Consider the following 113,419-nt stretch of genomic DNA (forward strand, 5'->3'; position numbering starts at 1 on the left):
GTCACAACGACACACTCGTCCTCGGAGTGTTGAACGAGCTGATGGGGGAGGGGGTGCCGATCGTTGCAGCGCCTTGCGCTAAGGCAGCGCTACAAAGCCACCCGGCCTATCCAAGCAATATCCAAGTGCTCGCTGGATCCGGTGTAACCATCCTTGAACAGCACGACACTGTGTTCAGGGACGAGTTCGACCGTGCGAACTTCGATTGGCTAAGGATCGTCGAGGCGCTTGACCGCACGTCTAAGGGGTTGCCAGAGAGTTGAAGCTCATGGCACTTGGGCTCGTTCAAGCGACGACTGAGGTACATGTTCTGGACACGTCATCTTTAAGGCCAGAACGAGCAGGACCACGGGGGCTGTGGATCAGTGAGGTGCGCTCAAACCGCGTGGGTGGGGCGTGGGGCGGGTCTGTGGGCCTCTCTGTGTGAGCTGGGGTGATGGGCGTGTCCAGGCGAATCCGAGGCTGCCGCCGATGAGGCTGAGAAGCATGCCGATGAGGAAGCCGCCGAGGTTGGAGTAGACGAACGAGGCCAGGGCGAGCAGGACGGTCGCGACGCCGAGCAGGGCACGTTGTTCGGGTAGGAACCAGAGGAACGCGCCACAGGCGGCGATGAGTCCGCCGAAGAGGAAGCCGGTGAGCCCGGCGACGCCGGGAAGGGCGAACACGGTGTATTGGTTGGCGGGCAAGATCAGGATGGTGGTGCCGCCGGCGAGGGTGAACAGTCCGGCCCAGAATGGTCGGTCGCGCCGCCACTGGTTCGCCCGCTTCAGCCACCGACTCCAGGTGGACATCAGAAACATTCCTCCACGTTGGTGCCGGCGGTGAGATCGACCCCGGACAGCCGGAGGCCGCTGGTGGTTAACCAGCGGACGTCGGCATGCACATCGAGCAGGACTGATCGCGCCGTGATCGGCAGTGTTCCCTCAGGGCCGGAGTCAACCGGCGTGCCGTCAGGCGCGGTCTCGTGGCGATTGAGGGAGAGCGTTTCGCCGCCGAGGTTGGCTCCGTCGATGTTCTCGATCGCCAGTTTGACGTCGCTGGCTTGCACCGGCTGGCCGTCCTCGTCCTGACTCTCTGCGCGTAGCACGTAGTCGCCGATGGGTGTTTCGACCTTGCCTGAGCCGCACATCCCTGTCGCGCGCATGTCCGAGAATCCGACCACGACTACGGGGTGCCGCTGGCCATCTTGGGATTCGAAGAACTGTGGGAAGGCGCCGTACCCGGTGGCGGTCATCTCCTCGATTTCGACCTTGATGCGCTGCTGTCCTTCCGCAGCGACCGCGATCGGCAATACACCGTGCAACACCCCGAACACCATCACGACCGCGATCAGCAGGGCCGGCACCAACAGTCCCGCGAACCGGCGCCAGCGCGTGCGCCCGCCGTGACGCGGCTCGGCCGATTCGTCGGCGTGTGGCGAGGCGTGTGTCACGACGACCATCCACCTTCCTCGGTGCCTGGCTGTGGGTGCTCCGGCAGCTCTGCGGCTGTGCGCAAAGCCTCGTCGGCGTTGCCGTCGGTGAGCCGGTCGAGCAGGCGCCAAACCCCGTCGGGGTCGCCGTGTCGCAGGAAGTGCTGCAACGAGACGACGATGAACACGGCCTCAGCGGTGAACCGCACTGTGCCGTCGGGACCGGCGCCGGTGGCGGCTATGTTCAGCCGTCGGGCGTCTTGCGCTTGGATCCGTGCGGTGATCCGGTGGGTTTCGTGCAGCGGCACCGGGGCCAGGTACTCGATGCTCAGCGAGCGAGTCACCGCTGCGGTCTCGGCGACGAACAACGCGAACCCGAGCAGGTCGTCGCAGGCCGCCGCGACCGCCCCACCGTGGGCCAGTCCCGGTGCGCCCACGTGGTGCTCGTCGAACACCACATCCGCGTTGACTTCGTCCCCATCGCGGAAGGCCCGCATCCTCAGTCCGGCGGGATTGTCCGGCCCGCACCCCATGCACCGAGGGCTGTGCAGCGGAAGACGCGCCGGGGCGCTGCCCCGGGGGTAATCGGGTTGCTGCGCCGTCATCGCGCCACCTTAATGAACTGCTAGTCTCGCTACGATACTGTTAGTCTCACACGGAGACGGGCCGTTCACAATCCCTGATGCGGCAGAGGCGACGTGGCATCGTAGGGCGGCAAGGAGTACAGAGTATGCATAACATCACGTCTACTGGGGCGAGCGCCGCTCGCGATGGGCCGTCGTGGTCGGAGGCGGCTGAGCGTGATCCGCGGGTGGCCCGTTCCCGTGCACTGCTGATTGACGCCGCCGCAGGCCTGCTGGCTGAAGGTGGTGTCGAGGCCGTCACCATCGATGCGGTCACCAGCGCGTCCGGGGTCTCCCGCGCCACCCTTTACCGGCATTTCGCCACCGGAGCCGAACTCGTGGCCGCCGCCTTCGAACGCCTCATCCCGCCGGTGACTCCGGCACCCGAATCGGGCACGTTGCGGGATCGCCTGTTGAGCCTGATGACCCGACAGGCCGAGTTGATACAGCATGCGCCGCTGCACGCGACCTTGCTGTCCTGGCTCGGCCTAGGGGCACACCCAGAGCATGAGCAACACCACAGCGACCGGCCAAGGCTACGGCAACTTCGCGACCGCATCATCGAGCACTACCGGAAGCCCTTCGATACCGTCCTCGCCGACGCCGCAGACCAGAACGAACTCGACGACATCGACCCCGACATCGCCATCGCGCAACTGGCCGGACCACTCATCTTTAACCGTCTCGTCACCCAACAACCCAGCGACCAGCACTTCTGCTCCCGCATCGTCGACGACTTCCTCGCTGCCCACCGCCCCAATTCCGCTGATCATCAGCCTTGCGGCCCGCCGGGCACGCCCCGCTCGTCGAAGGCTCACCGTGCACGGTAGGCGTCGCGCCGGTGCGCGACGGCGATGACCGTCACGATCTTCTCGGCCTCGTCGATCGTGTAGAGCGCGCGGTAGTCGCCGCGGCGGGTGCTCCACACTCCGTCGTAGGGAGCATCGAGCTGTTTACCCAGGCGGTAGGGATTGTCAGCGACCGGGCCGGTGAGCAGCTCGTGCAGCGCTTGGGCCACGGTAAGCGGAAGCTTGTGCAGGCTCCGTCGCGCGGCGCGCGTGAACGCGACCTCGTAGCGAGCCGGCCGGGTCATTCATCCGCGACGCGGTTGCGAAGATCCTCTGCGACCTGCTCAGCCGAGACCACGCGCCCCGCGTTCAGATCGGCCAGACCATCACGCAGGTCGCGGACGAGATCGGTATCCGAGAGTATCTCGACGGTCTCGCGGAGGCGATCGAGTTCCTGCGAGGGCACCACATCCGCGACATGTTCGCCGCCAGCGATCACCGCGACGGTCTCGCCTTGCTCGGTCTGCCGCACGACCTCAGCCCACGAGGGTTGATCCTCGGTGCGGATGGTGGTCTCGTTCTCACTCACGCCTTCAGGATAAGGCTTACTTACCGCTCCGACAGGGGGTGAAACGGGTTAGTGTGCCTGATGCCTGCCCATGGCAGGGTCACAGGCAACATTATTGCAGGTCACAACCGCTACGTTCGTCTCTCTGTAAATCAGCTGGCCTAGCCTTCGGGGGTTCGAATCCCTCACCCGCCACCCAGCACAGGCGCCCCGCTGGCCTGCGAGAGAGCAGGCAGCGGGGCGCTTTCGTGTGTCCGGCCGTGTCCGGCTGGGTGCGGCTCCCTAGGGTTTCCGTCCCCAGTGGGCCCCACGTCGTGGGATATCGGGTCGCGCGCGGCGCCGGGACGGCGTGCCCGGCGGCTACTGCCGTCCTGCGGTGAGCCACCCGCGGATCCAGCCACGTGTGCCGCCGTAGTCGATCCGGTACCAGCCGTTCCTGCTGCCGGTCACGGTCACCCAGGCACGAATCCCGAGCGAGCCGAGCGTGACGTCGTAGTCCGGGCGGCTCAGGCCGTCGACGACGACGTCGCCGTAGACGGTCACCCCGCTGACGCGCGTGCGGGTCGGGAAGTAGGAAGTGGGGTAGCTGACACCGCCGCTGATCCAGCCGTACTTCATGGACTGCGTCGAGGACAGGTCCGGGCACCCGCCGGTCTCGCGGGTGCGGTCGGCTGTCACGTCGCTGCGGTTCGTCGCCGGGGTGCATCGCCACTGCACGCGGTTCCATGTTCCGGACTCGTCGGTACCGAACCCGGTCAGGCGCGTACCGCCCCGCACGACACCGATCACGGGCCCGCCGGGCGAGCGTCGTACGTTGACCGTCGCGTACCGGGTCGTGACCCGGACTCCCGTAGCGGTGGAACCGGCCGGTCTGGTTCCGGAGTGCGCGACCCAGCCCGTACGGCCGTCGTGCCGCACCCGGTACTGCCCGCGTTCACTGCCGGTGACGGTGACGACGGTGCCTTGCGGGATCGCTCCGAGGTAGTCGTCGCCCCGCCGCCGGGTCGAGGCGTACATGCCGAGCCCGTGACGCTCGGTGACCCGTACGTCGAAGGGGCGTGCTGGCTCCACCGGTATCGGTGTCAGGCCGCTGTAGGAGCCGGGTATGTGGTCGCCGCTGTCGACCCAGCTTCCGATGGTGAGCCCGGGGATGCTCAGCTGTTCGACCCTGCCGGTTACCTTGTCCACTCGTCTGATGCTGAAGTGGGTGTGCGGGCCACTCATGTTGGCGTTGCCGGTACGGCTGCCGTAGCCGAGGACGGTTCCACCCCCGGCAACGGCCGAGACGACGTCCCCTTCACGTACGCGCGGCCTCTCGAGCAGGTGCGTATAGCTGGTCAAGTAGTAGTAGGAGCCGGCAGCGGTGTGCTCGATCCGTACGTACCAGCCGCTGACGTCGCTCCACCCGGTGGACACCACGCGACCGGCACGGGCCGCTCGTACCGGTGTGTGGTGCGGGGCGGCGATGTCGGCCGCGCCCGGGTGGTGCACGCCGCCGACATACGTGTCGTTCGCGGCGACCCATCCGGTGGTCGGCCAGACGAACGCGCGACCGGTGCCTTCGGACGCGGACGTGTGGTTGGCCGGTCTTATCGCGTCGCCCGCCGCTCCGGTTCCCGCGAGGTTCGCCATACCGGCGAGGAACATGAACGCGGCGAGAACGATCGCGGAAACGGTCCGTCGGAGGTCAGTCGGCATCGCCGTCACACGCGACTCCATGGGTTGCTTTCGCAGCCGCATCCGCACGGCCGCCGTGCGGGTCTGGTCACTCCCCGCCGGGCGGAGTTTCCCGGAGGAAGGCGTGCGTCCGGTTGCCCCGGTCGACGGGCGATGGCCGGTGACCCGGTTGTGGCAATTCGCCCGGTATGTAGACAAAGTTCCTTACAGCGCTGATTTTCCTGCATGTCACGCGGGAAGGGAATGGATACGCAGCGGGTTTATCGAGTTGATAACCTCGCCCGGCGGTGACGCCCCGGAGGCACCGTTGTCGATGCGGGTTCACCACGTTCCCGCGGATCTCGGAAAGGATGCCGTGACGTTCGTCATCGCATGTGACCTGGACGGAACGTTGCTCGACACGCCAGGTCTGATCGTTGAGACCTGCACGGCGGCGCTGACCTCCATCGACGTCGCCGTCCCCGACGCCGCGGAGATTCGCGCGTCCATCGGTCTTCCCCTGGAACAGGCGTTCTCGACGATGCTGGGACTGCCGGCGGACGACCCGACGGTGACCAGGGGGACGCGACAGTACCGGGCGTTGTTCGACGAGATCGCCCTGCCGAAGGCGAGAAGCCTCCCGTTCCCGGGGGTGCCGCGAGGGCTGGCGACCTTGTGTGACGCCGGGTTCACCCTGGCGGTGGCCACCAGCAAGTCCCACGCGGGCGCCGACGCTCTGTTGGCGGCCGCGGGGCTTCGGGACCGATTCGCGATGGTCGTTGGTGCCGACCAGGTGTCGCGTCCCAAGCCGGACCCCGAGATGGGGCGCCTGATCATGCGCCGCTGCGGCGTCTCGGGGGACCGCGCCGTCATGGTCGGGGATACGACCCACGACCTGGCGATGGCGAAGGCCGCGGGGATGCGGTCCATCGCGGTCACGTCCGGTGTACACGGAAGGGAGCAACTGGCCACCGCGGGAGCGGACCGGGTGGCAGGCGGCTTCGACGAGGTCGTCACGACCATCCTGGCAGCTCACGAGGACCCTGCCGGGTGACGTCGTACGCGGCGGCACCGAGCGGTGGCAGCCGGGCACGGCGGCCAGGGTTACCCGTGCTTGGACGCGGTCCGGGCCCGGCCCGTACCCGGCGCTTGGTCACGCTCGGCTGCGACCGCAACCCGTAAGTCGGGTCGTATTCCCCTGGCGGAGGTAGAGTGTCTGCTCGAATGTGTCTTGGCGTAGCGGCCCGGAACAAGGCAAGCTACGTACGCCGGGTCATGCCGATCGACGAGCCTATCGATCGATCGATGTACTCGGTCGCTGCGGATGGCCGGGAGGAGGGTTCATGGCGGACGACGTAGGCGCCGAGGACGGTCGCGCTGCGACGGGTTCGGATCGGTCGGCCGAACAGCGCGCTCACCAGCGGGGCCGGCCGGTCGACGAGCGTAGGTTCTACCACTACACGCTCATCGTGGTCGCGATCGCGGTGTCCGGCGCCGTCGCAGTGGGAGTCTGGCTGCCGTTCGACTACTCGGCTGATCTGCTGTGGATCGGGCTCGCGCTGGCCGCAGGGTTCGTCATCGCCGAGCAGCTCGCCATCAACGTCGACGTGCGCAGCGGCATCTCGTGGACGATCTCGTTCACCGAGATCCCGCTGGTGATCGGTCTGATGGTCGGCCCGTTCGAGGTGGTGCTCGCCGCGCACCTCGTGGCGGGTGTCGGGACCCTGATCGCACGCAAGGTCTCCGGTCGTGTGCTCTACAACACCGGTGTGATGACCATCGAGATCACCGTGGCGTTCGCGATGGCCGGGCTGGTCGCCGCGCTGACCGGCCCCGTAGGGACGCAGTGGCTCGCCGCCTTCGTCGGGACCGTGAGCGCGCCGGTGGCCAGCACCATCCTGGCGCTCTGCGCCGTGTGGGTGTTGCGGCGGCGGATGCGTGCGGGCACGGGTCTGCGCCTGATGGGGCGCGTGCTCGTGGTGGGTTTCATCAATGCCGCCGTCGGGCTCAGTGCCTATCTCATCGTCACCGACGTGCAGTATGCCTGGCCGTTGGTGTTCGCGGTCGCTCTCGGCCTCGCCGCGCTGTACTGGGCGTACTCCGGCCTGCTGCGGGAGCAGCGTGACCTCGAGGCGCTCACCGACGTCAGCCTCATGGTCGCGCGCTCGGGCCGGCACGCCGCGGCCAAGCCCGCAGGCGACCGTGACGACCTCGCCCACGAGTTCGCCGCGAGTGAATGGTTCACCCTCGCGGAGCGCATCAAGGATCAGCTCTCCGCGCGCCGCATCGTGCTACGGCTGCGGCTGGACGGTCCAGAGGGCACGCATACCGTGGTCGCTGGCGACCCGGTGCCTCCGGCAGGCAAGGGGCATCTCGACGACTCGATCGTGCGCCTGCCGGGCACGCACGCCCGGCTGTTCCGCGGTTCCGACGCGACGGAGGACGTCGGCGCGGCCCTGCGGGCACGTGGTGCCGACGAGGTGCTCGTGGTGCCGCTGCGCAGTGCCAACCAGCTTCTCGGTGTGCTGGAGGCGCACGACCGGCTGTCCCGGTGGCGCGGGTTCGGTTCCGCGGACATCCAGCTCATCGGCACTATGGCGGCGCACCTGGCTACCGCGCTCGACAACCGGCGGCTGATGGCCACCCTGCGGCACGACGCCTACCACGACCCGCTGACCGGGCTGCTCAACCGGCCGGGCTTCTGCCAGGTCGCGCGAGGCACCTTGGAGGAGCAGGCCGGGACCGTTGTCGTGCGCGTCGATCTCGACGTGTTCTCCACCGTCTCCGATGCGCTCGGCTACGCCTGGGCCGACCGGATGCTGGTCGTCGCAGGCCGCCGCATGCGCGACGTGCTCGGCTCGCTGGTCCCGGTGGCGCGGCTGGAGGGCGCGTCGTTCGCCGCACTGCTCACCGAGTGCGAGCAAACCGAGGCCCGCACGATCGCCGAACGGCTCCGGGCCGAGCTGTCGGCACCATACGCCGTGGACAAGCTCACGGTGGAAGCTAACGCGTCGGTGGGTTACGCCAGCATCGACGTGGAGGAGAGCCCGAGCCAGGTCGATATCAACGGTCTGTTGCAGCGCGCCGACGTCGCGGTGCGGGCCACCCGCAGCGGTGAGGAGGTGCGCGGGTACGTCCCCAGCATGGGCCAGATCTTCATGCGGCGGTTCCAGCTGGTCACGCAGCTGAGGCAGGCACTGGAGAACGGGGAGGTCTCGGTCCACTACCAGCCGAAGGTCTCCCTGCCCAGCAGGCACGTACGCGGTGTCGAGGCCCTGGTGCGCTGGGAACACCCCGAGTTCGGCAAGCTCCACCCTGACGAGTTCGTTCCGGCGATCGAGGCCGCCGGGCTGATCGGCGCGCTGACCTCGTTCGTGCTCGATGAGGCATTGGCACGTGTGCGGAGGTGGCTGGACGAGGGGCTGCGCATCTCCGTTGCGGTGAACCTGTCGGTGCGCACCCTGCTGGACGCCGAGTTCCCCGAACAGGTCGCCGCGGCGCTCGAACGTTTCGCGGTGCCTCCGGAGCTGCTGACGCTGGAACTGACCGAGTCGGGTGTGATGTCCAACCCGCAACGCGCGCTGCCGGTGCTGCGCGAACTGCACGCCCTCGGGGTCGTGTTGGCCGTTGACGACTTCGGCACCGGCTACTCCTCGCTGGCGTACCTGCGCCAGCTACCCGTGGACGAGGTCAAGATCGACAAGAGCTTCGTCCTGGGGATGGGGACGGACCTTGGTGATCTTGCCGTGGTGCGCTCCATCGTGGAGCTCGGGCACTCGCTCGGGCTGACGGTGGTCGCGGAGGGCGTCGAGGAGGACGTGGCGCGGGATCAGCTCGAGTCGATGGGGTGTGATGTCGCACAGGGCTACCTGATCTCGCGGCCGCTGTCCGAGAGGCGGTTGGAAGCCTGGTTGCACGCCCGCACCACCCGCGCGGTGGACCGCCAGTCGGAGGACGTGCTCACGCTGCTCAACTGAGCGCCGGTGCCGCCCGCGCCCGGACCCCGGGGGGCGGGCGCGGGGCGTGAACCGACCCCGCTTGCCTCCCGTGCTCGGGCACTGTGTACAGTTTTTCTTGCGCTCGCGATGATGAGCGCGCTGCCCCAATAGCTCAGTGGCAGAGCATCTCCATGGTAAGGAGAAGGTCTACGGTTCGAATCCGTATTGGGGCTCGGCTGCGTGCGCTGCTCACCGCCTCCTGGCGTGCCCGGGTACAGGCACGTCGTTGCGCGGAAGGCAGCCCGCCGCACCGGAGGTACCCTGGTGGCGGCGTGGACGGCAACGGCGGGATAGCTCAGGTGGTTAGAGCACACGGCTCATAATCGTGGTGTCGCGGGTTCGAGTCCCGCTCCCGCTACCGCAGACCGTGTGGAGTGCGCCTGCGAGACGAGGATCCTGGTGCGTTCCACGCGAGTTTGCCGAGGTCTGATGGCCTCTGATGAGTCAGGGCGTGGCAGCAGCCCTGGTCACCCCGGCAGGGCAGCGTTTCGGCAAGCCCCGGCATGCCTGCAGGGTGGATCGACGAGTAAGCAGAGAAAGGTGCCTGCCGTGGCGACAACCGACGTACGACCGAAGATCACGCTGGCGTGCGAGGAGTGCAAGCACCGCAACTACATCACCAAGAAGAACCGGCGCAACGACCCGGACCGCTTGGAGATGAAGAAGTTCTGCATGAACTGCGGCACGCACCGGATGCACAAGGAGACCCGCTAGGCCGGCTGTCCGGTCCGGGCGCCCCGTGGTGGTGTGGTCGGTGTCCCGAAGCGGTCGTGGCCGCAGGGTCGGCACCGTCCATCGCGCGGTGGCCGGGCCGGTAGGCTGATCGCGTGGGATTGGATCAGTCGCTCATCGGCCGCTCGTACCCGCCAAGCGAGGTCTACGAGGTGAGCCGGGCCAAAATCACGGAGTTCGCCGACGCTGTCGGAGACACCAGCCCTCTCAGCCGGGATGCCGGAGCCGCGCGAGCCGCGGGCTACCCGGATTTGATCGCCCCGCCGACGTTTCTGACCATCGTGAACCTGGGCGCGATCGACGAGTTGGTCTCGGACCCGGACCTGGGGCTCGACTACGACCGGATGGTGCACGGTGACCAGAGTTTCGTCCACGAACGTCCCGTGCATGCCGGAGACCGGCTCGAGGTCACCACGCATGTGGACAGTATTTTCGCGCGCGCGGGCAACGACTTCCTGACGCTGCGCGCCGAGATACACACCGACAGCGGCGAGCTGGTCTGTACCGGACGTGCCCAGCTGGTCGTCCGGGGGGAACAATGACGACACGGGTCGGGGACGAGCTTCCGCAGCTGAGTGTCCGCGTTACACGCGGCGACTTGGTGCGCTACGCGGGGGCCTCGCTGGACTTCAACCCCATCCACTACAGCGACCGGGTGGCATCCGAGGTCGGCCTGCCCGGCGTGATCGCGCACGGCATGTTGACGATGGGAATCGCTGGCAGGGTCGTCACCGAGTGGGTTGGCGACCCGGGAAGGGTGCTGTCCTACGCCACCCGCTTCACCCGCCCCGTGGTGGTTCCGGACGACGAGGACGGTGCGCTCGTGGAGTGTTCGGGCACCGTGACCGCGGTAGAGGACGACGTCGCCACGGTATCGATCACCGCCAAGTTCGAGGGCAGGCCGGTACTGGGCAAGGCAACCGCGACCGTGCGCCTGACCTGACGGCGCGCCCGGCCGGCCCACCAGCGTGTGGGAGCCGAAGGTGACATCCGGCTCCTTCTAAGAACCCGATGTCACCTTCGGCTCCATCCCGTCCGCTCAGTTGATCTCGCTGAGGAGCTCGCCCACCCGGCGAACGCCTTCAACGAGGTCCTCCTCTGCAAGGGCGTAGGAGAACCGGAAGTAGCCGGGCGTGCCGAACGCCTCGCCGGGGACCACGGCCACCTCCGCGTGCTCGAGGAGCAGGTCGGCCAGCTCGACGGTGTTCGTCGGCGTCGAGCCACGCAACGGCTTGCCGAGCAGCGCCTTGACCGAGGGGTACGCGTAGAACGCGCCCTGCGGTGTCGGGCAGTCGACGCCGGGGATCCGGTCGAGCAGCTCGACGATCTTCCTGCGCCGGGAGTCGAAGGCCGCGCGCATCTCGGCGACGGCGTCCAGTGGGCCCGCGACCGCGGCGAGCGCGGCACACTGCGAGACGTTGGCCACGTTGCCGCACAGGTGCGACTGGTAGGACGCGGCTGCCTTGATGACGTCCTGCGGGCCCGCTATCCAGCCGACGCGCCAGCCCGTCATGGAGTAGGTCTTGGCGACCCCGTTGAGCACCAGGGTGGTCTCGGCGAGCTCCGGGACGACGGCCGGGATCGAGTGCGCCCGCGCGCCGTCGTAGACCAGGTGCTCGTAGATCTCGTCGGTGATCACCCAGATCCCGTGCTCCAGCGCCCACCTCCCGATGGCCTCGACCTCCTCCCGCGGGTAGACAGCACCGGTCGGGTTCGACGGGGAGTTGAACAGCAGCGCCTTGGTGCGCTCGGTCCGTGCGGCCTCGAGCTGCTCGACCGTGACCCGGTAACCGGTGGACTCGTCCGCGGTGACCTGCACGGGAACACCGCCGGCTAGCTTGATCGACTCGGGATACGTCGTCCAGTACGGGGCCGGGAGCAGGACCTCGTCACCCGGGTCGCAGAGCGTGGCCATCGCCGAGTACACCGCCTGCTTGCCGCCGTTGGTGACCAGGACCTGGGACGGCTCGATCGCGACGCCGGAGTCGCGTTCGGTCTTGGTGGCGATCGCTTCCCGCAGCTCGGGAAGGCCTGCGGCTGCCGTGTAGCCGTGATTCACTCGCTGGTGTACCGCTTCCTCCGCAGCCGAGAGAATGTACTCGGGCGTGGGAAAGTCGGGCTGGCCCGCACCGAACCCGATGACCGGGCGTCCCTTCGCCTTGAGCTCGCCGGCCTTCGCGTCGACCGCCAGCGTTGCCGAGGGTGTGATCGCGGCGATCCGTGTGGAGACACGCCGGGGCGACGTCGTGGGTGTTGTTGTGCGAGCACCGTCGGGTGTGACCATGGCCCCATGGTTTCACGGCCGCGGTGCGCCGCGGAAATCGCGTCGCCGGTCGGGGCGGGGTATCATCGCCGGAAGTGCCGTCAGAGGGACGCGGTTGCAGCCCGTGCTGCGCGTTGCCGTACACTTCCGGAGTTGGAACCTCCACTTCATCGACCCCGCGAGGGAATCCGGGGTGAGGTCGTGGTGTCCAGCATATGTGCGGTCGGCTCGTGCGGCGGCCGGCCGGACGAAGGGGTGTAGCTCAACTGGCAGAGCAGCGGTCTCCAAAACCGCAGGTTGCGGGTTCAAGTCCTGTCACCCCTGCAAGATGAACCATCAGGCGCAGCGGAGGAGTGGCTCGTGAGCGAGGACGGCGACAAGGACAAGGAAGACGACGCGCAGCGTCCTTCTCGTCCGGACAACGCCGCGTCTCGGCGTGGGCGGCGTGGCTCCGCGCGGAAAGGAAACGGGCGGAACAACCGCGACCAGGCGAACCCGCAGGGTAAGCCGTCTGGTCCCGGTCCAGGTGCTGGTTCCTCGAGTGGTCGAGAGGGGTCCGCAGCCAAGGCGGGCACCATCGAGGAAAAGCAGCCGCTGCACCAGCGGATCGTGCGGTACATCCGCGAGGTGTTGGGCGAACTCCGCAAGGTGGTTTGGCCGACACGGAAACAGATGAGCACCTACACGGTCGTGGTACTGGCCTTCATGCTCTTCATGATCGGGCTCGTCTGGGCGCTGGACCTGCTGTTCGCCAGAGTGGTGTTCGCCATATTCGGCTGAGTACCTCGCCAGCGGGAGGCGCCGGATACCTTGCACACGAGACAGAGAAAGGACTTCACAGTGACGTCCGAGAACGGCGCGGCAGGGGCCGAGGAGTACACCGAGGTGGCTACTGCCGATGCCTCGACCGCTGCCGACGGTGAGCAGGGTGAGGACTTCACGGCGGATGCTTCGGAGGGCGGTGACGTGCCTGCGGCGCTTCCGGGGGAGGACGAGCGCGAGGGCACCGAGGCCGCCGAGACGGCCGAGGCCGGCCGGGCCGATGGCGCGGACGACCAGCCGGAGGACGAGGTTTCCGGTGATGCGGGCGGCGTCCGGGAAGGCGGCTCGGAGGAGAGCCGGGCCGAACCGGTGGACGAGGCCGCCGCGCTGCGCGCCGAGCTGCGTAGCAAGCCGGGACGGTGGTACGTCGTGCACTCCTATGCCGGCTACGAGAGCAGGGTCAAGACCAACCTGGAAACTCGACGGCAAACCTTGGATGTCGAGGACTACATCTTCCAGATCGAGGTGCCGACCGAGGAGGTCACCGAGATCAAGAACGGCCAGCGTAAGCAGGTCAAGCGTAAGGTCCTGCCGGGCTACGTCCTGGTCCGGATGGACCTCAACGACGCCTCCTGGAGCGCGGTCCGGAACACTCCCGGAGTAACCGGATTCGTCGGCGCGACCTCGCACCCGTCCCCGTTGAGCGTGGACGAGGTCATGAAGTTCCTCCTGCCCAAGGAGGAGCAGGCTCCCGCTGCCAAGGAGAGCAAGGGCGCAGAGGCCGAGGCTCAGGAAAAGGGGGCCGAGGTTGTCGAGGTCGATTTCGAGGTCGGCGAGTCGGTGACGGTCATGGACGGCCCGTTCGCCACGCTTCCGGCCACGATCTCCGAGGTCGACGCGGGCGCTCAGAAGCTGAAGGTGCTGGTGTCGATCTTCGGCAGGGAGACTCCCGTCGAGCTGTCGTTCAACCAGGTCTCCAAGATCTGACAGCACCGACCAGGCTTCCACCCGATACACAGGCAGGATCGGGTCGGGAACAGGCGCGGCGCCGTTCCGGTGTCGCGGACAGGTCAAGGAAATTAGGAAACACAGGATGCCACCCAAGAAGAAGAAAAAGCTCGCAGCAATTATCAAGCTGCAGATCGAGGCCGGGCAGGCGAACCCGGCCCCGCCGGTTGGTCCAGCCTTGGGTCAGCACGGTGTGAACATCATGGAGTTCTGCAAGGCCTACAACGCCGCCACCGAGTCGCAGCGCGGCAACGTGGTGCCGGTCGAGATCTCCGTGTTCGAGGACCGCTCGTTCGACTTCAAGCTCAAGACCCCGCCGGCGGCTAAGCTGCTGCTGAAGGCCGCGGGTGTGGACAAGGGCAGCAGCGAGCCACACCGGAACAAGGTCGCCAAGGTCACCTGGGACCAGGTCAAGGAGATCGCGGAGACGAAGAAGCCCGATCTCAACGTGGAGGACGAGGAGCAGGCCGCCAAGATCGTGGCTGGCACCGCCAGGTCCATGGGGTTGACGATCGAGTAGCGTTTCGCGCGCTCGCCTGCCAGGCGGGCGGCACCGTGGGAGGCCGGGCGCTGGCCTGTACCACAACTGATCCACGAGAGCAGAAGGACAGCACATGACTAAGCGCAGCAAAGCCTATCGCCAGGCATCCGAGCTGATCGACCGCGACCGGCTGTACACGCCGTTGGAGGCCGTGAAGCTCGCCCAGCAGACTTCGAAGACGAAGATGGACGCCACCGTCGAGGTCGCCATGCGGCTCGGCGTGGATCCACGCAAGGCCGACCAGATGGTCCGCGGCACCGTGAACCTGCCGCACGGCACAGGAAAGACCGCCCGCGTCATCGCGTTCGCCACCGGCGACAAGGCTGCCGAGGCCGAGGCAGCGGGCGCCGACGTGGTCGGATCGGACGAACTCATCGAGCGTATCCAGGGTGGCTGGCTCGAGTTCGATGCCGCGATCGCGACGCCGGACCAGATGGCCAAGGTCGGAAAGATCGCCCGCGTGCTCGGTCCGCGCGGGCTGATGCCGAACCCGAAGACCGGCACCGTGACTACGGACGTGACGAAGGCGATCGCCGACATCAAGGGCGGGAAGGTCAGCTTCCGCGTGGACAAGCAGGCGAACCTGCACCTGATCATCGGCAAGACCTCGTTCACGCCAGAGCAGCTCGTGGAGAACTACGCCGCGGCGCTGGACGAAGTCCTGCGGTCCAAGCCGTCGGCGGCGAAGGGCCGGTTCCTGAAGAGGGTCACATTCACCACGACGATGGGGCCGGGTATACCTGTCGACCACACGCGCACTCGCCACATGCTCGGCGACGAAGCCGCGTAGCTCGACGACGAGCACGATCACCGAGGGGAGGTCCCGGAGCGGGCCTCCCCTCGAAGCATTCCGGCACCGGCTCAGCCGCCACTCCCGGCTCCGGGGCAGGGATCGGGTTCGGGGTCGTGATCGGTGATCAACCACTGCCCTTGCTCGACCCGGCTGACCGTGAACAGACCGAGCTCGGGACCGTCGCGGACCTGCATCTCGCAGGAGCTGACCCGCACGGTGTCCGCTTCCGGGGCCGGTTCCATATCCTGCGGGAAGGTCGGCTCTGCGTAGTTGTTCCGGCTGGTGACCTCCTGGTGGAGTGACTCGACGGCCGCCCGGCAGTCGGCAGCGCCCATGTTGCGCGCGAACCGCGGCTGGATGTCGTCGGCGAAGCTCGCGCAAGCCAGGTCGGCCCGTCCCTGCGCGATGGTCTGGTACACCATCCGGACGGACTCCTGCGGCGATGTCGAGAGGATCTGGTTCGTCTCGTAGGTCCCGCCGCCGGTTTCCTCGGCGGGGCGGTCGCCGTCGTCGGAGGAACCGAAGAGGTAGTCGAAGGCTAGGTTGGCGGCGATGATCAGCCCGACGATCGCGACGGCCACGTAGACCAGCCGCCGTACGAACTTGTTCAGCAGTCGGCGCCATAGCGGTGGCCGCGGTGGGTAGGGATAGTACCCGTAGGGGACCGGTGGCGGGGGCACGTCCGTGCCGTGCTGGGGCGCTTCGGCGCCCTTCTGACGCTGCAGCTCCTGGAATCGTTGGAACTGCTGGAATTGCTGGAACTGCTGGAACTGGCGAAGCTGCTCGGGGTCCAGCGCAGCACCGGGATCGGTCCCGTCCTGCCACCCGGTGCCCGGCGGAGCCGGTCCGGCAGGTGCGGCGTCCGCGGGTGTGAACGGCTGCAGTGAGTCCCCGGACAGTGAGTCCTCGGACCGGGTAACGCCGGACTGGCGATCCCCGGGTCGGGTATCGTCGGGCTCGTGCCGGGCGTGGTCACCGGCAGGCCGCTCGCCCGGTCCGCGCGGCGGATCGGCCTCCCGTGGGTCCTCACCCGGCTGACTCGGCTGCTGCACCACGTCACCCATGATGCCGGATATGCGACTGTCCGTGGTGACGTGGGCGTGCCCGACGTCTCCGTGTTCCGGGCCGAGCGACCCCACCGCGGCGACCGTTCGGGCGTAGGCGTATCCTTGTTTCTTGGTTCTACCGAAGACCGTTGGTCTTGAGTCGCACTCCGGTGCGTCTCAACGAAGGATCCGCAGGCGAGCGGGCGGCCGGCGTAGGAGGAACGAGGCTTCTCGGCGGGTGCTCCCGCCATGAGTGTCACGCCCCGCGCCGTCCTGTGCCGGGGCGTTTCGTCGTCTCCGGGCCTTCTGGGCCGCTCTCGGTCTGCTGATCAACTAACGCCACGAGAGGAGGCGACCATGGCGACTCGGGAGAAGGTGGAGGCCGTCGCCGAGATCGCGGATCGATTCCGCAACAGCTCGGCAGCAGTCATCACCGAATACACGGGTCTGTCCGTGGCTCAGCTCAATCAGCTGCGTCGCACCCTCGGCTCGGGCACCAAGTACCGGATCGCGAAGAACACCCTTGTCCGGCGCGCCGTACAGGATGCGGGCGTCGAAGGGCTCGACGATCTCTTCATCGGGCCGACGGCCATCGCGTTCGTCGAGGACGAGCCGGTCGAGGCCGCCAAGGCCCTGAAGAACTTCGCGAAGGACAACAAGGCTCTTGTGATCAAGGGCGGATACATGGACGGCCGTCCGCTTTCCGTCAACGAGATCGACGAGCTCGCCGAGCTGGACAGCCGCGAGGTGCTGTTGAGCAAGGCAGCTGGTGCGTTCAAGGCCAAGATGTCCCAGGCCGCGACCATGTTCGCGGAACCTGCCTCGCAGGTTGCCCGGCTCGCCGCCGTGCTCGAGGACAAGCGTTCCGGGTCCGGCGACGAGTCGGCTGCCGCATGAGCCACGGGCTGTACACGACCCCATCACCCGCGTAGGAACAGAGAGGAAGGGCCACCATGGCCAAGATGAGCACCGAGGAGCTCCTTGACGTATTCAAGGAGATGACGCTGCTTGAGCTGTCCGACTTCGTCAAGCAGTTCGAGGAGACCTTCGACGTTACCGCCGCCGCGCCGGTGGCGGCCGCGCCGGCGGCGGCAGCCGGGGGCGGCGAAGCCGAGGCCGTTGAGGAGCAGGACGAGTTCGACGTCGTGCTCGAGGGCGCCGGGGACAAGAAGATCCAGGTCATCAAGGTGATCCGCGAGGTCATCACGGGCCTGGGTCTCAAGGAGGCCAAGGAGCTGGTCGAGGAGACCCCGAAGCCGATCATGGAGAAGGTCGACAAGGAGGCCGCCGAGGCCGCCAAGGCCAAGCTCGAGGAAGCAGGCGCGAGCATCACGATCAAGTAGTTCGTGCGAGCGAGTTCAGGGGGCGGGCATCCGGCTGGGTGCCCGCCCCGCTCTTTCTGGGCTACGGTCACCCCGGACGAGCAGGAGGCGCGAGCACGTGGCGCCCAGCCGGGTTGCATGTGCTGGTGACGTGCGGTCGACCCGTTCTCCCGCGGGTGAGTGACGACGTCACCGGCCAACGGAACCGTAACGCTGTTTATGACGCGAGGCACAATCGAGGTATGTTCCGTGCCTACGGCGGTGACAAGCCGGGGTACGTAGCCTGTGAGAAAGAAATGACCGACGAGTAACCTATTCGCGAATCGCTCGTTGCACAGGGTGGACGGGGAAGCATGTTCATTCGCGTGTGCGCACGAACCGGTCGATTCGGTTGGTTGGTCGGCGAATGAGATCCGGGAGGTCCGATGGGTGCCGAGGTTGTCATAGAGGGGCTGTCCAAATCGTTTGGGAGTCAGCCCATCTGGCGGGATGTGTCGCTGTCGCTTCCGCCGGGTGAGGTCTCGGTGATGCTCGGGCCGTCCGGTACGGGTAAGTCGGTCTTTCTGAAGTCGATGATCGGGCTGCTCAAGCCGGACACCGGCACGTGTGTGGTCAACGGCACCGACATCGTGCGGTGCTCGGAGCACAAGCTGTACGAGACGCGCAAGCTCTTCGGGGTGCTGTTCCAGGACGGCGCGCTGTTCGGGTCGATGAACCTGTACGACAACGTGGCCTTCCCGCTGCGTGAGCACACCAAGAAGAGCGAGTCCGAGATCAAGCGGATCGTCATGGAGAAGCTGGCGATGACCGGGCTGTCCGGCGCGGAGGACAAGCTTCCCGGCGAGATCTCCGGCGGGATGCGCAAGCGCGCCGGGTTGGCGCGTGCCCTCGTGCTGGACCCGGAGATCATCCTGTGTGACGAGCCGGACTCCGGGCTCGACCCGGTACGCACGGCGTACCTGTCCCAGCTGCTGATCGACCTCAACGCGCAGATCGACGCGACGATCCTGATCGTGACGCACAACATCAACGTCGCGCGCACGGTTCCGGACAACCTGGGCATGCTCTTCCGTAAGGAGCTGGTCATGTTCGGCCCGCGCGAGGTACTGCTGACCAGTCACGAGCCCGTGGTCGAGCAGTTCCTCAACGGGCGCAGGCTCGGCCCGATCGGGATGTCCGAGGAGAAGGACAGCGCGACCATGGCCGCCGAGCAGGCCAACGTCGAGGCCGGTCACCACGACGGTGGGACCGAGGACGTGCGCGGCGTGGTACCGCAGATCCAGCCGACCCCGGGACTGCCCGTGCGTCAGGGTGAGCGGCGCCGCAAGGACCGGGTCATGCAGATCCTGCACACCCTGCCGCCGGAGGCGCAGGAAGGCATCATCGAGTCGCTCTCGCCCGAGGAGCAGCAGCACTACGGGGTGCGCCCGCACCAGCTCGTCGGCGCGGGACAGCACGCGGCGGGTGGCTCGGGCGGCAGCACCGTGCCGTTGCCGACCGAGCACCACGGCGAGCTGCCCGCGGAGGAGGTCGCGAACCGTCCGGGCGACCGCGCCTCCCATGGTGAGAGTGGCCAGCACACCGACGCACAGTGGTGGAGCAACCAGTAGTGACCACAGCAGCACCCCCTCGTAAGATCCCCGGTCTGGGGATGTTGCGCGAGACCGGGAAGCTATTCGCGCTGGGTCTCGACGTCGCGCGTGGCTTCTTCCAGCGGCCGTTCCAGCTGAGGGAGTTCATCCAGCAGGCCTGGTTCATCGCCAACGTCAGCATCCTGCCGACGATCCTGGTCTCGGTGCCGTTCGGCGCGGTGATCGCGCTGCACCTGGGAACGTTGACCCGGCAGCTGGGGGCCGAGTCGTTCACCGGTGCGGTCAGCGTGCTCGCCGTTGTGCAGCAGGCTGCCCCTGTGGTCACCGCGCTGATCGTGGCAGGCGCGGGTGGTTCGGCGATCTGTGCCGATATCGGCTCACGGACCATCCGCGACGAGATCGACGCGATGGAGGTACTCGGCGTCTCCGCCGTGCAGCGTCTGATCGTGCCGAGGGTGCTCGCGGCCATGCTGGTCGCGGTGCTGCTCAATGGTGTGGTCAGTGTCGTCGGCGTGCTCGGCGGCTATTTCTTCAACATCATCCTGGGTGGCGGAACGCCAGGGGCGTACCTGGCGAGCTTCACGCTGCTCGCGCAGCTGCCCGACCTGTGGATCAGCACGATCAAGGCACTGATCTTCGGATTCATCGCCGGGGTGGTCGCGTCCTACCGGGGGCTGAATCCGACCGGTGGTCCGAAGGGAGTGGGCGACGCTGTCAACCAGTCGGTGGTCATCACCTTCCTGCTGCTGTTCTTCGTCAACTTCATCTTGACGGCGGTGTACCTGCAGGTCGTCCCGCCACCGGGGAGTTGATCGCCGATGACGATGCGAACCACCCTGACCAAGACGGCCCGCAGCGCCGTCGACGGTCCGCTCTCGGTCCTCGACGACCTTGGCGACCAGCTCTCCTTCTACGTGCGCGCGCTGGCATGGGTGCCGCGCACGCTACGCAGGTACGTTAAGGAGGTCCTGCGCATCCTCGCCGAGGTCAGCTTCGGCAGCGGTGCGCTCGCGATGATCGCCGGCACGGTCGGCGTGATGCTCGGTATGACGCTGTTCGTGGGCACGGTCGTGGGGCTGCAGGCCTACGCCGGGCTGGATCAGCTGGGAACGGCTGCGCTGTCCGGTTTCGCCTCCGCCTACGTCAACACCCGTGAGGTGGCCCCGCTGGTGGCCGGGCTCGCGTTGACCGCGACCGTCGGCGCGGGGTTCACCGCGCAGCTGGGCGCGATGCGGATCTCCGAGGAGATCGACGCCGTCGAGGTCATGGGCGTGCCGAGCCTGCCGTTCCTGGTCACGACCCGGGTTATCGCCGGTTTCGTCGCGATCATCCCGCTGTACATCATCGGGTTGCTGGCCTCGTACGCGGGCTCCCGGGCGATCGTGGTGTACTTCTACGGGCAGTCGCCGGGTACGTATGACCACTATTTCGAGCTGTTCCTGCCGCCCGAGGACGTGTTCATCTCCTTCTTCAAGGTGCTCGTCTTCGCGGTGATCATCATCATGTCGCACTGCTACTACGGCTACACCGCCTCGGGCGGCCCGGCAGGCGTCGGCGTCGCGGTGGGGCGGTCGGTGCGGCTGACGATCGTGGTCGTCGCGATCGTGAACTTCTTCCTCGGGTTCGCTATCTGGGGCCTGGAGACGACGGTGAGGATCGCGGGATGAGTGCGCCGGGAGCTTTTACGACGTTGCGACGCAGGCTGCTCGGGGTGGCCTTCATCGGGCTGGTCGTGGGAGCCGTCTCGCTGAGCGTGGCGGACTTCCAGGGTGCGTTCACCCCGGTCGCCACCGTGAAGCTGGAGACCGACAAGGTCGGTAACCAGCTCGGGGAGCGGTCGGACGTCAAGGCGCGTGGCGTGATCGTCGGTCAGGTCGACCGGGTGGTACCGCGCGAGGACGGTGCCACGCTGGAGCTGGCGCTGGACCCGGAAAAGATCGATATAGTGCCTGCCGACGCCACGGCCCTGCTGACACAGAAGACGCTGTTCGGCGAGCGGTTCGTCTCGCTGCAGTTCGAGGGCGAGGGCGAGGACACCGGCCGGAGCCTGTCCGATGGCGACGTCATCACGCAGGACCGCACCAGTACGGCGCTGGAGCTGTACGCGGCGTTCGAGAACCTGCTCCCGACGCTGCAGGCGGTACAGCCGCAGAAGCTCAACAGCACGTTGACGGTGATGGCCAACGCGCTGGAGGGGCGTGGTGGCGAGCTCGGCGAGACGTTGACGCAGATGAGCGAGCACTTCGCCGAGCTGGAGCCGCACCTGCCCGAACTGCAGGAGAACTTCGCCAACCTCGCCGAGTACTCCCACAACCTTTCCGACGCGGTGCCGGACGTCGCGCAGATGCTGGACAACTTCGCGGCGAACGCGCGGACCGTCGTGGAGAAGCAGCAGGACCTGTTCGAGCTGTACGGCAGCGTGACGATCTCGGCGCGGGACTTCGACACGTTCCTCGAGGCCAACCGCGACAACATCATCGCGCTGAACGAGACCTCCCGTCCCGCGATGGAGACGATCGCCTTGTACTCGCCGGAGTTTCCTTGCGTGATCGGCCAGATGGCCGGCACCGTGGATCGGCTCGACGAGGCATTCGGCAAGGGCACAGAGGATCCGGGCCTGCGCGCCGACGTGGTGATCACCCCGAACAGGGGCAAGTACGAACCGGGCCAGGACGAGCCGGAGTACAACCAGTGGTCGGACGAGCTCGGCTACCGCGGACCGTACTGCGTCGACCCGGACAAGCTGCCGGAACCGCTGCCGTACCCGTACCCGCCGTTCGCGCTGGACGACGGAAGTGAGCACCCGCCACCGGCGCGGTCGGAGCTGGACGGGCAGCCGTTCCCGTGCGATGCGATCGAGACGTTCGGGCATCCGATTCCCGAGGGGCTGGACTGCGCCCCGGGGACGCGCCCCGAGGAACAGGGCGGTGGCGGATCGTCCGCGGGGACGAACCCCGCGAACTCTCCGGCCAACACGCCTGCCGAGCACATGGTGCTGTCCGAGCTGGTCGGCCTGCAACTCGATAAGGACGCCGACGACATGCCTGGCTGGACCGGGCTGCTGGTCGGCCCGCTGTACCGCGGGGCGGAGGTGAGTTTCGAGTGAGCAACGCGCTGGCCATGACCTCCTCCCTGGTCAAGCTGATCATTTTCGTGGTGGTGACGGCAGTGACCACCGCGGTGCTGGGCATCAGCATCGCCAACATCAACCTGACCTCGACCGAGACCTACTCGGCGCGGTTCTCGGACGCGACCTTGCTGCTGGAGAACGACGACGTGCGCATCGCGGGGGTGCGTGTGGGTCAAGTGGAGAGCGTGCAGGTCGTGGACCGGCGCCTGGCCGAGGTGGAGTTCTCGGTGGACTCCTCGGTCGAGCTGCCCGCTGCGACCACCGCGACCATCAAGTACCGCAACATCGCCGGTCAGCGCTACGTCGCACTGAACCCGGGTGCTGGTTCCTCGGACGAGTTGCTGCCTGTCGGTGGCAATATCCCGCTGGAACGGACCCAGCCTGCCCTGAACCTCACGGAGCTGTTCAACGGGTTCAAGCCGCTGTTCGAAGCCCTCACACCCGAGGACGTGAACAAGCTCTCGCACCAGATCATCCAGGTCATGCAGGGGGAGGCAGGCACCGTGGAGAGCCTGCTGGCACACACCGCGTCGCTGACCGAGTCGATAGCGAACAAGGACCAGGTCATCGGCGAGGTGATCGGCAACCTGAACGAGGTCCTCGCCGCGTTGAACGAGCGCACCCCGGAGTTCAACGAGACGCTCATCCGGATGCAGGAGCTGGTCTCGGGACTGTCCGAGGACCGCGAGCACATCGGTGAGGCCGTGGAGGCCGTCGGGGAGCTGTCGTCGACGACGTCAGGGTTCCTCGAGGAGGTCCGCGGTCCGCTGCGCAACGACATCGAGCAACTGGGCGAGCTGACCGAGAACCTCAACGAGCACGAGGGCACGGTGGAGCACTTCATCCAGTTCATGCCGGAGAAGCTCCGACAGATCAGCCGGACAGGCAGCTACGGCTCGTGGTTCAACTTCTTCGAGTGCATGGCTGAGGCCGATGTCCGGCTGACCCCGGACTCCGAGCCGGTCACGATCCCGCTGGGCGAGTCGGACGCTGAAAGGTGCGGACCAGCATGAAGTCCTTCCAGCAGTTCAACCCGATCCCGATCGCACTGGTCGGCATCGTCGCGCTGGTCCTCGGGGTGGTGGCCGCGATGAACTCGGAGAAGCTACCGGTGATCGGTGCCGGAACGCTGCACTCCGCGGAGTTCGAGGAGGCAGCCGGGCTGCAGAGCGGCAACGAGGTCCGGGTGGCAGGCATCAAGGTCGGCGAGGTCGACGACGTCAACCTCGACGGCGACAGGGTCGTGGTCGACTTCCGGGTCAAGGACACGTGGCTCGGCGACGACACGCGGGCCGGTATCGAGCTCAAGGACATGCTCGGCCAGAAGTACATGTCGCTGGACCCGGCAGGGGAGGAGGTCCTCGACCCGAGTGAGCCCATCCCGCTGGAGCGGACCAGCTCCCCGTTCGACGTCCTCGAGGCCTTCCGGGAGCTCTCCGAGACCACCGACGCCATCGACACCGAGCAGCTGGCCGAGAGCTTCGACGTGATGTCCGAGACCTTCTCCGATACCCCTGAACACGTCGAAGGCGCGCTGACCGGGCTGTCGAAGCTGTCCGACACGATCTCCGAACGGGACAGCGAGCTCAAGGAGCTGCTCACCAACACCGAACAGATCAGCCGGACGTTGAGCGAGCGCGACGAGGAGCTGGTCAAGCTCATGCGGGACGGTAACCGGCTGCTCGACGAGCTCCGCCAGCGCAAGGAAGCGATCAGCGCCCTGCTGCGCGGGACGCAGGAACTCGCCGAGCAATTGCAGGGGTTGGTCGAGGACAACCAGGAACAGCTCAACCCGGTGTTGCAGGAGCTCGACCAGTTCACGTCGATGCTGCACCGCAACAGGGAGGCGCTCAGCCAGGGCCTGAAGGAGTACGCACCGTTCATCAGGAAGTTCGCCAACGTCGTGGGTAGCGGCCGCTGGTTCGACAACTACATCTGCGGGCTGCTCCCGCCGTCGGAAGGCCCCTACAACGAGGAGGGGTGTGATCCGCGATGAGCCTGCGGACGCTCGGAAGCTACCTCTCCCACGGCCTCACGCGCTGGATCGCGATCGCCTGCGTGCTCGCGCTCGTCGTCGCCGGAGGCGTGTGGTGGCTGCAACAGGACGGCGAGAAGACGGCTACCGCGTTCTTCCCCGCCGCGATCGGCTTGTACGAGGGCAACACCGTGCGGGTGCTCGGTGTCGACATGGGGACCGTGGAGGCGGTCGAACCGGTGGGCGACCGCGTCAAGGTCACCATGAGCTACGACAGCGAGGTGGACATCCCCGCCGATGCCAAGGCCGTGATCGTGGCACCCTCACTGGTCAGTGACCGGTACGTGCAGTTCACCCCGGCCTATACCGGTGGTCCGGTTCTGGAGGACGGGGCGATGGTCCCGCAGGAACGCACTGCCGTGCCGCTGGAGATCGACGATCTCTACGAGAGCACGAACCGGCTCGCCGACGCGCTCGGACCGGAGGGCGCCAACGAGGACGGCTCGCTGTCGAACCTGATCAGCACGCTGGCCGAGAACATGGACGGCCAGGGCGAGAACTTCAACGAGACGATCACGAAGATGGGGCAGCTGTCCGAGACCCTGTCGGGCAGCTCCGAGGAGCTGTTCGGCACGGTACGTAACCTCGCGGAGTTCACGTCCACGCTGGCCGACAGCGACGAGGAGGTCCGGCGGTTCGAGGAACAACTGGCCGACATCAGCGGGTTCCTGGCCGGCGAGCGGGAGAACCTCGGTGCCATGGTCGAGCAGCTCGGCGTGACGCTGGACATGGTGCAGCGGTTCATCGAGGACAACCACGAGGAGATCCGGTCCAACGTCGACAAGCTGGCCGATGTCACCCAGGTACTGGTCGAGCAGCGTGCCGCGCTTGCCGAGTTCATGGATGTCGCGCCGACGGCGCTGAACAATGTCATCAACTCCTACAACGCCACCGGCGGTACGCTCGACGCCCGGGGTAACTTCAACGAGCTGACGATGTCGCCGCTCACGCTGGCCTGCTACCTGGTGGATCGTGGGCCGGAGGAGCTGGCGGCCGCGGGCACGGCCTGCGACGAGCTCACCGGCCCGTTGCAGGGGAAGCTTCCCTCGCCCGCGGAGACGATCGAGACGTTGCAGCAGGGTGAGCTTCCGCTGCCTTCCGTCGACGAGTTCTCCGGACCCACCCCGCAGGGAGGTGGTCAGTGATGGCACGTCCGTACGGAGGCAGGCGCCGGCGCAGGACCCTGACGGCGATGCTCGCCGCGGTGGCGATGGCACTGACGGCTTGCGGGGAGTTCAGTGGTATCTACGACCTGCCGCTCCCGGGAGGGGCAGAGCTCGGCCCGGACCCGGTGGAGATGACCATCGAGTTCACCGACGTGCTCGACCTCGTCCCCCAGTCCACGGTGAAGTTCAACGAGGTCGATGTGGGCCGGGTCGAGGAGATCGATCTCGCCGAGGACGGCTGGCACGCCGAGGTGACGATCCTCGTCAACCGGGAGGTCGAGCTGCCCGCCAACCCCGATGCCAACATCAAGCAGACCAGCCTCTTCGGTGAGAAGTACGTCGAGCTGGCGGCCCCGCCGGCGGACTCGGCGGAAGGTTCGTTGGAGGACGGCGCGCACGTCCCGCTTTCCCGTACGAGCCGCAACGTGGAGGTCGAGGAGCTGCTCGGGGCGCTGTCCATGCTGCTCAACGCCGGCGGCGTCGAGCAGATCAACACCATCACGCGGGAGCTCAACGAGCTGGCCTTCGGCAACGAGACCGAGATCAAGGGCTTTCTGCGTAACGCCGAGAGCCTCGCGGCGGGGCTGGACGCGCAGACCGACGAGATCTCGGACGCTCTCGACGGGCTGAACCGGCTCTCGGCCGAGCTGAACGAGCAGAAGGGCCTGATCACCGAGTCCCTCGACGATCTCGGCCCGGGCCTGGAGTCCCTCGAGCAGCAGCGCGGCGACCTGGTGGAGATGCTCCGCGCGCTGGACGACTTCTCCGAGGTGGCGGTCGACACCGTGCGGAGAAGCCAGGAGGACCTGGTGGCCAACCTCGAGGCACTGGAACCGATCCTGCGTAATCTCGCCGAGACCGGTGCCGACCTGCCAAACGCGCTGGAGATCCTGACGACCTTCCCGTTCACCGACAGCTCGACCGAGGGCATGGTCGGCGACTATGCCAACCTGTTCATCACGTTCGACCTCGAGGTGCAACAGATCCTGGAGAACTTCGGCAGGCATCGGGGTAACCCGTTCGACGGGCTGCCGATCCTGAGCGAGCTGCCGATCGGGGAGGATGAGCTCGTGGACCCGAGCCTCGTCCTTCCGTTACCGGAGTCCGAGTCCTCGGCCCCGGCGCCGGACGGGTCCACGGGTGACTCCGATGCCGGCGGAGGCTCCGCGGAGGAGCCTGGCCTGGTCGATGACCTGCTGTCCGGGGGTGGTAGCTGATGCTCGGCCGATCGATACGCATCAAGCTGGTGGCCTTCGTGGTCGTGGCCTCGGTATCGGTGGTGTACGCACTGGTGCGGTTCACCGACTTCGGGGAGTACTTCGGCCAGGAGGGCTACACGGTCACCGCCGAGCTGACGGCTTCGGGTGGGATCTTCAGCCACGCCGAGGTGACCTACCGCGGCGTCAATGTCGGCCGGGTGGGCGAGCTGCGGCTGGACGGGGACGGTCTCGAGGTCGACCTGCACATCGAACACGACGCCCCGGACATCCCGCGCGACCTCGATGCCATCGTCGCGAACCGGTCGGCGATCGGTGAGCAGTACGTCGACCTGCGCCCCCGGACCGACTCAGCGCCCTACCTCGAGGAGGGCACGACGATCCCGCAGGAACGCACCTCGATCCCGCTCGGCGTGGAGGACGTGATCACCGACCTGGACAAGCTCGCCAGATCGATCCCACACGAGGATGCGCGCACCCTGGTCGACGAGTCCTACCTGGCTTTCCGGGGCACCGGCGACGACCTGGAACGATTGATGGACACCACGCAGGAGTTCGTCGCCGCATCCAGCGAGAACCTCCCGCACACCGTCCAGTTGCTGCGGTCCGGCAACACGGTCCTGGAGACGCAGAACGAGCAGGCAGGCAATTTCAAATCCTTCTCGAGGGACCTCAACCTGCTGTCCGAGCAGCTCGTCGAGTCGGATGAGGACATCCGTAACCTCATCGACGCGACGACGCCTGCCGCGCAGCAGTTCAGCGAGGTCGTCCAGGAGATCGGCCCCGGGCTGAGCTCGTTGATCGCCAACCTGCTTACGGTGTCCAACGTCCAGGCCCCACGGCTCGACGGCCTCGAGCAGGTTCTGGTCAGCTACCCCATCCTCGCCGTCGGTGCCGATGCCGTGCTGACCGACGACGGCAAGGCGCGGCTGGGCTTCGTGCTCAACCTGTTCGACCCGCCGCCGTGCACCCGTGGTTACGAGGGGACCGAACGCCGGGCGGGCACGGACGACTCGCCCGTCGAGCCGAACAGGGAGGCGTACTGCGCCGAACCGCCCGGTAGCCCGATCGCGGTGCGGGGGGCGCAGAACGCGCCTTTCGCGGGCGTGCCGTCGCTGCCATCGGAGGACGAGGTCGAGGCCAACAGCGACCGTAGCCAGGAGTCCCTTGAGGAGGAACGTCGGCGGCAGGCAGCCTCGGCGAACACCCCGGGGCTGGCAGGCGGTTCGGGCTCGACGAACAACAGCCTCGCCGAGCTGCTGGGGTTGCCCGGCTAGCCGGGCAACCCCAGCAGCCGGAGCGACGGCGACGCCGGGCACGGCGGCCGCGACGCGCCGTGGCGATACCGTTGACGGAAATATCACATCGATTGCCTACCCTGGAGTAGGAATGACCCCTTCAGCCGAATCACACCGTGCGCGATACGCGCGTGCGTCCCGGGTCGTTCACGCGCCGGGGGAACTATCCACCCGTACCGATCCGCAGCCGCGGCCGAGCCGATACACGATGAGGGCTGGACAGTGACGAAGTCGGGAAAGACTGGCCTGCTGACGGCCAGGAACGCGCTTATCGCCGCGCTGACGTTCTTCGCGGTGGCCTTCGTCGCCGCGGCCGTGCTCGGCGTGCTGTGGTGGACGTCAGCCGCGGGGGAGGACGCCACCATCGCGGAGCAGCGGGACGAGGTCATCGAGGCCGCGGACCGGGCGGCGCGCGCCTACACGGAGTTCGACCACGAGAACCCGGACGAGTTCCGGGACAACCAGATCGCCGTTTCCACAGAGGAGATGCGCGAGCAGATCGAGTTGAGCTGGGAGAACCTGCGGGACTTCGTCGCCGAGAGCGAGCAGTCGGCAAGCACCACGGTGTACGACATCGCCGTGGACGAGATGGACGTCCAGGAAGGAAGTGCCGGGGTACTGGCCGCGCTCGGCGTCGATGTGACCCAGGGCGAGGAGAACGTGGCCAAGAGGATCCGCGTGCAGCTGCAAATGGAGCGGGTCGAAACGGACGACGGGCAGCAGGCGTGGAAGCTGGCCGGTATCGACCAGGTTCCCGTCGTCCCGCCCGGTGAAAGTGAATGACCACTCCCCGAAAGACGTGAGGATTCGGAGTTCGCGTGCCAACACCCAATCGACGGCGCCCGGGTTCATCGGGCCAGCCGAACCGCCGCCGGCGAGTCGCCGGGCATGCGCGGCCGGGCACGGAGAAGGAGCAGCGGCCGTCACCCAGCCCGCGTCCGCGAGCCACGGACGAGGACGGCACCCCGGTCGAGCAGCCACAGGACGCCGAGTCGGCTGCCGATTCAGCCGCCGATTCAGCCACTGAATCCACCACCGGCGAGGCAGGCGGACCGGCCGAGCAGGCGGGGGCGGCCGTGCCGGAGACCGGTTCGACCGAACCCGAGCAGGCGGGAGCCGGCACCGAAGAGCTCGACGAAGGCTCGATCGCCGATCGGCCCGAGGCTGGTGCGCAGCCGAGTGCGCACGCGAGCACCGAGGCAGGGGACGCGGCCGTCACCGGTGCGGTCGAACGGACCGGGGACGGCGGGGACTCGGACGGCGGGGACTCGGACGCATCCGGACACGCCGGCGCCCCGGCGGACGAGGACGTCCCCGGGTGGTCGGTCGGCGACGGCGGAGGCGACGGGGACGGATCCGGAGAAGCCGCGCGGCGTGGCGTGTCTCCCAAGGTGTTGGCAGCGGTGCTGACGGTCGCCGGGGTCGTACTGGCCGGCCTGGCCGGCTTCTTCGGCTACCAGTACAGCCAGGTCAGCGGCGCTACGTCCAACAAGGCGCTGGTCGACGCCTCCGCCACGGCGAAGGTGAAGGAGGACATCGGCTCGGCCGTCGAGCGGGTGCTCTCCTACGATCACTCGGCCATCGAGGAGACCGAGAAGGCCGCTGACGAGCTGCTGATCACCGAGGATGTGCGGGAGACGTACAACGACCTCTACAGCGAGGTCAAACGCATCGCACCCGAACAGAAGATGGTGCTCAAGACCCGGGTGAGCCGGTCGGCGGTGATCGAGCTCGACGACGACCGGGCACGCCTGCTCGTGTTCGTCGACCAGTCCGCCAACCGGGAGGGCCAGGAGGACGGCAACGTGGGCGGCAGCCAGCTCGCCGTCACCGCCCAGCGCCAGGATGGCCAGTGGAAGATCGCGCAGCTCGATACCTACACCGATGGGGACGGGAACATCGGCCAGCCGGGCGCGGGGGAAGAATCCGGCGACGGCGAGGACACCGATGGTGAGCAGGGCAGCGACGAGGGCCAGGACACCGAGGGCGAGCAGGGCTCGCAGGACGAGCAGGGTAACTGAGTCGTGTGCCGAGCGGTGCGGCGAGGAGGAACACGTACGCCGCACCGCCCCGCCACACTTGACTCCGAGGCCCGCGCGCGTCACGCTTGGTGGAGCACGGTCGGACGGGCCGTCGACGATCGGGTGTGCCGGTCGTGACGAGCAGCTGAGCGGCTGCGGTGTGAGTTGGGACCCCGCTGGGTGGAGCTGGGCGCGTCCCCTCGACAGCCGCGCTGTGGACGGCTAGACTGACCTTTTGCGCTGCCCGCTTTCATGCTGCGCTGAGCCGGGCGTTACGATGGTGGGCACCACCGCACCCTTGGCAGTTCGCGTAACGGGGTTGCCGTGACCCTATGGCACCGTGACGTGGCTGTTCAACCGCTCATTTGTCCCCGGAAGGACGCATCTTGGCAGTCTCTCCCGCGAACCAGGCTACAACTGCGAGCACATCTGCTGTCACTTCATCGGGAATCCCAGGAGCGCCCCCTCGGGTCTCCTTCGCGAAGATTCGTGAACCTCTGGCGACTCCTGACCTGCTCGACCTGCAGCTCAGATCGTTCGAATGGTTCACGGGTGACGAGGCGTGGTTCGAGCGCGCCGTCAACGAGGGCGAGGACAACCCGGTCGGCGGCCTCGAGGAGGTCCTGAGCGAGATCTCTCCGATCGAGGACTTCTCCGGCGCCATGTCGCTGTCCTTCTCCGACCCCCGCTTCGACGAGGTCAAGGCCTCCGTCGAGGAGTGCAAGGACAAGGACATGACGTACGCGGCTCCGCTGTTCGTCACCGCCGAGTTCGTCAACAACAACACCGGTGAGATCAAGTCCCAGACGGTCTTCATGGGTGACTTCCCCGTGATGACCGACAAGGGCGCGTTCATCATCAACGGCACCGAGCGGGTCGTGGTCTCGCAGCTCGTGCGCTCGCCGGGCGTGTACTTCGACCAGTCGATCGACAAGGCCTCGGACAAGGACGTCTACAGCGTCAAGGTGATCCCGAGCCGGGGCGCGTGGCTCGAGTTCGACGTCGACAAGCGGGACACGGTCGGCGTGCGCATCGACAGGAAGCGCAGGCAGCCGGTGACCGTGCTGCTGAAGGCGCTGGGGTGGAGCGCGGAGGCCATTCGTGAGCGCTTCTCCTTCTCCGAGACGTTGCTGACGACCCTGGAGAAGGATCACACGGCAGGCACCGATGAGGCGCTGCTGGACATCTACCGCAAGCTGCGTCCCGGTGAGCCGCCGACCAAGGAGAGCGCCCAGACGCTGCTGGAGAACCTGTTCTTCAAGAACAAGCGTTACGACCTGGCACGCGTCGGTCGCTACAAGATGAACAAGAAGCTCGGCCTGTCGTTGCCGTACGAGGGTGGCACGCTGACCGAGGACGACATCATCACCACCATCGAGTACCTGGTGCGCCTGCACGCGGGCGAGACCGAGATGCCTGCGGGTGGCGCTCCGGGGCCCGAGGACGGCAGGACCGTCCCGGTGGAGACCGACGACATCGACCACTTCGGTAACCGGCGACTCCGTACCGTCGGGGAGCTGGTGCAGAACCAGATCCGGGTGGGGCTCTCCCGGATGGAGCGGGTGGTCCGGGAACGGATGACCACCCAGGACGTCGAGGCGATCACCCCGCAGACCCTGATCAACATCCGCCCGGTCGTGGCGGCGATCAAGGAGTTCTTCGGGACCTCCCAGCTGTCCCAGTTCATGGACCAGGGCAACCCCATCGCCGGGCTGACGCACAAGCGCCGCCTCTCCGCGCTCGGACCCGGGGGGCTCTCCCGGGAGCGGGCCGGCATGGAAGTCCGCGACGTGCACCCCTCGCACTACGGGCGGATGTGCCCGATCGAGACGCCGGAAGGGCCGAACATCGGCCTGATCGGCTCGCTGTGCTCCTATGCGCGGGTCAACCCGTTCGGTTTCATCGAGACCCCGTACCGGAAGGTCGTCGACGGCCAGGTCACCGACCAGGTCGACTACCTGACCGCGGACGAGGAAGACCGCTTCGTCAAGGCCCAGGCCAACGCGCCGATCGACGAGAACGGCTACTTCACCGACGAGTCCGTCCTCGTGCGTAAGAAGGGCGGCGAGGTCGAGCTGGTCGAGCCGTCGGGCGTCGACTACATGGACGTCTCGCCGCGGCAGATGGTCTCGGTCGCGACCGGCATGATCCCCTTCCTCGAGCACGATGACGCCAACCGCGCACTGATGGGCGCGAACATGCAGCGGCAGGCGGTGCCGCTGCTGCGGAACACGTCGCCGCTCGTGGGTACCGGTGTGGAGCTCCGCGCCGCGGTCGACGCCGGCGACGTGCTGCTCGCCGAGCAGGCCGGCGTCGTGGAGGAGGTCTCGGCCGACCTGATCACCGTCATGCACGACGACGGGAGCCGCAAGTCCTACGGCCTGTACAAGTACCGCAGGTCCAACCAGGGCACCTGCATCAACCACAAGCCGATCGCGCACGAGGGGCAGCGTGTGGAGGTCGGCCAGGTCATCGCCGACGGCTCCTCGACGGAGAACGGCGAGATGGCCCTCGGTAAGAACCTGCTGTGCGCGGTCATGCCGTGGGAGGGGCACAACTACGAGGACGCCATCGTCATCTCCCAGCGGCTCGTGCAGGACGACGTGATGACCTCGATTCACATCGAGGAGCACGAGGTCGACGCCAGGGACACCAAGCTCGGCGCCGAGGAGATCACGCGGGACATCCCGAACGTCTCCGAGGACGTCCTCGCCGACCTCGACGAGCGCGGCATCGTCCGGATCGGTGCGGAGGTGCGTGACGGCGACATCCTTGTCGGGAAGGTCACGCCCAAGGGTGAGACCGAGCTGACCCCGGAGGAGCGCCTGCTCCGGGCCATCTTCGGGGAGAAGGCGCGCGAGGTGCGGGACACCTCGCTGAAGGTCCCGCACGGGGAGACCGGCAAGGTCATCGGCATCCGCATGTTCTCCCGTGACGAGGACGACGAGCTACCCGCGGGGGTCAACGAGCTCGTCCGGGTCTACGTCGCGAAGAAGAGCAAGATCCAGGACGGTGACAAGCTCGCGGGCCGGCACGGCAACAAGGGTGTGATCGGCAAGATCCTGCCCGAGGAGGACATGCCGTTCCTGGAGGACGGCACGCCGGTGGACATGGTGCTCAACACGCACGGTGTGCCACGACGTATGAACATCGGGCAGGTCCTCGAGATGCACCTCGGATGGCTGGCCTCGCAGGGCTGGAAGGTCGAGGGGACCCCGGAGTGGGCGAAGGACCTCCCTGAGGACCTCTACGAGGTCGAGCCCGGCACGAACACCGCGACGCCGGTCTTCGACGGTGCCAAGGAGCACGAGATCACCGGCCTGCTGGAGAGCACGAACCCGAACCGGGACGGCGAGCGCCTCGTCGGTGGAGACGGCAAGGCGACGCTGTTCGACGGCCGGTCGGGGGAGCCGTACCCGTACAAGGTCGCGGTCGGGTACATGTACACGCTCAAGCTCTCCCACATGATCGACGACAAGATCCACGCACGGTCGACCGGGCCGTACTCGATGATCACCCAGCAGCCGCTCGGCGGTAAGGCACAGTTCGGTGGTCAGCGGTTCGGTGAGATGGAGTGCTGGGCGATGCAGGCCTACGGCGCGGCCTACACGCTGCAGGAGCTGCTCACGATCAAGTCGGACGACGTGGTCGGCCGCGTCAAGGTGTACGAGGCGGTCGTCAAGGGGGACAACATCCCCGAGCCGGGGATCCCCGAGTCGTTCAAGGTGTTGCTCAAGGAGCTGCAGTCGCTGTGTCTCAACGTCGAGGTGCTGTCCACGGACGGCGGCGCGATCGAGATGCGCGACTCGGATGACGAGGATCTGGAACGCGCCGCGGCCAATCTCGGCATCAACCTGTCCCGCAACGAGTCGCCCTCCGTGGACGACGTCGTGCACTGACCTCGCCCGCTCGGGCGGTTCGCGTAGAACCGCCCGAGCGAGCCGATCGGCCCCACTACTCAGCCGAACGACCAAAAGGGGAGAAGAACCGACGTGCTGGACGTCAATTTCTTCGATGAGCTCCGCATCGGCCTGGCCACAGCTGACGACATCCGCCAGTGGTCCTTTGGCGAGGTGAAGAAGCCGGAGACGATCAACTACCGCACACTCAAGCCGGAGAAGGACGGGCTCTTCTGCGAGAAGATCTTCGGTCCGACGAGGGACTGGGAGTGCTACTGCGGTAAGTACAAGCGGGTGCGCTTCAAGGGCATCATCTGCGAGCGGTGCGGTGTGGAGGTCACCCGTGCCAAGGTCCGTCGTGAGCGGATGGGCCACATCGAGCTCGCCGCGCCCGTGACGCATATCTGGTACTTCAAGGGTGTTCCGTCCCGGCTCGGGTACCTTCTCGACCTCGCGCCGAAGGACCTCGAGAAGATCATTTACTTCGCCGCGTACGTGGTCACCAGCGTCAACGAGGAGCTGCGGCACAACGACCTCCCGACGCTGGAAAACGAGATCGCCGCCGAGCGCAAGTCGATCGAGTCCAAGCGCGACGCCGACATCGAGGCGCGTGCCCAGAAGCTCGAGTCGGACCTCGCCGAGCTGGAGTCGGAAGGCGCCAAGTCGGATACGCGCCGGAAGGTCAAGGAAGGCGGAGAGCGCGAGATGCGCCAGATCCGCGAACAGGCCACGCGCGATCTGGACCGCCTCGAAGAGGTGTGGAACACCTTCACCAAGCTCGAGCCGCGGCAGATGATCTCGGACGAGACCCTCTACCGCGAGCTCTACGATCGCTACGGCGAGTACTTCACCGGCGGCATGGGCGCCGAGGCGATCCAGAAGCTCGCCGCGGAGTTTGACGTCGATGCCGAGGCCGAATCGCTGCGTGAGGTCATCCGCAACGGCAAGGGGCAGCGCAAGCTCCGTGCGCTCAAGCGCCTGAAGGTCGTCTCGGCGTTCCAGGCCACCAACAACGACCCGCGTGGCATGGTGCTCGACGCGGTTCCGGTGATCCCGCCGGACCTGCGCCCGATGGTGCAGCTCGACGGTGGCCGGTTCGCCACCTCCGACCTCAACGACCTGTACCGGCGAGTGATCAACAGGAACAACCGCCTCAAGCGTCTGATGGACCTCGGTGCGCCCGAGATCATCGTCAACAACGAGAAGCGGATGCTCCAGGAGGCCGTCGACGCGCTGTTCGACAACGGGCGCCGCGGCCGGCCGGTCACCGGACCGGGTAACCGGCCCCTGAAGTCCCTGTCCGACCTGTTGAAGGGCAAGCAAGGCCGGTTCAGGCAGAACCTGCTCGGCAAGCGTGTCGACTACTCGGGCCGGTCCGTCATCATCGTCGGTCCGCAGCTGAAGCTGCACCAGTGCGGGCTACCCAAGCAGATGGCGCTTGAGCTGTTCAAGCCGTTCGTGATGAAGCGCCTCGTGGATCTCAACCACGCGCAGAACATCAAGTCCGCCAAGCGGATGGTCGAGCGATCCCGCGCTCAGGTCTGGGACGTCCTGGAAGAGGTCATCACCGAGCACCCCGTGCTGCTCAACCGGGCGCCCACCCTGCACAGGCTGGGCATTCAGGCGTTCGAGCCGCAGCTGGTCGAGGGCAAGGCCATCCAGCTGCACCCGCTGGTGTGCGAGGCGTTCAACGCCGACTTCGACGGTGACCAGATGGCGGTGCACCTGCCGCTGTCCGCGGAGGCACAGGCCGAGGCGCGGGTGCTGATGCTCTCGGCGAACAACATCCTGTCGCCTGCCTCCGGGCGGCCGCTGGCCATGCCCCGGCTGGACATGGTCACGGGCCTGTATCACCTGACACGGCAGGACGACAATGCCGAGGGTGGCGGTCTGACCTTCTCCTCGACAGCCGAGGCGATCATGGCCTTCGACAGGGGCATGATCGGTCTGCAGGCGCCGGTCAAGATCCGGATCTATGACCGTGAGCCGCCGAAGGGCGAAGAGGACGCCTACCGCGAACAGGGTCGCGAGCCGGGCGAGCCGTGGCTGGCGGAGACGACACTGGGCAGGGTCCTGTTCAACGAGCTGCTCCCGCCCGACTACGCGTTCGTCAACGAGGCGCTGCCGAAGAAGAGCCAGGCATCGATCGTCAACGATCTCGCCGAGCGCTACCCGATGACCTACGTGGCGCAGATCCTCGACAAGCTCAAGGACGCCGGGTTCTACTGGGCGACCCGTTCCGGTGTGACGGTGGCCATCTCCGATGTCATCGTGCCGGAGGAGAAGTCGCGTCTCCTGGAGGAGTACGAGGAGACTGCGGCCAAGGTGGAGAAGCGCTACCAGCGCGGTCAGCTCTCCTATGCCGAGCGCAACGCCGAGCTCGTCAAGGTGTGGGCCAGGGCAACCGAGGATGTGGCCGAGGCCATGGAGGCCAGCTTCCCGGACGACAACTCGATCGCGATGATCGTGCGTTCCGGTGCGGGCGGGAACATGACCCAGGTTCGCTCGCTGGCGGGTATGCGTGGTCTGGTGTCCAACCCGACGGGTGAGTACATCCCGCGTCCGATCAAGGCGAACTTCCGTGAGGGCCTGTCGGTGGCGGAGTACTTCATCTCCACGCACGGTGCGCGCAAGGGTCTCGCCGACACGGCGCTGCGGACGGCCGACTCGGGTTACCTGACGCGGCGCCTGGTGGACGTCTCCCAGGACGTCATCGTGCGCGAGCGCGACTGTGGCACCAGCCGCGGCATCCTCATGACCATCGGGGAGAAGACCGCAGACGGCTCGTTGCAGCGACCGGAGCACGTCGAGACCAGCGTGTACGCCAGGACGCTTGCCGAGGACGCCACCGATGCCGACGGCAACGTCGCCGTCAACCGCGGTGACGATCTCGGCGACCCGGCTATCGAGAAGTTGACCTCGCTGGGGGTCACCAAGGTGCGGGTGCGTAGCGTCCTGACCTGCGAGTCGGGCACCGGCGTCTGCGCGATGTGTTACGGGCGTTCGATGGCTACCGGCAAGCTCGTCGACGTCGGTGAAGCCGTCGGTATCGTCGCGGCGCAGTCCATCGGTGAGCCCGGTACGCAGCTGACCATGCGTACCTTCCACCAGGGTGGTGTCGCCGGTGACGACATCACTACGGGTCTGCCGCGTGTGCAGGAGCTGTTCGAGGCCCGGATGCCGAAGGGCAGGGCGCCGATCGCGGATGTCGACGGGCGTATCCGGGTGGAAGAGAGCGAACGGTACTGGAAGATCACGCTGATCCCGGACGACGGCAGCGACGAGATCGTGATGGACAAGCTGTCCAAGCGCCAGCGACTGGCCATCACGCCGGACGGGCCGCTCGGCGACGGCGATCACGTCGCGGTCGGTCAGCAGCTGCTGGAGGGTACGCCCGACCCGCACGAGGTGCTGCGCGTCATGGGCCCGCGGCAGGCGCAGATCCACCTCGTCGACGAGGTGCAGAAGGTGTACCGCGCGCAGGGTGTGTCTATCCACGACAAGCACATCGAGGTCGTGGTCCGGCAGATGCTGCGCCGTGTCACGGTCATCGACTCCGGCGCGACCGACTTCCTGCCGGGCGAGCTGCCCGAACGGACCAAGTTCGAGGCGGTCAACCGCCAGGCTGTGGCCGAGGGCGGTGACCCGGCCTCGGGTCGGCCGGTGCTGATGGGCATCACGAAGGCGTCGTTGACGACGGACTCGTGGTTGTCGGCGGCCTCCTTCCAGGAGACCACCCGAGTGCTCACCGATGCCGCGATCAACGGCAGGTCCGACTCGCTGGTCGGGCTGAAGGAGAACGTGATCATCGGTAAGTTGATCCCGGCCGGTACCGGCATCAACCGGTACCGCAACATCCAGGTGCAGCCGACGGAGGAGGCCAGGGTCGCGGCATACGCGATCCCGTCCTACGACGACGGCTACTACACCCCGGACGTGTTCGGTACGGGTACCGGTGTGGCCGTGCCGCTCGACGACTACGACTTCGGGCGAGACTTCCGGTAGGCACGCCTACCGGCAGGCATCGGCCGAAGCCGGAAGACACGAGGGCCCGGGGACGCGGGAGGTGTCCCCGGGCCCTCTCATGTCGTGCCGGGCGTATCCGAAGCCGTGTACCCGGCTTCAGACGTCGGCGATCTCCTCGATCAGTTTGTCGACATCGAAGTACTGCTCTTCGCTCCCTGCCGGAACCTCCTCGAGAGTGACCTCGAGGAACTCCTCCGCTTCCCGCCGGTCCAGGAACCAGGACGCGCGTCCTTGGTCGGACTCGATCTGCAGCAGCAGGAGACGCTCGTCACCGTCGTCGAAGGGGATGAAACGGACGTCACCGATGCCGGCCGGGCCGACGACGCCTGCCATCAACAGGTCCCGTGCGAAGACCCACTCGACCCACTGATCCACGCCCGTCTGGAACGCCACGGTGATGGAGAACGGTTCCTCCGGGTGGTACGACCAGCGGGAGAGCACCGGCGTGTGCTCGCTGTGCAGGTTGATGAATCGGTCGTTGCGCGCTGCGTTGGCGTACATGTCGCCCTCCTCCTGGTCATCGTGAGCCGGTGTGGGGGCCGGCGCCGATGGGCTTGACACCGGGGAGATGGCGACGGTCGCGACTCATGACGCGAAGCCCCGCATCGTCAGCCGATGCGGTGTATCGGCCATCACACCCGTAACGGCGCAGCGCAACGCGCGATAGAGGCGAGCGGCGCGACTACTGTGTCAGGCGGTGCCTGTTCCACACGTCCTGCGGGATCATCTGCCCGAAGCGGATGAGGCGGTCGATGGTGTCGCGGATGTCGGTGTCGTACATGTGTGCCTTGTCCTGGGTCCACAGCGCGCCGCCCTCGAAGACGACCATGCGCTTGTGGAACCACTTGTCGCTGGTCATGGCGTGAACGACGGGTTGCGACAGTACAGCGCTCGCGAATGCCGGTTCGGCGGTGAGTACCTGGAACAGCTCGTCGAACCGGGCGTCTCCTACGGTGTACTCCTCGAGGTCCTCGTCACTCACAAAGTGCATACTCGTCGGGTAGTTTCGGCGGAAATTGCGCATCCGGCGCTGGATGCACAGCGTCGGTACCGATGGTGTCCGGACCTGCACCATGTGCCGTTCATGGGTGATTCCCCGCGAGGTATCTCCGCGACTGATTTGGGGAACCTGCATGGTCTCCCCGCGTTTCGTGTTCTCGACGCCGACATGCCCGGGGTCGTAGATGTTCCATCGGTCGATTGTTTCGCCGGTCCGCGAGTCCGTGAAGTTCCAGTTGAGCGTGTAGTCGATCACGAGGACGGTGTGGCCGTGGTAGCTGGCCTCGATCGCGCGGTCGAAATCGCCGTGAATGCGCGGGACGCCACCGACCCCGGTGATGGTTCTGGGGCGCACGCCGAAGCTCGGGGGGTTGCTGAGGTCGTTGGATCGTTCGACGGCCGAGAGTTGCCGTGCCAGGTCGGCGACCTTCCGGTCGCGCTTTTTCTTCGCGAAGGGAATCGCGACCAGGGAAAGTACGACGAGTAATCCGAAACCGGCCAGGAGGATATTGCCGAGGGTGTCCGGATGCATGATTTCCCTTCGAATAGGTACCGCCGCGGACGGACGATGTCGATGGGGCGGGACGGCGGTTAAGACTCGCTAGAAGTCCAGATTCTGACGGGTCTCGGTGTGCGACGGTTGCTCTTCGGGAATGTCCGGGGAACCGCCCTGGGCTTGCGCGATGTGGTGATCGGCGAACGACGGGGCCATCTCGAGCGGGGCGGCTCCCGGGTCGAAGCCTGTCCGCTGCTGGACGTACGCGCTTCCACCCGCGAAAACGGCCTCACCCGCGGACGAGCCGACGGAACGTCCTGCGTTCCCGCCGAGTGCCTTGCCGAGCATGCCGCCACCGGTGCCCAGCAGCCTCTTGATCTTGTCGAAGAACGCGGAGACCTTCCGCAACAGGTCGACGAGACGCTGTACGGTGCGCCCCACTCGTGAGGAGGTGATCGCCGCCCTGGTCGCGGTGACGGCCTGCGCCGCAGCGATGGAAGAGCCAAGGCTGGCCACGCTCGAAGCCAGCGCGGGAACCCACGTCATGATCAACCATCCGACGAAGTCGGAGATCAGTGACTTGACGGCTTCCTCGACGGCCTCCATGACCATTGCGGATGCTTCGAGCATCTCGGCGACGTGGCCCGAGTGTGCCGCGATCCCGCTGATTCCGTCGGCGAAATCGGCCAGCTGGTTGCGCGCCGCGTCCGCAGCCTCGCCATCCCATCCGGCCAGCGACGTGTCTGCGACCGCGACGAAGTTCTCGCTCACCTGTTGCAGGCCCTCGCCGATACTCACGAAGTTCCCTGCCGCGGTCTCGAGGGCGGGCGCGTCCCCGGTCACCGTGTCCAGGGCGTCCTGCAACGGCGTGATGAGCCCGAGCAAGAAATCGAGCCCGTTGCCGGCCAGCCAGCCCGCCGGATTGGTGGCCATGCTCGTGACCGTGTCGGAGCATTCGGCTACGAAGCTGCCCGCGTCGGTCAGGACATCGCCGGCCTCGAGGGCAACCTCGCCGACACCCGGCTCGTTCTCACCCCCGTTCAGAAGGCCCGCCACACTCTGGCCGGCACCGAACGTGTCCCCGGCGAGGCCGGCGGCACTGCCTGCTACGGGTACCTCGCCGATACCACCGGCCACGTCGATGGCCGGGCTGTCATCCGACTGGATCTCGATGTCCGAGGCAACGTCCTCGACGTCAGCCATGTTTCCTCCCTCCGTGACGATCTGGACGGTCAGGCTCTCCGGATGCCGGGCGGAGGTGGGCACGTGTCGAGGGCGTCGAGTGCGTCCTGCATGACTCGCACGGCCTCGTCCTCGCGTTCCTGGTAAGCCTCGGCAGTGGCCGCGAACTTCTCGGCCGCCGTCTGTGCCCCGTCCATCAACGCCTGCATCTGCTCCTGGAGCTGTCGCAGTGCCTGCGTGTACGAGTCCTTCGTGAAGATGCCGACCACGCCCCATGACTCATCCCCGACGTCGGCCTGCGCGACCAGGTCCTTGATCTGGGCCGCCTGGTCCGAGTATGTGCCGACGTCCTCCGAGTACTTCTTGATGACGTCCGGGTCCACCTGGAATCCCGCTGCGCTCATCGCCGATCCTCCTCGTCGTTCAACAGGCTGCGCAGGAACGTGTCCCCGGCGGACCCGCCCCGCTCGGACTCCGGCACTGCGCTCTCGGCGCTACCGGCGAACGACCTCCGGCCGACGTCCTCGTCGTCATCCTCGTCGGGTTCCGGCTGCCGTACAGCACTGTCGCGACAGTCCGGTGTCGGGCTGTCCCCCATCTGGGACCGTAGATCCTCCTTGCTGGTTCCGAGTGCCTGCGACTGGGCGTCGAGCAGCTGGTCCGCGGACCCGAACGGGGAACTCGAGCCCATGTGCGCGGCAACGATCCCGGCTTCCTTGCGCGCGGACTCGGCTACCGCCTGCTGCAAGGTGGACATGATGGTGGCGGCGAGCGAGGCAGGCTGCTGCCGCATCGCCTCGTTGCTGAGCTTCAGATCCGTGACCGAGCCCCCCGGACCCGCGGTGACGGTCACGGAACGATCCGGAGCGGTCGCGCTCACCTCCAGCGAACGGATCTCCTCCTGCATCTCGTCGACGGTCGAGAACGTGCTGTCCAGCTGCTGGATCTTGGACTTGAAGTTGTCGAACTCCGCTACGAGCCGGTCGAACTCTGCTGACACGAAAGCCCCCACGTGGTGTGCCGATGTACCTGTGCTGGAGGCGCCCCCCAGTCACTCCCGAACGCACCTCATGGTGCCGCATCGTCGCCGACCGTGGGGTAGGGTTCGGCTACTTTTGGTGGTCACCGCGAGGTTGGTAGGATCGTGACGCGCGGTGCGTGGTACGAAGTGCCCCCCGATGTGACCCCCTCATATGAGGGTAGGTATCTTTGACGTCTGTGCCCGGCGCTGTCGGGCCACTCCGTATGCCCGCTGGGCGCGTTCAGCCGTTCACAGGTGAGCGATGAGCGTCCGGCGCGACACGGAGACCCCCTCGGATACCTCGAGCAAGTCGTATTCGGCGTTCGGTCTACGAGCGGCCGACACGCCCGACCTCGGGGACCGAGGCCAAGGCGAGAAGTAATGACGTGAACGAAAGAGAAAGCTGGTCCATTGCCCACCATCCAGCAGCTGGTCCGCAAGGGCCGCAAGGACAAGGCTGCGAAGCTGAAGACCGCAGCGCTCAAGGGAAGCCCACAGCGTCGGGGTGTATGCACTCGCGTCTACACCACGACCCCCAAGAAGCCGAACTCGGCGCTGCGGAAGGTCGCACGTGTGAGGTTGACCAGTGGCATCGAGGTCACGGCTTACATCCCTGGCGAGGGCCACAACCTGCAGGAGCACTCCATGGTGCTCGTGCGTGGTGGCCGAGTGAAGGATCTTCCCGGCGTTCGCTACAAGATCGTCCGCGGTTCACTGGATACCCAGGGTGTGAAGAACCGCAAGCAGGCGCGCAGCCGGTACGGCGCAAAGAAGGAGAAGAGCTGATGCCCCGCAAGGGTCCGGCCCCGAAGCGGCCGGTGATCTCCGATCCCGTCTACAGTTCTCCGCTGGTGAGCCAGTTGGTCAACAAGGTGTTGCGAGACGGCAAGCGTTCACTCGCAGAGCGCATCGTGTACGGGGCGCTCGAGGGCGCCCGGGAGAAGACCGGAACCGACCCGGTCATCACGCTCAAGCGCGCGCTGGACAACGTGAAGCCCACCCTCGAGGTGCGCAGCCGCCGGGTCGGTGGCGCCACCTACCAGGTTCCGGTGGAGGTTCGCGCCGGGCGTTCGACCACGCTCGCGCTCCGTTGGATCGTGCGCTACTCCAAGCAGCGCAGGGAGAAGACGATGAGCGAGCGCCTGCAGAACGAGCTGCTCGACGCGAGCAACGGCCTCGGGGCCAGCGTGAAGCGCCGCGAGGACACACACAAGATGGCCGAATCGAACAAGGCATTCGCCCACTACCGTTGGTGACCGCCGTTCCCGGCCGGGCACACGCCGGTCGGGATTCACGCTGAAGACAGGGGAAACTCTCGTGGCACGCGACGTGCTGACCGACCTCAACAAGGTCCGGAACATCGGCATCATGGCGCATATCGATGCCGGCAAGACCACAACCACCGAGCGGATCCTGTTCTACACCGGGATCAACTACAAGATCGGCGAGGTGCACGACGGCGCCGCGACGATGGACTGGATGGAAGAGGAGCAGAGCAGGGGCATCACCATCACCTCTGCGGCTACCACGACCTTCTGGGGTGACTACCAGGTCAACATCATCGATACGCCGGGGCACGTCGACTTCACCGTCGAGGTGGAGCGCTCGCTGCGGGTGTTGGACGGCGCCGTCGCGGTGTTCGACGGTAAGGAAGGCGTGGAGCCCCAGTCCGAGCAGGTCTGGCGCCAGGCGGACAAGTACGAGGTACCGCGGGTTTGCTTCATCAACAAGATGGACAAGCTGGGGGCGGACTTCTACTTCACGGTCGGCACGATCTCCGACCGTCTCGGCGCGCGCCCGCTGGTCATCCAGCTCCCCATCGGCTCAGAGTCCGACTTCGAGGGTGTCGTCGACCTGGTGTCGATGAAGTCCTTCACCTGGCGCGGTGACGTGCAGAAGGGCGAGAAGTACGAGATCGAGGACATCCCCTCCGATCTCGTCGAGACGGCGAACAAGTACCGCGAGCAGCTCGTCGAGGCTGTCGCGGAGACCGACGAGGCCCTGCTGGACAAGTACTTCAGCGGGGGGGAGCTCACCGAGGACGAGATCAAGGCGGGTATCCGCTCGTTGACCGTCAACCGGGAAGCGTTCCCGGTGCTGTGCGGCTCGGCGTTCAAGAACAAGGGTGTGCAGCCCATGCTCGACGCGGTGGTCGACTACCTGCCGTCCCCGCTCGATGTGCCGGCGGTGGAGGGCAAGCTGCCGGACAGCGACACATCGGTGACGCGCAGTGCCGACACCACCGAGCCGTTCTCGGCGCTGGCGTTCAAGGTCGCCGCGCACCCGTTCTTCGGCAAGCTCACCTACATGCGGGTGTACTCCGGCAAGATCAGCTCCGGCACGCAGGTGTTCAACGCCAGCAGGGGGCGTAAGGAGCGCATCGGCAAGCTCTTCCAGATGCACTCCAACAAGGAGAATCCGGTGGAAGAGGCTCAGGCCGGGCACATCTACGCCGTGCAGGGCCTCAAGGAGACCACCACCGGTGACACGCTGTCGGAGATCGGCAACCCGGTGGTACTCGAGTCCATGACCTTCCCCGAGCCGGTCATCTCGGTCGCGATCGAACCGAAGACTCGCTCGGACCAGGAGAAGCTGTCCACCGCCATCCAGAAGTTGGCGGAAGAGGACCCGACGTTCCGGGTCCACCTGGACGAGGAGACCGGTCAGACGATCGTCTCCGGCATGGGCGAGCTCCACCTCGACGTGCTTGTGCACAGGATGAAGTCCGACTTCAAGGTCGAGGCCAACATCGGTAAGCCGCAGGTTGCTTACCGGGAGACCATCCGGAAGCCGGTCGAAGGGCACGAGTACACGCACAAGAAGCAGACGGGTGGTTCGGGCCAGTTCGCCCGGGTGATCATCAACCTGGACCCGCTCGAGACCTCTGCGGACGGTGCGCTCTACGAGTTCGACAACAAGATCACCGGTGGCCGGGTACCGAAGGAGTTCATCCCTTCGGTCGACGAGGGTGCTCAGGACGCCATGCAGTACGGCGTGCTGGCCGGCTACCCGCTCGTCGGGGTCAAGGTGACCTTGGTGGACGGTGCGTACCACGAGGTCGACTCTTCTGAGATGGCATTCAAGGTCGCTGGTTCGATGGCGCTGAAGGAAGCCGTTCAGAAGGCCAAACCGGTACTGCTGGAACCGCTGATGGCGGTCGAGGTGACGACGCCCGAGGAATACATGGGCGAAGTCATCGGCGATCTGAACTCTCGCCGTGGTCATGTTCAGGCCATGGAGGAGCGTTCGGGAACTCGTGTCGTGAAGGCACTGGCTCCGCTGTCGGAGATGTTCGGGTACGTCGGCGACCTGCGGTCCAAGACTCAGGGTCGGGCGAACTACTCGATGCACTTCGATTCCTATGGCGAGGTTCCCAGCAACGTGGCGAAGGAAATCATCGCCAAGGCGACGGGGGAGTAGAACCCCAGAGCCCCGCGGGCGGAGGGGTCCTCCCTAAGGTCCGCACAACACCGACCAGACAGATAGCGCCGGCCGATGTCACGAGTCGACGGCGCGAGCACGAGTACAAGTCCAGGAGGACATTCCAGTGGCGAAGGCGAAGTTCGAGCGGGACAAGCCGCACGTCAACATCGGCACGATCGGTCACGTCGACCACGGCAAGACCACGCTCACCGCGGCGATCACCAAGGTGCTGCACGAGAAGCACCCTGAGCTGAACAAGGTGTCGGCGTTCGAGATGATCGACAACGCGCCTGAGGAGAAGCAGCGCGGTATCACGATCAACATCGCACACGTCGAGTACCAGACGGAGACGCGCCACTACGCGCACGTCGACGCGCCCGGTCACGCCGACTACATCAAGAACATGATCACCGGCGCGGCGCAGATGGACGGGGCGATCCTGGTGGTCGCTGCTTCCGACGGCCCGATGCCGCAGACCAAGGAGCACGTGCTGCTCGCTCGCCAGGTCGGCGTGCCCTACATCGTGGTCGCGCTGAACAAGGCGGACATGGTGGATGACGCCGAGATTCTCGAGCTGGTCGAGCTCGAGGTTCGGGAGCTGCTCAACGAGTACGAGTTCCCGGGCGATGAGGCCCCGGTCATCCAGGTCTCGGCGCTCAAGGCGCTCGAGGGCGAGGAAGAGTGGGCCCAGAAGATCATGGACCTCATGAACGCCGTGGACGAGAAGATCCCGGACCCGGTGCGTGCCACGGACAAGCCGTTCCTGATGCCCATCGAGGACGTGTTCACCATCACCGGTCGCGGCACCGTGGTCACGGGCCGCGTCGAGCGTGGCAAGATCAACGTCAACGAAGAGGTCGAGATCGTCGGTATCCGCGACAAGTCGACCAAGACGACGGTCACCGGTGTCGAGATGTTCCGTAAGATCCTCGACTACGGTGAGGCCGGCGACAACGTCGGGCTTCTGCTGCGCGGTATCAAGCGTGAGGACGTCGAGCGTGGGCAGGTCGTCACGAAGACCGGCGCGGTTACGCCGCACACCAACTTCGAGGCCTCGGCCTACATCCTGTCCAAGGACGAGGGTGGCCGGCACACGCCGTTCTTCAACAACTACCGCCCGCAGTTCTACTTCCGTACCACCGACGTCACCGGCGTCGTATCCCTCCCCGAGGGCACCGAGATGGTCATGCCCGGTGACAACACCGAGATCAGTGTCGAGCTGATCCAGCCGGTCGCCATGGAGGAAGGGCTGCGGTTCGCCATCCGTGAGGGTGGCAGGACCGTCGGCGCGGGCCAGGTCACCAAGATCACCAAGTGACTCTCGGGCTGAGGCGGTCCGTACCGCCTCAGCCCGATCCCGGAACCGGGGGTGGTGACCCCCGGTTCCGGGTGGCAACACTCGATATGCGAAACTATGAGGGTTGCTCGGTACGGGGCGGCCGGTTCGCTGAACGCGGCCGCCTGTATGTGAGTAGCCATGGGGTCGTCGGCCGCCGTCTTGTGCGAGGCCGCGATCCAGGAGTGCTTTCGGATCGAAACACTCCTCACTGACACGACTTACCTGGCACGCCGACGAGTTGTCGCGGTTTCGCGTGTGCGTCAGGCGCGACACGCCCGACCGCGTGGACCGGAGGTCCTCTCGTTGACGTGCGGAAACCAGGCCCCGCGTGCGGCAATAGCGTGCGCGGGTTCCTGGGGACAGTTAGCGGCACGAGACTGATAAGGAATGAGCTGCCACCATGGCGGGACAGAAGATCCGCATCCGGCTCAAGGCCTATGACCACGAAGCGATCGATACGAGCGCGCGCAAGATCGTCGAGACGGTGACGCGTACCGGTGCGAACGTGGTCGGGCCGGTGCCGCTGCCGACCGAGAAGAACGTCTACTGCGTCATCCGCTCGCCGCACAAGTACAAGGACTCGCGCGAGCACTTCGAGATGCGCACGCACAAGCGTCTGATCGACATCGTCGATCCGACCCCGAAGACGGTCGATGCGCTCATGCGGATCGACCTTCCGGCAAGCGTCGACGTCAACATCCAATAAGCGCAGCGCAGCGGCGGAGATTTGAGACTCATGTCTGACAGGCAAGTGAAGGGCATTCTGGGCACCAAGCTCGGTATGACCCAGCTCTTCGACGAGCGGAACCGGGTCGTCCCGGTGACCGTCGTGAAGGCTGGTCCGAACGTGGTGACCCAGGTGCGGAACAAGGACAACGACGGTTACTCGGCCGTGCAGCTGGCCTTCGGCACCATTGATCCGCGCAAGGTCAACAAGCCGAAGTCCGGTCATTTCGAGAAGGCCGGCGTGACACCTCGGCGCCACATCGTGGAGCTGCGTACCTCGGACGCGGACAGCTACGAGGTCGGCCAGGAGATCACCGCCGAGCTGTTCGAGGCAGGCTCGACCGTCGACATCACGGGAACCAGCAAGGGCAAAGGGTTCGCGGGCACCATCAAGCGGCACGGTTTCGCGCGCCAGGGAGCCAGCCACGGTACGCAGGCCGTGCACCGCAAGCCGGGCGCCATCGGCGGGGCCGCGACACCTGGTCGCGTGTTCAAGGGCAAGAAGATGCCCGGTCGTATGGGCAACAGCAAGGTCACCACGCAGGGCCTGACCGTGCACGACGTGCGTGCGGACGACGGATTGCTGCTGATCAAGGGTGCGGTTCCGGGCCCGAAGGGTGGACTCGTGTTGGTCAAGTCCGCCGCGAAGGGTGGTGTGCAGGCATGAGCACGATCGAGGTGAAGAGCCCCGCCGGTAAACCCGACGGCACCGTCGAGCTACCCGACGAGGTCTTCGACGCGCAGGCGAACATCCCGTTGATGCACCAGGTGGTCACAGCTCAGCTGGCGGCCGCGCGGCAGGGCACGCACGACACCAAGACGCGCGGCGAGACCCGGGGCGGCGGCAAGAAGCCGTACCGGCAGAAGGGCACCGGGCGCGCGCGGCAGGGCTCCACACGGGCCCCGCAGTTCGTCGGGGGTGGCACCGTGCACGGGCCCACTCCGCGTGACTACAGCCAGCGGACGCCGAAGAAGATGAAGGCGGCGGCGCTCCGTGGCGCGCTGTCCGACCGGGCGAGGGCAGGCCAGGTACACGTGATCAGCGAGCTGGTCGGTGGTGAGCAGCCGTCGACCAAGACCGCGAAGGCGGTCATCGCGGCGGTCTCCGAGGCCAAGCGTGTGCTGGTGGTACTCGACCGCGCCGACAAGTCGGCCTGGCTGTCGGCGCGGAACCTGCCGTATGTCCACCTGATCACACCGGACCAGCTCAACACGTACGACGTGCTGGTCAACGACGACGTGATCTTCACAAAGCCCGCGCTCGAGGCCTTCCTGTCGGGTTCCGCCACGGGCAAGACCCGCACGAGCGACGCCGAAGGGAGTGACGAGCAGTGAGCAGCGTGGCGATCCCGGATCATCGCGACGTACTGATCGCGCCGGTCATCTCCGAGAAGTCCTACGGGCTGCTCGAGGAGAACAAGTACACGTTCCTTGTCCGCCCGGACGCCAACAAGACGCAGATCAAGATCGCGGTCGAGAAGGTCTTCGACGTCAAGGTCGTCGGCGTGAACACGCTCAACCGGCAGGGCAAGCGTAAGCGGACCAGGTTGGGATACGGCAAGCGGAAGGACACCAAGCAAGCCGTGGTGACCCTGTCCGCGGACAGCAAGCCGATCGAGATATTCGGCTCAGCCGTCTAGAGGGTGAGGACTGCGTAGAAATGGGCATCCGCAAGCATAAGCCTACGAGCGCCGGCCGGCGTGGCTCGAGCGGTTCGGACTTTACAGGGGTCACCCGGTCGACACCGGAGAAGTCGCTGGTCCGTCCGCTGCCGAAGCAAGGTGGGCGAAACTCGTCCGGCAAGATCACCACCCGGCACAAGGGTGGCGGGCACAAGCGCGCGTACCGCGTGGTCGACTTCCGGCGATACGACAAGGATGGTGTGCCTGCCAAGGTGGCACACATCGAGTACGACCCGAACCGCACGGCCCGTATCGCGCTGCTGCACTACGCCGACGGGGAGAAGCGCTACATCATCGCCCCGGACAAGGTGAAGCAGGGCGACACGATCGAGAACGGCGCCGGTGCCGACATCAAGCCGGGCAACAACCTGCCGCTGCGCAACATCCCGACGGGTACGGTCGTCCACGCCATCGAACTCCGTCCCGGTGGCGGAGCCAAGATCGCGCGCTCGGCCGGTTCGAGGGTGCAGCTGGTGGCCAAGGAGGGCCGCAACGCCCAGCTGCGGATGCCCTCCGGCGAGATCCGCAACGTGGACGTACGCAACCGCGCCACGGTCGGTGAGGTCGGCAACTCCGAGCACTCGAACATCAACTGGGGCAAGGCAGGCCGCAGCCGCTGGCGCGGCAAGCGCCCCACGGTGCGCGGTGTCGTGATGAACCCGATCGACCACCCGCACGGTGGTGGTGAGGGCAGGACCTCCGGTGGCCGTCACCCGGTGAACCCGAACGGGCGTCCGGAGGGCCGCACGCGCAAGCGCAAGCCGAGTGACCAGATGATCGTACGTCGCCGCCGTACCGGCAAGAGGCGCTGAGCAGGGAGGTAATCGCATATGCCACGCAGCCTCAAGAAGGGCCCGTTCGTGGACGGCCACCTGCTCAAGAAGGTGGACGCGCTGAACGAGTCCGGCAAGAAGACCGTGATCAAGACGTGGTCGCGCCGGTCGACCGTTACGCCCGACTTCCTCGGGCACACGATCGCCGTGCACGACGGGCGCAAGCATGTCCCGGTGTTCATCACCGAGGCCATGGTCGGTCACAAGCTCGGGGAGTTCGCGCCGACGCGGACGTTCAAGGGCCACGTCAAGGACGACCGGAAGTCGCGCCGCCGCTGAGCGGGCACGAAGGCAGTGTGCGGGCCAGTTCCGCACCCGAGAGCAGAAGGAAGCAGCGATGAACGCCCAAGTGAACGCTACGGACACGGCAGTGTCGGAATCAGAGCTGCCTACCGCCGTGGCGCGGGCTCGCTTCGTCCGTGACTCGCCGATGAAGGTGCGCCGGGTGATCGAGCTGATCAAGGGTCGCAGCGCCAACGAGGCTTTGGCCGTGCTCCGGTTCGCCCCCCAGACGGCCAGCAACCAGCTGGCCAAGGTGGTCGCCAGTGCCGTCGCGAACGCGGAGAACAACCTCGGTCTCGACCCGGACACGCTGTGGATCCGTAACGCCACCGCGGACGAAGGGCCGACGCTCAAGCGGATCCGGCCGCGCGCGCAGGGACGTGCGTACCGGATCAGGCGGCGCACGAGCCACATCACCGTCGTTGTCGAGTCCCGCCCCAAGGGCGAGTCGACCAAGAGGAAGAACAAGAAGAAGCAGTCCGGCGCGAAGGCCGATGACAGCGTGAAGGCAGGTGGCCAGTAGTGGGCCAGAAGATCAACCCGCACGGCTTCCGGCTGGGCATCACCACCGACTGGAAGTCCCGCTGGTACGCCGACAAGCAGTACGCGGACTACGTCGCCGAGGACGTCAAGATCCGCAAGCTGCTCTCGACAGGCATGGAGCGCGCGGGTATCTCGAAGGTCGAGATCGAGCGGACCCGGGACAGGGTGCGTGTGGACATCCACACCGCGCGGCCGGGCATCGTGATCGGCCGTCGAGGCGCCGAGGCGGACCGTATCAGGGGATCGTTGGAGAAGCTCACCGGTAAGCAGGTGCAGCTCAACATCCTCGAGGTGAAGAACCCCGAGGCGGACGCCCAGCTGGTCGCCCAGGGAATCGCCGAGCAGCTGTCGAACCGTGTCGCTTTCCGCCGTGCGATGCGCAAGGCCATCCAGACGACGATGCGGTCACCGCAGGTCAAGGGCATCCGCGTGCAGTGCAGCGGTCGCCTCGGCGGCGCGGAGATGTCGCGCTCCGAGCACTACCGTGATGGTCGCGTGCCGCTGCACACCCTGCGTGCCGACATCGACTACGGCTTCTTCGAGGCTCGTACGACGTTCGGCCGTATCGGCGTGAAGGTCTGGATCTACAAGGGCGATCTGGTCGGTGGCTTGAAGGCGCGCGAGGCGCGTGACTCGGCGGCTGCCTCGGAGCAGCGGGCGCCGCGCAAGGAGCGGGGTGAGCGTTCCGGCCGTGGCCGCCGCTCGGGAGCCGCGGGCACCACCGCTTCCGGTACCGAGTCCAGCCGTTCGGCTGCCGAGGAGGCCAAGCAGACACGGACGAGCCAGGACGCCGCCATCGACGCCGCGCCCGAGGTCGCCGAGAAGGCGGGCGAGGCCGGCTCCACAGACGAGAACGGGGAGGGCTGAGTAGTGCTCATCCCACGCAAGGTCAGGTACCGCAAGCAGCATGCTCCGAAGCGGAGCGGGCGTGCCAAGGGCGGCACCAGCGTGAGCTTCGGCGAGTACGGTATTCAGGCGCTCGAGCACGGTTACGTGACGAACAGGCAGATCGAGTCGGCACGTATCGCCATGACGCGGCACGTCAAACGTGGCGGGAAGATCTGGATCAACATCTTCCCCGACCGGCCGCTGACGAAGAAGCCTGCGGAGACTCGCATGGGTTCGGGTAAGGGCTCGCCGGAGTGGTGGGTCGCGAACGTCAAGCCAGGGCGCGTGATGTTCGAGATGAGCTTCCCCAACGAGCCGATGGCCAAGGAAGCACTGCGTCGCGCGATTCACAAGCTGCCGATGAAGTGCCGGATCGTGACCCGTGAAGGTGGTGAGTTCCAGTGAGCAAGACGGGCGGAGGAGTTGCCGCTTCGGAACTGCGTGAGCTCACTTCCGAGGAGCTTGTACTGCGGTTGAAGGAGTCCAAAGAGGAGCTGTTCAACCTCCGGTTCCAGATGGCTACGGGCCAGCTGGACAACAACCGGCGGCTGCGGACGGTCCGTACGGACATCGCGCGGATCTACACGGTCATGCGCGAACGTGAGCTCGGACTTTCCCTTTCCCCTGACGAGGTAGACACCGAAGAGGACGCCACCGTATGAGCGAGCAGCAGATCGAGAAGAAGCCTGCGCAGAAGGTCGATTCCGGCCGTAACTACCGGAAGGTCCGGCAGGGTCTCGTCGTCTCGGACAAGATGAACAAGACGATCACCGTCGAGCTCGAGGACCGCAAGAAGCACTCGCTGTACGGCAAGATCATGCGCTCGACCAAGCGAGTCAAGGCGCACGACGAGGTGAACACGGCCGGCCCGGGCGACAGGGTGCTCATCATGGAGACCCGCCCGATGTCGGCGACGAAGCGTTGGCGGCTCGTACGAGTCGTCGAGCAGGCCAAGTAATAAGCAGGGGGCAGTAAGCCCCGCAAGTTCCGCAAGGCTCGGACGAGAACCGAGAACCGGCGAGACACACAGGAGTTGACGTGATCCAGCAGGAGTCGCGACTACGCGTCGCCGACAACACGGGTGCGAAGGAGATCCTGACCATCCGTGTGCTCGGTGGCTCCGGACGACGCTACGCGAGTATCGGCGATGTCATCGTCGCCACCGTGAAAGACGCCATGCCTGGGGCCAACGTAAAGCGGGGCGATGTGGTCAAGGCCGTCATCGTCCGCACGGTGAAGGAGAAGCGTCGCCAGGACGGCTCCTACATCCGGTTCGACGAGAACGCCGCGGTGCTCATCAAGAACGACAACGACCCACGCGGTACTCGTATCTTCGGACCTGTTGGCCGCGAGCTGCGCGATCGCAAGTTCATGAAGATCATTTCGCTCGCACCGGAGGTGTTGTAGGTGAAGGTGCGTAAGGGCGACACGGTCCAGGTCATCGCCGGTAAGGACAAGGGCGCCAAGGGCAAGGTGATCCATTCCTACCCCGAGGACAACAAGGTTCTCGTCGAGGGCGTCAACCGGATCAAGAAGCACACCCGCATCAGCCAGACGCAGCGCGGCGGCCAGTCGGGCGGGATCGTGACGCAGGAAGCGCCGATCCACGTGTCCAACGTGCAGGTTGTCGATGCGGACGGTAAGCCGACGAAGGTTGGCTACCGCTTCGATGAGGAAGGCAAGAAGGTTCGCGTCTCGCGTAGGACGGGTGAGGACATCTGATGACTGCTCCTACAACCAACGACGAGCAGACCGCCGCTCCTGCCGCGGGCGGCGAGAGGCCGGTTCCGCGGCTCAAGACTCGGTACAGGGACGAGATCGCGAGCGAGCTTCATGAGCAGTTCGGCTACTCGAACGTGCACCTGATCCCGCGAGTCACCAAGGTCGTGGTGAACATGGGGATCGGCGAGGCAGCGCGAGACGGCAAGCTGATCGAGGGGGCCGTGCGCGACCTCGCTGCCATCACGGGGCAGAAGCCGGAGGTGCGCAAGGCTCGTAAGTCGATTGCGCAGTTCAAGGTCCGTGAGGGCATGCCCATCGGTGTTCGCGCGACGCTGCGCGGGGACAGGATGTGGGAGTTCCTCGACCGGCTGCTGACGATCGCGCTGCCGCGCATCAGGGATTTCCGGGGGCTGTCCGGCGAGCAGTTCGACGGGCACGGCAACTACACGTTCGGCCTGAGCGAGCAGTCGATGTTCCACGAACTGAACCCGGATGACATCGATCGTGCTCGCGGCATGAACATCACGGTTGTCACCACGGCGAGCGCCGACGACGAGGGTCGTGCGCTGCTGACCAAGCTCGGATTCCCGTTCAAGGAGAGCTGAACGACATGGCCAAGAAGTCGCTGATCGCCAAGGCCGCGCGCAAGCCCAAGTTCTCGGTCCGCGGTTACACGCGGTGCCAGAAGTGCGGCAGGCCCAAGTCGGTCTACCGCAAGTTCGGGCTGTGCCGTGTGTGCTTCCGCCAGATGGCGCACGCCGGCGAGCTGCCTGGCGTGCACAAATCAAGCTGGTAACGACTCCACGTTCGCCACAGGCCTCGGCCGCACCGGGTGTGACCCGGGGAACCAGGGCGAGAAAGGTTGACAGGTCACCATGACGATGACCGACCCGATCGCAGACTTCCTGACACGTCTGCGAAACGCGAGTTCGGCGTTCCACGACGAGGTCGTGCTGCCGCACTCCAAACTGAAGGCCAACATCGCCGAGATCCTCAAACGTGAGGGCTACATCTCCGACTACCGCGACGAAGCAGGCGAGAAGCACAAGAACCTGGTCGTGACGTTGAAGTACGGCCCCAACCGCGAACGCGGCATCGCGGGACTGCGTCGCGTGTCCAAGCCCGGACTGCGGGTCTACGCGAAGTCGACGGAGATGCCGAAGGTGCTCGGCGGGCTCGGCGTCGCGATTATCTCGACCTCGTCGGGGTTGCAGACCGACCGGCAGGCAATGCGCAACGGTGTGGGCGGGGAAGTCCTCGCCTACGTGTGGTGAGAGAGGGGAGTCAGGTATGTCCCGTATCGGAAAGCATCCGATCACCGTCCCCTCCGGGGTCGAAGTGTCCATCGACGGCCAGCACGTCACGGTCGAGGGGCCGAAGGGCACGCTCGAGCACACCGTTCCCGAGCCGATCAGGGTGTCCCGTGCCGAGGACGGCAGTATCGAGGTGACCCGCCCGGACGACGAGCGCTACTCACGTTCACTGCACGGTCTGACCCGGACACTGGTCAACAACCTGGTTGTCGGTGTCACCGAGGGTTTCGAGAAGAAGCTCGAGATCCACGGTGTGGGGTACCGCGTGCAGGCGAAGGGGTCGGACCTCGAGTTCTCGCTGGGCTTCTCGCACCCGGTGACGGTCCCCGCCCCGGAGGGAATCACCTTCTCGGTGGAGAACCCGACGAAGTTCTCGGTGTCCGGTATCGACAAGCAGAAGGTCGGCCAGACGGCTGCCGTCATTCGTAAGCTGCGCCGTCCGGATCCGTACAAGGGCAAGGGTGTGCGCTACGAGGGCGAGCGCATCCGTCGCAAGGTCGGAAAGACGGGTAAGTGATCATGAGCGAGACGACGAACAAGAAGCCCGTCGGCAAGGACGTGTCCACCCGGCGGCGAGCTGCCAAGGCCCGCAGGCACTTCCGGCTCCGCAAGAAGATCAACGGAACGCCCCAGCGGCCGCGCCTTGCGGTGCATCGCTCCTCTCGGCACATCACCGTGCAGGTGATCGACGACATGGCCGGTCACACGATGGCCTCGGCGTCGAGCCTGGAAGGCGACGTACGCGAGCTGGCGGGCGACAAGAAGGCCAAGGCGGCCAAGGTCGGCGAGTTGGTCGCCGACCGTGCCAAGGGCGCAGGCGTCAACGCTGTCGTGCTCGACCGGGGCGGAAACGCTTACCACGGTCGGATCGCCGCGTTGGCCGACGCCGCTCGCGAGGCGGGCTTGGAGTTCTAGATGTTGTTCAGCAGTATCGATGACGGAAGGAAAGTTTGATGCCGGGACGTACCCGAGCTTCCGGCGGCCAGGGCGGCCCAGGCAACGACCGCGAGCGCGGTGGTGGCAAGGACCGCAGGGACCGTCGTGACGGCGGCCGCGGCGGGGCGGCCCAAGAGAAGTCCACGTACCTGGAGCGCGTTGTCGCGATCAATCGCGTAGCCAAGGTGGTCCAGGGAGGTCGGCGTTTCAGCTTCACCGCCCTGGTCGTCGTGGGTGACGGTGACGGGCACGTCGGCGTCGGCTACGGCAAGGCCAAGGAGGTGCCTTCGGCGATCGCCAAGGGCGTCGAGGAGGCGAAGAAGAACTTCTTCCGTGTGCCGCGTATCGCTGGCAGCATTCCGCACCCGGCTCAGGGCGAAGCGTCGGCCGGCGTCGTGCTGCTGCGTCCGGCGAGCCCCGGTACCGGAGTCATCGCCGGTGGACCGGTCCGTGCCGTGCTCGAGTGCGCAGGCGTACACGACGTGTTGACCAAGTCGCTCGGTAGCGACAATGCGCTCAACATCGTGCACGCCACCGTGGACGCGCTCAAGCAGCTGCAGCTTCCGGAGCAGGTGGCCGCCCGTCGGGGCCTGCCGCTCGAGGACGTCGCGCCTGCGCGCATGCTGCGGCAGCGTGCCGGACAGGAGGTGTGACGGCATGGCACAACTCAAGATCACACAGGTGAAGAGCAAGATCGGTGCCAGGCAGAACCATCGCGACACACTACGTACGCTCGGTCTGCGCAAGATCAGGCAGTCCGTGGTGCGCGATGACACTCCCGAGGTGCGTGGACTGGTGCACACCGTCAAGCACCTGGTGAAGGTCGAGGAGGTCGCGTAATGGCGATTAAGATTCACCACCTCCGGCCCGCCCCGGGCGCCAAGACCGACAAGACACGCGTCGGGCGCGGTGAGGCTTCCAAGGGCAAGACGGCCGGTCGTGGCATGAAGGGAACCAAGGCGCGTAAGAACGTGCCTGCCGGGTTCGAGGGTGGGCAGATGCCCCTCCAGATGCGGCTGCCGAAGCTGCGCGGCTTCAAGAACCAGTTCCGCACCGAGTACCAGCCGGTCAACGTCGGCGAGATCGCGCGTGCGTTCCCGCAGGGAGGTACGGTCGCTGCGGCCGACCTCGCGGCGAAGGGCCTCGTGCGCAAGGGCAAGCTGGTCAAGGTCCTCGGGGACGGTGACATCGCTGGCGTGAAGCTGGACGTCACCGCGGACAAGTTCTCCGCCTCGGCGCAGTCCAAGCTCGAAGCCGCTGGCGGTTCTGCCACGACGGCTCCGACCCGGACCCGCTGACCCGCGGGTACCCGGCCGCGAAACCCGAGCTCGGGACGACCCCCTGCTGTGCCCTCCCGCCACAGCAGGGGGTCGCTTCATGCGTACCCTTCCCGCCGTCGCGCGTCCCGTGCGCTGCCCGCCGTGCACGTTTAGCGGGCTAACCGTGCATCCGGGTTACCGACGAAGGGACCGGTGACGGCATTCGTGCCCGGTCTATAGAGTCGTCGCGGTGCGTACTGAGCCAGCGGTAGGTACGGGCGCCGATGTGCAGGCTAGCTGCACGACGCCCATGTTCGGCTGTTAGAGTCACGAGAGCTCACCTGGTCCCCGTGCCGGGTGTGCCGCTGGCCAGGCTGCCAGTGAGTATTGACGTTTCCAGCCGGTTGTCAAGCCGGCAGAGCCAATCGCCGGTGTCCCTACCGGCGATGCCGAGGAGGTCTCCCGGGTGCTTAGCGCAATCCGCTCGGCCATCGCCACGCCGGACCTGCGCAGGAAGATCCTGTTCGTCCTCATGATCGTGGCGGCTTATCGGCTCGGTGCGATCATACCGGCGCCGGGGGTCTCTTACACTGCTGTGCAGGCTGCCAGGGAGGAGCAGGGCGACGACGTCCTGTTCTCGCTCATGGACCTGTTCAGCGGCGGTGCGCTGACCCAGCTGTCCGTCTTCGCGACCGGCATCATGCCGTACATCACGGCGAGCATCATCGTCCAGCTGCTGACCGTGGTGATTCCGCACTTCGAGCAGCTGAAGAAGGAGGGTCAGTCCGGTCAGGCCAAGCTGACGCAGTACACCCGGTACCTTGCGCTCGCGCTCGCCTGCTTGCAGGCCACCGGCCTCGTCGCGCTCGCGTCGAGCGGCCAGCTGTTCGGTGGCGTCGAGGATCCCGTCATCCCGGACGACAGCGTCGCGACCACAGCGATGATGGTTCTCGCGATGACCGCGGGCACCGCGACGATGATGTGGTTCGGTGAGCTCATCACCGAACGCGGGATCGGCAACGGTATGTCGCTGCTGATCTTCCTGAACATCGCCTCGCAGATTCCCATCGAGGGCGGCAACATCCTGCAGAGCCGCGGGGAGGCCGTGTTCGTCGTCGTCTGTGTGCTGGCGCTCGCGGTGATCACCAGCGTGATCTTCGTCGAGCAGGGACAACGCCGAATCCCGGTGCAGTACGCCAAGCGCATGGTCGGCCGCAGGATGTATGGCGGGACGTCGACATATCTGCCGATCAAGGTGAACCAGGCAGGCGTCATCCCGGTCATCTTCGCGTCCTCCCTGCTGTACCTGCCCAACTTGCTGCAGCGATTGGCCGCCGAGCAGACGGATGTCACCTGGCTCCAGACATTCATTCAAGATCACGTGGTCGATCAGTCGAGTCCGGTGCACATCGCCGGCTATTTCGCGCTGATCATGTTCTTCACGTACTTCTACATCTCGATCACGTTCAACGTGGACGACCGTGCGGAGGAGATGAAGAAGTTCGGCGGGTTCGTTCCGGGCATCCGGCCGGGCCGTCCGACTGCCGAGTACCTGCGATTTGTGCTCGGGCGAATCACGCTGCCCGGATCGATCTACCTCGGTACTGTGGCCATCCTTCCGAACTTCTTCCTCGCCGTGACGGATCCGGGTCAGAACATCAACTTCCCGTTCGGCGGCACGGCGGTGCTGATCATGGTGGGCGTCGGGCTCGACACGGTGAAGCAGATCGAAAGCCAGCTGATGCAGCGCAACTATGAAGGGTTCCTCCGATGACGCGTCTTGTTCTGGTCGGTCCCCCGGGAGCGGGTAAGGGCACGCAGGCCGTTGCTCTCTCCCGCAAGCTCGGGATTCCGCACATCTCGACAGGCGACCTGTTCCGGGTGCACGTGGGGGAGGAAACCGAGCTCGGTCGTGAAGCCAAGAGCTACATGGACGCAGGCGAGCTGGTGCCGGACAGCGTGACGAACGGCATGGTGCGGCAGCGGCTCGGCGAGTCCGATGCCCAGCACGGCTTCCTGCTGGACGGGTTCCCGCGCAACACCGCGCAGGCCGCCGAGCTGGAAGACATGCTCGCCGAACAGGGTGTGAAGTTGGACGCAGTCCTCGAGCTCAAGGTCGACACCGAGGAGGTCGTCCAGCGCTTGCTGGAGCGTGGCCGCACGGACGACACCGAGGAGGTCATCCGCAACCGGCAGAACGTCTACCACACCGAGACCGCTCCGCTGCTCGAGTACTACGCCGATCGGCTTGTCACGATCGACGGCTCCGGCGACATCGACGAGATCTCCGCGCGGGCATTGGACGCGCTCAACGCGTTCACCGGCGGTTCATGATCTCCCGCTTTCTGCGCCTTCTTCGTGCTCGGCGACGCGGGCCGAGCGTCGAGATCAAGACGCCGGACGAGCTGGAGGCGATGCGCGCTGCCGGGCTGATCGTGGCGAGAACGCTCAGTGCGGTGCAAGGGACCGCCCGGCCCGGTGTGAATACCGCGGAGCTCGACGAGCTGGCCGAGCAGAGCATTCGTGATGCCGGAGCCGTGCCGGCGTTCAAGGGTTACCACGGATTCCCCGGCTCGATCTGCGCTTCGGTCAACGAGCAGGTCGTGCACGGTATACCGGATACGGATGCCGTTCTTCGCGACGGCGACCTCCTGTCGGTCGATTGTGGTGCCGTGCTGGACGGTTGGTACGGCGACGCGGCGGTCACGATCGCGGTCGGCGAGACGCCCGATGCCGACCGGACGCTGTCGGAGCGCACGCGGCAAGCCATGCTCGCCGGGGTCGAGGCCGCCCGGGCGGGCTCTCGTCTGACCGATATCTCTCATGCCGTACAGCGTTCGGTCGAACAGGCGCGTACCGCTGATGCTGCGGCGTACGGCCTGGTCACCGAGTACGGCGGCCATGGAATCGGCCGTGCGATGCACATGGATCCGTTCCTGCCCAACGCGGGCCGTCCGGGAAAAGGGCCGAGACTGGAACCGGGGATGGCACTGGCCATCGAACCGATGTTGACCGGCGCGTCTGCCGATACGGTAGAGCTCGATGACGGCTGGACGGTCGTTACCTCGGACAACTCCCGCGCTGCTCACTGGGAGCACACGGTCGCGATCACGGCGGACGGCCCCTGGGTGCTCACCACGCTCGAGGATGCGCGGTTAGCCCGCTAAACGTGCGGGCCCGGAGCGGTAGCTGGTAGAATTACCCTGCTCAGCGAGCCAGCGGACGGCATGGGTTACCTGAACGTGCCCCGGATGCCCCGTCCGCGGCACGGCTGCGTACACTTGGTATTTGGCGTGCCGATCACGCCGGTTCCGACCTGCTCGTGAATTCCCTCGCGAACATGGCTCACAGGAGCCGGGGTGGTGTGCGTGCCACATGATGACAATAGCAACCACATACTGCTCAACTAATCACGAAACGCGGAGGACATGGGCAAGAAGGACGGGGCCATCGAGGTCGAAGGCCGCGTGATCGAACCGCTCCCCAACGCGATGTTCCGCGTCGAGTTGGAGAACGGCCATCAGGTCCTTGCACACATCAGCGGCAAGATGCGGCAGCACTACATCCGTATCCTGCCCGAGGACAAGGTAGTCGTAGAGCTTTCGCCTTACGACTTGTCGCGCGGTCGAATTGTCTACCGCTACAAGTGATCACGGCGAGCTTGATGAGGGGACGGCTCCATCACGGGGCTGACACGGACACCACAAGCAGGAGAGCAGCAGACGTGAAGGTAAGGCCGAGCGTCAAGCGGATCTGCGCCAAGTGCCAGATCGTCCGGCGACACGGGCGCATCATGGTGATTTGCGACAACCTGCGGCACAAGCAGCGGCAGGGCTGATCACCGGGCACTGGTGGAGAACGGCGACGACAACTCCATGACGCCTCCCCGCACCTGCTGTGACGACGTCACAGCGCACCCCCGGGCACTTCAGGCCGGGGCCGGGACACCGCAGGCGAGAGCAGGCGGTGGGACACGCGAGTCGGTCCCGGAACGGGCGGGGAGAAGACCTGAAGTACAAGATAATGAGGAGCGGAAAGGCCAATGGCACGACTCGCAGGCGTTGACCTCCCCCGCGAAAAGCGGTTGGAGATCGCGCTCACGTATATCTACGGGATCGGCCGTACCCGCGCCAAGGACGTGGTCTCGGCGACGGGCGTCAACCCCGACACTCGGGTGAAGGACGTCACCGACGAAGACCTGGTCAAGCTGCGGGACTACATCGAAGACAACTTCAGGGTTGAAGGCGACCTCCGTCGCGAGGTAAACGCGGATATCCGCCGGAAGATCGAGATCGGTTGCTACGAAGGCCTCCGTTGGCGGCGCGGTCTGCCGGTGCGCGGTCAGCGCACGAAGACCAATGCGCGCACGCGTAAGGGCCCGAAGAAGACCGTCGCAGGTAAGAAGAAGGCCAGGTAACCGTGAGCGGGCAAGGCAGGAAAGTCGTGCGAATGGCTCGTGGCCAGCAACGCCACGGATCATGCATGTCCGCGAAGGCGCTCTACGCGCGCCCGTTGGCCTTGCGCCAGCTTTATACCGATGCCGGCACCGTGATCCGGCGCGGCCAGCGCGAAGCCGCGGCCGCCCACCAGGAGAACTCGCGCTAAGAGGAGTCGCAGTAATGCCACCGAAGTCTCGCGCGTCGGGCGCCAAGAAGGTCCGGCGCAAGGAGAAAAAGAATGTAGCGCATGGTCATGCGCACATCAAGAGCACTTTCAATAACACCATTGTGTCCATCACCGACCCGGGCGGTGCGGTGATCTCGTGGGCCTCGTCCGGGCATGTCGGGTTCAAGGGTTCGCGGAAGTCGACGCCGTTCGCTGCGCAGATGGCGGCGGAGAACGCCGCGCGTAAGGCAGCAGAGCACGGGATGAAGAAGGTGGATGTGTTCGTCAAGGGACCTGGTTCCGGCCGGGAGACCGCGATTCGTTCGCTTCAGGCCGCCGGTCTCGAGGTCGGCACCATCCAGGACGTGACCCCGCAGCCGCACAACGGCTGCCGCCCGCCGAAGCGGCGCAGGGTCTGACGAGGTCGGGGAGGAGTAAAAGTCATGGCTCGATACACCGGACCCGCGACCAGGAAGTCCCGTCGCCTCAAGGTTGATCTCGTCGGTGGTGACCAAGCGTTCGAGCGTCGTCCCTACCCGCCGGGGCAGCATGGCCGGGGCAGGATCAAGGAGAGCGAGTACCTGCTGCAGCTGCAGGAGAAGCAGAAGGCTCGCTTCACGTACGGCGTGCTGGAGCGCCAGTTCCGTCGCTACTACGAAGAGGCGGTGCGCCGGCAGGGCAAGACCGGTGAGAACCTGCTGCAGATCCTCGAATCGCGGCTGGACAACGTTGTGTACCGCGCGGGTATCGCGCGCACGCGTCGCCAGGCGCGGCAGCTGGTCAGCCACGGTCACTTCCTTGTCAACGGCGAGAAGGTGAACATCCCCAGCTACCGGGTGACGAAGTTCGACATCATCGACGTGCGCCCGAAGTCGCTGTCGATGTTGCCGTTCGTAGCCGCGAAGGAATCCTTCGGTGACCGGCCCATCCCGGGTTGGTTGCAGGTCGTTCCGTCGAACCTGCGGGTGCTCGTGCACCAGTTGCCCGAGCGCGCTCAGATCGACGTTCCCGTGCAGGAACAGCTGATCGTTGAGCTTTACTCGAAGTGATCGGGCCTCTCGGCCCGGACCTCGAGTTGCGTCAATAAAGGAATCCGGCGTCATATAGCGGTCGCCGGCAGGAAAGGAAGATCGACAGTGCTGATTTCCCAGCGCCCGGGGCTGTCCGAGGAGACAGTCACCGAGACCCGTTCCCGGTTCACGCTCGAGCCGCTCGAGCCCGGATTCGGCTACACGCTCGGCAACTCGATTCGTCGTACGTTGCTGTCGTCGATTCCCGGCGCGGCGGTGACCAGCATCCGTATCGACGGTGTGCTGCACGAGTTCTCCACGGTTCCTGGTGTGAAGGAAGATGTGACCGACATCATCCTCAACATCAAGGAGCTCGTCGTGTCCTCGGAAGAGGACGAGCCCGTGACGATGTACCTGCGCAAGCAAGGGCCGGGTGAAGTGACCGCGGCGGACATCGTGCCGTCGGCCGGTGTCACCGTGCACAACCCGGACCTGCACATCGCCTCGCTGAACGCGAAGGGCAAGCTCGAGGTCGAGCTCGTCGTGGAGCGTGGCCGTGGCTACGTACCGGCCATGCAGAACAAGCAGGCAGGCGCGGAGATCGGCAGGATTCCGGTGGATTCGATCTACTCACCGGTGCTGAAGGTGACCTACAAGGTCGAGGCCACGCGTGTGGAGCAGCGCACCGACTTCGACAAGCTGATCCTGGATGTGGAAACCAAGCCGTCCATCACGCCGCGCGACGCTGTGGCGTCGGCCGGCAGGACGCTGGTGGAGCTGTTCGGGTTGGCGCGCGAGCTCAATGTCGATGCCGAAGGCATCGAGATCGGTCCTTCCCCGCAGGAGGCGGACACGATCGCCGCGTACGCGATGCCGATCGAGGACCTCGACCTCACGGTCCGGTCCTACAACTGCCTCAAGCGGGAAGGGATCCACACCGTCGGTGAGCTGGTCTCCCGTAGCGAGGCCGACCTTCTCGACATCCGGAACTTCGGCGCCAAGTCGATCGACGAGGTCAAGATGAAGCTTGTCGGTCTGGGACTCGCTCTCAAGGACAGCCCCCCCGGGTTCGACCCCAGCGCGGCGGCTGCGAACTACGAGAGCGAGGGCTGGTCCGAGGAGAGCTTCGAGGGGATCTCGGACGTCGACGAGATTTCTGAAAACGGCCACGATGACGGCCAGGACTACGCAGAGACGGAGCAGCTGTAAATGCCTACTCCAACCAAGGGCCGCCGTCTCGGCGGGTCACCGTCCCACGAGAAGTTGATGATGGCGAACTTGGCGACCTCCCTGTTCGAGCACGGTCGGATCACCACGACCGAGGCCAAGGCGAAGCGGGTTCGTCCCCTGGCGGAGAAGCTGATCACCAAGGCGAAGAACGGTGATCTGCACAATCGCCGCCAGATCCAGAAGGTGATCCGCAACAAGTCGGTTGTGCACAAGCTGATGGCTGAGATCGGCCCGTTCTACGAGGACCGTAACGGCGGGTACACCCGGATTACGCGGACGCCGCCTCGGCAAGGTGACAACGCCCCGATGGCTGTCATCGAGCTGGTGTCCGAGAAGACGGTGACGTCGGAGGCCGAGAAGGCCCGCGGCACGAAGTTCGCCAAGGATCAGCCTGCTGACGAGGCGAAGGCGGCCGGACACGCTGCCGCGGACGCGGCTCTCGCCGAGCCGGCCGAGGACGCCGGTTCGGCGGAGGAGTCGGACGGTGACGGTGCGCCTGAGGCGGACGCGTCCGAGTCCGATGCGACCGTGGCGGAAGACGCCTCCCCGGGAGAGTCCGAGGAGGGCGAGAACAAGAAGGACGAGTCCTGACGACTGACGGACTTGCCCCGGACGAGCCCGCCGCCCCGGATGGGGGCGGCGGGCTCGTCCGTTTGCGGTTGGATATTCGTTATGACGGCACAGCGTTCTCGGGTTGGGCCAAGCAGCCGGGGCTACGCACGGTGCAGGGGGACCTGGAGGACGCGCTGACCAAGCACCCTCCTGGCGCTTCGGTCCCCGGGTCGATCGTCGTCGCCGGCCGTACCGATGCCGGCGTGCACGCGACCGGCCAGGTCGCACACGTCGACGTCGTCTCCCTGACCCCGGGATCGACGTTTCGCGGGCTAAACGTGGACACGCGGGGCGTACCGGAGCTCGAGCGCGTGCGTCACCGGTGGAACCGGTATCTGGCGGCGGATATCCGCGTGACAGCGATCACGGCCGCTCCGAGCGGATTCGATGCGCGATTCTCAGCCGTTCGACGGCACTATCGTTACCGGGTTTCGGACGCCCCCTGGGGTGTCGATCCGCTATGTCGAATCGACACGCTGACGTGGCCGAAACGACTGGACGTGGATCGGATGAACCGGGCAGCCGACGGGCTTGTCGGGCTCAACGACTTCGCCGCCTTCTGCAAGCAGCGTGAAGGCGCGACGACGATCCGTGAGCTGCAGAGGTTCTCATGGCAGCGTGTAGGAGATCATGTCGTCGAGGCGACCGTCACTGCGGACGCGTTCTGCCACTCCATGGTGCGCAGTCTCGTCGGCGCGTCGCTGCTCGTCGGTGATGGCCGGCGCGCTGTGAGTTGGCCGGCCGAGCTGCTTCAAGAAGGGGAGCGCAGTAGCGCTGTTGCCCCGGCCCATGGTCTGACGATGACTGGGGTTGATTACCCGGACAACGATTCGCTCGCCGCTCAGGCCGAAGCTAGCCGCCGGATGCGCTCGCTCGACGACGGGCGGTAAGCCTATCCTGCTGGTCGCGTGGCCTGCATACGTCGAATCTCGTCGAGTAGGCCCGGTACGTCGGTGGCCAGGCGTTCGGCGGTCACGACGACGGTCCGCCACCCCGCCAGCCTCAACCGCGCGCGGCGACGTCGATCCTGCCGCTGCTGCGCAGGATGATCGTGCCATCGACCGTCGTATTCGACCGCGACTCTGTCCGAGACCAGCGCGAGATCGAGTCGCGCTACGAAACGTCCGTTGAACCGCACTGTATATTGTGGACGCGGATTGAGCCCGCCGTAGTACAAGACGACGCGAAGATCCGACTCAGGTGGCGATTCCGCCCGCGTGTCGGTGAGCTCGAGTGCGGCGCGGGCGAGCCTGATCCCGCGGTTGCGGCGGCAGCGGAAGTACCGGAACAGTGCGCTGCGGCGCACGTTACCGGAACGCAGGAAAGCGTCGAGGTCCGGAACTGCGAATCGCATTCTGCGTACCCAACCGTGCCGTCGCGGTGAAAGTCGAAGGACGAGGTCCAGAGCGATTCGCCGTGCGCGAGCCAGTCTGATTCCGTGCCATGGCTTGGAATCCTTGCGAGTAGTTTCCGTTCTACGAACATGAATTCCCTGTACGGGGCCGAAGCGATGTTTCTCGGGAACGATGAGCTCGACCGGATCGTGCGGCTTGGCGAGTGGTACACCACGTACAGTCGCTGCCGAACGGCCGGTGAGGATCGCTTGCTGAGGTGCGATGAGAGCAGCGCCGCGGCATCGGAGCTCATGCGTAACCGGCAGGTCGGCGGGAGCGTATACGTCTTGGAAAAGGCGGCGGTACTTGCTGCTGCGCAGTTGAGACTCAGTGATCATCCCGGCGCGCCGTGCCGCTGAACCACGGAAGACGTCATGGAGATTCGGTGTGCGGGAGAAGTTCGACACGAAACCAACGTGCAGCTCCAGCTCGATACCTGCAAGTAATCATTTGCACCAACGCTCCGTTCGTGCAAGGAATTTCCTAATCGCACCCGCCCGGGCGAAGATTCGTCACCTCACCGTCACCGGGGGTGGCTTGGCACCTTTCGCGGGCGAAACGCGCCAAGCCGGGTACGGGGGTACTCGTTGTGGCGGTCTCGTTGGTGGTGTGATCTGACAGCGGTCGCGATCAATCGCCGCGGCGGACGGGTCCCAGTATCTGCTGCTCCTGCTGTGTAGTTACCAACCGGATGGGGCGCCAGATGTTGCGTCCCAGGGTGATTACCTGATCGTCCTTGAGGGTGGTCAGCTGATGCACCATTTGTGGCGGCAACGACCACATGCGCGCGGCCAGTTCAGCCTGCCCGGAAGGAAGCCGTTGCATCAGAACCAGATCCGATGCGTTGGCCGTCGAGCTGGCCTGTGGATGTAGGTAGGGCAGCACGTAGACAGTGGTCTGCCACGGAGACCTGGGCGGAAACAGTTCCTGCGGGGTCGGGCCGCCGTCATGCATCACAAGGAGGGGGGCGTTCTCCGACGGGCGCGGTAGCTCTACCGGCGACAGCCTCCTGATCTGCACGTGTGGCGATGGTCGTCCGTCCGCTTGGGTGCCGGCAGCCTGCTTCACCACCTGCCACGCTGCCGGCCGACCCGTCGCGATGACGATCCACGCTCCGACCGCCATTGCCCGCATCGCCACCTGCCTGGCCAGGTAGAGCCCACCGACCAGCACGATTCGTGTCGGTGTCGCGCGCAGGGCCGACACCGTCAGCGGCTCGCCATCCATTCCCGATCCGAGAACGATTCCGCCGCGATCCCCGGACGGGCTGATCGCGTCGAGGAGCTCGGGGTCGACAACGAACTCGGGCGCGACCTCGGACGTCTTGGTTGTGTCACGTACGCGGGTGCTCACGCCGTACCTCCCATCGGCAGGGTCGCTGCGAACCCGGCGACCTGGAGTCCGTGCAGCGGCGTCAACGAGAATCCGAGCCGCCCGGATACGCTGGTCAACCGTTGATCCGCTGCTTCGAGCTCGCGCGGATTGCGAGCGCTGACCCTGATCAACCCGCGCAGACCGACCTGCCCGTCGTCCGGCGCGGGCGAGATCGAGAGTGTCACCGTCGATGACAATGCGCGCACGCTGGTAAGCGCGTTGAGGGTGTTTGTGATCTTGCCCTTCGGCCACCCGGTGATCGCGTAGCTCGCATGCCCGACGCCGGCCGCTGTGACGCCGTCCCAGCGCTCGTGCAGCTTCACCGGATCATCGGACGCGGCGGCGGCGCTGAGCTCGGCGCCGGACACTCCGGAGCGCAGCAGCTCGTCGGGGTCGAGCGGACGGGTTGGTATGTCGCGAGCGTCGAGAGCATTGCGGACACGGGAGAGCGCACCGATCAGGGCGCGGTGGGCACCGACGACACCGCCGCCGCGCTCGCGAATGGCTGCGGGGCAGCGACGCGGGTCGAGCCGCACAGCGATCCACGTGGTGCGGCGAGCAGCTGCGGGCAGCGGTCCGAGTACCTCCATGTAGGCGGCGAGGGCCGGCGAGTCGGAAGGCAGTGCGTTGCTACCGGGGTAGCAGTGCCAGAGCACCTTGATGGAGTCCAACACCACCCCTCGGTCCTCGAGGCAAGGGGCCAGTGACGACAGGGGCAGGCTCGGCGCGTCTCCGGCGGTGGAGACGAGGGCGGGAGTGGGTTCGACCAGCAGAACGGCCGTCCACACACCGTCATGCCAGGCGAAACCAACCGGCCGGCCGTCGTGGTCGGTGCCCTGGGCGACGAACAGGTCGGGAATGGCCAAGCGCAGGAGGTTGACCCGTGGGTCGTTACCGCCGAGGACCGAATCATCCTCTTCGGCTTCCTCGGCGATGTCTTCCAGGCTTGCTTGCGCTACCGGCGTGGTCGTCCGTTCGTGTGGCCGGAACCGGAACCGAGTCGTGCGCCCGAGCCAATGCGTGAACCATTGGCCTTTGACACGTAGGAACGTGATGACGAGTGCCACCAGCAGCGCTGCGAGCGCCACGTACAACAGCGACTCGTCGATGGCGATGAGGACGAGAGCGATGGCCAGGCCGACCTCGAGAACGATGAGGTTGATCACAGGAAGGCCGAGGAGGCTCCTGCTGGTGTTGCGGCGACGTGCGCTAGAGCTGACGTACGCAGCTCCCGTGTTCTGTGCGGCAGGTTCGTCCCCGCCGGGCTGCGGAGTCGGACCTCCCGGACCCCCCGGACCACCCGGGCCGCCCGGACCGCCAGGGCCGCGGGGTGGTCCACCGGTACCGCCGGGGCCCGCCGGAGGCGGCGGTACCGGTCTGTTGTGCGGATGCGCCCCGCCACCGGGTGGTTGTGCCCCACCGGGAGCGACCGGGCGACCCGGCGCGGCCGGATGGGGCGGCATGCCGCTCGGTGCACCCTCCCTGCCCGGCGGGGGGCCGGGAGGGCGGCCACCGGGCTGCTGCGGTCCCGGATTTGGCCCGGTCGGGCGTGGAGGAGTGCTGACGGACATCCGTTCGATCTCTTCCCCTCATGTGTGCTGCCGAAGCTTGCTGGCCCCGCGAGTGTGCAGACTATCGCTCATTGGTAGAAAACCAACATGGACGGTCTGCGTACGGCTATCGTGCGGAACCGTACCGCGACTGGGAGGGCTGTAGGTCCGTAATGCCATCGAATCCGACAACCAAGTCTCAGGTCCAGGCGTACCGCTTCGTGCTGCGTCGGATGCAGTCGGCGCTCGTCCGCAAGGACGCGGTGATGCTGCACGACCCGCTCCGTACACACAATCGTGCGACGGGCGTCGGAGTGGTCATCGCAGCCCTCGGCCTCCTCGGATTCTTGATCTTCGGAATTCTTCGACCGTCACCACAGCCCCCGAACGAGGGCATCGTCATTGGTGAGGGGTCCGGCCAGGTCTATGTCAAGACCGCCGCGACCGATGAGGCGCCGGAGATGCTGATTCCCACGTTCAACGTTTCCTCGGCTCGGTTGCTGTTGATGGCTCGCCAGGACGGCGACGGTTCGCAGGGCGGGGGCGACGGTTCCGTGGAAGCCGTCGAGCCCGAGGTCGTACCGGACGACAGGTTGGAGGGCATCGAGCGCGGGAGGTTGCACGGCATTCCGGACGGGCCCCCACTGATCCCGGAGGAAGACCAGTACGTCTCCGACGACTGGGCCGTGTGCGACAACATCGACTTCCGCAACGATCTCACGCCGTCGGAGGCGAGGGCACAGGCCGAGCGGGAGACCGCGGTGCTGGCCGGCGTATCCGACCTCGGTAGGGAGCTCGGCGGGGACGAGGCGATCCTGGCGTCGGGGGACGACGGCAATGACTACCTCATCTACCGCCCCCGGGAGGACCCGAACAGGCCCTCTGACATGGTGCGCGCGCGGGTCGATCTCGACGAGCCGTCGGTCGAGACGGCGCTGAAGCTCGATGACCATGAGCCGCGCAGCATGTCCATGGGCGTGCTCAACGCCATTCCCGAGGTGAATCCCCTGGAAGCGCCTCGTATTCCGGACCATGGCGAGCCAAGCGAGCTCGACCTTGCTGGGCTCCGGGTCGGCGATGTGTTCGTTGTGCATCGTGCGGATGGCGAAGAGTTCTTCGTCTTGCTCAGGGAAGGGCCCCAGCGGGTCTCCAAAGCGGTCGCCGACATGATCCGGTTCGAGGAGTCGCTGGACGCCGACCCGATCGAGCCGGTCAAGGCCTCGCAGGTTGCTGAGGTGGATCAAGTTCACGAGCTCGACGTGGATGATTACCCGGCTGAAGTGCCGACGGTGCTGGATCCGTTCCAGGGCCACGCGACCATGTGCCTCGGTTGGACCGTCCGGGGCGAAGGCGAGGACAAGGACGAACGCACAGCGGTGTTCGTCGGTAACGAGATGCCGCTACCGGAGGACGAGGACGGTACGCCGTTCCGGATGCTGGACGTGGGCCAGGCGAGCCCGGATGGCGTGCGTCTCGACGGGTTCTTCATGCCTCCGGGGCACGCGGCACCTGTCCGTGCCGCTACGTCGAAGGACTCCTTCGATTCCGGGCCGATCTATCTCATCTCCGATCACGGCCTCCGCTACGGTATTCCCGACCAGGAGACGGCAGCGCATCTGGGGGTTCCCGAACAGCGGCCCGCACCGGATGCGATCGTGCGGCTGCTGCCGACCGGCTCGTCGCTGAACCAGCAGGACGCGATGCGGACGTTCGACTCCGTCCCGGTGGACCCGGACGCCGGCTCCTACGAGGAGGACGGGGAAGCCGGCTGACGGGGGCATGTCCTGGTGATCCCAGCCTTGCCGACGACCGCTCCCGTTCCGTGACGCTCAGGTCATGCGCGCGCGTAGCCACCCTGTCCGGCACGTAGCCGGTGTGCACGTTTAGCCCGCGAAACGTGCACACCGGGGCGGGCCCGTCGCCGGGCAGGGGGCTGGTGCCGGGGTGATCCTGGCGTGATCGTGGTTCAGGCGCTCTCCCGGCGGAGGTCTCCCGTGGAGGCGTGACGGCTTCGGCGCGCCGCGTGAATGACGAACAGCGTCACCCCGAGAGCACTCGCCCCGCCGGCAGCTCCTGCCAGCGCGACTGTCACCGCCAGGGGATCGGGTCCCCCGGGCCCCGGCATGTCGGAGGGAAGGGCGATGTCCGAGGCAGGTTCGATACCTACTTCCTCAGGGACGGTCGCCGTCAGCGCGGCCATCGGGTTGATCACCCCGTGCCCGGTGAACTGGTCGTGCCCGTCTCGCGATCCCGGGTGCTGGGCCGTGCTCGTGATGCGGTGCATGACCTCGCGGGCATCCAGATCCGGGTGCATCTGGCGTACCAGCACCGCAAGGCCGGACACGTAGGGTGCCGCGAAGCTCGTCCCCTGGAGCGGCACCTCGTTACCGCCCTCGATGGTCAAGTTGGCCAGCTGGGACGATCCCTCCGCGGGGTCGAGCGACGTGATCTCGGTGCCCGGCGCGGCGACGCTGATCCACGGCCCGTTCATACTGAACGGCGCGACCCCGCCTGTCCGGTCGATCGCGGCCACGGCCAGCAGGTCCTCGGAGAACCACGATGGGGACACGATCGTCCGTGGCTCGTTCGGGTTCGGCTGGTCGTTCTGCTGGCACGCATCGTTGACGTTGCCCGCGGCAGCGACAACCACGATGTCCTTCTCGTCGACGGCGTACCGCACCGCGGACTGCAGCTCCCGTTCCTTCGCCGTTATCGGTGCGTCCCCGGCGCGGCGGCAGTTGTCCACCGACATGTTGATGACCTCGACCCCGTCGGTGTCCGCGGCGAGCCGCACGGCCTGCGCGAGCGTGGTCAGATCTCCCGCGCTCTCCGCGCCGCCCTGCACACGCGGGCTGCCGTCGTCCTGCCCTGGATAGGTGAGCGGGCTCGCCGACTCCGGATCGGTGTCACCGTCGTCCTCGTCCTCGGCTTCCTCGGCTTCTTCGAGGAGCTCGCGTCGCTCCCGCTCGTCCTCACTCTCCGGCGAGAAGTTCTGGCTCGATTGCCGGATGGACAGGATCCGCGCGTCCGGGGCGACCCCGGTGAACCCGATGTCGGAGCTGTCGGAGTCGGCGGCGATGATGCCCGCCACCTGCGTCCCGTGGCCGTCGCAGTCCTCCAGGCCGTCGTCCCCCTGGACGTAGTCGCCGCCACCCTCGAGCCGGCCGTCCAGGAAGGGGTGCGGGGTGACGCCGGTGTCGATGACGGCCACGGTCATCCCGTCGCCGACCGAGCCGGCGTGCTGGTTCATGTACTCGTGGACGTCATCGATACGCAGGTGCATCTGACCCCACGGGATGTTCTTGAGCTGGATCCCCTCGTCGAGGTCGCCTGCCCGCTGGACACACTCCTGGTCCTGGGTATAGCGCTGGTCGGGCTCCCCGTCGTTGGCGCTGGGAGGTGGCCCGCTCGGTGGGGGTGGCGCCCACGCCGGACGCTCGTCCCCCTCCGCCCAGCCGGCGTGCGTATCGGTGAGAGGTGCGAAAGCCCCGCCCGCGAGCAGCCCGAAAACTGCCGTGGACAGCACCACGCCCGCTCGTTTCGTGCGCCTGCCTAGCGCGTGCATGAGAGCCCCCACGCTATCCGAGAATGCCCGATCCGACCACGCGTAGGTGCTCGTACAGGCCCATGACGCCGAGCGCCAGGGGGAGCACCGTGGCAATGCAGATCGCCTCGAAGATCTCCACACTACGCCGCATCGGCGGCGAGAAGCGTTGCTTGGGGAAGATGACGCCAACCACGAGTGAGCACGCGGCGATGAGGAACAGGGCCCCGAATACCCACATGAGGCGCGCACCGGGCCCTGCCGTCCACAACCAGCCGAGCAACAGACCGCCGGCAGCGAGCATGCCCGTGGTCAGCAACGCGACCGCCTGCGTACCGTTCGCGTAGGTTCGTGAGCGCAGCAGCAGCGCGAGGGTGGCGGTGATCGCCAGAAGGATGCCGAACACGCTCCCGTCCGAGGCGGCGACGACCGCGCCGATGGCGACGGCGGCCCCGCAGCCGATCAGCAGGCCGGTCATGTACTCGTGCGCGATGCTGGTGCGTTGTTCGATAGCACCGTAGTCGGAGAAACCGGCGTCCTGCTTGAGCTCCTCCGCCGAGCTGGGAACGTTCGGTAGTGGCAGTTTCGCCAGCCAGATCGTCGTTCTCGGTAGCGTCGAGATCAGACCGAGCGCGACCGCGGCGGTGCCCGCCCCGATGCCGTCGGCGGGGTGCGCGATGAACACGGCGAACGTGAAGGCTACGGCTCCGATACCGGAGGTCGTGGCCGCCGCTACGAACACGTCGAGTCCCGCGCCGATGAGCATGATCGCCGCCGCCGCGACGATGACAACGAGCACGCTGGCCAGCAGGAGGTTCGGGCGTCCGGTGACGCCGGGCACGGCGTAGAAGCCGGATACGAACGCCATCGGTAGCGCACCTGCCGCGGCGACGATGACACCGGTGGACACGGCTTCGTAGGCCTTGGCAAGAACCGCACCCACAGCCAGGCATGCCACCGCCGCGACACCGCCGACGATGGCTGGCACGAGATGGCCGCCTCCGAACAGCCCGCCCCCGGTGAACAGTGCCAGCGCTGCGATGATCAGCGCGGCCGCGCCCGCGAGATGGCCGGCGCGCTGCGCGGTCTCCTGCGTCCACGGCCGGAAGTTGTCCGGGTCGGTCTCGGCGATCGCGTCCACGACGTCGTCGAACAGCGGCGGGGGCGGGTTCTCGTTGCGCTTGCGCAGCTGAAGCAGCTCCCCGTCGACGACGCCGAGGGACGCGAGCGTGCGGCTCGGGTCCAGAGGTGCGTCCCCCAGCTTGGCGAGTACCCATCCGCCGTGCCTCGAGCCGCCGTCGGCCGTGCGCTCATTGGCCATGTCGACCACAAGCGGCACGAGGTCGGCGACCGCGACGTCGGACGGGAGCGCGACGTCGATGCGGGTGCCCGGTGCCACTACTGTCACGCGGCTGAAGACCGTTGTGCCGGTAGCCACTGGTTATCTGCCCCCTGAGCGCGTGTGAGTGCTGCGTCTTCACTTGTCGACGTGCCGGCCCGCGGGTGCTCGCCGCGCGCGTGCACCCACGGTCGTGCGTAACACGGACCAGCGTGTGTGCCGCACCCGCTGGCCCCGACACCCGAACAACCTATTCGGCGTACCTGCAGGCGCCGACACCGGCCACCCCGCCGTGGCGCGACGCGGTTTCGTGTGCCGTCGGGTTACTTATATCGAACCCGGGTGGGTGCTCGCTGGCCGGCCGGGAAATTCACGGTGCTGATTGCCTGATTCAGGGTGTGTGGTGTCGGTGTGCCGTGCTTGACTACCGTAGTCGCGGTTCGTGATGAAGTGCGGTCCGTTAGTGTGGCTGTCCGAGCGCGCTCCTGGGGCCGATGAGTCGGGTACGGGTTGGGTCGGTCGTCCTCGCGGAGGGTGCGGGCCGGCCCGGCTGTCCGCTGCCGTCGGCCGCGAGTCACCTTCTGGGTGTGGGTGGCCCGCTGGGCGCTGTCGTTGAGGTGAAGAGGGGTTCATTCGGTGAGCACGCTGAAGTTCAAGCGATCGCCACGGCTGCCTGCGCCACGTATGCCGGGTGGCGAGGTTCACCTCGAGCCGCCGCCGGAGATCCCGCGCCAGATCCCGGGCAACATCCTGACGAAGCTCATGCCTGTGGTGATGATCGTCGCCATGCTGGGGATGGTGGCGTTCATGTTCACGAGCATGCGGGAGTCCGGTGGGGGATTGCGCAGCCCGCTGTTCCTGATGATGCCGCTGATGATGATGCTGTCTATGGCGGGCATGTTCCTGGGTGGTGGCCGCGGCGGCAATCAGAGCAAGGCCGAGATGAACGAGGACCGGAAGGACTACCTCCGGTATCTCGGTCAGATGCGGGAGCGGACCCGGAACGTGATGCTCGAGCAGCGGGCAGCGCTCGAGTGGGCCCATCCCGATCCGGAAACCCTGCTGTCCATCGCCACCAGCCGCAGAATGTGGGAACGCCGGGCCGGGGACAAGGACTTCATGCACCTGCGGGTCGGCCGTGGCTCCCAGCGACTGGCCACCCGGCTGGTTCCACCGCAGACCGGCCCCGTCGACGAGCTCGAACCCATCTCGACGCTGGCGTTGCGGCGGTTCACCCGGTCGAACTCGATGGTCCGGGACTTACCCACTCAGGTGAACTTCCGTGGCTTCGCGTCGGTGACCGTGCAGGGCGAGCGTGACAACGCTCGAGCGTTCGTCCGGGCGGTGCTGGGCCAGGTGGTGACGTTGCACAGCCCGGAGGACGTGCTCGTAGCGGTCGCCAGCGCCGGAAGGGCCAAGGAGCACTGGGAGTGGGCGAAGTGGTTGCCGCATGCGCAACATCCGACGCTCACCGACGGCATCGGCCAGGTACGGCTGATGTCCAATTCGCTGGCCCAGATCGAGGAGTTGCTGGCCGAGGAGCTGCAGCCACGCCCACGCTTCTCCAGGAAGACCCCGTACGCCGACGGCCCGCACATCGTCATCGTCGTCGACGAGGCCGACCTCACCAAGGAGGAGCGGATCGTCCTCGAGGAGGGCATCTCGGGTGTCACCGTACTCGACGTCGCAGGCCAGCTGGACAGGCTCTCGGCCAGGCGGGGCATGCGGTTCATCGCCGAGGAGGACAACCTCGGTGCCGAGAACGCCGGTGGCGTCGAGTGGTTCGGCAGTATCGACCTGCTCAGCCTGGTGGAGATGGAGTCGCTGGCGCGCAGGTTGTCGCCGTACCGGATATCGGTCAGCCAGGCCGGTGACGAGGAGGAGGACTCGCCGCTGGCGTCCAACCCCGGTTTCCTGGAACTCCTCGGCATACCGGGTGACCCGATGACGTTCGACATCCAGCAGGCGTGGCGGCCCCGCCCCGTTCGTGATCGGTACCGCGTGCCGTTCGGGGTCGGCGAGCAGGGGCAGCCGGTCGAGCTGGACATCAAGGAGGCCGCCCTCGAGGGAATGGGGCCGCACGGGTTGTGTGTCGGCGCTACGGGGTCGGGTAAGTCCGAGTTCCTGCGCACACTGGTGCTCGGCATGCTCGCCACGCATTCGTCGACGACGTTGAACTTCGTGCTCGTCGACTTCAAGGGTGGCGCGACGTTCCTGGGGCTGGACTCGGCGCCGCACGTGTCCGCGGTGATCACCAACCTGGCCGACGAGGTCACGCTGGTCGACCGTATGAAGGACGCGCTGGCTGGTGAGATGAACCGTCGTCAGGAGGCGCTGAAGAACGGCGGCAACTTCAAGAACGCGTGGGAGTACCAGAAGGCGTGGGAGAACGGTGCCGATCTGGATCCCATGCCGGCGCTGTTCATCGTGGTGGACGAGTTCTCCGAGTTGCTGTCCGCCAAGCCGGACTTCATCGACCTGTTCGTGGCGATCGGGAGGTTGGGCCGGTCGCTGCAGATGCACATGTTGCTGGCCTCGCAGCGCCTCGAGGAAGGCAAGCTGCGTGGCCTGGACTCCCACCTGTCCTACCGGATCGGGTTGAAGACCTTCTCCGCTGCCGAGTCGCGTGCGGCGATCGGCGTGCCCGACGCGTTCGAGCTTCCCTCGCGGCCGGGTGGCGGGTACCTCAAGTACGACACCGAGTCGATGGTGCGGTTCCAGGCCGCGTACGTCTCCGGGCCCTACCGGCCGGCGGGCATGAAGGTATCCGGCCCTTCCGCCGACGGTGTGCGTGCGGACAAGCGCCCGAAGCTGTTCGTGCCCGACTACATCGAACCGCCGGAGGAATCCGAACCGGAACCGGAGGTCGAGGAGGAGCCGCAACAAGAGGAGTCCGACGATTCGAACGAGCCGAGCGAGCTGGATGTGATCGTCAGCAGGCTCGTCGGCCAGGGTCCGCCTGCGCACGAGGTGTGGCTGCCGCCGTTGAACGAGCCGAACTCCCTGGACACGATGCTGCCCAACCTCAATCCCACCGAGGAGCGCGGACTGTCCCCTGTCGATTTCTTCGGCAACAGCAGGCTGCAGGTGCCGCTCGGCGTGGTGGACCGCCCGTACGAGCAGCGGCGTGACTTGCTGTGGGCGGACGTTTCCGGTGGCGCCGGGCATGTCGCGATCGTCGGCGGTCCGCAGTCGGGTAAGTCGATGATGCTGCGTACGTTCATCATGTCCACCGCGCTGACGCACACCCCGACCGAGGCCCAGTTCTTCGGCATCGATCTCGGCGGCGGCACCCTCGCGTCGCTGTCCGGCCTGCCGCACTCCGGCGGGGTGGCCGTCGCCAGGCGCGAGCCGGACAAGGCCCGGCGGATCGTCGCGGAGATGACCACGCTGATGAACGAGCGGGAAGGCCGTTTCGGCGAGCTGGGCATCGACTCGATGAGCGACTTCCGCACCATGAAGCGGCAGGGACGCGTCACGCCCGAGCAGGACCCGTTCGGCGATGCCTTCCTGGTCATCGATGGCTGGAAGGCCCTGCGCGACGAGTTCGAGGAGCTGGAGCCCCAGATCACCAAGCTCGCCACGCAGGGCCTGGCGTTCGGCGTGCACGTGGTCATCGCGACGAACCGCTGGGGTGACTTCCGGCCGGCGATCAAGGACATGCTCGGTACGCGCTTCGAGCTGCGTCTCGGTGACCCCGGTGAGTCCGACATCAGCCGGAAGAACGCGGCCAATGTGCCCCCGAACCGTCCCGGCCGCGGGATGACGCACGACGAGCTGCATTTCCTCGCCGGTTTGCCGCGTATCGACGGGTCCAGTGACGACGAGACGGTGGGTGACGGCGTCGCCGACGCGGTCGCCAAGATCAAGGGTGCGTGGCGCGGGCGTCCGGCGCCGTCGGTGCGGCTGCTGCCGGATCTCGTGCGCTACGAGGACGTGCTCGCCAACGACGCGCGCCGGGATTCCCGGCTCATCCCGATCGGCATCAACGAGGACGAGCTGGCGCCCGTCTACCTCGACTTCGATGCCGAACCACACTTCATCGCGTTCGCCGACGGGGAGTCCGGGAAGACGAACTTGCTGCGCCAGATCGTGCGTGGTGTCAGCGAGCGCTACACGGCGAAGGAGGCCGTGGTGATCCTCGTCGACTACCGGCGCACCTTGCTGGGCTTCCTCGAGGGTGACCAGCTACTCGGGTACGCGGCGTCGGGGAACCAGCTGGAAGGCATTGTCAACGATGTAGCGAGCTCGATGAACAAGCGACTGCCGGGCCCGGACGTCACGCAGGAGCAGTTGAAAAACCGTTCCTGGTGGAAGGGGCCGGAGCTGTTCGTGGTCGTCGACGACTACGACCTGGTGGCCTCGCAGGCCAAGAATCCGTTGGAACCGCTGGCGCCGTTCCTGCCCCAGGCCAAGGATGTCGGCCTGCACCTCGTTGCGGCTCGCCGCACCGGTGGAGCCAGTAGGTCGATGTTCGACAAGGTGCTCGGCAAGCTCAAGGAGCTGGCCGTACCAGGGTTGATCATGAACGGTTCGAAGGACGAGGGGCAGCTGCTGGGCAACGTCAAACCGTCCCCGATGCCGCCCGGCCGGGGGACGTTCATCAGCCGGAAGGTCGGCAAGCAGCTCATGCAGGTTTCCTGGATCGACCCGGAATGAGACGTGGCTGGCTCCCCGGCCTGGCTCGGCAGGCAACGGGTTGCCGGCACGCGCATAAGGTGTGGACATGAGCCTGCGGGTGGCTGTGGATTTCGGTACGTCCAGCACGTGTGTCGTAGCGTCCCTGGACGGGCGTGAACCACAGGTCGTGGTGATCGACGGGCATCCACTGTTGCCGTCCGCGGTGTACGCGGCACAGGACGGGACGCTGTTCGTCGGCAGGGAGGCCGAGCGGCATGCCGCCGTGGACCCGTCGCGTTACGAACCGCACCCGAAACGCCGGATCGACGAAGGCGAGCTGCTGCTGGGCTCCGCGGTGATACCGGTACGGGACGCTGTCGGGGCCGTGCTGCGCAGGGCAGTCGCCGAAGCGCGCCGGTTCGCGGGGGACGCCGCCGTCGACGTGCTCGTGCTGACCCACCCCGCGGACTGGGGGATGATGCGTACCCGCGTGCTGCGCCAGTCCGCCGGCCATCTGGCCCGCGAGGTCGCTCTCGTACCCGAACCCGTCGCCGCGGCCGTGTTCCACGCCGCCACCCACGCCCCTTCCCACGCTGGTCCCGCCGGCTACCCGCGCGGCGACGAGCGAACCGTCACGTTTCGCGGGCGAACCGTCGACGCGCTGGCCGTGCTCGACGTCGGCGGAGGGACGGTCGATGTCAGTGTGGTGCAGCAGGACGGCTCGGTAGGCGCGGCACGGTCGGCCGGTGAGTCGTACGGTGGTTTCCGGGTGCTTGCGACGCGGGGAGATCCGGGGTTCGGAGGGGCCGACATCGACCAGGCCCTTCTCGAGCATGTGGGGCGGAGCGTCTCGGGATCGGGCCCGGAATCGTGGCGCGAGCTGCTGGAAGGCCGCGAGCTCGCAACCCGTCGTCGCAGGCGGGTTCTGCGCCAGGACGTCCGGGATGCGAAGGAGACGCTGTCCCGGCACACCTATACGGATGTACCCCTTCCGGAACCGTTCCCGGACGCGCACGTCACGCGCGTGGATCTGGAGAGACTGATCACGGCACCGCTGGGACGGGCGATCGAGATGACGTCGTCGGCGATCGCGGACGCTCGCTTTCGCGTCGGCGATTTGACCGGCCTGTTCCTCGTCGGCGGGTCGAGCCGGATACCGCTGATCGCTCGATTGGTGCACGAGCGCATCGGCATCATGCCAACGATCCTTGATCAACCGGAAACGGTGGTCGCTCGTGGGGCCTTGCGCGCCGTGCTGGTCGAGCCCGGCCGGAGAGGGTCGCAGGGGGGCACGCCCTCCCCACCGGCAGGTACGGCCGTTCCTCCGGACCAGCAGCGAACGACGGTCGTCGGGCGTGAGGATGTCCCTTCGCGCGGCCGGCGCCCGCAGGCGCCGCCACAGGTTCCGCCAAGTGTTCCCGCCCCGGCGGCTCGACAAGCGATGCCCGCTGCCGCGCCGGTACCGCAACGCGGACCTGAACCTCCGCCGCCAGCTTCAGATGCCCGGCCGGGGCCTTCTCCGCCGGCTCGCCCCAGCAGGATCCGAAGAGCCCTGCCGTGGTTGCTGGGTGGTGGTCTGGCTGTCGCCACGGCCGCCGTGGCCGGTGCGGTCTTGCTGCTGCGCAACGCTGACCCGGACGGCACGACGATCGCGCGGTACGACTACCGCATCACCGCGCCTGCCGAGTGGACACAGGCAGGTGGCGACCAGGAACGAAAACAGATCATCCTGCGGCCCGAGGGAGCCGAGGGCAGTGACGATTTGATCGTGGTGCAGCAGTTCGACCTGCGCCGCGACGTGGGTGACGGTCTCGATCGCGTCGCCGACGAGATCGAAGGGCTGCTCGAGGAGGCGGGGGACCGGTACGCCGAGTTCGATCGCGACGCCACGTACGCGGGCAGGGATGTCATCTACTACACCGAGGCCGGTGAGCAGTCCGAGACGGACTGGTTCGTCGTGGTGGACGGACGTGTGCAGGTCAGTGTCGGGTGCCAGTACACCGATCCGGGTCTCGAACGGGTCGAATCGGCGTGTGAACAGGTTGTGCGGACGTTGACCATCACCGAGTGAGGGACCCCGCGATACCCGCTCGTCCGAGTGAGATGGAACAGGTGCATCCGCGGAACCGAGCGCGCCGGGTGGAGCCTGACGCTTGTTGCTGCAGGTCACAGGGGTGCTTCGTGGGGCGCACGATGATGTTCGGTATCCGTGACGCGGATCGCTGATACGTGTCCGTGACGTTGCCGTGTTTGCGCTCGCAACGACTTGCGGAATGTTCCGGACAGTGGGGAACCGGCCATGGCAGGCTCACCGTCGTAGGCCACGTACGCGGCAATCGACGTACGAGCACAATACGATCGAAGGGGGCTCATCCCACATGGCAGGCGGTTTCGAAGGTGAGATCGCGCAATTCAGCGCGGCGCACAAGAGCGTAGAGGAAGCCAAGGGGAATCTGGACAAGATCCTCGGCGACGTTCGCGCGACGGTCCAAGAGACCAGGGCCGGTTGGCAGGGCGATGCCGAGAAGACGTTCGAGAAGCTGATGGAGCGCTTCAACGAGAACGCGGTGAAGCTCAACAACGCCCTGCAAGGGATCGGTGAGCAGTTGCAGTCTGCCGGTAGCACCTACGAGGCGCAGGAGATGGAAGTCGCAGAGCAGATCAGCAACATCAGCAAGGGCTTGGACGGCTGACGTTCGAGTCCTGTTCTCAAACTCTCTCGACGACTTCCTGGAGGAGAAACGATGCCCGCAGAAATGAAGGTCCACTACGAGACGCTGTTCAACGCTTCAAGCGAGGTGGAAATGGCCTCCAAGGCGATGACCGAGGCCAGTGACAACCTCAAGAATGACCTCAACCCGCTGGTCAGTACCTGGAGTGGTGAAGCGGAGCAGAACTATGCAAAGCTGCAGTCGGAATGGGACACGGCGCACGCTGAGTTGAATCAGGTCCTTGCTCAGATCGCTACCGCCCTCCAACGGATCGGTGAAGGTTACCGGGATATGGAAGGTCATCAGGCCAAGAAGTTCCTCGGCTGAGTCAGTTGACAGCAGCGATGTGGCCCCGGGATTGTGGTCCCCCGGGGCCACATCTTTCGAAGTCACGGGTATCTGAGTAGCCGATGCCGCGAAGCATGCGATCAAGCATAGTCCTCGGCTGGTTGTGGACACTGACGCTACTCGCGTCGTGTGCGACAACCGTGGGCGGGAACGCACAGTTCCCCGAGGACGCCGAGCCGGTACCGCAAGGGCTCGCCGCGATCGACCCGTGCTCGTTGATACCCGAGGATTGGCTCTATTCATTCGAGCTTGAAGAAGGGAAGTACAACGAAGCCGACGAGCGGGTGCGTGCGCCGCATGGCTGTGACTGGCGGCCCAGCGGTGACCAGATCGGCGGTAGGGGTGTCTCCGTAAGAGTCGCTGGTGATATGGCCCCAGCTAAATATGATGCTGACATCGATTCGCATTCGGAAATCAGGATTGGGGGTTTAGATTGGAGGGTTTCGGACAACTCTGAATTGTTGGAAGGGCACTGTTTCCTGATTCATATTGTCGACGACGAGTCATTCGTATCCGTATCGAGTATGAACCTCAGCGACGAGACCAAAGCATGTGACAAGGCCGAGGAAGTGGCGCCGGTGATTGCTGCGCAGCTGCCCGGGGGTGATCCAGCTCCGGAACCCCCACAGGTCGAGGAGAGCCCGGTCACTGACGTCGACGCATGTGAGTTGCTGGCTCATGACGATGCCGAAGAAGAGGGCCTCCAAGCCCCCGGCGAGGAGACGGATTCGGACCTATATCATCGCGGCTGCGAATGGCTCCCGAGCGAGGATTCATCCGAATTGCAGGCTGTAGTGATCATGATCGATATAGAACGTTCGATAGAGCGGAGATTTGATGCAGAGCCCGATGACACTTTTGAAGTAGCGGACCGTAGTTGGAAGATCTTCGACAGTCCGTCCGAGGGAGAAGGTTTTTGTTACGTCGGTACTGACACGTCGCCCAGATCCTATGTCGCGATATTCAGCTCGAATCACGCGGATCCTGATTCTGGATGCGACCAAGCGACGGACCTGGCGCCGCTAGTGACGGGAAACCTACCTGCAAGTTAGGTCCAGCATTCTCGTTTCCAGCTTACTCAGGAGCGCCGACCTCGAACTCGGGCTTGTCGTTCAGCACGCGGATTTCCACACTGCGTTCCTCACCTGCGACCTCCACAGTGCAGGCGAAGGTATGGCCGGGGTCGATCTGTTGATTCGCGGGGCACTGAGCTTTCGACACGTCGTGCTCACCGTAACTGTCGGTGAGCATGTCGATCACGCCGCGTTCCAGTGATGTCGTGCTGAGTACGTCGCCCTGGAACGCACCAAGCAGCCATGCTCCGAGCGCGCTACCGGCAAATACGACGGTTATAGCTCCGCCGACGAGTGCCCGTTTCTTCTTGCCGGACGGTAATGTACTTGTGGCTTGCGCGAAGACGCCGAATCCGCCGTAGGTGTCGTACTGAAAGGTGTGACCTCCGGGAGTCCCTGGTGGGTGTGTCCACTGAGGTCTTGGTTCGTTCGGGGGGAAGCTCATCGAGTACTCACCGGATCTCCACCTGGCCGATCAGTCGGCAGTGATCTCGCCCATCCTGTCGAGGAATTCGTCTGCTTCCTCTTCTGTTTCGAGTTCTGTCACATCTTCGTCATCCGGAAGTTCCGGAAAGTCGCTCTCGGTCGGCTCGCCCAGTGTCCGGTAGCTCATGCGTAGTTCGAGCTCGTGTTCCTCATGGGATTGCTCGGCCTCTAGTGCTATTTCTTCGACTTTCCTGTCGGAGTCCAGGATTACTCGTGCCGTAATCGAGTGGTCTTCGAAGGTCTCTCTGATCTGTTCCACCGCATCGTCGGGCAATACGATGACTCTGTTGTCAAAGAAGGTGTCCCACGGTACCTCGGCGGTAATCTCGACCGATCCGTCGTCGAGGCTGCGAGCGTTCGCGAGAGCGCGCCTGTCCTGTTCGACGCTCTGTTCGATCGCGCCCGTCATCTTGCACGCGTCCTGTGCGCCGTGCCATACACACTCCGACACGAGGTCGAACTCGTATCGGTCGGGCATGGATACCCACGGAGTATCCACGAGGTCGCTGTAGGCGCCGCTGAGTTGGACGAACTCCTTGTCAATGTCGGCAGGAAAGTAGTAAACGCGCTGGTCAGCCGGATTCCTATTGTTGCGCTGCGTTGATACACGTGCCGGAGGAGTGCCCATGCGGGCGGTTTCAGTCTCGGAGTCCAGCCATCGTTCATCAAGCCTGATGTAACGCTGTATCAGGGTCTTCCTGTCCTCGTAGGCGAGGATGTCGTCCGTCAGGCCCGCCATGGTGTCCTCGAACTTCGTGCCGATGTGGTTGGACACGGCTTCACCGTCGGCGATGGCGTCGCCGTCCCGTTCGGCAGCGCATCCCGCGACGAACACAGCCAGGCAGGATGCGATGGCTACGTTACGTAGTCGAGTGCGTCGCGATCGTGACGACGACGTCACACATCCCCCAATGCGGTGCTCGTGCATGCTCACTTGGCTGAGAGTCTGTCCGGTAGGCTTGCACGATAGCAGGGGAAGTACCCCGGTTCATGTGGCCTGAACGCCTACAGGTACATTGGTACCTCGTTGTGCGATGTGGCGCGTCCGCGCTCGGCCCGCACAGACATCCGGAAGCAATGTAGGACACAGAGGTAGCACCGTGCCCACGTATAGCCCGAAGCCCGGCGACATCACTCGCGCCTGGCACGTGATCGATGCTCAGGACGTCGTCCTCGGCCGCTTGGCGACCGAAGTGGCGGCACTGTTGCGCGGCAAGCACAAGGCGACATTCGCTCCGCACGTGGACACTGGTGACTTCGTCATCATCGTCAACGCCGACAAGGTCGTGTTGACCGGTAGGAAGCGTGAGCAGAAGTTCGCCTACCGCCACAGTGGCTACCCCGGTGGCCTGCGTAAGCGCAGCTTTGGCGAGATGCTGGACACCAAGCCGGAGCGGCTGGTGGAGAAGGTCGTCAAGGGGATGCTGCCGAAGAACAAGCTCGGCCGTGCCCAGGCGAAGAAGCTCAAGGTCTACGCCGGCCCCGAGCACCCGCACGAGGCGCAGAAGCCGCAGCCACACGAGATCACCAAGGTCGCCCAATGAGTGAGGAAGAACTTGTGACCAGCACTGAGACCGAGCCCGACCAGGGTGTGACGACCAGCGAGACGCCGGCGGCGTCAAAGCCCTCGCGAGCGGCCGGCGGCAGTGCGCACGCCGTGGGGCGCCGCAAGGAAGCCGTCGTCCGCGTGCGCCTCGTGCCGGGTTCCGGCGAGTTCAAGCTCAACGGCAAGCCGCTGGAAGAGTACTTCCCGAACAAGGTGCATCAGCAGCTCATCCGCGAGCCGCTGGGGACGGTGGACAAGCCGGATTCGTTCGACGTATTCGGCAACCTCACCGGGGGCGGTACGACCGGCCAGGCAGGTGCCCTGCGACTGGCGATCGCCCGGGCACTGGCGGAGATCGACGGCGATGACCGCCCTGCGCTGAAGAAGGCGGGCTTCCTCACCCGAGACTCCCGGGCCAAGGAACGCAAGAAGTACGGCCTGAAGAAGGCCCGTAAGGCTACGCAGTACAGCAAGCGCTGACCTGCGCGAAAGCACTTCCCGAAGGCGCTCACCCGTTATCCGGGTGAGCGCCTTCGTGCGTGTGCGGCTACCAGGACCACGTTTAGCCCGCGAAACGTGCACGCCGACGCGCCCGGGTGGGAAGTCGCGGTTAGCCCGCGAAACGTGCATGGAGCCCCGGCAAGACGTGTCGGTGGCCACCCGATACGTTGTTCGGCATCGGAGCTCGGAGGAGGTCGGTGAAGATGGCACGGCTGTTCGGCACGGACGGAGTGCGCGGTCTGGCGAACGGCGAGCTCACACCGGAGCTGGCGATGGCGGTCGCGGCCAGCGCCGCCCGGGTGCTCGCCGCGCACGACCGGTCGCACAGGCCGGTCGCGGTAGTCGGTAGGGACCCCCGTGCCAGCGGCGAGATGCTGGACGCTGCCGTGGTGGCCGGCCTCGCCTCGGCAGGCGCGGACGTGCGCAGGGTCGGGGTGCTTCCCACCCCGGCAGTTGCGCATCTGGTCGCCGACGTCGGCGCGGACCTGGGAGTCATGATCTCGGCGTCACACAACCCGATGCCCGACAACGGGATCAAGCTCTTCGCCGACGGTGGTCACAAGCTTCCCGACGGGATCGAGGACGAGATCGAAAAAGGCCTCCACGTCAACGGCACCCGTCCCACCGGTGCCGAGGTCGGTCGAGTCGCCGAGCTCGATGACGCGCTCGATCGATATGTCGACCACCTCCTCGGGGCAGCTCCGCAGCGGCTCGACGGGTTACGTGTCGTGGTCGACTGCGCCAACGGAGCGGCGACGTTCGCCGCTCCGGAGGCCTACCGCCGGGCCGGCGCCGACGTGGTCGCGATCAACGCTGAGCCGGACGGGGTCAACATCAACGACGCGTGTGGATCCACCCATCTCGACTCGCTGCAGGCAGCCGTCGTCGAGCACCGCGCGGACCTCGGGATCGCCCATGACGGGGACGCCGATCGGTGCCTGGCGGTGAACTCCGCGGGCGAGGCGGTCGACGGCGACGAGATCCTCGCGGTGCTCGCGCTGGCGATGGCGAAGTCCGGTGAGCTGGTCGACCAGACGGTGGTCGCCACGGTGATGAGCAATCTCGGCCTCCACCTGGCGATGCGGGAGCACGGCTTGCAGCTGCGCACTACGGCCGTCGGAGATCGCTACGTGCTCGACGAACTGCGGGCAGGCGGATACTCGCTGGGTGGCGAGCAGTCCGGCCACCTCGTCCTCCCCGCTCATGCGACGACAGGTGACGGCCTGCTGACGGCTCTGCGCTTGATGGGGGCGGTAGCGGCGTCCGGTAAGCCGCTCGCCGAGCTGGCCGGGGTGATGCGCAGGCTGCCACAGGTGCTGGTCAACGTGCGGGTAGCGGACAAGGACGCTGTGGTGGAGTCTCGTCTGGTCCGCAGCGCGGTCGACGATGTCGAAGGTGAGCTCGGTGAGCAGGGCCGAGTTCTGCTGCGCCCGTCCGGTACCGAGCAGCTCGTCCGTGTGATGGTGGAGGCTCCCGACCAGGAAACCGCCCAGGTGGCTGCGGACCGGTTGGCGGGTGTGGTGTCCTCCGCGTCGTAGGCATAGCACCGTAACCGGGCCCGTCCCCGTAGGCGAAGGTGGTGCGTCCCGGTACGGCGGACACGACGTACGCGAACGGCTGCGACGCGTAGGTCTTCCGGGTAACTTGTGGGGCCGGATCGTGGCACCGATCGGTGCCACCGTGCGTCCAAGCTGTCGACGTACGAGATGGACACCGGGGGTAGGTGGTAACAGGTGGGCAGCAGCGACGGCCAGGGCATCGATACCGAGGGTGTACGCGACATCGGGAAGGACGTAGGCACGCTCGCGGCGGCAGTCGAGGAAGCGGCGCGGCACGCAACTCCCGAGAACATATCGGCAGACGACTTCGGCAGCTTCCGGAAAGCGGAGTCGGTATCCCACTCGCTTCTGGAGAAGGTCAACGAGCTGGCGGAGGGCATGGGTGCGCTCGCCGAGTTCACCGAGCGGTTGGACCGGGCGTTGTACGAGGTCGCTGAGGAGGGCGAACAGACCGAGTTCGCGGTCCGTGACGCGCTCGTCAAGCAGCAGGAGGGGCTGTCGTAATGGGTTCGGTCGCTTCTATCGCGGACAGTATCGAGCAAATCGCGCTTTCGCGGCACAATGTCGACTCGGACGACGTGAGCGACAATCGCGTCGAGGAGGTCGCGGAGCTGTCGGATCTGCTTCTCATCGGGAATCTGGGTGAGGTGTACGCGGCCTGGAGAAAATGCTCGTGGGCGGATGGTTTCGACGTCAGCGTGGGCCTGTGGGAAGAGTGCGACGAGTACGCTCTCTTTCCCGAATTGTATAATCTGCACTGGGGGAAGATCGCTTACCTGAGGAACATCCTGAAGGATATGGGGGACATCGGGGGCGAGTTGGGGAACGCGTTCAACGCTGCTCGTACCGGCTTGGATACCGAAGGAGGCTGGCGCGGGGTCGGCGCGGACGCTGCCTACGAGCGGATCAGCCGAGTCGTCAATGATGCGGGCAAGTACCAGGACGTGAACTGCGCGCTGGCAGGGGCATTGGATGGTTACCTCGAGGTGACGAGGGAAGCGATCGGCGAGTTGGTGAATCAGTGCCCCACGGAGATGCTGGACAAGTACCGGCGTGACAGCGACGGCTACTGGGACATCAAGAATACGTATCAAGAAGTCATCGAGGAATCGCAGAAGGACTCTGATTACAAATATTTGCCCGATCCATTAGCGTGGTGGGCAGGCGGTGAGACGCGCCGCGAGGAGTATGAGGAAGAAATAGCAACCCTCAACATCTTCGCACAGCACTATGTCAATGCTGTGCAGTACCTTCGGGACATGCTTCCGGCGACCGTCGACGCGCTCGATGCGAGCGCCGGTGAGTTGCGAGAGGCGTTGAGCGAGTTCCGCCACGACGAGGTCCCGTTCACCCGGTTGGCGCAACCGGACCCGACGGCTTCTGGGAACGGTGGTTCCGTTGCGGGCGGACACGGAGCCGGAGGGGGTAACGGCGCTGGAGGTCCGGGCCTCCCTGCCGGTGGCGGCGGTGGCGCCGGGGTGGCGCCGCCGACGGGCGGGGCCGGCAGCACGGACGCTCCCGGGACGGATCGGCCAGGCGCCGACCCACCAGGTCGCACTAGCCCGAGCGCTGCCGTGCCGGACGGTGTCGAGACGGAACCCGGAGCAGGTGCCGGCTCGGGTGGGTCCGGCGGCGTCGCGAGCGAGGAATGGGGCGGGGACGACGCGCTGACGGTCACGAAAGGCAGTCACGAGCTGTCCATGACCGAAGTCGGCGAGGGCGGTCGGATGAGCATCACCGTCGACGACGGTCGCGGGAAGCCACGTGAGCATTTCCTGGACTTCGCGAACGGAGATGTCGCGACAGCCGGACCCGGCGCGCCAGGCGTCGACGGTGATGTGCTCGAAGGAGACCACGAAGTTTTTACACCGGGTGGGAACGGCGTCATCGAGTTCGAATCGGGCGAGCTGACGGTGACGGCGGAACGGCCGGATGGCGCGGGCGGCCCGGTCGAGGTAACCGTGGACGACGGTTCCGGCGAGCCCACGACGTATACGCTCGAGTCCCCGGGGGACGGCTCAGGATCCGTCCCGGATCAGGCGTGGCCGACCGAGCCTGTCACGGGGGCCGACGAGCCGATCGGCGCGGGGATCGCCGGATTGGACAAGTCCGGCGGCGGGGTCGGTGCAGGCGTAGCCGGTGGAGCCGGAGGTGGTGCGCTCGGCGGCGATCTGGGTGGTACCGCTGCCGAACCGAGTAGCGGTGCGGGGGTAGCGAATACCGCAGAGCTGGGTGCCGGAAGCCAGGCTGGGGCGGTAATGCCACCGGAGACGGGCACCCCCACCAGCGGTTCACCCGCAGCGGGAGAACCCGGCGGCGGGGCCGGGCAGGGCCAACAGTCCGGTCAGGGACGCATGACGGGCGGCGGCATGATGGGTGGCATGGGCGGCGCCGGTGGTGGCGGCGGGGGCGATCAGCAGCATGAGCGCCAGTACCAGATCGGCGGTATCGAGGGTCTCTTCGAGGATCTCGAGCTCGATGGTGGAGCGGCGCGAATCAGCGGGATCATCGGTGATGATGCCGAGCTCGACGGTGAGAGCTGACCATTGGCGTCATCGCGCGCTGTAGTGGGGAGTGGACGCACGTTGATCGACGACAGCAATCCGGACTACCGGCGTGCGCGTATGCGGTTCGAACCGGTGATGGGGCAGTTCCGTGCCCGCGCCGAGCGGGTCAAGGAGGAGACGGACGCCCGTGCAGTGGAGATCGCCGAGTACGAACGTACGGTCGAGGAACGGCGCCGTGCTCGCGAGGACGGTCCGGACGAGCAGACCGCTGATTTCCGGGGGTCAGAAGCGCGGCCGCATCCCCGTCCTACACGCGGGCGTCACGCTAAGCCGGACGAGGACGAGTTCGACGAGGACGATTTCTCGAACAACAACTTCTTGCGCTAGAGCCGGCCGTGGTCAGCGGGCCGCGTGTGCCGCTGTGGCGCGTTCAAAGTCGATCTCGGCGTGCTTGACGTCCTCGTCGACCAGCGGGAAGTACTCCTTCTCGCCGGTGAGGTGGTAGCGGAAGAAGGCGGTGAACAGCCCGCGTACGGTGCGCTGCGTGCGGTAGTGAGGTTTGCCGTGAAGCAGCAACCGGCTCCAGTGGAACCCTTCGGTCAAGCCCATGTGTGTCGACTTGGACAGGGTGCGCATCTGCACGGGACCGCCCCATGCTGTGGCGATGGCTCTGGCGTGCGCCGAGGCCGGAGCGACCAGGTCTTCTTCTGCCGCGAGGTGCAGCCCCGGTATGCGCAACGTTCTTGCCGCTTCGACGGCCGAGGGCAGGGTCTCCGCGGGCGCGAACGTGGCCACGGCACTGATGGCCGGGTCGCTTTCGGCCGCCGCGAGTACCGCCGCCCCGCCACCGGTCGAATGACCGGCCGCTCCGAGTTTCTGCGGATCGACACTGATGCCGTCGGGGCCCAGCCGTACCGACGTGACGACGTCGAGCGTGGTACGCAGGTCCGTGGCGAGTAGCCGGTGCGAGGGCAGCGGCCCGCGCTGCGTGGCCGGAGCCGCGGCCACGATTCCCCAGGACGCGAGGTGCCGGAGCAGACCTCGGTACAGCTCGGGCGGCTGCAGCCAGCCATGTCCGAACGCGACAGCGGGAAGGCCGAGGCCCTCTCGCGGGGTGTACACGACACCGGGGAGGCCGACGAGGGCCAGGTCACCGCGCAGAACCTCGTAAGGCCCCGGCATCACCAGCCGCTCGAGCAGCGCCTTGGGCTTGCTTGCCATGGTTCCCGAGGGTAGCCGGGGCACGGTTGGCCCGCGAAACGTGACCCGGCGCGTCGGGACGGGGACGGTTAGCCCGCGAAACGCGTAACCGGCGCCCGTGGTCGGGATGGGTGGGCGTCACCTCGGGTTGGTTGGGGGATGGGGGCGAATTGTCGCCGTGGCCAGGCCGTGGCTACTCGTGTGCAAGGTCGTGGTCACGCGGGTCGGCTTCACTCGGATCCGCGGCGCCGAGCGGGGTGACGTGAGGTGACTGTCCCGGAGGTGCCGGACGAACTCCGAGGTCGACAGGGGAGGGCTGCACGATTAGGCCGCGAAACGTGAAACGGAACCTGGTCCCGCTGTGTCTGGCGCTCGTCGTGGCGGTCGTGGCGGCCGGGGTGATCGTCGGTGAGGACGTCCCGGCGCGGGCGGAGACGGGCGATCTGCCGACCGATCCGCAGCGTCCGGACGAGAGCACGCTCGAGGCCGGTCCCGATCCGGGTTACCGGGCCGAGGTCGAGGTCGTCGAGGGCGCACGGCAGGACCCCGACAGGGACACCGTCACCGGCACCGTCTTTCACGACACCGAGCGCGACGGAACCTACGAACCAGACACCGACTCCGGCGTCGAAGGCGTGACTGTGTCCAACGGGCGCGACGTCGATGTGACCGACTCCGACGGCCGGTACGAGCTGCCGGCCCGCGAGGACATGACCGTGTCCGTCACCAAACCGGCCAACTACGCGGTGCCGTTCGATGACGACCTGATCCCCCAGATGTCCTACAACCACAAACCGGAGGGGTCGCCGCAGCTGCGCTTCGGCGGCCTCGAACCCACCGGGCCGGTGCCGGAGGAGGTGAACTTCCCCATGGTGCCGACCGGTGTGAGCGAGGACTTCCAGTGCGCCGTGCTCGGCGATACGCAGCCGTACTCCAACAACGAGGTCGGCTACCTCCGGGACAGCGTGCTCGACGCACTGCTCGCGCGCGACCTGTCGAGTGCCGAGTGCATGCTGGTCCTCGGCGACGTGCTGGGGGACGACCTGGGCTTGTTCCCCCGTTTCACGGACATGATGAGCGCGGCGGGCCTCCCGCAGTACTACGTACCCGGCAATCACGACATCGACTTCGACGCCACCGACCAGGATGACTCCACGGACACGTGGCGCCGCGAGTACGGGCCGGACCACTACTCCTTCGACATCGGCGAGGTGCATTTCGTGGTGCTCGACAACGTGGTCTACCCGTGTGGTGAGCAGGACGTCGAGCGTGGCGACCGGGAGTTCTGCGGCGAGGACGAACCGCCGACGTACAACGGCCGCATCGACGACACGCAGATGGAATGGCTCGCCGCCGACCTGGCCACGGTCGACGAGGACCGGCTGGTCGTCGTCAACCACCACATCCCGCTGGTGTCGTTCATCGACAACGCCTCAACGCAGCACCAGACGGACAACGCCGCGGAGCTCTACGACCTGCTCGGGGACCGCGAAGTGCTGTCGCTGTCCGGGCACACCCACACGATCGAGCAGCTCGAGCCCGGAGAGTCCTACGAAGGGTGGTCCGAGGCCGTCGGCGTGGACGAGGTGCCGTTCCACCACATCGTCGCCGGAGCGGCCTCCGGCGCGTGGTTCGGTGGCGACCTCGACATCGACGGTGTGCCGATGTCGATCTCCCGGCTCGGCGAGCCACGCGGGTACTACATGATGGACTTCGCCGGAACGGACTACACGGAGCGCTTCCACGCCACGGGCCAACCAGCGGATCGGCAGATGTGGCTGTCGTTCAACACCCCGCAGTTCCGGGACTGGTTCCAGCGGCTGCGTAGCTGGACCGGGGAGAACCCGCCGACCGCGGAGCAGGTGCCGCCGGTCAACGTCGGCGACCTGGACGACATGAAGCTGGTCACCCCGCAGGATCTGGACGACGGGGTGTACCTGACGGCGAACGTGTGGAACGGCAGCAGGGACAGCTCGGTCACGGCCACCGTCGGCGGCGGCGAACCGTTCGAGCTGGAACGCACGCAGGACGGTGCCGGCGAGGACGTCCGGTACGGCGTGGACTTCGCCGATCCGTTCGCCACGGTGCGCCAGCTGCAGGTGGCGCGCTATGCCTTCGAGAGCACCTCGGGTAACGAGCGTGCCCAGGGATGGGAGCAGTTCCGGGGCGCACGGCGCGGCCCCGCACCTCCGCAAGGCCTGAGCCCGGACCTCATCGCCGAGAAGTCCAGCCACCTGTGGCGGGCCCGGCTGCCGAGCGACCTGCCGCTCGGTACGCACGTGGTGGAGGTGACATTCGCCGACCGGTACGGCGCGGAGTTCACCGACCGGATCACGGTCGAGGTGCGCGAGGAACGGCCGGACCGGTTCTGGCGTGACGGCCCCTGGGGCGACGGCGATTGATCTGCCGAATCGGCGCAGATGCCCCGGAAGGGGACGGGCGAACCGCCCTTCCGGGGGTTGCCGGGCGCACCCGATACCCTGGCAGCCGTGTGCGGAATCGTGGGATACGTCGGACATCGGCAAGCACTCGACGTCGTGCTGAGCGGGCTGCATCGCCTGGAGTACCGGGGATACGACTCGGCGGGCGTCGCCGTGCTGGACGGGCACGGGGACCTGCACGTCGCGCGCAAGGCCGGCAGGCTCGCCAACCTGGAGGCGAGCCTGGACAGCACGGGTAGGGACGCGTTCGCCGGTACGGCGGCCGTCGGGCATACCAGGTGGGCCACGCACGGGCCGCCTGCCGACCGCAACTCCCACCCGCATACCGACACGTCCGGCCGGGTGGCCGTGGTGCACAACGGCATCATCGAGAACTTCGCTGACCTGCGTGCGGAGCTGGAGTCCGAGGGCGTCGAGCTGGCCAGCGACACCGACACCGAGTCGGTGGCACACCTGGTGGCGCGCGCCTACGCGAGCGGCGCAACGGCAGGGGACCTCGCGGCAAGCGTGCGCGCGGTGTGCCGGCGGCTGGTCGGTGCGTTCACGCTGGTCGTGACGCACGCCGACGTGCCGGATGAGATCGTCGCTGCGCGCCGTTCCTCCCCGTTGGTCGTCGGTGTCGGCGACGGTGAGCACTTCGTCGCCTCGGACGTGGCAGCGTTCATCGACCACACCCGGCAGGCCGTCGAGCTCGGCCAGGACCAGCTCGTCGTCATCGGCCGGGACGGCTACGAGGTCACCGACTTCGCCGGGGAGGACGCTGCGGCGCGCCCCTTCACCGTCGACTGGGATCTCTCGGCCGCCGAGAAGGGCGGCCACGACTACTTCATGCTCAAGGAGATCGACGAGCAGCCCGAGGCGCTGGCCAACACGCTGCGCGGGCATTTCGCCTCCGGCCGGATCAGCCTGGACGAGCAGCGCATGTCGGATCAGGATCTGCGCGACGTCGACAAGGTGTTCGTGGTGGCATGCGGCTCCGCCTACCATTCGGGGCTGGTGGCCAAGTACGCCATCGAGCACTGGTGCAGGCTCCCGGTGGAGGTGGAGCTGGCCAGCGAGTTCCGCTACCGCGATCCGGTGCTGGACCGGGACACGCTGGTCGTGGCCGTGTCGCAGTCCGGGGAGACGGCGGACACGCTGGAGGCGGTGCGGCACGCGCGCGGGCAGAAGGCCCGGGTGCTCGCGGTGTGCAACACCAACGGGGCGCAGATCCCCAGGGAGTCCGACGCGGTGCTGTACACCCATGCCGGCCCGGAGATCGGTGTGGCCTCGACGAAGGCGTTCCTCGCGCAGGTCGCCGCCAACTACCTCGTCGGTCTTGCGCTGGCCCAGGCACGCGGTACCAAGTACCCGGACGAGGTCGCGCGGGAGTTCGCCGAGCTGGAGAACGCCCCGTCCGCGGTGCAGAAGGTGCTGGCCACGACGGAGCAGGTGATGGACCTGGGGCAGCGGATCGCGGACTCCAAGGCGGTGCTGTTCCTCGGCAGGCATGTCGGGTTCCCGGTCGCCCTGGAGGGTGCGCTCAAGCTCAAGGAGCTCGCCTACATGCACGCGGAGGGCTTCGCGGCAGGGGAGCTCAAGCACGGCCCGATCGCGTTGATCGAGGAGGGCCTGCCGGTGGTGGTCGTGATGCCCTCGCCGAAGGGCCGGGCGATGCTGCACTCGAAGCTGGTGTCGAACATCAGCGAGATCCAGGCCCGTGGTGCGCGCACCATCGTGATCGCCGAGGAGGGTGACGAGGTGGTACGCCCGTACGCCGACGAGCTGATCGAGATCCCGGCCGTTCCGACGTTGCTGCAGCCCATCGTGGCCACTGTCCCGCTGCAGGTGCTGGCGGCCGAGATAGCGCGTAGCCGCGGCTACGACATCGACAAGCCCCGCAACCTCGCCAAGTCCGTCACGGTCGAGTAGGAGGCGCTCATGCGCGGCGTGTGGACGACCGAGCGGGTGCGCGCCGCCGAGGAGCGGCTGATGCGGCGCACCAGGCCGGGCGCGCTGATGCGCCGGGCAGCGTTCGGGGTGTCGGTGCAGGCCGCCCGGATGCTGACCGAGCACGCCGGTCGTGTCACTGCGCGCAGGGTCGTGCTCCTGGTCGGTGCGGGCAACAACGGTGGGGACGCGCTGTGGGCCGGGGCGTACCTGCGCAGACGGGGCGTTCGGGTGACCGCTGTGCTCCTGGCGCCCGACCGGACCCACGAAGAGGGGCTGGCCGCGCTGCGAAGGGCGGGTGGTCGCGTCGTGTCCGCCGAGGCGGGCCCGGCCGTGCTGGCCGAGGCCGACCTGGTCGTGGACGGGATCGTGGGCCTGTCGGCACGTGGCGGGCTGCGCGCCGAAGCCGCCGAGCTGGTCGCGGCCGTCGACGCGCCTGTGCTGGCCGTGGACCTGCCCAGCGGGGTCGATCCGGACACCGGCCAGGTGCACGGTGTTGCCGTACGTGCCGACGTCACGGTCACGTTCGGCGCGCACAAGCCCGTGCACGTGCTCAATCCCGCGCGGTGCGGGGATGTGCGCTTCGTCGATATCGGGCTGGCCGGCGAGCTCGGTGAACCCGACCTGCGGGTCGCCGAGGCCGCTGATGCCGCGGAGGTATGGCCGATCCCCGCCGCGCACGACAACAAGTACACCCAGGGCGTCACGGGAGTCGCTGCCGGGTCGAGTACCTACGCGGGAGCCGCGGTGCTGACCACGGGGGCTGCCGTGCGCTCGACGGCAGGCATGGTGCGGTTCGCGGGATCGGCGGCGGAGTCGGTCCGCGCGCGGTGGCCCGAAGTGATCGCGACCGGCACGGTGACCGATGCCGGCCGCGTGCAGTCCTGGGTCGTGGGGCCGGGACTCGGGACCGGGACGGATGGCCGCGAGACGGTGCGGGCTGTGCTGTCCGCCGGTGTGCCGGTGTGTGCCGACGCCGATGCCGTCAACCTGCTGGCAGGCACGCCGGAGCTACTCGACGCGCGGGATCCGGACACTCCGCTGGTGCTGACCCCGCATGCCAGGGAGTTCGAGCGCCTTGTCGGTGCGGATCCGGGTCATGACCGGGTCGCCGCAGCGCGCGCGGCGGCGCGCAGGTTCTCGGCTGTGGTGCTGCTCAAGGGGCACAACACGGTCGTCGCGGACCCGGACGGCCGGGTGCTGGTCACGGTGCCGCGCGGGTCGTGGCTGGCCACGGCCGGTTCGGGTGACGTGCTCTCCGGCATGATCGGCGCACTGCTCGCCGCGGGGACGCCACCGTGGACCGCGGCCGGTGTCGGCGCGTACGTGCACGCCGAAGCGGCGGCGCTGGCCGCTCGGGGTGCGCCGATCTCGTCGTCCGATGTGCTGGATGCGATTCCCGATGCCGTGCGGTCGGTTCGTGCGGTGCGCCCGGCCGGCGAGCGCGTGTAACCGGCGACTGTCGCGAGTGCGAGGTTGAAGCGTGTACCCACCCCGTGCCGAGGTCGAGATCGACCTGAGTGCGATCAGCCACAACGTCGCTGTGCTCGCGGACGCGGCATCGCGGTCGGGCGCGGCCACGATGGCCGTGGTCAAGGCCGACGGCTACGGGCATGGTGCGGTTCCGGTGGCACGCGCCGCCGTGCGTGGCGGCGCGACCTGGCTCGGCGTGTGCTCGGTCGAGGAGGCTCTCGAGCTGCGCGAATCCGGTATCAGTACACCCGTGCTGAGCTGGCTGAACAGCATGGACGCGGACTTCGCTCGCGCGCTGCGCGCGGGTGTGGACCTGTCGGTGAGCTCGGCTGCGGAGCTGGGCCGGATCGTCGAGGCCGCGGCCCGTACCGGCATCCGCGCACGGGTGCACCTCAAGTGCGACACGGGGCTGTGCCGTAACGGGTGCCCGGAGGCGGAGTGGCCCGCGCTGGTGAAGGCGGCAGCGGCTGCTCACGAGGTGGAGGTCGTCGCGGTCTGGTCGCATTTCGCTTGCGCCGACGAACCCGGCCACCCCTCGATCGGCGCGCAGGAAGCACGCTTCGATGCCGCCTATCAGCAGGCGCGCCGGGCCGGGTTGGCTCCATGGCGCCATCTGGCGAACTCGGCGGCCACGCTGACCCGGCCGGGATCCCATTTCGACCTGGTGCGGCCCGGTATCGCGATCTACGGGCTCAACCCGGTTCCCACCGGTGACGACCTGCGGCCAGCGATGACGTTCCGGTCACACGTCGTCCTGGTCAAGCGCCTGGCAGCGGGGGAGTCGGTGTCCTACGGCCATACCTGGACGGCGCCGAGGGACACGACGGTGGCACTGGTTCCGGCCGGTTACGGGGACGGCGTTCCGCGCAGCTTGTCGGGCCGGATGAGCGTGTGGCTGGACGGGGCGCGCCGACCCGTGGTCGGCAGGGTGTGCATGGATCAGATCGTGGTCGAGTGCGGGGACTGGGAGCCATCTCTCGGTGCGGAGGTCGTGCTGTTCGGGCAGGGTGATGTTGGGGAGCCGACGGCGCGAGAGTGGGCGGATCGGCTGGACACCATCGACTACGAGATCGTCACCGGAATGTTCCGGCCGCGTGTGCGGCGGCGTTACGTGGACACAGAGGGGTTGTGAGTGTTGTGAATCGACGCCTGCTCGGCGTTGTCGGCGGCCTCGGTGCTGTCGCCACCGGTGCCGCGGCCACCGCGTTCGCGGTGGGCAGTCGCAGGGGAACGCACGGGGACCCGTATGCCGAGGAGCCGCTTGGCCGGCTGGAGCCCGACCGCACCACGACGGTCGCCGCGGATGACGGCACACCGCTGCATGTCGAGGAGATCGAACCGCTGGATGGCGGGAAGCCGGATGTCACGCTCATCGGTGTGCACGGCTTCGCGTTGTCCGTACCGAGCTGGCACTTCCAGCGCCGCGACCTCGCCTCGCTCACCCTCCCGCGGGTGCGCCAGGTGTACTACGACCATCGCAGTCACGGCAGCTCGGGACGTGCCGATGCCGACACGAGCACGATCGAGCAGCTGGCCAGCGATGTGCATGCGGTGTTGCGCGCGGTCGCCCCCAGCGGGCCGGTGGTGCTCGCTGGGCACTCGCTCGGCGGCATGACCATCATGGAGCTTGCCCAGCAGCAGCCCGAGCTGTTCGGTGTCCCTGAGGAGCAGGCGAACGGGAGCAAGGCGGGTAAACACGGCCGGGTGCGTGGTGTGTCGCTGATCGCGACAGCCGCGGGGGAGGTCGCCTCCACCGGAGTGTCGCGCCCGTTGCTGTCCCGGTACAACCCGCTGACGCGTGGGGTGAGCGGCCTCGCGGACTGGCAGCCCGGTCTGGTGGAGTTCGTCCGCGCGGCAGGCGGGCAGCTCACCCGGCAGGCGGTGCGCAGGCTGGCCTTCGGAACCGCGGATGTGAGCCCGAGCTTGGTGGACTTCATGTTGCGGATGCTCGGCGAGACGCCGGTGCGCGACCTGGTCAACTTCATCGGCGCGTTCGGCGAGCACCACCGTTACACCGCGCTCGCCGCCCTCAGTCACACTCGAGTACAGGTCATCGGAGGTGACGCGGATATCCTCACGCCGTTCTCGCACAGTGAGCGTATCGCCGAGGAAGTGGGAAGCGCCGAGTTGATCCGGGTGCACGGCGCGGGCCATATGGTGCACCTGGAGTATCCGGAGGAGGTCAACAGCAGCTTGATCGATCTGCTGCAGCGAAGTTGTGAGGTCGGCAGCGACGAGACCGGCACGGGGCCGTCCGTGCGGGAACGGGTGAGGGGATGGTTGGGCAGGTGATCGAACTGCTCACGCCGGAGGACACGCGGGCGCTCGGCCGGTCGCTTGGTGCCGGGTTGCGTGCCGGCGACCTCGTCCTGCTGTCCGGCCGGCTCGGTGCCGGCAAGACCGTGCTGACCCAGGGCATCGCCGAAGGGCTCGAAGTGTCGGGGCGGGTGAGCTCGCCGACGTTCGTGATCGCCCGATCACACCCGGCTGGCCAGCGGGGCGTGCCGCTCGTGCACGTCGACGCCTACCGCCTCGGTGGTGACCTCGCCCAGCTCGACGACCTGGATCTCGACACGGACCTGGAGCGCGCGGCCCTGGTCGTGGAGTGGGGCGAGGGCGTGGCGGAGATGCTCGCCGACGACTACCTGATGGTCCGTCTCGAGCGGCGCGAGGACGAGACGCGCCTGGTCTCCTTCGAACCCCACGGCGCCTGGGACCGGCGCGCCCTGCCGGTGGCACGCGAGGACGCCTGACCGACGGAACCACGGTTAGCCCGCGAAACGTACGTGGGTGTGTGCCGGGGACGCGCGTGCCCGGCAGCGACGGTTAGCCCGCGAAACGTGTATGGGCGGGGCGAGAAGCGACAACAGACGTGACAGGTATTCACGTTTTGTCTAGTATCTGTTGCTCATGGAAGCCCTCATCGACAGCGGTGTGCCGCGTGGGTCGCGAGTTGCGGGCGTGGTCCTGACCCTCGTCGCGCTGGTGGCCGCCGTGCTCGGTGCCCCGCCCGGAGCGGCGGCCGAGCCGGTGCAGCCGCCCGAAACGGAGATCGACACTCCGCTGCGCACCGATGGCGAGCGCATCCGGGACGCCGCGGGCCGGGACGTGATCCTGCGCGGGATCAGCGTGATCGACAAGCGAGAGCCGTTCTATCCCGATGTGGGTCCGGAAGACTTCCGCCGGATTCGCGACCTGGGGCTCAACCACATCCGGCTGGGCATCTCGTGGGAAGGGATCATGCCGGAGCAGGGGCGGATCGATCAGGGGTACCTGGATGCCGTCCGGAACATCGTGCGGGGCGCGGGCCGGGAGGGGCTGCTCGTCATCCTGGACATGCATCAGGACCTCTTCGGCGGTCCGCGTGGCAACGGTGCCCCGGACTGGGCCTACCGGCCAGGATGGTGCCCGCATCTCGAGCTGGCCGAACCGACCGGAGCCTGGGCAGCCAACTACGCCTCACCGGAGATCAACTGTGCGGTCACCCGGTTCTGGCGGTCGGAGGAGTTGCAGGCGTACTACTCCGACGCCTGGAAGGCCATGGCTGGGGCCGTCGCGGACGAGGCGAACGTGATCGGCTACGACCTGATGAACGAGCCGTGGCAGGGCTACATCCCGCCGGTGCTCTTCGAACGCCAGTACCTGTACCCCAGCCAGGCCCGCTGGCTGGAGGCGATCAGGGAGGTCGACCCCGAGGCGATCGGGTTCGTCGAGCCGAACGTGCTCAAGTCACTGACGGTGGTGTCACCCCCGCCTGCGGGGTTGCTTCCGGACAACAGCGTGTACAGCCCGCACCTGTACGGGCCGTGGGACTTCACCAGCGAGAGCGAGCTGTTGCAGGAGACCCGCCGGCTCGCGGATGTCAACTTCGGCTACAGCGCCAAGGAAGCCTCCGGCGCAGGCGTGCCGCTGTGGCTCGGTGAGTGGGGGGTGTTCACCACCGCGCCGGGGGCGGCCGACTACGCCACCCATGTCTACGACATGGTCGACGACGCGCTGGCAGGCACCGCGATCTGGGAGTACGGCGACTCCGCGTACGGCCCGTTCGACACGTCGACGTGGGAACCCACTCCGCTGTACGAGTCGGTGCTGCGCGCCTACCCGCAGGCCGTTCCGGGCACGCTGCGCGAGATCAACTACGACCCGCGAACGCGCGGCCTCGATGTCGCCTGGTCCGGCGGGGACGGTGGTGTTGTGTCGCTGCGCGCCCCCGCCGGCCGGTACCCGGAGGGCGTCAGCCTGCGGGGCAGCTCGGACTGGCTGTGGGACGCGCAGCGTGGCGTGGTGACAGCCCGTGTGCCGCCGGGGGACGGTGAGCTCGCGCTGCGCCCCGCGGGATCATGACCGCGGGCGCAATCGCCTGCGCAGATCACGGGCGGTGAGCAGGCGAGTGAGCCGCCGGACGATCCTGCCCTTGAGCGGCGAGTAGGGGTACCACTGCGGCTCCGTGCGCGGCGTCACGCGTGCCGTGACGATGGCCTGACTGCGCGTGTACTTGCGGATGCCCTGCGCGCCACCCAACCGGGCGCCGATGCCGGACTGCTTCCACCCCGCCTGGGGGAGGGGGAGGGTGAACAGGTTGGCGAACACGTCGTTGATGTTGACCGCGCCTGCCTCCAGGCGTTCGGCCACGCGCCTGCCACGTTCGGTGTCGCGAGTCCACACGCTTGCGGACAGGCCGTAGGCGGTGTCGTTGGCCAGCCGGACGGCCTCGTCGGCACCGGTGACACGCATGATCGGGATCGTGGGCCCGAAGGTCTCCTCCCGCATGCACGCCATGTCGTGGTCGACGTCGACCAGCACGGTCGGCTCGAAGAACGTGCCGGACCCCACGCGGTTGCCGCCGGTCAGCACGCGGGCCCCGCGCTCTACGGCATCGGTGACGTGGCGAGTGACGATATCGAGCTGGTCGGAGTTGGCGAGCGCACCGACATCGGCGCGGTAGCTCTGGTCGTCCTCACCGACGCGCAGCTGGCCGACCGCGTCCACCACGCGACGCACGAACTCGTCGTGCACCCCGGCGTCGACGTACACGCGCTCCACCGATGTGCACATCTGCCCCGCGTTGCACAGGCCGCCCCAGGCGACGCCACGTGCCGCCCGGTCGAGGTCGGCGTCGGCGAGCACGATCATCGCGTCCTTACCACCCAGCTCCAGGCTGTAGGGGATGAGGCGCTCGGCCGCGCGCTTGCCGATGGCGCGCCCGGTGCGGGTCGAGCCGGTGAACTGCACGTAATCCACGGCATCGACCACGGCGGCTCCTGCCTCGCCTGCCCCGGTCACACAGGTGAACACGTCCGGTGCGCCGATCTCGGACCACCCGGAGGCGACCTCGCTTGTCACCAACGGGGTGTACTCCGAGGGTTTGACCACCACAGCCGCTCCTGCCAGCAGCGCGGGTATCGCGTCGACGAGCGCGAGTGCGAGCGGGAAGTTCCACGGGGTGATCACCCCGACCACGGGGTAAGGCCTGCGGACGAGCCGCTGCCGCTTGGTCAGCGCGAGCGGGCCGTGCGCCGGAGGTGCTTCGGGTGCCAGGAACGACCCGGCGTGCGTGCAGTAGTAGTTGATCAGGTCGGCGACGTACGGTAGCTCGATCGTCGCCTCGGCCCAGGGTTTTCCGGTCTCGGACTGCAGGACCCGCGCGAGCCGGTCCTCGTTGTCGAGTAGCCAGTCGCGGTAGCGCTCGAGCCAGGACACCCTGCCGGCCACGCCGAGCGCTTCCCAGCTGCTCTGCCGCTCGCGCAGCTCGCCGACAACGGTGTCGACATCCTCGGCGGGGCGTTCCGGTACGCGCCCGACAACGCTCCCGTTCGCGGGTGAGCGCACGTCGATGGATGGGGTGGTTGTCATGGGGTACCTCCGGTCAACCGCTGGTGATACCGATCGCGCGCGGTGGGTTCGGCTTGCAGGAACGCGCTGTCCAGCCTGGTGGCCTTCTCTGCGGCGCGCTTGGCACGCTCGGGTAGTGCGTTGACGGCGCCGAGTACGGCACCGAGCCGGGCCGGAACGGTGACCTTCGGCTTGCCCGTGCCGACCGCGCGCACCACCGCCTCGGCGACATCCTCCGGGTCGACCGTTGTCAGCCACTCCAGCCAGGACGGAAACCCCGTACCCTCGGACAGTTCGGTCCGCACCACCCCGGGCAGTACCGCGCCGACGTGCACGCCGGTGTCCCGGAACTCGCGGTGCAGTGCCTCGGTGAGCCCGACGACGGCGTGCTTGGTCGCGCAGTAGGTAGCCACGCCGGGGACGCCGAGCACCCCCGCAAGGGACGCGATATTGATGATCGAGCCGTGCCCGCGGGCGGTGAACCTGGCACCCGCCACGCGGCTACCGTCGACGACTCCGCGCAGATTGATCGACAGCATCCGCTCGGTCATGGACTCGGACTCGTCCAGGAACGCCCCTGTCGGCATGATCCCGGCGTTGTTCACCAGCACATCGGCCGCCCCGAGGTCGTCCTCGACCCTGTCCAGGAACGCCGCGACGGACGTTCGGTCGGTGACATCCAGCGACCAGCCCCGGACCTCGGCACCCTGCATGCCGGTCAGTTCACGCGCGGTGGTGCCTGCCAGTGTGGCGTCGATGTCGCCGATGGCTACCCGGGCCCCGCGCGCCAGGAACGCCTCGGCCGTTGCGCGGCCGATGCCGCGGGCGCCGCCGGTGATCGCGACGACAGCGCCCCGCATGTCGTGGCGTGCGGGACGGTTCGGCGACGGGGATGGTGTCTGCACGGGCGTGCTCCTTGCGTCTGGATTGTTCTTGCTGGCCAGCATGGTCCACGTTCCCTGCGGTCGGCTTGGGGTATGTGGCCGAGTTGCGCGCGAGATGTTGTACTGTCCGGCCAATAGCGAGCGCTGTGCAGTTCGAGGCAGTACAAGAGGCAGCCGCCGGGGAGGGACCGTGCAGCAGGCACATCGCGATCGGCACGCCGAGGCGCAGGCGTGGGTGCGGGAGCACGCCGCGCGGATGCTCACGGATGAGACCGTGGATGCGCTCGTGAGCAGGTTGAACGATCAGCTCACCGGTGAGTTGCCCGAGCTCGCCGCCGACGCCGGGGTGCGGCGCGATCTCGACGCCAGCACACGAGACGCCGTGCGCACCTACCTGGACATGATGTCCCGGGGTAGCCAGGATGTGACGGAGGCGCCGGCCGGTGCGCTCGGTCTGGCGCGCACGCTGGCGCAACGGCGTTACGACGCCGGCATGCTGCTGCGCGTGTACCGCGTCGGCCAGCGGGTCTTCTGGGTCGAGGTGATGCGGATCGTACGGACCGAGATCTCCGACGCCGACCTGCGGATAGCGGTGCTCGAGTTGCTGTGGGACCGGCTGAGCAGGGGCCTGGAGTACAACATCGACGCGCTGGTGGCGGCGCATGCCGAGGAGTCGGAGCGGCGTCTGCGCGGGTCGCTGGCCCGCAAGGTGGAGACGGTGCACGAGATCCTGCGTGGCGACTACGTCGATATCGACACAGCCAGCACCCGGTTGGGACACAACCTGCGCCGTCACCAGACCGGGTTGGTGTTGTGGGCGACGGATGCCGTAGTCGATCCCGATCCAAGCGGCAGGCTCGAGTCCCTAGCCGGTGCGGTGGCCGAGGCGCTCGGCGTCGCGCGCCCGCTGACGGTGCAGTCCAGCGCGCGCGTCGTCTGGGCCTGGCTGGCGAGCGGCCCCTCGCCGGACCTCGAGAGCATCCGCGATGCGGCGGCGGTGCGGCGCGATCCTTGCCTGCGGATCGCCGTCGGGGTGCCTGCTCCCGGGGTGGCGGGCTTCCGGGACAGCCACCGGGAGGCGGTGCGCGCGCAGTCGGTGATGGTGCGCTCGGAAGCGGATGAGCCCGTGGTGCTCTACAGGGACGTGGAGATCGTCAGCTGCCTGTCCGAGAACACCGACGCCATGCGCGCCCTGATGGGCAGGGAACTGGCGGGCCTTGCGGGTAGGGACCGGGCGTCGGCCCGGCTGCGTGCGACGGTGCACGCGTACCTGGCAGCCGGGTCGAGTGCGCGGGCCGCCGCGGGGACGCTGGGCGTGCACAAGAACACGGTCCTCTACCGCCTGCGGCAGGCCGAGAACCTGCTCGGCTACCCCGTCGACGAGCGCGGGCTGGCGCTGCGGCTGGCGCTGCTCGTCGAGGCGACCTACGGGCAGGCATGCCTGCCGGATGGAGAGGGCTGAGCGGTACGGCCCTGCCCGGCGGACGCGGGCCCGCACGGGGCAACGTCAGGTGCCCAGCGCCCGCTTGGTCACCTTGCCCAGGTCGTTCCGGGGCAGCGCGTCGAGGAACCGGACCTCGCGGGGCCGTTTGTGCGGCGCGAGGATCCCGGCCACGTGGTTGCTCAGCTCCTCGGCGCCGGGGCATTCGCCTGCCGGCACGACCCACGCGACGATCCGCTCACCCAGATCGGCATCGGGTTCGCCGGTCACCGCTACCTCCGCGACGCCGGGATGCTCGCCGAGCGCGTTCTCGATCTCGCCTGCACCGATCTTGTAGCCGCCGCTGTTGATGAGGTCGGTCGCCTTGCGCCCGACGATGCGGACGTAGCCGTCGCCGTCGACGGTCGCCATGTCGCCGGTGCGGAACCACTCCCCGTCGAAGGCCTCGGCAGTGGCGTCCGGGCGGTGCAGGTACTCGGTGAACAGGTTCGGACCACATACCTGGATCTCCCCGATGGTGCTGCCGTCGCGGGCATCGATCGGCGTCCCGGACTCGTCGACGATCCGCAGGGCGACGCCGTCCAGCGGGACGCCGACGGTTCCGGGGCGGTGCGGGCCGTCCACCCGGACGCTGGTGTTCATCAGGGTCTCGGTCATGCCGTAACGCTCGATCACGTGGTGGCCGGTCAGGCGGGTGAGGCGGTGGTGCTCGCGCTCGGGAAGCGCCGCGGACCCGGATACCAGCAGGCGAGCGGTGCCGATCGCGCGGGCGAGGCCGGGATCGGACTCGGCGGCATCGGCGAGCCTGGTGTAGTTGGTGGGGACGCCGAACACGACGACCGGCCGGTTGCCCTGCCACTCCCGCAGCGCGTCGCCGAGGGCATCGGGAGTGAACCGGCCCAGGTGATGCACGGTCCCACCGCGGCGCAGCGGCCCGAGTACACCGAGAATCAGCCCGTGCACGTGGAACAGGGGAAGGCCGTGCAGCACGACGTCCCCGGCGTCCCAGTGCCACGCGTCCGCGAGCGCATCCAGGGAGCTGCGTACCGCGGACCGGGGCAGCACGACCCCCTTGGGCGCTCCGGTGGTCCCCGAGGTGTAGACGATCAACGCGGGTGCGTCCGAACGAGGCTCGGCCGGCTCCTGCCGCACCGTTCCGGTGCCGGTGGTCGCACCGACGTCGACGCGCGCGATGTCGTTCAGCGGTTCCGGCACGGCGGTGTCGGGTGCGCACAGCAGGCGGGTCACCGCGCTGTCGCGGCGGATGTGCTCGAGCTCCCGGGTTCCGCTTGCCGGGTTGACCGGTACGGCGGGTACGCCTGCCAGCAGCGCGGCCAGTACGGCTACCGCGGTTTCCAGCCGGGCCTCGGCGAGCACGGCGACAGGGCCGCCGGTGTCACCGAGGGTGGCGGCCAGCTCGCCGGTGATCGTGTCCAGCTCGGCGTAGCTCAGCGCGCGGCTACCGAACCGGACGGCTTCGACGTCGGCACGTTCGGCCAGTCGGGGAAACAGCATGCCACCAGACTGCCGCACGCGCGTACCGACCTGTTTCGCAGGGACCGATGCCGGTCGGCCTTCGGGTGGCCGTACGCTTGTGCGGTGTGTTGGTTCTCGCGCTCGATACCTCGACCCCCGCGGTCACGGCGGGTGTGGTGGCACTCGGCAGCGACATCGATGTGCTCGCCTCCCGCGTCACGGTGGACGCCCGTGCCCACGGGGAGCTGATCACCCCGCACCTGCAGGACGCCGTCGCCGCTGCCGGGGCCACGCTGCGTGATGTGCACGCGGTGGTGTGCGGAGCGGGACCGGGACCGTACACCGGGCTGCGCGCCGGGATGGTGAGCGCGGCAGCGCTGGCGCACGGTCTTGATGTACCCGCCTACCCGGTGTGCAGCCTGGACGCGACAGCAGCCGAGGTCGGCTCGCCCGGTCCGTTCCTCGTGGTCTCGGACGCGCGAAGGCGTGAAGTGTACTGGGCGCGGTACGGCACGGACGGTCTGCGCGTGTCGGGACCACGGGTGGACGTGCCATCCGAGGTCGACGTCGCGGGTGTGTCGTACGCGGCGGGTGACGGTGCACGGCTGTACGAGGGCAGGCTCGGCGACGGCGCGGTGCGGCCGGTCGAGCCGCGTTACCCCTCCGTACGGGGATTGGTCGCGTGCGCGGCCGAGGCGCTGCGCTCCGGTGCCGCTCCTGACGCGCTGACGCCGCTGTACCTGCGCAAGCCGCACGCGAAGCAGCCGGGAGAGCGGAAGAGGGTGAGCGCATGACGGCGGCACCGGAACCGTCGTGGGCCGAGCCCACGCTCGCGCGGCTGCGCCGCGCCGACGCGGCGCGCTGTGCCGAGATCGAGCTGGAGCTGTTCCCGGCGGACTCCCCGTGGAGCGCGAGGGCCTTCCGGGCCGAGCTGGACTCCGGCGCCTATTACCTGGGTGCCTACGACACCGAGGGCGCGCTCATCGGGTACGCGGGGCTGGCGATCGTCGGGCGGCCCGGCGAGTACGAGGCCGAGGTACACACGATCGGTGTCACTGCCGAGGCGCAGGGCCGTGGGGTGGGCCGCGCCCTGCTCGACGGGCTGCTCGCCCGTGCCGACGCGTTCGACGCCGTGGTGTTCCTCGAGGTGCGTACGGACAACGTGGCGGCCATCGCGCTGTACACCGGTGCCGGCTTCCGCACGGTCGGCCTGCGCGAGCGCTACTACCAGCCGTCCGGAGCGGACGCGTACACCATGCGCCGCCCGGCCGCGAGCGAGTCGGGCGGTGCCGCGAGCCGCGGTAGCGAGGGGAGCAGCTGATGTCGCGCATCGTGATGGGTATCGAGACCTCCTGCGACGAGACCGGGGTGGGCATCGTCGAGCTCGCGGACGGGCAGGCTCCCCGGTTGCTCGCCGACGAGGTCGCCTCCAGCGTCGAGCAGCACGCGCGGTTCGGCGGCGTCGTTCCGGAAGTGGCCAGCAGGGCACATCTGGAAGCGATGGAGCCGATGGTGCGCCGGGCGTGTGCCACGGCCGGGGTGGCACTCGGCGAGCTGGACGCGATCGCCGTCACCGCCGGTCCGGGACTGGCCGGGGCGCTGTTGGTGGGCGTGGCCGCGGCCAAGGCGTACTCGGCGGCGCTGGACGTTCCGCTGTACGGGGTCAACCACCTCGCGGGCCATGTCGCCGTGGACACCCTGGAGCACGGTCCGCTCCCGCGGCCGTGCCTGAGCCTGCTCGTCTCCGGTGGTCACACTCAGCTGCTGCGCGTCGACGACGTCGCTTCGGGGATCACCGAGCTCGGCTCGACCGTCGACGATGCCGCAGGGGAGGCCTATGACAAGGTCGCCAGGGTGTTGGGTCTGCCGTACCCGGGTGGTCCTCCGATCGACAAGGCCGCGCGGGACGGTGATCCGGACGCGATCGCGTTTCCCCGCGGCATGACCGGCCCGTCCGACGCGGCGTTCGACTTCTCGTTCTCCGGGTTGAAAACGGCGGTCGCCCGGTGGGTGGAGGCCGCGGAACGGCGCGGCGAGACGATCCCGGTCGGCGATGTCTGTGCCTCGTTCCAGGAGGCGGTCGCCGACGTGCTCACCGCCAAGGCGGTCTCGGCAGCCCAGCGGACCGGTGTGCACACGCTGGTGATCTCCGGTGGGGTGGCCGCCAACTCGCGCCTGGCCGCCCTGGCACGGCAGCGGTGTGCGGAGGCGGGCGTCGAGCTGCGGGTGCCCCGCCCGAGGCTGTGCACCGACAACGGGGCGATGATCGCCGCGCTCGGTGCACATGTGGTCGCGGCGGGGGGCAAGCCATCGGGGCTGGACTTCTCACCCGACCCGGCACTGCCTGTGGATACCGTCACGGTGTGAGCCGGGTGGGCCGGTGCCGCCCGCCGGTGCCGCGGCCCCTGCCGATGAGTCCCGCAGACCCCTGGTGGTCACTGCCGGCCTGCGGTGTACCAGCCCCTGATCCAACCGCGCTGGCCCTCGTGGTCGATGCGGTACCAACCGTTCCGGCTCCCGGTGACAGTCACCCGGCTACGCATGCGCAGCCGGTCGAGGGTGGTGCCGGTGTCCGGGTAGCTCTGCCCGTCGACGAGCACGTCGCCGTGTACCGCGAGCCGTCCGGTGCGGGTGCGCGCCGCGAAGTAGGACGTGGGGTAGCTGACGTTGGCGCTGATCCACCCGTACTTCGTCGACCGGGTCGCCGCCAGGCCGGGGCAGCCACCCGTCTCCCGTGCCCTGTCGGCCGCCGTACTGCTCCGGTTCGTGTTCGCGGTGCACGGCCATTGCACCCGGTACCAGTTCCCGGAGCCGTCGGCGCCGAACGCGGTGAGCCTGCTCCCTCCGGGCAGCACCCCGATGACCTCCCCTCCGGGTGAGCGCCGGACGTTGACGGCCCGGTACTCCGGGCTGACGCGGATCCCGGATATCGCGGAGTCGGTGGGTCGGGTTCCGGTGTGGGCGAGCCAGCCGGTGCGGTCGCCGTGCTGCACCCGGTACTGCCCTTGGTGGCTGTCGAGGACGGTGAGCACGGTGCCCTCCGGGACGGTTCCGAGGCGCTCCTCGGGACCGCGCTGCGGCGTCTCGTAGAGCATGAGCCCGTCCTGCTCGGTGACCCGGACGTCGAACGGCCGGGACGGCTCGTGCGCGATGGGGGTGAGCCCGTCGAAGCGACCGGGGATGTACTGCCCGGCCGTGACCCAGCTGCCCATGGTGAGGTCGGGTATGGCGAGGTCCCGGTCCTGACCGGTGCTCTTGTCGATGCGGGTGATACCGAAGTGCACGTGTGGCCCGCTCATGTCGGCACTGCCGGTGCGGCCGACGTACCCGAGTACGCTGCCGCCGTCGTAGACGTCGGAGACCAGGTCGCCCGGGCTGACCCGCGGCTCGTCGAGAAGGTGCGCGTAGCGGGTCCGGTAGGTGTAGCCGTCGAGGCCGCCGTGATCTATGCGCACGTACCACCCGTTGGCCTGGCTCCAGCCGGTCGCCTCGACCCGGCCGGACCGCGCCGGCCGCACCGGCGTGTGGTGCGCGGCCGCGATGTCGGCAGAGCCGCTGTGATGGGCTCCGGTCGCGTACACCTGGGTCGCAGCCACCCAACCCGAGACCGGCCAGACGAACTCGTTCCCGCTGCCTTCTGGCACGGACGTATGGCTCGCCGGGAAGGTCCGAGCGGTGGATGCCTGGCCGGTGGGCGTGGTCAGTATCGCCGCGAGGACGGCGACCAACACGGCCAGTACGCTGTACGCGCTCCGGTTGATGCCCCCTCGAGCTGTCTGCACACGCGATCCGTCCGTCGGTGTCGGACACCCCTAGCGGTGTCCCTCGTTAGGCTGATTTTCTGCTACTCCGGGTGATCGTTTCAAGCAACGAGACGAGTGGTTACTCAGACGGAACCGAGCTGTTGTCCCGGTCGGCCGGCCCCTGCGACCGGTCCCGGTCAGTCCGGCAGGAGCAGGACCCACAGCCGGCCGGTACCGAGTGCGATGCGGTCGCCGTCGTCGGTGGTCAGCTCCATCGGGTCAGTGGCGCCGGATCGCTGCCATGTGCCCTCGTGCAGCCGGCCGTCGCGGAGTACCGCGGCCTCGCCTTCGCCGACCGTGCGGGCGAACGGGGACAGCCTGCCCGCGGCGTCGGTGATGCCCAGCCCGGTATCGGTGCTGACGTCGAGCACGACGACCGTCTCGGCTCCTAGCTGCCCGTGCTCGGCAGAGGTGAACGCGCTTCTGTTCCGCGATACGAGCCAGCTGCGCCGGTCGGAGGACCAGGTGAAGTCATAGGTGTCGCTGGGGTACGAGACCCGGTAGCTGCCGGTCGGCTCGCCACCGGCCGGTGGTGCGCCGGTCGGGAACGGCCGGCGGGTCCGCGGGGTTTCCGGCAATTGGTTCGGCCGCGCGTACAGGTCGTTCGCAGCGGATTGGTCGGGGTCCCTGTAGAAGGCATCCGGTACGGCGTCGGGGGTGGCCGAGACGACGTCGCCACCGGTGACGAGCGGGAGCAGCGCCGGGGCGGCCCCCGAGTACGCGAGGACCGGATCCTCGAACTGCCCGAGCAGCTCGAGGTCGGTCTGCCGCGCGCTGCTCACCGGGCCGAGGACATCGGGCCGGTCGCTCCAATGCACGGCGAGCAACATGGTCAGACCCCCCTCGACCGGCTCGACGATCATCGCGCCCGCGGAACCGAGGCCGGTGTGCCGCGTGTCCGAGTCACCGGTGTCGATCTTGGTGATCAGTGCGGGCGGGAACGGTTCCGGCTCCGGGGCCGGGTCCGGAGCGTGTTCGGCGGTGGGGGGCGGCGGTCGCCCCTGGGGCGGTCGTGGGTCGTCGTCCCCGCTCCGGGTCAGCCACACCCCGCCCGCCACGATGCCGAGCACGGCCGCGACCCCGAGCAGGGCGATCAGCGTCTCAAGGGGGCGGGGCTGCATACCACCTTCCCGTCGAGCTCGCACGGTGTCCCGTCCCGGGTCCCGTCCCGGATCCGCCGGGAGTGAACGCCGTGCAGCGGGACCTCGGAGCAGCTGTCTGTGGGATGGTTGTAGCGTCGGTGCTGGTCGATGCTAGCAGCGGCGCAGCAGTGTGCGCGCTGGAATCGCCCCCGCTTGCGCGTCTAGCACTCACATGGGTAGAGTGCTAACACGACGGCGCCAAGCACGCCCCGGCAACCCGCGACGACGGGGTGGTAGGAGTCGTACCCCTGCGAGATGACGGGCATGTGCGCGCCCAGCTTGCTGTTCTCCTGGGCTCGGTCGAGCCCGGATCCGGGCGGCGAGCAAGCCCGCACACGGTTCGGCATCGAGCATGTAACCATCGAAAACCTGCCAACGCTTTCTTTCGACCCGTGGAGGTCAAACCGGTGAGCGTGAACATCAAACCGCTCGAGGACAAGATCGTTGTCCAGGCGAGTGAGGCCGAGGAGACGACGGCCTCTGGTCTCGTCATCCCCGACACAGCCAAGGAGAAGCCCCAGGAGGGCAAGGTCCTGGCCGTAGGCCCGGGCCGCATCGACGAAAAGGGAAACCGGATCCCGCTGGACGTCAAGGAGGGTGACGTCGTCATCCACTCCAAGTACGGCGGGACCGAGGTCAAGTACAACGGTGAGGAGTACTTGATCCTCTCCGCGCGCGACGTGCTGGCTGTCGTGAACTGACGTACGCCAGGCGACAAACTACCAGCGCAGGCGCCCCGGACCCCGAGTATGACCGGGGGCCGGGGCGCCTGCTGTTGTCGTGGTCGCGGCGCTGGCAGCCGGAGCCACGACGGCATCGGGGGCAACCGCCACGCACCGGGCGTGGCACGCCCGACAGACGAATGAGTCACCGAAAGGTAAGCAGGCAAGACTTATGCCTAAGCAGATTAACTTTGACGACGAGGCCCGCAAGGCTCTCGAGCGCGGCGTCAATCAGCTCGCCGACGCGGTCAAGGTGACGCTCGGGCCGCGTGGCAGGCACGTCGTGCTGGACCGCAAGTTCGGCGGCCCGGCCATCACGCTGGACGGCGTCACTGTCGCGCGCGACATCGAGCTGGACGACCCGTTCGAGGACCTTGGCGCGCAGCTGGCCAAGAGTGTTGCGACACAGACCAACGACGTAGCCGGGGACGGCACCACCACCGCGACCGTGCTCGCGCAGGCGCTGGTCAAGCACGGCCTGCGCAACGTGGCCGCCGGCGCGAGTCCCGCGGCACTCGGCGTGGGTATCGAGGCGGCGGCCGAGAAGGTCGTCGAGTTCCTCAAGGACAAGGCGACCCCGGTCAAGGGGCGCGAGAGCATCACCCAGGTCGGGACCGTGACGTCCAGGGACGCCAACATCGGTGCCCTGCTGGGTGAGGCTGTCGAGAAGGTCGGCGAGGACGGCGTGATCACCGTCGAGGAGTCCTCCTCGATGGGCACCGAGCTGGACATCACCGAAGGTGTGCAGTTCGACAAGGGCTATGTCTCGGCGCAGTTCGCCACCAACCCCGAGGAGCAGCGTGCCGTTCTCGAGAACGCGTACGTGCTGCTGACCAGCGAGAAGATCTCGGCGCTCAACGACCTGCTCCCGCTGCTGGAGAAGGTCATCGAGACGAAGAAGCCGCTGCTGATCATCGCCGAGGACATCGAGGGCGAAGCGCTGTCGACGCTGGTGGTCAACTCGCTGCGCAAGACGCTGAGCACGGTGGCGGTCAAGGCTCCGTTCTTCGGTGACCGGCGCAAGGCGTTCCTCGAGGACCTGGCCGTGGTCACCGGGGCCGAGGTGATCTCGAGCGAGCTGGGACGCAAGCTGTCCGAGACCGGTATCGAGTCGCTCGGCACCGTGCGGCGGGCTGTGATCACCAAGGACGAGACCACGCTGGTCGACGGCGGCGGGTCCTCGGACGACCTGTCCGGCCGGATCGCGCAGATCCGCAAGGAGATCGAGACCAGCGACTCGGACTGGGACAGGGAGAAGCTGCAGGAGCGGCTGGCCAAGCTCGGTGGCGGTGTCGCGGTGATCAAGGTCGGCGCGGCGACCGAGACCGAGCTCAACGAGCGCAAGCACCGGATCGAGGACGCGGTGGCCTCGACCAAGGCCGCTGTTGAGGAGGGCATCCTGCCCGGCGGTGGCTCCTCGCTGGTGCACGCGGCCGCCTCGCTGGAGGGCAACCTCGGCTACACCGGCGATGAGGCGACCGGGGTGTCGATCGTGCGCGATGCGCTGTCGGCGCCGCTGTTCTGGATCTGCAGCAACGCGGGCCACGAAGGTGCCGTCGTGGTGTCCAAGGTGCGTGAGGAGAGCTGGGGTCGCGGTTTCGACGCGGCTTCCGGTGAGATCCTCGACCTCGCCGCGGCGGGCATCGTCGACCCGGTCAAGGTCACCCGCTCGGCGGTGTCCAACGCTGCCTCCATCGCCAAGTCCGTGCTCACCACGGAAGGCTCCGTCGTCGAGAAGCCGGAGGACGACGAGGAGGACGAAGGCCACTCGCACTGAGTGCGGGCCTCCTGGCGCCCTACTCGCGCAGTTGCTCAGGGGCGGCGTCCCGGTATCTCCGTACCGGGACGCCGCCCCTGAGCGCGTCGGGGCCCAGTTGGACGGGAGCTAGTTTCCCGCAAGCGCGGGTTCGGGGGCGCGGGAGTTGCGGTTCTTGATGATGTTCTCGCGTTCCGACTCGGACAGCCCGCCCCACACCCCGTACGGTTCGTGGGCCGCGAGGGCGTGCGCACGGCACAGCTGGAGCACCGGGCAGCCCTGACAGATCGCCTTGGCGATCGCTTCACGACGTGCTCGAGCCGGGCCACGTTCCCCGTCCGGATGGAAGAAGAAGGCGCTGTCCATCCCTCTGCATGAACCTTCGAGTTGCCAGTCCCACACGTCCGCGTTGGGGCCGGGAAGCCTCCGTGTGTCTGCCATGGTCGCCGCCTTACGAGTGAAGTAGTACGTGCGGTTGTCGTTGTTGAACTGGTCAGCCTGCTTCTGTCCGCTGTACTGCTCCATTTGGCGCAGTGGCCGTAACGTTAGAACCGCGCCAAGAGTTGTTCAAGAGACGATGGTCAATTCAGGCCGGCTTTATCCCCCGACAGCGTGATGCAGGGCCTATGATGCGGGTGGCTCCGGTTGCTCGGCTCTGCGTACGCCGGAATATTGATGGGAGTGCCCGCAGACATGCCCGCTGACAGCGCGGACCCCACGGAGTCGCCGGCCGCGGACGGGACCGCCGCCGGCGACGGTGGTGCCGGAGCGG

116 protein-coding genes and 3 tRNA genes (2 of these 119 cut by a window edge) are annotated in these 113,419 nt (G+C 67.1%); 92 read left to right on the plus strand and 27 right to left on the minus strand.

The genetic code is table 11. The features are described from left to right. Nucleotides 1-263, plus strand: partial view of a flavoprotein gene (locus tag H0B56_RS03880; protein ID WP_219632116.1) — the final stretch only. It extends 280 nt beyond the left edge of the window; 263 of the gene's 543 nt are visible here — the last part of the coding sequence; its start codon lies beyond the left edge, outside the window; its stop codon occupies nucleotides 261-263. A 99-nt stretch (nucleotides 264-362) separates the two neighbouring features. Here the strand turns inward: H0B56_RS03880 and H0B56_RS03885 are convergent, their stop codons facing one another. From H0B56_RS03885 to H0B56_RS03895, 3 genes are read right to left on the minus strand one after another with little or no spacing between them, the layout of a single operon-like run. Then, nucleotides 363-791, minus strand: a complete 429-nt coding sequence (locus tag H0B56_RS03885; protein WP_180891504.1) for a DUF6114 domain-containing protein — start codon at nucleotides 789-791, stop codon at nucleotides 363-365. Then, nucleotides 791-1,441, minus strand: coding sequence for a DUF6230 family protein (locus H0B56_RS03890; protein WP_180891505.1), 651 nt, complete (start codon nucleotides 1,439-1,441; stop codon nucleotides 791-793). Before H0B56_RS03890 ends, H0B56_RS03885 begins: the two co-directional genes overlap by 1 nt. After that, nucleotides 1,429-2,016, minus strand: a complete 588-nt coding sequence (locus tag H0B56_RS03895) for a PaaI family thioesterase (protein WP_180891506.1) — start codon at nucleotides 2,014-2,016, stop codon at nucleotides 1,429-1,431. Before H0B56_RS03895 ends, H0B56_RS03890 begins: the two co-directional genes overlap by 13 nt. A 125-nt stretch (nucleotides 2,017-2,141) precedes the next feature. On the opposite strand from H0B56_RS03895, the gene H0B56_RS03900 reads away from it, so the two are divergent. Beyond that, a complete protein-coding gene (locus tag H0B56_RS03900; RefSeq protein WP_180891507.1) occupies nucleotides 2,142-2,864 on the plus strand; it encodes a TetR/AcrR family transcriptional regulator in 723 nt (240 codons plus the stop codon). On the opposite strand, the gene H0B56_RS03905 is transcribed toward H0B56_RS03900, so the two are convergent. The 3 genes from H0B56_RS03905 to H0B56_RS03915 form a co-directional block, all read right to left on the minus strand. Continuing rightward, on the minus strand, nucleotides 2,849-3,127 hold the full coding sequence (locus tag H0B56_RS03905; protein WP_180891508.1) for a type II toxin-antitoxin system RelE family toxin: 279 nt from the start codon (nucleotides 3,125-3,127) through the stop codon (nucleotides 2,849-2,851). The genes H0B56_RS03900 and H0B56_RS03905 overlap by 16 nt on opposite strands. Beyond that, nucleotides 3,124-3,411, minus strand: coding sequence for a hypothetical protein (locus H0B56_RS03910; protein WP_180891509.1), 288 nt, complete (start codon nucleotides 3,409-3,411; stop codon nucleotides 3,124-3,126). Before H0B56_RS03910 ends, H0B56_RS03905 begins: the two co-directional genes overlap by 4 nt. 339 nt (nucleotides 3,412-3,750) lie before the next feature. Beyond that, nucleotides 3,751-5,130 carry a peptidoglycan DD-metalloendopeptidase family protein gene (locus H0B56_RS03915; RefSeq protein WP_425484483.1) on the minus strand — a complete coding sequence of 460 codons (1,380 nt, stop codon included), beginning with the start codon at nucleotides 5,128-5,130 and terminating at the stop codon, nucleotides 3,751-3,753. Between the two features lie 292 nt (nucleotides 5,131-5,422). Between H0B56_RS03915 and H0B56_RS03920 the strand changes: the two genes are divergently transcribed. The 7 genes from H0B56_RS03920 (at nucleotide 5,423) to H0B56_RS03950 (ending at nucleotide 10,719) form a co-directional block, all read left to right on the plus strand. Then, complete coding sequence (locus H0B56_RS03920) at nucleotides 5,423-6,100, plus strand: HAD-IA family hydrolase (protein ID WP_180891511.1); 678 nt, start codon at nucleotides 5,423-5,425, stop codon at nucleotides 6,098-6,100. 289 nt (nucleotides 6,101-6,389) lie between these two features. Then, nucleotides 6,390-9,023 carry a putative bifunctional diguanylate cyclase/phosphodiesterase gene (locus H0B56_RS03925; protein ID WP_180891512.1) on the plus strand — a complete coding sequence of 878 codons (2,634 nt, stop codon included), beginning with the start codon at nucleotides 6,390-6,392 and terminating at the stop codon, nucleotides 9,021-9,023. A 122-nt stretch (nucleotides 9,024-9,145) separates the two neighbouring features. Further along, nucleotides 9,146-9,217 (plus strand) — tRNA-Thr (locus H0B56_RS03930). Between the two features lie 111 nt (nucleotides 9,218-9,328). After that, nucleotides 9,329-9,402, plus strand: a tRNA-Met gene (locus H0B56_RS03935). Nucleotides 9,403-9,593: 191 nt separating this feature from the next. After that, a complete protein-coding gene (gene rpmG / locus H0B56_RS23405) occupies nucleotides 9,594-9,758 on the plus strand; it encodes a 50S ribosomal protein L33 (protein ID WP_180891513.1) in 165 nt (54 codons plus the stop codon). A 113-nt stretch (nucleotides 9,759-9,871) separates the two neighbouring features. Continuing rightward, nucleotides 9,872-10,318 (plus strand): FAS1-like dehydratase domain-containing protein, encoded by a 447-nt coding sequence (locus H0B56_RS03945; protein WP_180891514.1) that lies wholly within the window; start codon nucleotides 9,872-9,874, stop codon nucleotides 10,316-10,318. Further along, complete coding sequence (locus tag H0B56_RS03950; protein WP_180891515.1) at nucleotides 10,315-10,719, plus strand: MaoC family dehydratase; 405 nt, start codon at nucleotides 10,315-10,317, stop codon at nucleotides 10,717-10,719. Before H0B56_RS03945 ends, H0B56_RS03950 begins: the two co-directional genes overlap by 4 nt. 96 nt (nucleotides 10,720-10,815) lie before the next feature. On the opposite strand, the gene H0B56_RS03955 is transcribed toward H0B56_RS03950, so the two are convergent. After that, the gene (locus tag H0B56_RS03955; protein WP_180891516.1) at nucleotides 10,816-12,060 is read right to left on the minus strand and encodes a pyridoxal phosphate-dependent aminotransferase; all 1,245 of its coding nucleotides are present in this window, start codon (nucleotides 12,058-12,060) and stop codon (nucleotides 10,816-10,818) included. Nucleotides 12,061-12,290: 230 nt separating this feature from the next. Here H0B56_RS03955 and H0B56_RS03960 point away from each other — a divergent pair. The 5 genes from H0B56_RS03960 to rplA all read left to right on the plus strand — a co-directional run bounded on the left by H0B56_RS03960 (nucleotide 12,291) and on the right by rplA (nucleotide 15,140). Further along, nucleotides 12,291-12,363, plus strand: a tRNA-Trp gene (locus H0B56_RS03960). A 36-nt stretch (nucleotides 12,364-12,399) separates the two neighbouring features. Then, entirely contained in the window at nucleotides 12,400-12,819 is a 420-nt protein-coding gene (secE, locus tag H0B56_RS03965; protein WP_180891517.1) for a preprotein translocase subunit SecE, read from the plus strand. A 60-nt stretch (nucleotides 12,820-12,879) separates the two neighbouring features. After that, a complete protein-coding gene (nusG, locus tag H0B56_RS03970; RefSeq protein ID WP_180891518.1) occupies nucleotides 12,880-13,788 on the plus strand; it encodes a transcription termination/antitermination protein NusG in 909 nt (302 codons plus the stop codon). Between the two features lie 106 nt (nucleotides 13,789-13,894). Then, nucleotides 13,895-14,329, plus strand: coding sequence for a 50S ribosomal protein L11 (gene rplK, locus H0B56_RS03975; RefSeq protein WP_089302297.1), 435 nt, complete (start codon nucleotides 13,895-13,897; stop codon nucleotides 14,327-14,329). A 94-nt stretch (nucleotides 14,330-14,423) separates the two neighbouring features. Beyond that, nucleotides 14,424-15,140, plus strand: coding sequence for a 50S ribosomal protein L1 (rplA, locus tag H0B56_RS03980; protein ID WP_180891519.1), 717 nt, complete (start codon nucleotides 14,424-14,426; stop codon nucleotides 15,138-15,140). Between the two features lie 71 nt (nucleotides 15,141-15,211). Here rplA and H0B56_RS03985 read toward each other — a convergent pair whose 3' ends face one another. After that, nucleotides 15,212-16,282 carry a hypothetical protein gene (locus H0B56_RS03985; protein WP_180891520.1) on the minus strand — a complete coding sequence of 357 codons (1,071 nt, stop codon included), beginning with the start codon at nucleotides 16,280-16,282 and terminating at the stop codon, nucleotides 15,212-15,214. A 264-nt stretch (nucleotides 16,283-16,546) separates the two neighbouring features. Between H0B56_RS03985 and rplJ the strand changes: the two genes are divergently transcribed. The 15 genes from rplJ to H0B56_RS04060 all read left to right on the plus strand — a co-directional run bounded on the left by rplJ (nucleotide 16,547) and on the right by H0B56_RS04060 (nucleotide 37,874). Then, a complete protein-coding gene (gene rplJ, locus H0B56_RS03990; protein WP_180891521.1) occupies nucleotides 16,547-17,086 on the plus strand; it encodes a 50S ribosomal protein L10 in 540 nt (179 codons plus the stop codon). A 56-nt stretch (nucleotides 17,087-17,142) separates the two neighbouring features. Beyond that, a complete protein-coding gene (gene rplL / locus H0B56_RS03995) occupies nucleotides 17,143-17,532 on the plus strand; it encodes a 50S ribosomal protein L7/L12 (protein WP_180891522.1) in 390 nt (129 codons plus the stop codon). A 404-nt stretch (nucleotides 17,533-17,936) separates the two neighbouring features. Next, the gene (locus H0B56_RS04000) at nucleotides 17,937-19,121 is read left to right on the plus strand and encodes an ABC transporter ATP-binding protein (RefSeq protein ID WP_180891523.1); all 1,185 of its coding nucleotides are present in this window, start codon (nucleotides 17,937-17,939) and stop codon (nucleotides 19,119-19,121) included. Nucleotides 19,122-19,162: 41 nt separating this feature from the next. Continuing rightward, nucleotides 19,163-19,915 (plus strand): MlaE family ABC transporter permease, encoded by a 753-nt coding sequence (locus H0B56_RS04005; protein ID WP_180891694.1) that lies wholly within the window; start codon nucleotides 19,163-19,165, stop codon nucleotides 19,913-19,915. Between the two features lie 12 nt (nucleotides 19,916-19,927). Then, complete coding sequence (locus H0B56_RS04010) at nucleotides 19,928-20,770, plus strand: MlaE family ABC transporter permease (RefSeq protein ID WP_180891695.1); 843 nt, start codon at nucleotides 19,928-19,930, stop codon at nucleotides 20,768-20,770. Beyond that, nucleotides 20,767-22,209 (plus strand): MCE family protein, encoded by a 1,443-nt coding sequence (locus H0B56_RS04015; RefSeq protein WP_180891524.1) that lies wholly within the window; start codon nucleotides 20,767-20,769, stop codon nucleotides 22,207-22,209. Before H0B56_RS04010 ends, H0B56_RS04015 begins: the two co-directional genes overlap by 4 nt. A gap of 14 nt (nucleotides 22,210-22,223) precedes the next feature. Continuing rightward, nucleotides 22,224-23,246, plus strand: coding sequence for an MCE family protein (locus H0B56_RS04020; protein WP_180891696.1), 1,023 nt, complete (start codon nucleotides 22,224-22,226; stop codon nucleotides 23,244-23,246). Beyond that, nucleotides 23,243-24,229, plus strand: a complete 987-nt coding sequence (locus H0B56_RS04025; RefSeq protein WP_180891525.1) for an MCE family protein — start codon at nucleotides 23,243-23,245, stop codon at nucleotides 24,227-24,229. The genes H0B56_RS04020 and H0B56_RS04025 overlap by 4 nt, the downstream gene beginning before the upstream one ends. Beyond that, nucleotides 24,226-25,413 (plus strand): MCE family protein, encoded by a 1,188-nt coding sequence (locus tag H0B56_RS04030; protein ID WP_180891526.1) that lies wholly within the window; start codon nucleotides 24,226-24,228, stop codon nucleotides 25,411-25,413. The genes H0B56_RS04025 and H0B56_RS04030 overlap by 4 nt, the downstream gene beginning before the upstream one ends. Beyond that, the gene (locus H0B56_RS04035; RefSeq protein WP_180891527.1) at nucleotides 25,413-26,651 is read left to right on the plus strand and encodes an MCE family protein; all 1,239 of its coding nucleotides are present in this window, start codon (nucleotides 25,413-25,415) and stop codon (nucleotides 26,649-26,651) included. The genes H0B56_RS04030 and H0B56_RS04035 overlap by 1 nt, the downstream gene beginning before the upstream one ends. After that, nucleotides 26,651-27,928: an MCE family protein gene (locus H0B56_RS04040; RefSeq protein ID WP_180891528.1), complete on the plus strand. Its 1,278-nt coding sequence runs from the start codon at nucleotides 26,651-26,653 to the stop codon at nucleotides 27,926-27,928. The genes H0B56_RS04035 and H0B56_RS04040 overlap by 1 nt, the downstream gene beginning before the upstream one ends. Before the next feature lie 243 nt (nucleotides 27,929-28,171). After that, a complete protein-coding gene (locus H0B56_RS04045) occupies nucleotides 28,172-28,732 on the plus strand; it encodes a hypothetical protein (protein WP_180891529.1) in 561 nt (186 codons plus the stop codon). A gap of 35 nt (nucleotides 28,733-28,767) precedes the next feature. Further along, nucleotides 28,768-29,970 (plus strand): hypothetical protein, encoded by a 1,203-nt coding sequence (locus tag H0B56_RS04050; RefSeq protein ID WP_180891530.1) that lies wholly within the window; start codon nucleotides 28,768-28,770, stop codon nucleotides 29,968-29,970. 386 nt (nucleotides 29,971-30,356) lie between these two features. Continuing rightward, nucleotides 30,357-33,869: a DNA-directed RNA polymerase subunit beta gene (rpoB, locus tag H0B56_RS04055; RefSeq protein ID WP_180891531.1), complete on the plus strand. Its 3,513-nt coding sequence runs from the start codon at nucleotides 30,357-30,359 to the stop codon at nucleotides 33,867-33,869. 93 nt (nucleotides 33,870-33,962) lie between these two features. Continuing rightward, entirely contained in the window at nucleotides 33,963-37,874 is a 3,912-nt protein-coding gene (locus H0B56_RS04060; protein WP_180891532.1) for a DNA-directed RNA polymerase subunit beta', read from the plus strand. A gap of 117 nt (nucleotides 37,875-37,991) precedes the next feature. Here the strand turns inward: H0B56_RS04060 and H0B56_RS04065 are convergent, their stop codons facing one another. The 5 genes from H0B56_RS04065 to H0B56_RS04085 all read right to left on the minus strand — a co-directional run bounded on the left by H0B56_RS04065 (nucleotide 37,992) and on the right by H0B56_RS04085 (nucleotide 41,572). After that, complete coding sequence (locus H0B56_RS04065) at nucleotides 37,992-38,396, minus strand: SsgA family sporulation/cell division regulator (protein ID WP_180891533.1); 405 nt, start codon at nucleotides 38,394-38,396, stop codon at nucleotides 37,992-37,994. A 181-nt stretch (nucleotides 38,397-38,577) separates the two neighbouring features. After that, entirely contained in the window at nucleotides 38,578-39,426 is an 849-nt protein-coding gene (locus H0B56_RS04070; RefSeq protein ID WP_180891534.1) for a hypothetical protein, read from the minus strand. Between the two features lie 69 nt (nucleotides 39,427-39,495). Then, nucleotides 39,496-40,593 carry a WXG100 family type VII secretion target gene (locus H0B56_RS04075; protein ID WP_180891535.1) on the minus strand — a complete coding sequence of 366 codons (1,098 nt, stop codon included), beginning with the start codon at nucleotides 40,591-40,593 and terminating at the stop codon, nucleotides 39,496-39,498. A 29-nt stretch (nucleotides 40,594-40,622) separates the two neighbouring features. After that, nucleotides 40,623-40,976, minus strand: a complete 354-nt coding sequence (locus H0B56_RS04080; RefSeq protein ID WP_180891536.1) for a type VII secretion target — start codon at nucleotides 40,974-40,976, stop codon at nucleotides 40,623-40,625. Beyond that, a complete protein-coding gene (locus tag H0B56_RS04085) occupies nucleotides 40,973-41,572 on the minus strand; it encodes a YbaB/EbfC family nucleoid-associated protein (RefSeq protein ID WP_180891537.1) in 600 nt (199 codons plus the stop codon). Before H0B56_RS04085 ends, H0B56_RS04080 begins: the two co-directional genes overlap by 4 nt. Nucleotides 41,573-42,004: 432 nt before the next feature. Here H0B56_RS04085 and rpsL point away from each other — a divergent pair, with 432 nt between their 5' ends. From rpsL to truA, 37 genes are all read left to right on the plus strand, one after another. Then, complete coding sequence (gene rpsL / locus H0B56_RS04090; RefSeq protein WP_180891538.1) at nucleotides 42,005-42,379, plus strand: 30S ribosomal protein S12; 375 nt, start codon at nucleotides 42,005-42,007, stop codon at nucleotides 42,377-42,379. Next, entirely contained in the window at nucleotides 42,379-42,849 is a 471-nt protein-coding gene (gene rpsG, locus H0B56_RS04095) for a 30S ribosomal protein S7 (protein WP_089302320.1), read from the plus strand. The genes rpsL and rpsG overlap by 1 nt, the downstream gene beginning before the upstream one ends. A gap of 61 nt (nucleotides 42,850-42,910) precedes the next feature. Further along, on the plus strand, nucleotides 42,911-45,013 hold the full coding sequence (fusA, locus tag H0B56_RS04100; RefSeq protein ID WP_180891539.1) for an elongation factor G: 2,103 nt from the start codon (nucleotides 42,911-42,913) through the stop codon (nucleotides 45,011-45,013). 127 nt (nucleotides 45,014-45,140) lie between these two features. After that, on the plus strand, nucleotides 45,141-46,334 hold the full coding sequence (tuf, locus tag H0B56_RS04105) for an elongation factor Tu (protein ID WP_180891540.1): 1,194 nt from the start codon (nucleotides 45,141-45,143) through the stop codon (nucleotides 46,332-46,334). A gap of 421 nt (nucleotides 46,335-46,755) precedes the next feature. Continuing rightward, nucleotides 46,756-47,061, plus strand: coding sequence for a 30S ribosomal protein S10 (rpsJ, locus tag H0B56_RS04110; RefSeq protein ID WP_089302323.1), 306 nt, complete (start codon nucleotides 46,756-46,758; stop codon nucleotides 47,059-47,061). 30 nt (nucleotides 47,062-47,091) lie between these two features. Continuing rightward, nucleotides 47,092-47,748, plus strand: a complete 657-nt coding sequence (gene rplC / locus H0B56_RS04115; RefSeq protein WP_180891541.1) for a 50S ribosomal protein L3 — start codon at nucleotides 47,092-47,094, stop codon at nucleotides 47,746-47,748. Further along, complete coding sequence (gene rplD / locus H0B56_RS04120; protein ID WP_180891542.1) at nucleotides 47,745-48,416, plus strand: 50S ribosomal protein L4; 672 nt, start codon at nucleotides 47,745-47,747, stop codon at nucleotides 48,414-48,416. The genes rplC and rplD overlap by 4 nt, the downstream gene beginning before the upstream one ends. Further along, on the plus strand, nucleotides 48,413-48,721 hold the full coding sequence (rplW, locus tag H0B56_RS04125; protein ID WP_089302326.1) for a 50S ribosomal protein L23: 309 nt from the start codon (nucleotides 48,413-48,415) through the stop codon (nucleotides 48,719-48,721). Before rplD ends, rplW begins: the two co-directional genes overlap by 4 nt. A 20-nt stretch (nucleotides 48,722-48,741) precedes the next feature. Further along, a complete protein-coding gene (gene rplB / locus H0B56_RS04130) occupies nucleotides 48,742-49,575 on the plus strand; it encodes a 50S ribosomal protein L2 (RefSeq protein WP_089302327.1) in 834 nt (277 codons plus the stop codon). 18 nt (nucleotides 49,576-49,593) lie between these two features. Continuing rightward, a complete protein-coding gene (gene rpsS, locus H0B56_RS04135; RefSeq protein ID WP_089302328.1) occupies nucleotides 49,594-49,875 on the plus strand; it encodes a 30S ribosomal protein S19 in 282 nt (93 codons plus the stop codon). Nucleotides 49,876-49,945: 70 nt separating this feature from the next. Continuing rightward, a complete protein-coding gene (gene rplV / locus H0B56_RS04140) occupies nucleotides 49,946-50,401 on the plus strand; it encodes a 50S ribosomal protein L22 (RefSeq protein ID WP_425484492.1) in 456 nt (151 codons plus the stop codon). Then, nucleotides 50,401-51,288, plus strand: coding sequence for a 30S ribosomal protein S3 (gene rpsC / locus H0B56_RS04145; protein WP_180891544.1), 888 nt, complete (start codon nucleotides 50,401-50,403; stop codon nucleotides 51,286-51,288). The genes rplV and rpsC overlap by 1 nt, the downstream gene beginning before the upstream one ends. Nucleotides 51,289-51,291: 3 nt before the next feature. Next, nucleotides 51,292-51,714, plus strand: coding sequence for a 50S ribosomal protein L16 (rplP, locus tag H0B56_RS04150; protein ID WP_089302331.1), 423 nt, complete (start codon nucleotides 51,292-51,294; stop codon nucleotides 51,712-51,714). Next, nucleotides 51,711-51,971: a 50S ribosomal protein L29 gene (gene rpmC / locus H0B56_RS04155; protein WP_089302332.1), complete on the plus strand. Its 261-nt coding sequence runs from the start codon at nucleotides 51,711-51,713 to the stop codon at nucleotides 51,969-51,971. Before rplP ends, rpmC begins: the two co-directional genes overlap by 4 nt. Continuing rightward, on the plus strand, nucleotides 51,968-52,267 hold the full coding sequence (rpsQ, locus tag H0B56_RS04160) for a 30S ribosomal protein S17 (RefSeq protein WP_180891545.1): 300 nt from the start codon (nucleotides 51,968-51,970) through the stop codon (nucleotides 52,265-52,267). The genes rpmC and rpsQ overlap by 4 nt, the downstream gene beginning before the upstream one ends. 80 nt (nucleotides 52,268-52,347) lie before the next feature. Next, nucleotides 52,348-52,716: a 50S ribosomal protein L14 gene (gene rplN, locus H0B56_RS04165; RefSeq protein ID WP_089302334.1), complete on the plus strand. Its 369-nt coding sequence runs from the start codon at nucleotides 52,348-52,350 to the stop codon at nucleotides 52,714-52,716. Continuing rightward, nucleotides 52,717-53,031: a 50S ribosomal protein L24 gene (gene rplX, locus H0B56_RS04170; protein WP_180891546.1), complete on the plus strand. Its 315-nt coding sequence runs from the start codon at nucleotides 52,717-52,719 to the stop codon at nucleotides 53,029-53,031. Next, nucleotides 53,031-53,636, plus strand: a complete 606-nt coding sequence (rplE, locus tag H0B56_RS04175) for a 50S ribosomal protein L5 (protein ID WP_180891547.1) — start codon at nucleotides 53,031-53,033, stop codon at nucleotides 53,634-53,636. The genes rplX and rplE overlap by 1 nt, the downstream gene beginning before the upstream one ends. Nucleotides 53,637-53,641: 5 nt before the next feature. After that, nucleotides 53,642-53,827, plus strand: a complete 186-nt coding sequence (locus H0B56_RS04180; protein WP_180891548.1) for a type Z 30S ribosomal protein S14 — start codon at nucleotides 53,642-53,644, stop codon at nucleotides 53,825-53,827. Nucleotides 53,828-53,906: 79 nt separating this feature from the next. Continuing rightward, entirely contained in the window at nucleotides 53,907-54,305 is a 399-nt protein-coding gene (gene rpsH / locus H0B56_RS04185; RefSeq protein ID WP_089302338.1) for a 30S ribosomal protein S8, read from the plus strand. Between the two features lie 16 nt (nucleotides 54,306-54,321). Further along, nucleotides 54,322-54,861 carry a 50S ribosomal protein L6 gene (gene rplF / locus H0B56_RS04190; protein ID WP_180891549.1) on the plus strand — a complete coding sequence of 180 codons (540 nt, stop codon included), beginning with the start codon at nucleotides 54,322-54,324 and terminating at the stop codon, nucleotides 54,859-54,861. Nucleotides 54,862-54,863: 2 nt separating this feature from the next. After that, entirely contained in the window at nucleotides 54,864-55,259 is a 396-nt protein-coding gene (gene rplR, locus H0B56_RS04195; protein WP_180891550.1) for a 50S ribosomal protein L18, read from the plus strand. A gap of 38 nt (nucleotides 55,260-55,297) precedes the next feature. After that, nucleotides 55,298-55,933, plus strand: coding sequence for a 30S ribosomal protein S5 (gene rpsE / locus H0B56_RS04200; protein ID WP_180891551.1), 636 nt, complete (start codon nucleotides 55,298-55,300; stop codon nucleotides 55,931-55,933). Nucleotides 55,934-55,937: 4 nt separating this feature from the next. Then, nucleotides 55,938-56,120, plus strand: coding sequence for a 50S ribosomal protein L30 (gene rpmD, locus H0B56_RS04205; protein WP_089302342.1), 183 nt, complete (start codon nucleotides 55,938-55,940; stop codon nucleotides 56,118-56,120). Next, the gene (gene rplO, locus H0B56_RS04210) at nucleotides 56,120-56,578 is read left to right on the plus strand and encodes a 50S ribosomal protein L15 (protein WP_180891552.1); all 459 of its coding nucleotides are present in this window, start codon (nucleotides 56,120-56,122) and stop codon (nucleotides 56,576-56,578) included. The genes rpmD and rplO overlap by 1 nt, the downstream gene beginning before the upstream one ends. 427 nt (nucleotides 56,579-57,005) lie before the next feature. Next, entirely contained in the window at nucleotides 57,006-58,313 is a 1,308-nt protein-coding gene (secY, locus tag H0B56_RS04215) for a preprotein translocase subunit SecY (protein ID WP_180891553.1), read from the plus strand. After that, entirely contained in the window at nucleotides 58,310-58,873 is a 564-nt protein-coding gene (locus H0B56_RS04220; protein ID WP_180891554.1) for an adenylate kinase, read from the plus strand. Before secY ends, H0B56_RS04220 begins: the two co-directional genes overlap by 4 nt. Then, nucleotides 58,870-59,706: a type I methionyl aminopeptidase gene (gene map / locus H0B56_RS04225; protein WP_180891555.1), complete on the plus strand. Its 837-nt coding sequence runs from the start codon at nucleotides 58,870-58,872 to the stop codon at nucleotides 59,704-59,706. Before H0B56_RS04220 ends, map begins: the two co-directional genes overlap by 4 nt. Nucleotides 59,707-59,967: 261 nt before the next feature. Beyond that, on the plus strand, nucleotides 59,968-60,189 hold the full coding sequence (gene infA / locus H0B56_RS04230; protein ID WP_089302347.1) for a translation initiation factor IF-1: 222 nt from the start codon (nucleotides 59,968-59,970) through the stop codon (nucleotides 60,187-60,189). 74 nt (nucleotides 60,190-60,263) lie between these two features. After that, the gene (gene rpmJ / locus H0B56_RS04235; protein WP_089302348.1) at nucleotides 60,264-60,377 is read left to right on the plus strand and encodes a 50S ribosomal protein L36; all 114 of its coding nucleotides are present in this window, start codon (nucleotides 60,264-60,266) and stop codon (nucleotides 60,375-60,377) included. Between the two features lie 204 nt (nucleotides 60,378-60,581). Beyond that, the gene (gene rpsM, locus H0B56_RS04240) at nucleotides 60,582-60,956 is read left to right on the plus strand and encodes a 30S ribosomal protein S13 (protein WP_089302349.1); all 375 of its coding nucleotides are present in this window, start codon (nucleotides 60,582-60,584) and stop codon (nucleotides 60,954-60,956) included. A gap of 2 nt (nucleotides 60,957-60,958) precedes the next feature. Next, complete coding sequence (locus tag H0B56_RS23175; protein WP_180891556.1) at nucleotides 60,959-61,144, plus strand: hypothetical protein; 186 nt, start codon at nucleotides 60,959-60,961, stop codon at nucleotides 61,142-61,144. Nucleotides 61,145-61,158: 14 nt separating this feature from the next. Further along, on the plus strand, nucleotides 61,159-61,563 hold the full coding sequence (rpsK, locus tag H0B56_RS04250; protein WP_089302351.1) for a 30S ribosomal protein S11: 405 nt from the start codon (nucleotides 61,159-61,161) through the stop codon (nucleotides 61,561-61,563). A gap of 24 nt (nucleotides 61,564-61,587) precedes the next feature. Further along, nucleotides 61,588-62,193 carry a 30S ribosomal protein S4 gene (gene rpsD / locus H0B56_RS04255; RefSeq protein ID WP_180891557.1) on the plus strand — a complete coding sequence of 202 codons (606 nt, stop codon included), beginning with the start codon at nucleotides 61,588-61,590 and terminating at the stop codon, nucleotides 62,191-62,193. Between the two features lie 87 nt (nucleotides 62,194-62,280). Next, nucleotides 62,281-63,363 (plus strand): DNA-directed RNA polymerase subunit alpha, encoded by a 1,083-nt coding sequence (locus H0B56_RS04260; protein ID WP_180891558.1) that lies wholly within the window; start codon nucleotides 62,281-62,283, stop codon nucleotides 63,361-63,363. Continuing rightward, the gene (rplQ, locus tag H0B56_RS04265; RefSeq protein ID WP_180891559.1) at nucleotides 63,364-63,975 is read left to right on the plus strand and encodes a 50S ribosomal protein L17; all 612 of its coding nucleotides are present in this window, start codon (nucleotides 63,364-63,366) and stop codon (nucleotides 63,973-63,975) included. It abuts the gene before it with no gap. A 62-nt stretch (nucleotides 63,976-64,037) separates the two neighbouring features. After that, entirely contained in the window at nucleotides 64,038-64,886 is an 849-nt protein-coding gene (gene truA, locus H0B56_RS04270; RefSeq protein WP_425484484.1) for a tRNA pseudouridine(38-40) synthase TruA, read from the plus strand. Nucleotides 64,887-64,888: 2 nt separating this feature from the next. On the opposite strand, the gene H0B56_RS04275 is transcribed toward truA, so the two are convergent. The 3 genes from H0B56_RS04275 to eccE form a co-directional block, all read right to left on the minus strand. Then, nucleotides 64,889-65,797, minus strand: coding sequence for a DUF559 domain-containing protein (locus H0B56_RS04275; protein WP_343063741.1), 909 nt, complete (start codon nucleotides 65,795-65,797; stop codon nucleotides 64,889-64,891). A gap of 223 nt (nucleotides 65,798-66,020) precedes the next feature. After that, complete coding sequence (locus H0B56_RS04280; protein ID WP_180891560.1) at nucleotides 66,021-66,743, minus strand: hypothetical protein; 723 nt, start codon at nucleotides 66,741-66,743, stop codon at nucleotides 66,021-66,023. Further along, entirely contained in the window at nucleotides 66,740-67,930 is a 1,191-nt protein-coding gene (gene eccE / locus H0B56_RS04285; protein WP_180891561.1) for a type VII secretion protein EccE, read from the minus strand. The genes H0B56_RS04280 and eccE overlap by 4 nt, the downstream gene beginning before the upstream one ends. Before the next feature lie 557 nt (nucleotides 67,931-68,487). On the opposite strand from eccE, the gene eccB reads away from it, so the two are divergent. Then, a complete protein-coding gene (gene eccB, locus H0B56_RS04290; protein WP_180891562.1) occupies nucleotides 68,488-70,086 on the plus strand; it encodes a type VII secretion protein EccB in 1,599 nt (532 codons plus the stop codon). A gap of 194 nt (nucleotides 70,087-70,280) precedes the next feature. Here the strand turns inward: eccB and mycP are convergent, their stop codons facing one another. Continuing rightward, a complete protein-coding gene (mycP, locus tag H0B56_RS04295; RefSeq protein WP_180891563.1) occupies nucleotides 70,281-71,879 on the minus strand; it encodes a type VII secretion-associated serine protease mycosin in 1,599 nt (532 codons plus the stop codon). A gap of 13 nt (nucleotides 71,880-71,892) precedes the next feature. Then, nucleotides 71,893-73,266, minus strand: a complete 1,374-nt coding sequence (gene eccD / locus H0B56_RS04300) for a type VII secretion integral membrane protein EccD (protein WP_180891564.1) — start codon at nucleotides 73,264-73,266, stop codon at nucleotides 71,893-71,895. A 567-nt stretch (nucleotides 73,267-73,833) separates the two neighbouring features. On the opposite strand from eccD, the gene eccCa reads away from it, so the two are divergent. The 5 genes from eccCa (at nucleotide 73,834) to H0B56_RS04325 (ending at nucleotide 81,928) form a co-directional block, all read left to right on the plus strand. Beyond that, on the plus strand, nucleotides 73,834-77,856 hold the full coding sequence (eccCa, locus tag H0B56_RS04305) for a type VII secretion protein EccCa (protein ID WP_180891565.1): 4,023 nt from the start codon (nucleotides 73,834-73,836) through the stop codon (nucleotides 77,854-77,856). A gap of 67 nt (nucleotides 77,857-77,923) precedes the next feature. Then, nucleotides 77,924-79,888 carry a type VII secretion-associated protein gene (locus H0B56_RS04310; protein ID WP_180891566.1) on the plus strand — a complete coding sequence of 655 codons (1,965 nt, stop codon included), beginning with the start codon at nucleotides 77,924-77,926 and terminating at the stop codon, nucleotides 79,886-79,888. 307 nt (nucleotides 79,889-80,195) lie between these two features. Continuing rightward, complete coding sequence (locus H0B56_RS04315; RefSeq protein WP_180891567.1) at nucleotides 80,196-80,510, plus strand: WXG100 family type VII secretion target; 315 nt, start codon at nucleotides 80,196-80,198, stop codon at nucleotides 80,508-80,510. A gap of 51 nt (nucleotides 80,511-80,561) precedes the next feature. Beyond that, complete coding sequence (locus H0B56_RS04320) at nucleotides 80,562-80,855, plus strand: WXG100 family type VII secretion target (RefSeq protein ID WP_180891568.1); 294 nt, start codon at nucleotides 80,562-80,564, stop codon at nucleotides 80,853-80,855. A 95-nt stretch (nucleotides 80,856-80,950) separates the two neighbouring features. Then, nucleotides 80,951-81,928, plus strand: coding sequence for a DUF3558 family protein (locus tag H0B56_RS04325; protein WP_246360790.1), 978 nt, complete (start codon nucleotides 80,951-80,953; stop codon nucleotides 81,926-81,928). Nucleotides 81,929-81,950: 22 nt separating this feature from the next. Here the strand turns inward: H0B56_RS04325 and H0B56_RS04330 are convergent, their stop codons facing one another. Both H0B56_RS04330 and H0B56_RS04335 read right to left on the minus strand, forming a co-directional pair. Beyond that, nucleotides 81,951-82,394, minus strand: coding sequence for a DUF4333 domain-containing protein (locus H0B56_RS04330; RefSeq protein ID WP_180891570.1), 444 nt, complete (start codon nucleotides 82,392-82,394; stop codon nucleotides 81,951-81,953). Between the two features lie 30 nt (nucleotides 82,395-82,424). Further along, nucleotides 82,425-83,270, minus strand: coding sequence for a hypothetical protein (locus H0B56_RS04335; protein WP_180891571.1), 846 nt, complete (start codon nucleotides 83,268-83,270; stop codon nucleotides 82,425-82,427). A gap of 265 nt (nucleotides 83,271-83,535) precedes the next feature. Here H0B56_RS04335 and rplM point away from each other — a divergent pair, with 265 nt between their 5' ends. From rplM to H0B56_RS04365, 6 genes are all read left to right on the plus strand, one after another. Further along, the gene (rplM, locus tag H0B56_RS04340; protein ID WP_089302366.1) at nucleotides 83,536-83,979 is read left to right on the plus strand and encodes a 50S ribosomal protein L13; all 444 of its coding nucleotides are present in this window, start codon (nucleotides 83,536-83,538) and stop codon (nucleotides 83,977-83,979) included. After that, complete coding sequence (rpsI, locus tag H0B56_RS04345) at nucleotides 83,976-84,461, plus strand: 30S ribosomal protein S9 (RefSeq protein ID WP_089302367.1); 486 nt, start codon at nucleotides 83,976-83,978, stop codon at nucleotides 84,459-84,461. The genes rplM and rpsI overlap by 4 nt, the downstream gene beginning before the upstream one ends. Nucleotides 84,462-84,685: 224 nt before the next feature. Further along, the gene (gene glmM / locus H0B56_RS04350; RefSeq protein ID WP_180891572.1) at nucleotides 84,686-86,020 is read left to right on the plus strand and encodes a phosphoglucosamine mutase; all 1,335 of its coding nucleotides are present in this window, start codon (nucleotides 84,686-84,688) and stop codon (nucleotides 86,018-86,020) included. A gap of 195 nt (nucleotides 86,021-86,215) precedes the next feature. Beyond that, the gene (locus tag H0B56_RS04355; protein WP_180891573.1) at nucleotides 86,216-86,545 is read left to right on the plus strand and encodes a hypothetical protein; all 330 of its coding nucleotides are present in this window, start codon (nucleotides 86,216-86,218) and stop codon (nucleotides 86,543-86,545) included. A gap of 74 nt (nucleotides 86,546-86,619) precedes the next feature. After that, the gene (locus H0B56_RS23180) at nucleotides 86,620-88,584 is read left to right on the plus strand and encodes a hypothetical protein (RefSeq protein ID WP_180891574.1); all 1,965 of its coding nucleotides are present in this window, start codon (nucleotides 86,620-86,622) and stop codon (nucleotides 88,582-88,584) included. Between the two features lie 42 nt (nucleotides 88,585-88,626). Beyond that, nucleotides 88,627-88,935, plus strand: coding sequence for a hypothetical protein (locus H0B56_RS04365; RefSeq protein WP_180891575.1), 309 nt, complete (start codon nucleotides 88,627-88,629; stop codon nucleotides 88,933-88,935). Between the two features lie 12 nt (nucleotides 88,936-88,947). Here the strand turns inward: H0B56_RS04365 and H0B56_RS04370 are convergent, their stop codons facing one another. Continuing rightward, on the minus strand, nucleotides 88,948-89,769 hold the full coding sequence (locus H0B56_RS04370) for a dienelactone hydrolase family protein (protein WP_180891576.1): 822 nt from the start codon (nucleotides 89,767-89,769) through the stop codon (nucleotides 88,948-88,950). A gap of 317 nt (nucleotides 89,770-90,086) precedes the next feature. Between H0B56_RS04370 and H0B56_RS04375 the strand changes: the two genes are divergently transcribed. The 7 genes from H0B56_RS04375 to H0B56_RS04405 all read left to right on the plus strand — a co-directional run bounded on the left by H0B56_RS04375 (nucleotide 90,087) and on the right by H0B56_RS04405 (nucleotide 99,935). Further along, entirely contained in the window at nucleotides 90,087-92,150 is a 2,064-nt protein-coding gene (locus H0B56_RS04375) for a calcineurin-like phosphoesterase C-terminal domain-containing protein (protein ID WP_180891577.1), read from the plus strand. Nucleotides 92,151-92,237: 87 nt separating this feature from the next. Next, a complete protein-coding gene (gene glmS, locus H0B56_RS04380; protein ID WP_180891578.1) occupies nucleotides 92,238-94,100 on the plus strand; it encodes a glutamine--fructose-6-phosphate transaminase (isomerizing) in 1,863 nt (620 codons plus the stop codon). A 9-nt stretch (nucleotides 94,101-94,109) separates the two neighbouring features. Further along, the gene (locus H0B56_RS04385; protein WP_180891579.1) at nucleotides 94,110-95,570 is read left to right on the plus strand and encodes an NAD(P)H-hydrate dehydratase; all 1,461 of its coding nucleotides are present in this window, start codon (nucleotides 94,110-94,112) and stop codon (nucleotides 95,568-95,570) included. 31 nt (nucleotides 95,571-95,601) lie between these two features. Continuing rightward, on the plus strand, nucleotides 95,602-96,723 hold the full coding sequence (gene alr / locus H0B56_RS04390) for an alanine racemase (RefSeq protein WP_180891580.1): 1,122 nt from the start codon (nucleotides 95,602-95,604) through the stop codon (nucleotides 96,721-96,723). Beyond that, a complete protein-coding gene (locus H0B56_RS04395) occupies nucleotides 96,720-97,883 on the plus strand; it encodes an alpha/beta fold hydrolase (protein ID WP_343063742.1) in 1,164 nt (387 codons plus the stop codon). Before alr ends, H0B56_RS04395 begins: the two co-directional genes overlap by 4 nt. After that, entirely contained in the window at nucleotides 97,880-98,344 is a 465-nt protein-coding gene (gene tsaE / locus H0B56_RS04400; RefSeq protein WP_425484485.1) for a tRNA (adenosine(37)-N6)-threonylcarbamoyltransferase complex ATPase subunit type 1 TsaE, read from the plus strand. Before H0B56_RS04395 ends, tsaE begins: the two co-directional genes overlap by 4 nt. A 157-nt stretch (nucleotides 98,345-98,501) precedes the next feature. After that, complete coding sequence (locus tag H0B56_RS04405; RefSeq protein ID WP_180891582.1) at nucleotides 98,502-99,935, plus strand: glycoside hydrolase family 5 protein; 1,434 nt, start codon at nucleotides 98,502-98,504, stop codon at nucleotides 99,933-99,935. Here H0B56_RS04405 and H0B56_RS04410 read toward each other — a convergent pair. Both H0B56_RS04410 and H0B56_RS04415 read right to left on the minus strand, forming a co-directional pair. Continuing rightward, nucleotides 99,930-101,444: an aldehyde dehydrogenase family protein gene (locus tag H0B56_RS04410; RefSeq protein ID WP_180891583.1), complete on the minus strand. Its 1,515-nt coding sequence runs from the start codon at nucleotides 101,442-101,444 to the stop codon at nucleotides 99,930-99,932. The two genes, H0B56_RS04405 and H0B56_RS04410, sit on opposite strands and share 6 nt — an antisense overlap. Next, nucleotides 101,441-102,328 carry an SDR family oxidoreductase gene (locus H0B56_RS04415; RefSeq protein ID WP_219632128.1) on the minus strand — a complete coding sequence of 296 codons (888 nt, stop codon included), beginning with the start codon at nucleotides 102,326-102,328 and terminating at the stop codon, nucleotides 101,441-101,443. Before H0B56_RS04415 ends, H0B56_RS04410 begins: the two co-directional genes overlap by 4 nt. A 169-nt stretch (nucleotides 102,329-102,497) precedes the next feature. Here H0B56_RS04415 and H0B56_RS04420 point away from each other — a divergent pair, with 169 nt between their 5' ends. Further along, complete coding sequence (locus tag H0B56_RS04420) at nucleotides 102,498-103,769, plus strand: RsbRD N-terminal domain-containing protein (RefSeq protein ID WP_180891584.1); 1,272 nt, start codon at nucleotides 102,498-102,500, stop codon at nucleotides 103,767-103,769. 45 nt (nucleotides 103,770-103,814) lie between these two features. Here the strand turns inward: H0B56_RS04420 and H0B56_RS04425 are convergent, their stop codons facing one another. Continuing rightward, entirely contained in the window at nucleotides 103,815-105,263 is a 1,449-nt protein-coding gene (locus H0B56_RS04425; protein ID WP_180891585.1) for an AMP-binding protein, read from the minus strand. Nucleotides 105,264-105,349: 86 nt separating this feature from the next. Here H0B56_RS04425 and tsaB point away from each other — a divergent pair, with 86 nt between their 5' ends. From tsaB to tsaD, 3 genes are read left to right on the plus strand one after another with little or no spacing between them, the layout of a single operon-like run. Further along, entirely contained in the window at nucleotides 105,350-106,018 is a 669-nt protein-coding gene (tsaB, locus tag H0B56_RS04430) for a tRNA (adenosine(37)-N6)-threonylcarbamoyltransferase complex dimerization subunit type 1 TsaB (RefSeq protein ID WP_180891586.1), read from the plus strand. Next, entirely contained in the window at nucleotides 106,015-106,545 is a 531-nt protein-coding gene (gene rimI / locus H0B56_RS04435) for a ribosomal protein S18-alanine N-acetyltransferase (protein ID WP_180891587.1), read from the plus strand. The genes tsaB and rimI overlap by 4 nt, the downstream gene beginning before the upstream one ends. Continuing rightward, the gene (gene tsaD, locus H0B56_RS04440; RefSeq protein WP_180891588.1) at nucleotides 106,545-107,591 is read left to right on the plus strand and encodes a tRNA (adenosine(37)-N6)-threonylcarbamoyltransferase complex transferase subunit TsaD; all 1,047 of its coding nucleotides are present in this window, start codon (nucleotides 106,545-106,547) and stop codon (nucleotides 107,589-107,591) included. Before rimI ends, tsaD begins: the two co-directional genes overlap by 1 nt. A gap of 68 nt (nucleotides 107,592-107,659) precedes the next feature. On the opposite strand, the gene H0B56_RS04445 is transcribed toward tsaD, so the two are convergent. Then, nucleotides 107,660-109,006, minus strand: a complete 1,347-nt coding sequence (locus H0B56_RS04445) for an SH3 domain-containing protein (RefSeq protein ID WP_180891589.1) — start codon at nucleotides 109,004-109,006, stop codon at nucleotides 107,660-107,662. Nucleotides 109,007-109,164: 158 nt separating this feature from the next. Then, nucleotides 109,165-110,148 (minus strand): DUF3048 domain-containing protein, encoded by a 984-nt coding sequence (locus tag H0B56_RS04450; RefSeq protein ID WP_180891590.1) that lies wholly within the window; start codon nucleotides 110,146-110,148, stop codon nucleotides 109,165-109,167. A 428-nt stretch (nucleotides 110,149-110,576) separates the two neighbouring features. On the opposite strand from H0B56_RS04450, the gene groES reads away from it, so the two are divergent. Both groES and groL read left to right on the plus strand, forming a co-directional pair. Further along, entirely contained in the window at nucleotides 110,577-110,870 is a 294-nt protein-coding gene (groES, locus tag H0B56_RS04455; RefSeq protein ID WP_089300310.1) for a co-chaperone GroES, read from the plus strand. Nucleotides 110,871-111,063: 193 nt separating this feature from the next. Beyond that, on the plus strand, nucleotides 111,064-112,668 hold the full coding sequence (gene groL / locus H0B56_RS04460; protein WP_180891591.1) for a chaperonin GroEL: 1,605 nt from the start codon (nucleotides 111,064-111,066) through the stop codon (nucleotides 112,666-112,668). A 108-nt stretch (nucleotides 112,669-112,776) separates the two neighbouring features. Here the strand turns inward: groL and H0B56_RS04465 are convergent, their stop codons facing one another. Next, the gene (locus H0B56_RS04465) at nucleotides 112,777-113,088 is read right to left on the minus strand and encodes a WhiB family transcriptional regulator (RefSeq protein ID WP_180891701.1); all 312 of its coding nucleotides are present in this window, start codon (nucleotides 113,086-113,088) and stop codon (nucleotides 112,777-112,779) included. A 252-nt stretch (nucleotides 113,089-113,340) separates the two neighbouring features. On the opposite strand from H0B56_RS04465, the gene H0B56_RS04470 reads away from it, so the two are divergent. After that, nucleotides 113,341-113,419, plus strand: the beginning of a protein-coding gene (locus tag H0B56_RS04470) for a MerR family transcriptional regulator (protein WP_180891592.1). The gene runs 1,019 nt beyond the window's last position; 79 of the gene's 1,098 nt are visible here — the first part of the coding sequence; its start codon is at nucleotides 113,341-113,343; its stop codon lies beyond the right edge, outside the window.

It is taken from the genome of Haloechinothrix aidingensis (genome assembly GCF_013450155.1).
Classification (GTDB): domain Bacteria; phylum Actinomycetota; class Actinomycetes; order Mycobacteriales; family Pseudonocardiaceae; genus Haloechinothrix; species Haloechinothrix aidingensis.

Excerpts from the sequence above, each read along its gene's own strand:
- H0B56_RS03885 (WP_180891504.1), bottom strand. The coding sequence starts at position 791 with ATGTCCACCTGGAGTCGGTGGCTGAAGCGGGCGAACCAGTGGCGGCGC.
- H0B56_RS03890 (WP_180891505.1), bottom strand. The coding sequence starts at position 1,441 with ATGGTCGTCGTGACACACGCCTCGCCACACGCCGACGAATCGGCCGAG.
- H0B56_RS03895 (WP_180891506.1), bottom strand. The coding sequence starts at position 2,016 with ATGACGGCGCAGCAACCCGATTACCCCCGGGGCAGCGCCCCGGCGCGT.
- H0B56_RS03900 (WP_180891507.1), top strand. The coding sequence starts at position 2,142 with ATGCATAACATCACGTCTACTGGGGCGAGCGCCGCTCGCGATGGGCCG.
- H0B56_RS03905 (WP_180891508.1), bottom strand. The coding sequence starts at position 3,127 with ATGACCCGGCCGGCTCGCTACGAGGTCGCGTTCACGCGCGCCGCGCGA.
- H0B56_RS03915 (WP_425484483.1), bottom strand. The coding sequence starts at position 5,130 with ATGCGGCTGCGAAAGCAACCCATGGAGTCGCGTGTGACGGCGATGCCG.
- H0B56_RS03925 (WP_180891512.1), top strand. The coding sequence starts at position 6,390 with ATGGCGGACGACGTAGGCGCCGAGGACGGTCGCGCTGCGACGGGTTCG.
- H0B56_RS03950 (WP_180891515.1), top strand. The coding sequence starts at position 10,315 with ATGACGACACGGGTCGGGGACGAGCTTCCGCAGCTGAGTGTCCGCGTT.
- H0B56_RS03955 (WP_180891516.1), bottom strand. The coding sequence starts at position 12,060 with ATGGTCACACCCGACGGTGCTCGCACAACAACACCCACGACGTCGCCC.
- rplK (WP_089302297.1), top strand. The coding sequence starts at position 13,895 with ATGCCACCCAAGAAGAAGAAAAAGCTCGCAGCAATTATCAAGCTGCAG.
- rplA (WP_180891519.1), top strand. The coding sequence starts at position 14,424 with ATGACTAAGCGCAGCAAAGCCTATCGCCAGGCATCCGAGCTGATCGAC.
- rplJ (WP_180891521.1), top strand. The coding sequence starts at position 16,547 with ATGGCGACTCGGGAGAAGGTGGAGGCCGTCGCCGAGATCGCGGATCGA.
- rplL (WP_180891522.1), top strand. The coding sequence starts at position 17,143 with ATGGCCAAGATGAGCACCGAGGAGCTCCTTGACGTATTCAAGGAGATG.
- H0B56_RS04000 (WP_180891523.1), top strand. The coding sequence starts at position 17,937 with ATGGGTGCCGAGGTTGTCATAGAGGGGCTGTCCAAATCGTTTGGGAGT.
- H0B56_RS04005 (WP_180891694.1), top strand. The coding sequence starts at position 19,163 with ATGTTGCGCGAGACCGGGAAGCTATTCGCGCTGGGTCTCGACGTCGCG.
- H0B56_RS04010 (WP_180891695.1), top strand. The coding sequence starts at position 19,928 with ATGCGAACCACCCTGACCAAGACGGCCCGCAGCGCCGTCGACGGTCCG.
- H0B56_RS04015 (WP_180891524.1), top strand. The coding sequence starts at position 20,767 with ATGAGTGCGCCGGGAGCTTTTACGACGTTGCGACGCAGGCTGCTCGGG.
- H0B56_RS04020 (WP_180891696.1), top strand. The coding sequence starts at position 22,224 with ATGACCTCCTCCCTGGTCAAGCTGATCATTTTCGTGGTGGTGACGGCA.
- H0B56_RS04025 (WP_180891525.1), top strand. The coding sequence starts at position 23,243 with ATGAAGTCCTTCCAGCAGTTCAACCCGATCCCGATCGCACTGGTCGGC.
- H0B56_RS04030 (WP_180891526.1), top strand. The coding sequence starts at position 24,226 with ATGAGCCTGCGGACGCTCGGAAGCTACCTCTCCCACGGCCTCACGCGC.
- H0B56_RS04035 (WP_180891527.1), top strand. The coding sequence starts at position 25,413 with ATGGCACGTCCGTACGGAGGCAGGCGCCGGCGCAGGACCCTGACGGCG.
- H0B56_RS04040 (WP_180891528.1), top strand. The coding sequence starts at position 26,651 with ATGCTCGGCCGATCGATACGCATCAAGCTGGTGGCCTTCGTGGTCGTG.
- H0B56_RS04065 (WP_180891533.1), bottom strand. The coding sequence starts at position 38,396 with ATGTACGCCAACGCAGCGCGCAACGACCGATTCATCAACCTGCACAGC.
- H0B56_RS04070 (WP_180891534.1), bottom strand. The coding sequence starts at position 39,426 with ATGCATCCGGACACCCTCGGCAATATCCTCCTGGCCGGTTTCGGATTA.
- H0B56_RS04075 (WP_180891535.1), bottom strand. The coding sequence starts at position 40,593 with ATGGCTGACGTCGAGGACGTTGCCTCGGACATCGAGATCCAGTCGGAT.
- H0B56_RS04080 (WP_180891536.1), bottom strand. The coding sequence starts at position 40,976 with ATGAGCGCAGCGGGATTCCAGGTGGACCCGGACGTCATCAAGAAGTAC.
- rpsG (WP_089302320.1), top strand. The coding sequence starts at position 42,379 with ATGCCCCGCAAGGGTCCGGCCCCGAAGCGGCCGGTGATCTCCGATCCC.
- rpsJ (WP_089302323.1), top strand. The coding sequence starts at position 46,756 with ATGGCGGGACAGAAGATCCGCATCCGGCTCAAGGCCTATGACCACGAA.
- rplC (WP_180891541.1), top strand. The coding sequence starts at position 47,092 with ATGTCTGACAGGCAAGTGAAGGGCATTCTGGGCACCAAGCTCGGTATG.
- rplD (WP_180891542.1), top strand. The coding sequence starts at position 47,745 with ATGAGCACGATCGAGGTGAAGAGCCCCGCCGGTAAACCCGACGGCACC.
- rplB (WP_089302327.1), top strand. The coding sequence starts at position 48,742 with ATGGGCATCCGCAAGCATAAGCCTACGAGCGCCGGCCGGCGTGGCTCG.
- rpsS (WP_089302328.1), top strand. The coding sequence starts at position 49,594 with ATGCCACGCAGCCTCAAGAAGGGCCCGTTCGTGGACGGCCACCTGCTC.
- rpsQ (WP_180891545.1), top strand. The coding sequence starts at position 51,968 with ATGAGCGAGCAGCAGATCGAGAAGAAGCCTGCGCAGAAGGTCGATTCC.
- rplE (WP_180891547.1), top strand. The coding sequence starts at position 53,031 with ATGACTGCTCCTACAACCAACGACGAGCAGACCGCCGCTCCTGCCGCG.
- H0B56_RS04180 (WP_180891548.1), top strand. The coding sequence starts at position 53,642 with ATGGCCAAGAAGTCGCTGATCGCCAAGGCCGCGCGCAAGCCCAAGTTC.
- rpsH (WP_089302338.1), top strand. The coding sequence starts at position 53,907 with ATGACGATGACCGACCCGATCGCAGACTTCCTGACACGTCTGCGAAAC.
- rplF (WP_180891549.1), top strand. The coding sequence starts at position 54,322 with ATGTCCCGTATCGGAAAGCATCCGATCACCGTCCCCTCCGGGGTCGAA.
- rplR (WP_180891550.1), top strand. The coding sequence starts at position 54,864 with ATGAGCGAGACGACGAACAAGAAGCCCGTCGGCAAGGACGTGTCCACC.
- rpsE (WP_180891551.1), top strand. The coding sequence starts at position 55,298 with ATGCCGGGACGTACCCGAGCTTCCGGCGGCCAGGGCGGCCCAGGCAAC.
- rpmD (WP_089302342.1), top strand. The coding sequence starts at position 55,938 with ATGGCACAACTCAAGATCACACAGGTGAAGAGCAAGATCGGTGCCAGG.
- rplO (WP_180891552.1), top strand. The coding sequence starts at position 56,120 with ATGGCGATTAAGATTCACCACCTCCGGCCCGCCCCGGGCGCCAAGACC.
- H0B56_RS04220 (WP_180891554.1), top strand. The coding sequence starts at position 58,310 with ATGACGCGTCTTGTTCTGGTCGGTCCCCCGGGAGCGGGTAAGGGCACG.
- map (WP_180891555.1), top strand. The coding sequence starts at position 58,870 with ATGATCTCCCGCTTTCTGCGCCTTCTTCGTGCTCGGCGACGCGGGCCG.
- infA (WP_089302347.1), top strand. The coding sequence starts at position 59,968 with ATGGGCAAGAAGGACGGGGCCATCGAGGTCGAAGGCCGCGTGATCGAA.
- rpsM (WP_089302349.1), top strand. The coding sequence starts at position 60,582 with ATGGCACGACTCGCAGGCGTTGACCTCCCCCGCGAAAAGCGGTTGGAG.
- rpsK (WP_089302351.1), top strand. The coding sequence starts at position 61,159 with ATGCCACCGAAGTCTCGCGCGTCGGGCGCCAAGAAGGTCCGGCGCAAG.
- rpsD (WP_180891557.1), top strand. The coding sequence starts at position 61,588 with ATGGCTCGATACACCGGACCCGCGACCAGGAAGTCCCGTCGCCTCAAG.
- rplQ (WP_180891559.1), top strand. The coding sequence starts at position 63,364 with ATGCCTACTCCAACCAAGGGCCGCCGTCTCGGCGGGTCACCGTCCCAC.
- eccB (WP_180891562.1), top strand. The coding sequence starts at position 68,488 with ATGCCATCGAATCCGACAACCAAGTCTCAGGTCCAGGCGTACCGCTTC.
- mycP (WP_180891563.1), bottom strand. The coding sequence starts at position 71,879 with ATGCACGCGCTAGGCAGGCGCACGAAACGAGCGGGCGTGGTGCTGTCC.
- H0B56_RS04310 (WP_180891566.1), top strand. The coding sequence starts at position 77,924 with ATGAGCCTGCGGGTGGCTGTGGATTTCGGTACGTCCAGCACGTGTGTC.
- H0B56_RS04315 (WP_180891567.1), top strand. The coding sequence starts at position 80,196 with ATGGCAGGCGGTTTCGAAGGTGAGATCGCGCAATTCAGCGCGGCGCAC.
- H0B56_RS04320 (WP_180891568.1), top strand. The coding sequence starts at position 80,562 with ATGCCCGCAGAAATGAAGGTCCACTACGAGACGCTGTTCAACGCTTCA.
- H0B56_RS04325 (WP_246360790.1), top strand. The coding sequence starts at position 80,951 with ATGCGATCAAGCATAGTCCTCGGCTGGTTGTGGACACTGACGCTACTC.
- H0B56_RS04330 (WP_180891570.1), bottom strand. The coding sequence starts at position 82,394 with ATGAGCTTCCCCCCGAACGAACCAAGACCTCAGTGGACACACCCACCA.
- rpsI (WP_089302367.1), top strand. The coding sequence starts at position 83,976 with ATGAGTGAGGAAGAACTTGTGACCAGCACTGAGACCGAGCCCGACCAG.
- glmM (WP_180891572.1), top strand. The coding sequence starts at position 84,686 with ATGGCACGGCTGTTCGGCACGGACGGAGTGCGCGGTCTGGCGAACGGC.
- H0B56_RS04370 (WP_180891576.1), bottom strand. The coding sequence starts at position 89,769 with ATGGCAAGCAAGCCCAAGGCGCTGCTCGAGCGGCTGGTGATGCCGGGG.
- H0B56_RS04385 (WP_180891579.1), top strand. The coding sequence starts at position 94,110 with ATGCGCGGCGTGTGGACGACCGAGCGGGTGCGCGCCGCCGAGGAGCGG.
- H0B56_RS04405 (WP_180891582.1), top strand. The coding sequence starts at position 98,502 with ATGGAAGCCCTCATCGACAGCGGTGTGCCGCGTGGGTCGCGAGTTGCG.
- H0B56_RS04410 (WP_180891583.1), bottom strand. The coding sequence starts at position 101,444 with ATGACAACCACCCCATCCATCGACGTGCGCTCACCCGCGAACGGGAGC.
- H0B56_RS04425 (WP_180891585.1), bottom strand. The coding sequence starts at position 105,263 with ATGCTGTTTCCCCGACTGGCCGAACGTGCCGACGTCGAAGCCGTCCGG.
- rimI (WP_180891587.1), top strand. The coding sequence starts at position 106,015 with ATGACGGCGGCACCGGAACCGTCGTGGGCCGAGCCCACGCTCGCGCGG.
- tsaD (WP_180891588.1), top strand. The coding sequence starts at position 106,545 with ATGTCGCGCATCGTGATGGGTATCGAGACCTCCTGCGACGAGACCGGG.
- H0B56_RS04450 (WP_180891590.1), bottom strand. The coding sequence starts at position 110,148 with ATGCAGCCCCGCCCCCTTGAGACGCTGATCGCCCTGCTCGGGGTCGCG.
- groL (WP_180891591.1), top strand. The coding sequence starts at position 111,064 with ATGCCTAAGCAGATTAACTTTGACGACGAGGCCCGCAAGGCTCTCGAG.
- H0B56_RS04465 (WP_180891701.1), bottom strand. The coding sequence starts at position 113,088 with ATGGCAGACACACGGAGGCTTCCCGGCCCCAACGCGGACGTGTGGGAC.